We start from the raw sequence: 112487 nt of genomic DNA on the forward strand, positions 1-112487 counted from the left end.
GACGTAAGCGCCCGGAACCGTCCGAGCGACGCTGGCCGCTGCGGCGGCCTGAAGCAGAAGATAGTGCCGAAACACAGTTAATGCAAAAGATAATTTCCTGTTTTGTTGGATTTTTTCAGACTATTTTTTTGAAAATTTGAGATTTATGTTTTCAGCACTGGCCCTTCGCGGGCAAACACAGGAAAAAAGCATAAAAAAACCCCGGCACATGGCCGGGGTTCTTGGTGTAACAGGCTGCTGTATCAGCGCGCGTAGGTCATCAGCACATCAGCCGCGGTCTGGCTGTCCACGCCCATCATCACGCTCAGGGCGGTAACGGTGAGGATGGAGAAGCCAAACACCTTGCGGGCCCACTTGCTGTCGTCCTCGGCCTTGTAGCCGCCCCAGGCCATGTACAGCCAGTACAGGCCCATGGCCGCCGCCACGGCGAGGTAACCCAGGCCGGCATAGCCGCCGAGGGTCAGCATCAGGGTGGCGAGCACGAAGGCCAGCACATACAGCACGATCTGCTTCTTCGCCGCGAGGATACCGCGTGCCACCGGCAGGACCGGAATGTTGGCGGCGCTGTAGTCCTTGAAGCGGAAGATGGCGATGGCGAAGCTGTGCGGCATCTGCCACAGGCTGAACATCACCAGCAGGGTCACCGCGGCCAGGTCGAAGCTGTTGCTCACGGCGCAGTAGCCGATCACCGGAGGCATGGCACCGGACAGGCTGCCGACCAGGGTACCGTGCACCGATTTGCGCTTCAGCCACAGGCTGTAGAAACCGACGTAGACCACGAAACCGACCAGGGCGCAGAACGCCGCCAGCGGATTGGCTTGCACATACAGCAGGCTGAAACCCGCCACCCCGAGCAGGGTGGCGTAGATCAGCGCCAGGGGCAGCGACATGCCGCCCTGAACCATGACGCGGTTCTTGGTACGTTCCATCTTGTGGTCGATGTCACGGTCGATGCAGTTGTTGAACACGCATCCGGACGCGACCACCAGGGAAGTACCGATCACCACCGCCAGGAACAGGGCGAAATCCACATGCCCCTTAGCGGCAAGGAAGAAACCGCCTGCCACGGAAAGCACGTTACCGAAAATGATCCCCGGTTTGGTGATTTGGATAAAGTGCTTCACGGACATGCAGTCTTACCTCACTTGGCCAACATTTCGAAGTGGATGCTGAACATGATCCACAGCGACAGGCCGACCAGCAGAGCGATCACCAGGGTAGTGAACAGGAACGTCGACACGTTGGAACGCTGCTCTTTCGAGCGGTCCATGTGCAGGAAGTACACCAGGTGCACAACCACCTGGATGACGGCCATGGCCACCACGATCAGGACGGTCAGGTTCTTCGGCAGGCTCGGGAACATCACCAGGCCGAACGGAATCGCGGTCAGGATGATCGAGAGGACGAAGCCGATCATGTACGACTTCACGCTACCGTGGTTACCCTCGTGATGAGTGTCGTGTGCGCTAGCCATTACAGAACTCCCAGCAGGTAGACGACGGTGAACACGCAGATCCAGACCACATCCAGGAAGTGCCAGAACAGGCTCAGGCAGCTCATGCGAGTCTTGGCGGTCGGCGTGATGCCGTGCTTGTTGATCTGATACATCATGATCGCCATCCAGATCAGGCCAGCGGTCACGTGCAGACCGTGGGTGCCCACCAGGGCGAAGAAGCCCGACAGGAAGCCGCTGCGCTGCGGGCCGAAGCCTTCGGCGATCAGGTGATGGAATTCATAGATTTCCATCGCGATGAAGCCTGCACCGAACAGGAAGGTCACGGCCAACCAGCCCAGTACGCCGGCCTTCTTGCCGTCGAACATCTTCAGCATGGCGAAGCCGAAGGTGATCGAGGACAGCAGCAGGAACGCGGTTTCAACCAGCACGAAGTCGAGCTGGAAGATGTCGTGGCCCGACGGGCCGCCGGCAAAACTGCCGGACAGCACCGCGTAGGTGGCGAAGAGCGACGCAAACAGGATGCAGTCGGTCATCAGGTACAGCCAGAAACCGAGGACGGTCATCTGGCCCGAGTCGTGGTGGTGGTCATCGTGCGCATGGTCATGACCATGCGCGCCACCGTGGATTACTTGACTGGACATTGATTACACCCGTTCAAACGATTCGACACGTGCGCCGCCGGCAGGCAGTGCACCAGCGTTGGCCAGCGCTTTCATGCGCTCGCCTTCGATGCGCGCCACTTCTTCGGCCGGCACCATGTAGCCCTGGTCGTCACGCGCGGCGTGGCGAACGAAGACGGCGATGGTCGCAACCAGGCTCGCACCCACCAGCCACCAGATGTGCCAGATGAAGGCGAAGCCGAACACGGTCAGGAACAGACCCATGAACAGACCGGTGGAAGTGTTGCTCGGCATGTGGATCGCTTCGTACTTGGCCGGAGCTTTGTACGCGGCACGGGCTTGCTTGGCTTCGTGCCAGGCGTCCAGGCCAACATGCTCAGGCATGTGAGCGAAGTTGTAGAACGGAGGTGGCGACGAAGTCGACCACTCCAGGGTACGGCCGCCCCATGGGTCGCCAGTGACGTCCATGTTGTCCTTGCGGTCGCGAACCGAGACGTAGATCTGGATCAGCTGGCAGGCGATACCGAACAGGATCAGCACGGCGCCGACCACGGCCACGTACAGGTAGGGTTCCCACAGCGGGTTGTCGGAGTGGTTCAGACGACGGGTCATGCCCATGAAGCCCAGGGCGTACAGCGGCATGAACGCAACGTAGAAGCCGGAGATCCAGAACCAGAAGGCAGCCTTGCCCCACTTCTCGTTCAGGGTGAAACCGAAGGCTTTCGGGAACCAGAAGGCGAAGCCGGCGATGTAGCCGAATACCGCGCCACCGATGATCACGTTGTGGAAGTGGGCGATCACGAACAGGCTGTTGTGCAGAACGAAGTCGGCACCTGGAACAGCCAGCAGGACGCCGGTCATGCCACCGATGGAGAAGGTGACCATGAAGCCCAGGGTCCACATGATCGGCGCGGTGAAGCGCAGACGGCCCTGGTAGATGGTGAACAGCCAGTTGAACAGCTTCACACCGGTCGGAATGGAGATCAGCATCGTCGCCAGGCCGAAGAAGGTGTTGACGCTGGCGCCGGCACCCATGGTGAAGAAGTGGTGCAGCCAGACCGCAAAGCCCAGGATGGCGATCGCGCCCGAAGCGTAGATCATCGAGTGGTGACCGAACAGGCGCTTGCCTGCGAAGGTCGAGGTGACTTCCGAGAACACGCCGAAGGCCGGCAGGATCAGGATGTAGACCTCAGGGTGACCCCACGCCCAGAACAGGTTGACGTACATCATCGGGTTCCCACCAAGCTCGTTGGTGAAGATGTGGAAGTCCAGATAACGGTCAACGGTCAGCAGGGCGAGTGCGGCGGTCAGGATCGGGAAGGAAGCGACGATCAGCACGTTGGCCCAGGTGCAGGTCCAGGTGAAGATCGGCATGTCCATCAGCTTCATGCCAGGGGCGCGCATCTTCATCACGGTGACGAGGAAGTTCACGCCTGTCAGTGTCGTACCCAAGCCTGAGAGCTGTAGCGCCCAGATGTAGTAATCGACACCCACCCCAGGGCTGTACTGGATACCCGCGAGCGGCGGATAGGCAACCCAACCGGTCTTGGCGAATTCACCAACGCCCAGCGAGATGTTGACCAGCAGCACGCCTGCCAGCAGCAGGTAGAAGCTCAGGGAGTTCAGGAACGGGAAGGCAACGTCACGTGCACCGATCTGCAACGGAACCGCGAGGTTCATCAGGCCGGTGAAGAACGGCATCGCCATGAAGATGATCATGATCACACCGTGGGCGGTGAAGATCTGGTCATAGTGTTCAGGCGGCAGGTAGCCTTCCGAGCCACCGGTGGCGGCGGCCAGCTGGGTACGCATCATGATGGCGTCGGCGAAGCCGCGCAGCAGCATGACCATAGCGACGATGATGTACATCACGCCGATTTTCTTGTGGTCGACCGTGGTCAGCCACTCGGTCCACAAGTAGGTCCACTTGCGGAAATAGGTGATGGCACCAACGACAGCGATACCACCGAGCGCGATCATGGCAAGCGTCACCATGACTATCGGCTCGTGATACGGTATCGCCTCCAGAGTTAATTTACCGAACATCTCTTACTCCTCTGCACCGGCAGCTGGTTGCATACTCGATTCCACACCCTTGGTGGTGGCCAGGTCTTTGCTGCCTGCTTCTTCGTGGTTCGGACGACCGCGGTTCATGCCTTCGTACTTGTCGACGATGCGCTGGAACTGGTCAGCCGGAGCCTCGCTGTACAGCGCGACTGGGTTGTTTTCGCTAGCTTTGGCCAAGGCGTCATATTCGGCCTGGTCCAGTTTCTTCGGCGATGCCTTCACTTCAGCGACCCATGCATCGAAGTCAGCTTGCGAAGTGGCGACAGCCTTGAATTTCATACCGGTGAAGCCGGCGCCGCTGTAGTTGGCGGAGATGCCGTCAAACACACCGTTCTCGTTGGCGATCAGGTGCAGTTTGGTGGTCATGCCGGCCATGGCGTAGATCTGGCCGCCCAGACCCGGGATGAAGAAGGAGTTCATCACGGCGTCGGAGGTGACACGGAAGTTGACCGGGGTGTTGGCCGGGAAGACGATCTTGTTGACCGTGGCGATGCCCTGCTCCGGGTAGATGAACAGCCACTTCCAGTCCAGCGCGACCACGTCGATCTGCACCGGCTTCACATCGGAATCCAGTGGACGGTACGGGTCCAGCTTGTGGGTGGAGTGGTAGGTGAAGTAACCCAGGGCGATGATGATCAGGATCGGGATGATCCACACCGCGGCCTCGATCTTGGTCGAGTGCGACCAGTCGGGGGTGTAGGTGGCGGCCTTGTTGGAAGCACGGTACTTCCAGGCGAACGCCAGGGTCATGATGATCACGGGCACGACCACCAGCAGCATCAGGCCGGTGGCGATCAGGATCAGGTTCTTCTGCTCAATGCCGACCTGGCCCTTGGGGTCGAGCAGGGTCCAGTTGCACCCACTGAGTAAAAGCATGCCTAAAAAGGGCAATATGCCAAACAGTCTGGGGTAACGCTTTTTACTCATCTCACGACCTCTAGATCAGCTTGCTTCAATGCAATTTGTGTTTTGGTAGCCAACACTTCGTCCTGCCAAGTGCGGCAATTGGCGCCCGTACTCGCCCCTGCCAGGGATCCGACTGCAGGATCTTGGCGTCAAGCGGGTGTGCGGTGCTTATGGTTTCGTAGGCAACAGGCCTGTACTTCAGACCAAGTCCATTTGGTGCGGAAAACGCGGAGGGGGGTCCGCCCGGTATCGCCGTTGGGCGAAACTTGACGAAGTCAGCAAATGGAAAGCGCTGCGGCTTCCATCAATCCTGCGACTTGCAAGCAGTGCCGAACGGAAATTGGGGGCGATTGTAGATAGGTCGCCCCACGATGACTATGACTTATTGAGCAACAGTCTTTTACAGAATGCGCAACAATACTGGTCAAAAAATCAACTTCGCGACAGTTTGTCGCACCCCTTCCAGTAGCCCTGAAACCCTTGCCGCGCAAGGGCTGATGGCTGACCTGGATCAATCGTGCGGCGCACTTTGCGGCTTATCTTGCCGTGCAATAGACCCAGGTCAATTCGGGACTTTGGTCTAACCGCGACGTCGGTTTCGGTAGATTCCCAGGGGCACCAGCAGCGCCGTCAGGACGAAGGCCACCAGCGCCCATTGCGCCAGCGACAAGCCGAGGATCGGCGGATACGGGGTGGAGCAGAAACCGTCGACCTGGAAGGCCAGTGGCCAGAGCTTGGCCAGCGGCAGGTCGTCGACGATGGGCTGCAGGGTGTCGATGCCACAGCTCACCATCGGGTTGGCGAGTATATACACATGGTTGCCCGCCGCAACGATCCCGCCGATGGCGCTGAGCACCACCAGCGCCTCGAAGAAGGTCAGGCTACGGCGCCCGGGCATGGCCGCGGCGATGAAGGCGAAGATCGCGATGAACAGCAGGGCATAACGCTGCAGGATGCACAGCGGGCACGGCGCCTCGCCCAGCACCACCTGCATGTACAGGGCGCCGCCGATCAGCGCCAGGCAGATCACGCCGAGGAGCACCAGAAAGCGCCGTTCCCGGTTCAGGCGCGATGAGAGTTCGTTCATTGCCGATTCCTTCGATGGAGAGTGGCAGCGTGGGCCGCCCGAGGGGCGCCCAGTCTACACGCTGGAGATGACCTTTGAATGCATCGAGCAGGGGCGTGCGTGGCTATCCACTGATGACCTAGGACCGAGCAGGTCGGTTTCGGTTCACTGGCCAACATGAAAAATGTGCCAGCTTGAGCACCGGACAGGGGCAGGCCCCTCGACACCCGGGAGTGAAGGATACCGTGATTAAAGGAGGATTAAAGATGAACGCCGGTGTGGAGGCGTTCATCTCTTTCTATATAGAGAAGGGACAGGCCCAATCGCTGCGGTTCGGCGCTCGGCCACATCGATAGCGCCGAATGTCATCGTCCGTTTCGTTCTCGATTACCCACGGCCGGGAGCATCCGGGTGCTGCCGGCCCGACAGAACGCCGAACCGCAGCGATTGGGATGAATCGCGGGGCAAGCCCCGCGATGGGCTCAGCGTTTCACTCCAACGCCGCCGCCGGTCCGAAGAACTCGTAGCGCGCTTGCCCTTCCGGCACGCCCAGGCCCTTGAGCTGGCGCTTGATCGCGGCCATGAAGCCCTTTGGCCCGAGGAAGTAGGCGTCGATGTCACGCTCACGCGGCAGCCACTCGCCCAGCAGCGCCTGGTCCAGCAGGCCCACGGCGTCGGCGGCCTGGCTGCCATCTTCCTCGGCGTAGCAATAGAAGCGCTTGAGCTGCGGGTGGCGCGCCGCCAGCCCGTCGATCCAGTCGCGGAAGGCGTGCACCGCGCCATTTCGCGCGCAGTGGATGAAGTGCACCGGTCGCTCGGTCTTGAGCGCCGCCTCGAGCATCGCCAGGGTCGGGGTGATGCCAACCCCGCCACTGATCAGCACCAGCGGCTTGTCGCTGGCGGCGAGGGTGAAGTCACCGGATGGCGGGAACAGTTGCAGGGTATCACCGACCATCAAGCCGTCATGCAAGTAGTTGGAGACCTTGCCACCCGCTTCGCGCTTGACGCTGATGCGGTACTGCTCGCCGTCGCACAGAGCCGATAGCGAGTAGTTGCGGCGCTGCTCCTGGCCATCGATGAACACCTGCAAGCCGATGTACTGGCCCGGCTCGGCCTTGAGCACCGGCTTGCCATCGAGCGGTGCGAAGTAGAACGAGACGATCTCGCGGCTTTCCTGCTCGCGGCGCACCAGGCGGAATTCACGGGTACCGCGCCAGCCGCCAGCGGCCTGCTCCTTCTCCTTATAGAGGTGCTCTTCCGCACCGATGAGGATATCGGCCAGCTGGCCATAGGCGGCGGCCCAGGCGGCGATCACTTCCGGGGTGGCGATGTCCTTGCCCAGCACTTGCTCGATGGCGCGCAGCAGGCAGCTGCCAACGATCGGATAATGTTCGGGGAGAATCTGCAGGGCCACATGCTTGTTGATGATCTGCCCGACCAGGCCGCCCAGTTGCTCGAGCCGGTCGATGTGACGGGCGTACATCAGCACGCCGTTGGCCAGGGCACGCGGCTGGTCGCCGCTGGCCTGGTGGGCCTGGTTGAACAGCGGACGCACCTCGGGGTACTCGCTGAGCATCAGTTTGTAGAAGTGGGTGGTCAGGGCCTCGCCACCGCTTTCCAGCAGGGGGACAGTGGCCTTGATGATTGCACGTTGTTCGGCATTGAGCATTGCGACAACTCCTGAGCCTTTGGCTTCGAATGGTTGCCTGGGGTATTTCAGCAATCGTGCCAACTTTAAACACCAATAAAATCAGGATCTTGAGCACATCAGTGTCATAAAGACACACTCAGGCGTATAGTCATTACGACCAACAGGAGTCCATATGACTGCAAAGCCCCTGCTCACCGCCCTCCTCCCTCTGGTCAGCGACCTCTCCTGCGACCTGCCCGACCAGGAGCGCTACCGCCGCCTGCTCGGTGCCATGCGCGGCCTGCTGCCTTGCGATGCCGCGGCACTGCTGCGCCTGGACGGTGAGTGGCTGGTGCCGCTGGCGGTGGACGGGCTGTCGCCAGACACCTTGGGCCGGCGCTTCAAGGTCAGCGAGCATCCGCGCTTCCAGGTGCTCCTGAGTCGCCCGGAGCCGACCCGCTTCGCCAGTGACAGCCAGTTGCCCGACCCTTATGACGGCCTGGTCAATGCCGAGCATGTCGACCTCGAAGTCCACGACTGCATGGGCTGCCCGTTGATGGTCGACGAGCGCCCCTGGGGCCTGCTGACCCTCGACGCCCTTACCCCCGGCCAGTTCCAGAGCCTGGAGCTCGACGCCTTGCAGGCCTTCGCCAGCCTGGCCGCCGCCACGGTGACCGTGGCCGAGCGCATCGAACACCTGGCCTCGCGCGCCGAGGACGAACACCAGCGCGCCGAGGTGTACCGCCAGGCCAGCGGCCAGGACCGGGAACTGATTGGCCAGAGCAAGGCGCACAAGCGCCTGGTCGAGGAGATCCGCCTGGTCGGCGGCAGCGACCTGACCGTGCTGATCACCGGCGAGACCGGCGTCGGCAAGGAACTGGTGGCCCAGGCCCTGCACCGCGCCAGCCAGCGCGCCGACAAACCGATGGTCAGCCTCAACTGCGCCGCGCTGCCCGACACCCTGGTGGAGAGCGAACTGTTCGGCCACGTGCGCGGCGCCTTCACCGGCGCCCACGGCGAACGCCGAGGCAAGTTCGAGCTGGCCAATGGCGGCACGCTGTTCCTCGACGAGGTTGGCGAACTGCCCCTGGCGGTACAGGCCAAGCTGCTGCGGGTACTGCAAAGCGGGCAACTGCAGCGGCTGGGCTCGGATCGCGAACACCGCGTGGATGTACGTCTGATCGCCGCGACCAACCGCGATCTGGCCGAGGAGGTGCGCAGCGGCCACTTCCGCGCCGACTTCTATCACCGCCTGAGCGTCTATCCGTTGCACGTGCCACCGCTACGCGAACGGGGTCGCGACGTGCTGTTGCTGGCGGGCTATTTCCTCGAACAGAACCGCTCGCGCCTGGGGCTGGGCAGCCTGCGGCTGTCCGCGGACGCCCAGGCCGCGCTGCTGGCCTACGGCTGGCCGGGCAATGTGCGCGAGCTGGAGCACTTGATCGGCCGTTCGGCGCTCAAGGCGCTGGGGCAACACGGGCAGCGGCCGAAGATCCTCACCCTGGAAGCGGCCGACCTCGACCTACGCAACCTGGCGCCGGCCATGCCGGTAGTAGCCGAAGCGCCGTCGGCCGATGTGCCGTTGCCCGAGGGCGGGCTGCGTGAAGCGGTGGATGATTATCAGCGGCAGATCGTCGAAGCCTGCCTGAATCGCCACCATGACAACTGGGCCGCCGCGGCGCGAGAGCTGGGGCTGGACCGGGCCAACCTGAGCCGGCTGGCCAAGCGACTGGGCTTGCGCTGAATACACCATCGCAAATAGCAAACTACGCTAAAGCCTGACGCCAAAAAGCCGATAACCCGGCATCCTCCCCCATTTCGAACCGAAGGTTGCCCATGGCCACGCAAAAAGCCCGCGCGGACTCGCTGTCCCTGCTGCTGTTCACCCTGCGCAGCGGCAAGCTGATGGCTATCAACCTGCTCAAGGTCAGCGAGATCATCCCCTGCCCGCCGCTGACCAAGCTGCCGGAGTCCCACCCGCATGTCAAAGGCGTCGCCACCCTGCGCGGCAACTCGCTGTCGGTGATCGACCTGTCCCGCGCCATCGGCGAAATGCCCCTGGCCGACCCCGACGGCGGCTGCCTGATCGTCACCGAGATCAGCCGCTCGCGCCAGGGCCTGCACGTGCAGGCGGTAAGCCGCATCGTCCATTGTCTGAGCACCGACATCAAGCCGCCGCCCTACGGATCGGGCAACCGCTCGTTCATCACCGGCGTGACCCGGGTCGACAACACCCTGGTGCAGGTGCTGGACATCGAGAAAGTCATCCACGGCATCGCCCCGCCGGCCCACGAGCCGCACCCGGGCGAAGTCAGCGAGGAAGACGCCAGCCTGCTGGCCGCCGCCAACATCCTGGTGGTGGACGACAGCCAGGTCGCGCTGCAGCAATCGGTGCACACCCTGCGCAACCTCGGCATCGAGTGCCATACCGCGCGCAGCGCCAAGGATGCGATCAACGTGCTGCTGGAGCTGCAAGGCACCGAGCGGGAAATCAACATCATCGTCTCCGACATCGAGATGTCCGAGATGGATGGCTTCGCCTTCACCCGCACCCTGCGTGAAACGCCGGACTTCCAGCACCTGTACATCCTGCTGCACACCTCGCTGGACAGCGCGATGAGCGGCGACAAGGCCAAGCTGGCGGGGGCCAATGCGATCCTGACCAAGTTCTCCTCGCCGGAGCTGACCAACTGCCTGGTGACTGCGGCGCGGACGGTGGTGTTCGAGGAGCGCTGACACATCAAGTCAGGATTTTCCTGACTTGATGAAGGAAAACGTTCGGGCATAATTCGCGCCCTTCGCAGATTCATTGGCGGTGTCGCGTATGAAATACCTCAGTTCGTTCCTCATTCTCTGCGCCCTTGCCAGCGGCGTAGCCCACGCCTCGAGCAACCAGGCCTGGACCGACCAGCGCAAGCACATGCTCAAGGCCTGCCTGGCCGCCAGCCAGTTCAAGGATGCCCACGCCCTGGGCAAGCCCACCGAGTTCGACGACCGGGTCGGTTACAGCGCGCTGTTGATCGAGGGCACCTACCCGCAGAAGCACATGCAGAACCGCACCGGTACCGAGTTGTGCCTGTATGACCGCCAACGCCAGCAAGCCTTCACCAGCGAATGGGACGCCGGCAAGCGATGAGCGACAGCATTCGCTTCGCCTGCACCGGCTGCGGCAAATGCTGCACGGGCCATCATGTGCCGCTGACACTTGCCGAGGCCCACTCGTGGGCGGCCTCCGGCGGCCAGGTGGTGGTGCTGATCGAAGGGTTCCTCGCCGATGGCCCGGGCATGCCGGTGGACCAGCGCGAGCATGTGCTGCGCCGATCATTCCCGGTGCCCTGTGGCGCCGGGCAACTGCAGGTGTCGGTCACCTTCGCCGCGTTCAACCCGGGGCGTTGTCGCAACCTCGACGACAACGACTTCTGCGGCATCTATGAAAGCCGGCCGCTGGTCTGTCGCATCTACCCGGCGGAAATCAACCCGCACCTGCCGCTGCGGCCGGAAAACAAGGACTGCCCGCCCGAAGCTTGGAAACAAGGGCCTGAGCTGATTCATGGCAGCCTACCGGTGGATGAGACACTGCGCGCCTTGATCGAGGCCTCGCGCCAGGCAGATCGCGACGATATCGCCGCCAAGGTGGCGATCTGCCAGGCGCTGGGGATGACCACCAGCGCGCTTAAGGGCAACGGGTTTACCGCGTGGTTGCCGGACATGGCGGCGTTCGCGGCGGTGCTGGAACAGGCGCCAATGGCGGTCAATGGGCCGTGGGTGATGCATGTGCAGGACGAGGCGCTTGCGGCCGAATTACAGGGTCATCGCCTGCAGGTGACGGGCGAAGCGCCGGTCTACTATGCGTTCATCGGTTTCTAGATAGATCCAATCGCGGGGCAAGCCCGCTCCCACGCCCTAGCCCTCGACACTCCAGGCTTCGAGGCCACTATTGTGGGAGCGGGCTTGCCCCGCGATAGGGCCGGCACTGACAACTCAATCACTGACACCGCCGCCAGAACTCATCCGCCAGCCGCCGCAGGTCCTTGGCCAACTCCGCCACGTCACTGGCACTGCTGTGGCTGCGCTGCCCGACGCTGACCGTCGCCTCGCTGGCCTGGCGGATGCTGGTGATGTTGCGGTTGATGTTTTCACTGACCTGGCTCTGCTGCTCCACCGCCGCGGCGATCTGCAGGCTCATCTCGTTGATCTGGTTGACCCGCACGCTGATGCTGTCCAGCGCGTCGCTGGCCAGTTGCGCCTGCTCGACGCTGTGCCCGGCATGGGCGCTGCTCTGCTGCATCACCTGCACCGCCGCGCGGGCACCCTCCTGCAGGGCGGCGATCATGCGCTGGATATCGTGGGTCGACTGCGCGGTGCGCTGGGCCAGGCCGCGCACCTCGTCGGCGACCACCGCGAAGCCACGCCCCTGGTCACCGGCACGCGCCGCCTCGATGGCGGCGTTCAGCGCCAGCAGGTTGGTCTGCTCGGCGATGCCACGGATCACGTCGAGCACCCCGGAGATCTCGCTGCTGTGATTCTCCAGTTGGTGGATCACTTCGCTGGCCTCGACCAGCGAGCCGGCCAGGTCCTGGATCGCGCAGCGGTTGCGGTCGACCAGGTGATGGCCGGACTGGGTCTCACCCTCGGCCTGGTCGGCGGCCATCGCCGCCATCTGTGCGCTGCTGGCCACCTGCGCGACGCTGGCGCTCATCTGGTGGATCGCTGTCGCCACCTGGTCGGCTTCGCTCTGCTGCTCCAGGCTGTTGGCATGACTGCTGTGCAGGGCCTCGACCAGCGAGCCGGAGTGCCCGGCCAGGCGCGACGAGGTATCGCCGATGCGCCCGACCACCGCCCCCAGCTGCGCCTTGAGCATGTGCATGGCGAACTCGATCTGCCCCAGGCTGTCACGCCGGCCGGTATACAGCTGCTGGCTCAACGGGTTGTCGGCGATCGCCTGGGCCTGCTGGCGCAACCGCTCGTAAGGGCGCAACAGCACCAGAATCGCCAGGCTGCTCAAACCTGCCGCCGCTGCCACTTCCACCAGCGATTCCAGCAACGGCGCCCCCAGCCACCACTGCCCGGCACCCACTACCAGCGCCAGCACGGCACCGACCGCCAGCGACAAACGTGAGCCCAATCCCAGTACCGGCAAGCGCTCACGCCAGCCACGTCGGCCTTCGCGCAGGCGCGCATAGCAGCGCTCGGCCGCCGCGACCTGCTCGGCCCCAGGCTTGGTCCGCACCGACTGGTACTCCAGCGCCTGCCCACCGCTGCTGATCGGCGAGACGAAGGCGCTTACCCAGTAGTGGTCGCCGTTCTTGCAGCGGTTCTTCACCAGCCCCATCCACGAACGCCCGGCCTTGAGCGCCTGCCACATCTGGGCAAACGCCTGGGGCGGCATGTCGGGATGGCGGACGATGTGATGGGCGTTGCCCAGCAGTTCCTCGCGGGAGAAACCACTGATCCGCAGGAAATCATCATTGGCATAGGTAATGCGGCTGTCCAGGTCGGTGGTGGACAGGATGTTGGCGTCGCCGGGGTAATCCACTTCGCGACCGGTAACAGGCACATTGCACTTCATCGGAGGCTCTCGTTGTTGTACGGGAAATCGGCAGGGCGTACGACTTTAGGGGCAAACGTCGGTGCAATATTGATCCACGGCAGGGTATTGGCACTTGGCCATCAATCCGCCGAAACTGACAGCCGTGACAGCCAGGCGTCACGCTGCCGACCCGCTCGGCGCGCTATAACCCTGCAATAGCCGAATCTTTTCCCCAGCCCCTTGGCCAAGGTGCCCGCCGCGATGCGACGTCCGTCCCGTTCCCTCGTTATCACTGCCCTGGCCCTGGTCCTGCTGGCCGCCGTCGGCACCTGGCAGGGGTTGCGCCAGCAAGCTCCAGCCAGCCGCGCCGCCAGCGCGATCCCGGTGCGGGTGGTCGCGGTGGCCCAGCAGGATGTACCGCGCTACCTCAGCGCCATCGGCTCGGTGCTGTCGCTGCACAGCGTCGAGGTCCGCCCCCAGGTCGAGGGCGTGCTGACCCAGGTGTTGGTCAAGGAAGGCCAATGGGTCAGCCAGGGCGACCTGCTGGCCACCCTCGACGACCGGGCGATCCGCGCGAACCTGGATCAGGCCCGCGCCCAGCTTGGCCAGACCCAGGCGCAGTTGCAGGTCGGCAACGTCAACCTCAAGCGCTACCAGCTGCTGAGCACCGACGACGGCGTGTCGAAGCAGACCCTCGATCAGCAGCAAGCCCTGGTGAACCAGTTGCAGGCGACCCTCAAGGGCAACCAGGCGGCCATCGACAATGCCGCGGTACAGCTCAGCTATACGCAGATCCGCTCGCCGGTCACCGGCCGCGTCGGCATCCGCAACGTCGACCCCGGCAACCTGGTGCGCACCAGCGACACCCAGAGCCTGTTCAGCGTCACCCAGATCGACCCGATCGCCGTGGAGTTCGCCCTGCCCCAGCAGCAGCTCCCCGTCCTGCAGAGCTTGCTGAAATCGCCCACGCCCGCTGAGGTCGAGGCGTACATGGACGCCGACGGCGAACGCAGCCTGCTCGCCAGGGGCCACCTGATGCTGATCGACAACCAGGTCTCGGCCACCACCGGCACGGTGCGGGTCAAGGCCGAGTTCGACAACCAGGATGGCCGCCTGTGGCCCGGCCAGCTGGTCACCGTGCGCCTGCGCACGGCAGTGGACGAGGACGCCCTGGTGGTGCCGCCGCCAGTGGTGCAACGCAGCCTCGACGGCCACTTCGTCTACCGCCTGGATGGCGACAAGGTCAGCGCCGTGCCGGTCAAGGTGGTATACCAGGACAGCACGCTGAACGTCATCGCCGGGGTCAAGGCCGGCGACCGCCTGGTGCTGGACGGCCAGTCGCGGCTCAAGCCCGGCAGCACCGTCGAGGTCACGCCCGACGCTCCGGCCCCGGCGGAAATGGCCGACCGCAGGAGCCAGCCATGAACACCCGCAACGGCGTCTCGGCCTGGTGCATCGACCACCCCATCGCCACCCTGCTGCTGACCTTCGCCCTGGTGCTGCTGGGCACCATCGCCTTCCCACGCCTGCCGGTGGCGCCCCTGCCCGAGGCCGACTTCCCGACCATCCAGGTCACCGCCCAGCTGCCCGGCGCCAGCCCAGAAACCATGGCCTCGTCGGTGGCGACGCCCCTGGAGGTGCAGTTCAGCGCCATCCCCGGCATGACCCAGATGACCAGCAGCAGCGCCCTGGGCTCGACCAACCTGATCCTGCAGTTCACCCTCGACAAGAACATCGACACCGCCGCCCAGGAAGTCCAGGCGGCGATCAACACCGCCACCGCGCGCCTGCCCCAGGACATGCCCAGCCCGCCGACCTGGCGCAAGGTCAACCCGGCCGACAGCCCGGTGCTGATCCTCACCGTCAGCTCGACGCAGATGCCCGGCAACCAACTGAGCGACTACGCCGAGACCCTGCTGGCCCGCCAGCTCAGCCAGATCGACGGGGTCGGCCTGATCAACATCACCGGCCAGCTGCGCCCGGCCATCCGCGTGCAGGCCCAGCCCGAGAAGCTCGCCGCCATCGGCCTGACCCTGGCCGATATCCGCCTGGCCATCCAGCAGACCAGCCTCAACCTGGCCAAGGGCGCGTTGTACGGCGAGCACAGCGTGTCGACCCTTGCCGCCAACGACCAGCTGTTCCACCCCGAGGACTACGCCAGGCTGATCGTCAGCTACCGCAACGGCGCGCCGGTGCACCTGGCCGATGTGGCCAAGGTGATCGATGGCGCCGAGAACGCCTATGTGAAGGCCTGGTCCGGCGACCGGCCGGGGCTCAACCTGGTGATCTTCCGCCAGCCCGGCGCCAACATCGTCGACACCGTGGACCGGGTGCTCGACGCCCTGCCGCGCTTGCAGGAGATGCTGCCGGCGGCGGTCGATGTCTCGGTGCTGCAGGACCGTACCCAGACCATCCGCGCCTCGCTGCATGAGGTAGAGCTAACCCTGATAATCGCCGTGGCCCTGGTGATCGGGGTGATGGCGCTGTTCCTGCGCCAGTGGTCGGCGACCTTCATCGTCTCCAGCGTGCTCGGCGTGTCGCTGATCGCCAGTTGCGCGCTGATGTACGTGTTCGGTTTCAGCCTCAACAACCTCACCCTGGTGGCCATCGTCATCGCCGTGGGCTTCGTGGTGGATGACGCCATCGTCGTGGTGGAGAACATCCACCGCCACCTGGAGGCCGGCGACGACAGCCGCACCGCCGCGCTCAAGGGCGCCGGCGAGATCGGCTTCACCGTGGTGTCGATCAGCTTCTCGCTGATCGCCGCGTTCATTCCGCTGCTGTTCATGGGCGGCGTGGTCGGCCGGCTGTTCAAGGAGTTCGCCCTGACCGCCACCGCGACCATCCTGATCTCGGTGGTGGTCTCGCTGACCCTGGCACCGACCCTGGCCGCGCTGTGCATGCGCCGCCCGCCCGAGGAGCAGCACGGCGGCCTCGGCCAGCGCCTGGTGCGCTGGTACGAAAAGTGCCTGGACCGGGCCCTGGCGCACCGGCGCGTCACCCTCGGCGTGTTCGGCCTGACCCTGGCGCTGGCGGTGGCCGGCTACGTGGCCATCCCCAAGGGCTTCTTCCCATTGCAGGACACCGGCTTCATCCTCGGCACCACCGAGGCGGCGGCGGATGTCTCCTACCCGGCGATGATCGCGAAACACCAGGCCCTGGCGAAGATCATCGAGGCCGACCCTGCGGTGCGCGCCTTCTCGCACTCGGTCGGCGTCACCGGCAGCAACCAGACCATCGCCAACGGCCGCTTCTGGATCTCCCTCAAGCCCCGTGGCGAACGCGACGTCTCGGCCAGTGAGTGGATCGACCGCATGCGCCCGAAACTGATGCAGATCCCCGGCATCGTCCTGTACCTGCGCGCCGGGCAGGACATCAACCTCAGCTCCGGTCCCTCGCGCACCCAGTACCAGTACGTGCTCAAGAGCAACGACGGCGTGGCGCTGAACCTGTGGACCCAGCGCCTGACCGAGCGCCTGCGCGAAAACCCGGCGTTTCGCGACCTGTCCAACGACCTGCAGCTGGGCGCCAGCGTCACCCGCATCGACATCGACCGCCAGGCCGCGGCGCGCTTCGGGCTGACCACCACCGACGTCGACCAGGCGCTGTACGACGCCTTCGGCCAGCGACAAATCAGCGAGTTCCAGACCGAGACCAACCAGTACAAGGTGATCCTCGAGCTGGACGCCCGCCAGCGTGGCAAGGCCGAAAGCCTCAACTACTTCTACCTGCGCTCGCCGCTGTCCGGCGAGATGGTGCCGCTGTCGGCCCTGGCCCATGTCGCGCCGCCCAGCACCGGCCCCCTGTCGATCAGCCACGACGGCCTGTTCCCAGCGGCCAACCTGTCGTTCAACCTGGCTCCCGGCGTGGCCCTGGGCGATGCGGTGCAGATCCTCGAACGCACCCAGCGCGAGCTGGGCATGCCCGACTCCATCGCCGGCAACTTCCAGGGCGCGGCCCAGGCGTTCCAGAGCTCGCTGTCCAGCCAGCCATACCTGATCCTCGCCGCGCTGGTGGCGGTGTACATCATCCTCGGCGTGCTCTACGAGAGCTTCGTGCACCCGCTGACCATCATCTCCACCCTGCCCTCGGCGGGCCTGGGCGCGCTGATCCTGCTGTGGCTGATGGGCCAGGACTTCACCATCATGGGCCTGATCGGCGTGGTGCTGTTGATCGGCATCGTCAAGAAGAACGGCATCCTGCTCATCGACTTCGCCCTCGACGCCCAGCGCCACCAGGGCATGACGCCCGAGCAGGCGATCCGCCAGGCATGCCTGGTGCGCTTCCGTCCGATCATCATGACCACCCTGGCCGCGCTGCTCGGCGCGGTGCCGCTGATGTTCGGCTTCGGCACCGGCGCCGAACTGCGCCAGCCGCTGGGCATCGCCGTGGTCGGCGGCCTGCTGGTAAGCCAGGCGCTGACGCTGTTCACCACCCCGGTCATATACTTGGCCCTGGAGCGCCTGTTCCACCGCCGCCGGGCCGCTGCCGCCCCCGCGCCGACCGCCAGTTGAGACAAGACCATGCGTGTGCTGATCATCGAAGACGAAGAGAAAACCGCCGACTACCTGCATCGCGGCCTCACCGAGCAGGGCTTCACCGTCGACCTGGCCCGCGACGGCATCGACGGCCTGCACCTGGCCCTGGAAGGCGACTACGCGGTGATCGTGCTCGACGTGATGCTGCCGGGCCTGGATGGCTACGGCGTGCTGCGCGCACTGCGGGCGCGCAAGCAGACACCGGTGATCATGCTCACCGCCCGTGAGCGGGTCGAGGACCGTATTCATGGCCTGCGCGAAGGCGCCGACGACTACCTGGGCAAGCCGTTCTCGTTCCTTGAACTGGTCGCCCGCCTGCAGGCGCTGACCCGACGCAGCGCCATTCATGAGCCCTTGCAGATCCAGGTGGCGGACCTGTGGATCGACCTGATGGCACGCAAGGCCACCCGCGCGGGATCGCGCCTGGATCTCACCGCCAAGGAGTTTTCGCTGCTCAGCGTGCTGGCCCGGCGCCAGGGTGAGATCCTGTCCAAGACCGCCATCGCCGAGCTGGTCTGGGACATCAATTTCGACAGCGACGCCAATGTCGTCGAGGTGGCCATCAAGCGCCTGCGCGCCAAGCTCGACGGGCCGTTCGACAACAAACTGCTGCATACCATTCGAGGCATGGGTTATGTCCTGGAGCACCGTGGGTAGCCCGGGGGGCGCTGCGCGCCCCACTCGTGACGCAAGGCCGCTCCCACAGCGGCTCGCGGTCTCTTGTGGGAGCGGCCTTGTGTCGCGAAAGGGCTGCAGAGCAGCCCCAGGGAGCGACAGCCCATGAACCTTTTCCGAAGCAAACCCGGCAACTCCATCGCCCTGCGCCTCTCGGCGCTGTTCACTCTGGTGGCCCTGGCCGTGTTCGTGCTGATCGGCAGCGCCCTGTACCGCCAGGTCGACCGCAGCCTCGACCTGCTGCCGGCCGCCGAACTGGACGCGCGCTTCAGCGTGCTCGAATCCACCCTCAACCGCTACGGCACCCCCGAGCACTGGGCCAAGATCAACAACAAGCTCAACCTGCTCAGCGAGGAAGACCGGCGCATCCGCTTCTGGGTGGTGAGCAGCAACCCGGCCTTCGAGTACGGCCATCCCACCGAGCAGGTGCGCGGCTTCGCCGAGGGCGCGCCGGGCATGCGTGACCTGCGCCTGAGCGACAGCCCCTACCCGTACAAGGTGCTGGTCAGCGAACTGCCGGCGCTGGGTGAGCGCCCGCCGCTGCGCTTTCTGATCGGCATCGACACCGAGACCTTCTGGCAGGCCCAGCACAGCTTGCTGGTGGCCATCGTCGGCCTGGCCGCCCTCGGCGTGCTGCTGGCCTCGCTGCTCGGCTACTGGGTCGCGCGCATCGGCCTCAGGCCCCTGCTGGCGCTGTCGGACGAAGCCCAGGCCCTGGCCCCCCCGCGCCTGGACGACCGCCTGCAGACCCGCGACCTGCCGCCGGAGCTGGCGCAGTTCGCCGGCGCCTTCAACGCCGCCCTCGACCGGGTCAGCCAGGCCTATTCGCAACTCGAGGCCTTCAACGCCGACGTCGCCCACGAACTGCGCTCGCCGCTGACCAACCTGATCGGCCAGACCCAGGTCGCCCTGACCCGCGGGCGCAGCGCCGAGCACTACTTCGAGGTGCTGCAATCGAACCTCGAAGAGCTGGAGCGGCTGCGCAGCATCATCAACGACATGCTGTTCCTGGCCAGCGCCGACCAGGGCGGCAAGGCCACTTCGCTGACCAGCGCCTCGCTGGCGGAGGAAGTGGCCACCACCCTCGACTACCTCGACTACATCCTCGAGGACGCCCAGGTCAGCGTCAGCGTCAGCGGCGACGCCCAAGCCTGTTTCGAAAAGGCCCAGCTGCGCCGGGCGCTGATCAACTTGCTCAACAACGCCGTCCAGCACACCGCGCCGCACCAGGTGATCCAGGTGCGCATCGAGGCGGGCGAGGAACAGGTCAGCATCGCGGTGAGCAACCCAGGGCCGGCGATTGCCGACGAGCACCTGCCGATGCTGTTCGAGCGCTTCTACCGAGTGGATGCAGCGCGTGCCAACAGCGGCGGCGGCAACCACGGACTGGGCCTGGCCATCGTCAAGGCGATCGCCCTGATGCACGGTGGCAGTGTTTTCGTGCACAGCCAAGCCGGCGCCAATACCTTCGGCATTAACCTGCCGAACGCTCAACTACGCGGGTTTGCGGTAAAAGTCTGAGTGTTTTTGCCGCGATCATTACTTTTTGCGCAATAGTGCTTATCTGAACAGCCTCTGTTTCCCCGCTGTTTACAGGACTAACTTTAGCCCTGTCTCCATTAGCACTTGCCACGCAAGAAGGTTGCATCAAATGTCCAACAGTATGGGTATTGCCAGCGTGTTCGTCCTGTCTTCCCTGTTGTTGTCGCCCCTGGCCATGGCCGAAGAATCCCCGGCCTTCGTTGCCCGTAACGCCGAACTCGCCGCAGTTCACCAGGAGGCGCGTGACGCTTACGCCGCACAGCAGTCCGCTGCGGCAAAAGACGCACAGCAGACAGCCTCCAAGGTATCTGTCGATACCGATGCCGATAGTTGACCGGCCACGTCAACTGTTTCCAGTTTTCCCTGGGCTACACCATGGGCACTGCCTGTGACGATATGTTAGCCTTTCAAAGCCGCTGCCTTTCAGCGGCTTTTTTTATGCGTCGAAAATATCAGCCTGGCTGTTACGTCTCTAATAAGAACTTGCAGACACGACAATAAAAAACTGCCCCATCGCTTGACCAAAGGAGTGTGTACCGGTGTCTTTTGCGTTTCGTTTCACCCCGTTGTTCGTTGCATTGGCCGCAACGATGCCCATGGCCGCACAGGCCGATGAAGACAAGGCTGATGGCTTCATCGAGGGTTCCACGCTGAACCTGCATTTCAGAAATGCCTACTTCAACCGCAACGAGAAGAATGCCTCGATCAAGGACAAGCGCGAGTGGGGCCAAGGTGCCGTCACCCGCTTCGAGTCCGGCTACACGCCCGGCGTGATCGGTTTCGGCCTCGACGCCCACGCCATGGTCGGCCTGAAGCTGGACGGCGGCGGCGGCCGCGCCGGCACCTCGATCCTGCCGAGCGCGCCGGAAGACAAGGCACGCCATGCCTTCTCCACCGCTGGCGGCGCGATCAAGCTCAAGGGCTTCGATACCGAGTTCAAGGCCGGTGACCTGTTCCTCACCAACCCGGTGATCGCCGGTGGCGAAAGCCGCATGCTGCCGCAGACCTTCCGCGGCGTCGCCGTGACCAACCGCAGCATCGACGGGCTGATGCTCGAAGGCGGCAAGGTCAGCTTCACCAAGCCGTACAACCAGAGCGGCCACCGCCGCATCAACACCTACTACAGCAACCAGACGCCCGAGCAGGACAGCCAGAACCTGAGCTGGGCCGGTGCGTCCTGGAGCGGCACCGAAGGCGTCACCGCCAACGTCTACGCCGCCGAGCTGAAGGACATCTGGAACCAGTACTACGCCGACTTCGACTACACCTACGCGGTCAACGACCTGGTCAGCCTGAACCCTGGCGTGCACTTCTATCACACCCAGGACACCGGCCAGTCGAAGCTGGGCGACATCGACAACAACACCTGGAGCGTGCACTTCACCGTCGCCGCCGGGTACCACAGCGTCACCGCCGCCTACCAGCGGGTCAACGGCGACACGCCGTTCGACTACATCAACCTGGGCGACAGCATCTTCCTCGACAACTCGCGCATGTACTCGGACTTCAACGCACCGAACGAGCGCTCGTGGAAGCTGCAGTACGACTATGACTTCGCCGGCCTCGGCATGCCGGGCCTGAGCACCTCGCTGTCGTACTCGCGCGGCAAGGCCGACCTGACCAAAGCCAGCCAGGACACCCAGTACTACGCTTTCTATAACGCCGACGGCGAGAATGCCCGGCACTGGGAGCGTGACTTCGACGTGAAGTACGTATTCCAGCAAGGCCAGCTGAAGGACCTGTCGGTGCTGCTGCGCTATGCCACGCACCGGGCCAACGCGGCGTACTCGAACATCCAGGACAACAACGAATTCCGCGTGATCGTGGATTATCCGTTGAACGTGTTCTGATCTGAAACCGATCGCGGGGCAAGCCCGCTCCCACGACCATGACCTGGCCTTGGCCTTGGCCTTGGCCTTGGCGAATGGTGGGAGCGGGCTTGCCCCGCGATGGGCCTACTGAATCATTTCCGTCGGCCAAATCAGCTTTGATCTTGTCCGACAATCCCGCGTTGCCTAAAATACTGCCGCCGCTTTCCGGCCCACTCCCCATGGATCCCGGGGCTTATGCAGTTGCGAGCATGACGTTGCCCACCCGATCACCACGATCCGCCCTGTACAAGTCACACCCCGAGCTGGTCCTCAACCTGGGCAGCTGCCTTGCCGTGCTCGCCATCGTGGCCATCGTCAGCTACCTGCTGGCCCGTGAGCGCGACAGCGTCGAGCAGTCGGCGATGCGCTCGTCGAGCAACATCGTGCAACTGATCGAAAGCGACATCCTGCGCAACGTCGAACTCTACGACCAGTCGCTCAAGGGCCTGATCTGGGCCGTGCAGCACCCCGAGCTGCTCAACGTGCCCGCCAAGCTGCGCCAGCAGATCCTCTTCAACCAGGCCTTCTCAGCCCCGGTGCGCGGCGACATCCTCTGGCTCGATGCCAAGGGCGACGTGCTTGGCGACTCCACCAGCGTGGTGCCGCGCCAAGCCAACTTCGCCGACACCGTGCCCTTCCAAGCCCACCGCGACCGCCCGGGCCTGGGCCTGCTGATCAGCCCACCGTTCAAGGCGCGGCTGGGCAACCTGGACTGGTGCATCAGCTTCAGCCGGCGCATCTCCGGCGCCAACGGCGAGTTCCAGGGCCTGGCCGCCGGGGCCCTGCGCCTGTCTTACTTCAACGAATTGTTCCAGCGCCTGGACATCGGCGTGGACAGCAGCATCAACCTGCTCAACACCGACGGCCAGCTGCTGGCGCGCCAGCCGACCCGGCCGCAGGATCCGTTGATCGGCACCAGCTTCAGCGAGCGCCCCAACTTCAAGCGCATCCTCGAGGAGCGCAGCGGCAGCTTCACCGCCCACTCAACGGTCTATGAAGGCCTGCGTATCTACACCTTCGCCCGGGTAGCCGACCTGCCGCTGATCGTGCTGGTGGCGCACTCGGCCGACGAGGTGTTCCAGTCGTGGCGGCGCACCGCGATCGTGGTCAGCGTAGCCACCGGCGTGCTGTGCATCGGCATCCTCTGGCTGACCCTGCTGCTGGGTCGTGAACTGCGCCGTCGCCACGATGCCGAGCAAGGCCTGGCCACCCTCGCCGCCACCGACAGCCTCACGGGCCTTGCCAACCGCCGCCGCCTGGATCAGGTGCTGCGTCAGGAATGGGCGCGGGCGCAGCGAAACCGCAAACCACTGGCGGTGCTGATGGTGGATGTGGATCACTTCAAGGCATTTAACCAACGCCACGGCCATGCGGGCGGCGACCATGTGCTGCGCGAGGTGGCCACGACCCTGGAGCTGTGCATCCGGCGCCCGGCGGACCTGGCGGCGCGCTATGGCGGTGAGGAATTCCAGGTGGTGTTGCCGGAGACTAACCTGGCGGGTGCGCGGCTGCTGGCCGAGCGCATTCGCGCCAGCGTAGAGGCGATGCCGCCGTTCGGCGATGATGAGCGATCAGTGACGGTCAGCATAGGAATCGGCTTGTATGTACCGGGCACCGCGCAGGATCTGTCGGCACTGCTGGCCGATGCGGATGAGGCGTTGTACCGCGCCAAGGCCAATGGCCGTAATCGGGTGGAAGGGCCTGAGGCTTGAGGCGCTGGGCCGCTATGCGGCCTTTCGCCGGCAAGCAGGCTCCCACAACGACCACATCAAAATGCAGCCATGTGCCATCTCGTGAGAACCGGCTTGCCAGCGAGAGGGCTGCAGAGCAGCCCCTCAAACTCAAGACTGAGCGCGAGCTGTGTTACGCAGAGCCTTCACCTGGTCATGGTTGCGCTGCACACCCTGCAGTTGCTTCTCTACCAGTGCATAGCTCTGGTCATTGACCGAGCGCCCCAACTTGACCAGCTTCTCACGGGCCTCTTTGTAGGCCTTGAGCGCATGGTCTTCACCGCGCTCCACCTCGTTTAGCACCGCCTCTTCATCCTTGCCGGTGACCATTGACTTGAGGTTGACCCAGCCACGGTGCAGGTCGCCGCTGATGCTGGTGCTGGTCTCTGGATCGCCACCCAGCCGGCGCACTTCGCTCTGCAGCTCGGCCGCAGCAGTGGCGCACTCGCTGGCGCGCTGTACGAAGAAGGCTTTGAGTTGGGGATTCTTCACATCCTCGGCAGAGGTCTTGAAGCCTTTCTCACCATCCTTGCTGTACTCGATCAGGTCGTTGAGTACGTCAATCGTGTCTTTGTTGGGATTGCTCATGGCAACAAACTCCTTGGCAGGTGATAGTCACCTTTACCGGAGCAGACTTCGTGCCAGGCTAATGAATAGAAAAATAACTATAAAAATCAACAAGTTGAACTAAACAATCAAAAGCCTGAAAACGGCGTTCTGCATGATCGCCGCTTGGGTCGTCGTGCAGTTTGCAGTATGGTCCGCGCTCAACCCGCCACAGGCCGATGCTCGATGAAACCTGAAACCCTGCAACTGCTGGTCACCCGCACCATGCCCTTCGGCAAGTACCAGGGCCGTATCATTGCTGACCTGCCGGGCGACTACCTGGCGTGGTTCGCCCGCAAGGGCTTCCCGCCCGGGGAGCTGGGCGGGTTGCTGGCGTTGATGCATGAGATCGACCACAACGGGTTGGGTGATCTGCTGAAACCGTTGCGGGGCAAGCCCCGGGGGTGACGGCCCCGGTGTAGGAGCGGCCTTGTGTCGCGAACGGGCCGCAAAGCGGCCCCTCGATTTCAGCGTTCATGCAACAATCGCCGGGGCCGCTTCGCGCCCCGTTCGCGACACAAGGCCGCTCCTACAGGGACAGCACGGGGCCCGGGCGGGCGTACCTACCCCTTGGCCGGCGCCACCACCATCTCCACCTGTTCGCTCTTCTTGATCACGGCATACACCACCGCCGTCAGCAGACTGCCGGCCACGATCGCCAGCAGGTACAGCAGCGCATGGTTGATCGCGTTGGGGATCAGCAGCACGAACAGGCCGCCATGGGGCGCCATCAGCTTGCAGCCGAAGTACATCGACAAGGCCCCGGTCAGCGCGCCACCGGCGATGCTCGCCGGGATCACCCGCAACGGATCCTTGGCGGCGAACGGAATCGCCCCTTCAGAGATAAAACACAGCCCCAGCGCCAGCGCGGCCTTGCCGGCCTCGCGCTCGCTCTGGGCAAATTTGCGCCGGGCCAGAAAGGTGGCAATGCCCAGGCCGATCGGCGGCACCATGCCGGCGGCCATGGTCGCGGCCATTGGCGCATAGCTCGACGACGCCAGCAGCCCTACCGAGAACGCATAGGCGGCCTTGTTGATCGGTCCGCCCAGGTCCACACACATCATGCCGCCGAGCAGCAGCCCGAGCAGAATTGCGTTGGTGGTGCCCATGCTGTCGAGAAAATGGGTCAGCCCTTCAAGCATGGCGGCCACGGGCTGGCCGACCACGTAGATCATCACCAGGCCGGTGAACAGGCTGGCCAGCAGGGGGATGATGAGGATCGGCTTTAGCGCGTCGAGGCTGCTGGGCAGTCGCACCCAGCGGGCGATGGCCTTGGCGCTGTAGCCGGCCAGGAAGCCGGCGACGATGCCGCCGATGAACCCCGCCCCCAGCGTGCTCGCCAGCAGGCCGCCGATCATCCCGGGCGCCAGGCCCGGGCGGTCGGCGATGGACCAGGCGATGTAGCCGGCGAGCAGCGGCACCATCAGCTTGAACGCCGCCTCGCCGCCGATCTGCATCAGCGCGGCGGGCAACGTACCGGGCTCCTTGTAGGCCTCGATACCGAACACGAACGACAGCGCGATCAGCAGGCCGCCGGCCACCACCATCGGCAGCATGAACGACACCCCGGTCAGCAGGTGCTTGTAGACGCCAGTCTTCTCGGCCTGCTGCACCGCGCCAGGCGCCCCCCCCGCAGCCTCTACCTTGCCCTCGGCCAGCGCCTTGTCCAGCGTGGCGCGGGCCTGCTTGAGGGCAATGCCGGTACCGCAGCGGTAGATGCGCTTGCCGGCGAAACGCGCAGCCGGCACCTCGATATCGGCGGCCAGCAGCACCACGTCGGCCTCGGCGATGGCCTCGGCCGGCAGCGGGTTACGCGCGCCAACCGAGCCCTGGGTCTCCACGGTGAGCTGGTAGCCCATGGCCTGCGCCGCCTGTTGCAGCGCTTCGGCGGCCATGAAAGTATGGGCCACGCCGGTCGGGCAGGCGGTCACCGCGACGATTTTCGGCGCGCTGCCCAGTGGAGCCGGTGTCGCCTCGTGCACCCGAGCCTCGGCGGCGGCTTGGTCAAGAAACCCCTCGCGGTCCGCCAGTGCCTGGGCCGGCGTGCTCTGGTACACGCGCTTGCCCGCGAAGCGCGCCAGGTCCAGCGCCCCGGTGCTGACCACCAGCACCCAGTCGGCCTGTGCAATCTGCGCCATGGTCAGGCGGCGCTCGGGGTGCTCGGCATCCTGCACCTCGACACTGGTGCTCCAGCCCCGACGCTGGGCCGCGGCGGCCAGCAGGCGGGCGCTGAGCACGCTGGACACCTGCCCGTTGGGGCAGGCAGTGACAATGGCAATGTTCATCAGCAACCCTCTTCTTGTTGTTCTACCAGGTGCACGGCGGCCTCCAGGCGGGCCAGTTGCTCGCGATCCTGGATGCCGAAGCCGACCTGGGTGACCGCCTGGGCGGCGATGGCGGTGGCACGGCGCAAGGTGGCGGCGGGCGCCTCGGCCTGGAGCAGGCCATGGACCATGCCGGCGACCAGCGAATCACCGGCGCCGACGGTGCTGGCGATGTGCACCTTCGACGGCTGCGCATGCAGCGCCAGGCCGGCGGCGAACCAGGTCACGCCCTGCTCGCCCTGGGACACCACCACATGCTCGACACCGCTGGCCAGCAAGCGCTGCGCAGCGGCGCGCTGGCCGGCCGGGTCAAGCACGGGCTGCCCAAGCACCTCGCCCAGCTCCTCGGTATTGGGCTTGACCAGCCAGGGCGCGGCCTCAAGGCCGGCACGCAAGGCTTCGCCGCTGCTGTCCAGGGCCACCTTCAATCCCTGTGACTTGAGCATGAGCAGCAACTCGCGCAGCCATTCGGGGCTGACCCCCTGTGGCAGGCTACCGGCCACCACCACGGCGTCATGCCCCGGGGCCACCTCGGCCAGTCGGCGCAGCAAGGCGTCGCGGGCGGCCTCGTCGACCTGCGGCCCCGGCCCGTTGATATCGGTGACCTGGCCATCGGCCTCGACCAGCTTGATGTTGCTGCGGGTCTCGCCGGGCACGCGGACGAAGCAGTCGGCGAACCCACGCCAGGCAATCAGCGCCTCGAACGGCGCCAGGTTGTCGAGCCCGAGAAAACCGCCGACGGTCACGCTGTGGCCCAGGTCGGCCAGCACCTGGGCGACGTTAAGCCCCTTGCCGGCGGCATGGCTGTGCTGAGCCTGGCTGCGGTTGACCGCGCCGGGGCGCAGGCGCTCGAGGCTGATAGTGATATCCAGCGCCGGGTTGAGGGTAAGGGTGAGGATCTTGGCCATCAGTAACGCTCCACCAGCGCCCGGACTGCCTCGGCGCTGTCTTGTTGCAGGGCCTCGCGCGCCAGGGCGCGTGCCGTCGAAAGGTCGGCCTGGCGTACCAGAGCCTTGACTTCAGGGATGCTGCGGGCGGCGACGCTCAGCTCGTCCACCTCCAGGCCCAGCAGCACGGCGACGGCCTGCGGATCGGCCGCCAGTTCGCCGCACACGCCCACCCACTTGCCCTGGGCATGGGCGGCGCGCACGGTCATGTCGATCAGGTTGAGCACCGCGGGGTGCAGGCCGTCGGCCTGGGCCGAGAGGCTCGGGTGGCCACGGTCGATAGCCAGGGTGTACTGGGTCAGGTCGTTGGTGCCAATGCTGAAGAAGTCCACCTCGCGGGCCAACTGCGGCGCCAGCAGGGCGGCCGACGGTACCTCGACCATGATGCCCACCTGCAGGTCGGCCACTGGAACCTCCTGGCGCAGCCGCTCGACCATGGCCTTGGCGGCACGCCATTCATGGAGCTGACCGACCATGGGGAACATGATGCGCAGCGGGCGATTGTCCGCTGCGCGCAGCAGGGCCCGCAGCTGGTCTTCCATCACTTGCGGGCGTTGCAGGGTCAGGCGCACGCCGCGCACGCCGAGGAACGGGTTCTCTTCCGCCGCGATCGGCCAGTACGGCAAGGGCTTGTCGCCGCCCACATCAAGGGTGCGCACCACCAGCGGGCGCCCGCCCAGGCCGTCGAGCACCCGGCGGTACTCGGCCTCCTGGGTGGCCACATCGGGCAGTTGCGGGTGGGCCATGAAAATCAGCTCGGTGCGCAGCAGGCCGACGCCTTCGGCGCCCTGTTCGACGACTTTGCCGATGCCGCTGCTTTCGCCGATGTTGGCGAACACTTCGACGGCGTGGCCGTCGCGGGTCAGGGCCGGCTCATGGCGGTTGGCCCAGGCGATCTGCAAACGCCGCTCGCGGGCATCACGCTCGGCCAGCGCCCTTTGCAAGCGGGCCTCGGGCGGCGCGACCTCGACCTGCCCGCGCTGGCCATCGAGCAGCAGTGGCGTGCCGTTCTCCAGCAGCAGCACGGCCGCGCCGGCCCCGACCACCGCCGGGATGCCCAGCGCCCGGGCGACGATCGCGCTGTGGGCCGTGGCGCCGCCCTGGGCGGTGACGATGCCGGCGACCCGCGCCGGGTCCAGGCGCGCCACATCGGACGGGCCCACCTCGGCCATCACCAGCACGTAGGGCTGCTCGGGCTCGACCACCGTCTGCACGCCACACAACTGGGCCAGCACACGGCGACCGATATCGCGCAGGTCGGCGGCGCGCTCGGCCAGCAGGGCGTCGTGCAGCGCCTCCTGCTGGCGGGCGGCGCTCTCGATCACCGCCATCCACGCGGCGGCGGCGCTCTCGCCCTGGGCCAGGCGCACCTCGACATCATCGGTCAGGGCCGGATCGGCCAGCATTTCCTGGTGGGTGATGAAGATTTCGCCGATGGCCTTGTCGCTGCGTTGCACCAGGGCCTGCAGGTCGGCGTGCACCTTGTCGATGGCCACTCGCAACCGGGCGCGTTCCTGGCCCGGCGACTCGCCGCGCAGCGGGTAGTCGATCTCGCGCTCGACGCACACATGGGCCGGGCCACTGGCAATGCCCGGCGCGGCCGCGACACCCTGCAGGGTGCTGCCGGGCGCCGGAGCCTGAAGGGTTTCGATGGGTGGCTGCTCCACAGCTGCCGTTTGCGGCAAGGGCTCGACCTCCTCGCCCAACCCCTGCTCGATGGCGGCCAGCAGCACCGGCAAGGCATCGGCGGCAACGCCAGGTTCGGCGATCAGTTCCAGCACCTGGCCACGGCGAGCGCCGAGGCTCAGCAGCTTGCTCAGGCTCTTCACCGAGACGGCGGGCTGGGCGCTATCATGCAGGCGGATGCGGATCTCGCCCTCGAAGCCCTTGGCCAACTGCGCCAGCGCCTTGGCCGGACGCGCATGCAGGCCATGGGCGTTGGCCAGCACCACCCGGGCGCTGGGCCAGTCGGCGGGCGCCTCGCCGCCGAGCACTTCGAGCACGGCGCGGCTGCTGGTGGCCTGGTAGAGCATCTGCCCACGGCCCTCGATCAGCACCTCGCACAAGCGCTCGAGCAAGGCCTGGTGGGCGGCGCCGAGGCTGGCCAGGCAGAACAGGCCATTGAGCGGCTGGTCGCGGTAGCGCAGTGGCTGCTGTGGAGTAACGAAGGCCAGGCCCGGTTGACGCACCTCGCGTTCACTGTGCAGCCACCACAGGCCTTCGCCCAGCGGCAGCGGCTCGGTCTGCTGCAGCACGGCGGCAAAGCCGCTGTCGGCACAGCCGCCGCGTTGCAACAGGCGGGCGCCGCGCCAGGCCAGCTCGTCGAAATCTTCCGCCGCCAGGTTGAGGCCGACCAGTTGGGCATCCAGCGCCAGCTCGCGCGGCGCGCCCTGCAGCAGTTTGAGCAGCGCCTCGGCGGAGCTGGCCCGGCGCAGCGCCTCGGCCAGGTCGGTTTCGCCCAAGGCACGGGTCAGCAACTGCAGCAGACGCAGGTGTTCATCGGAGCGGGCGGCGATGCCGATGGCCAGGTAGACGATCTGGCCGTCGCCCCAGTCCACGCCATCGGGGAACTGCAGCAGACGCACACCGGTGGCGTACACCAGCACGCGGGTCTGCGGCGTGCCGTGGGGGATGGCGATACCCTGGCCGAGGAAGGTCGAGCCCTGCGCCTCCCTGGCCTGCAGCCCCGCCAGGTAGCCCTCGGCGACCAAGCCATCGGCAACCAGTCGATCGGCCAGCAACGCCAGTGCCTCGCCCTTGTCGGCGGCACGCTGGCCCATGGCAATCTGCTCCACGGCAAGCTCGAGCATGACCCTCTCCTTTTGCGGCAGCCCTGTTGGCTACCGAGGTATTGTTGTGGAATTCGACGGCAAAAGCCGCCAAAACGATCAGCGCAACGGGCGAATGCGTATTTCCAGGCAGGAAATTTCGTCTTGCTGAAACGTTTAATCTGACCAGGCGGCCACGTTACTCGATAATCTGCCAACGAAAAAGCCCCATCCTGTCGGACAATTGCGACAATGGTCGTCTGCGCGCGGGCCCGCGGATGGGTGAAACTAGCCGGTCAAGCCCCGTGGCCAGTCCCGGAAACAACAAGGAAAATTCGGTGAAACTCAGCGATATCGCCCGTCTGGCCGGTGTGTCCGTGACCACCGCCAGCTACGTCATCAATGGCAAGGCCGAACAGCAGCGCATCAGCAACAGCACCGTCGAGCGCGTGCGTGCGGTGGTCGAGGCCCACGGCTTTACGCCCAACCCCCAGGCCGCCGGCCTGCGCAGCCGCCACACGCGCACCCTGGGCTTCATTCTCCCGGATCTGGAGAACCCCAGCTACGCCCGCATCGCCAAGCAACTGGAGCAAGGCGCCCGCGCCCGTGGCTACCAGCTGCTGATCGCCAGCAGCGACGACCAGCCCGACAGCGAACGCCAGTTGCAGCAGCTGTTCCGCGCCCGCCGCTGCGATGCGCTGTTCGTCGCCAGCTGCCTGCCGCCGGAGGACGACAGCTACCGCGAGCTGCAGGCCAAGGGCCTGCCGGTGATCGCCATTGACCGACGCCTGGACCCGGCGCATTTCTGCTCGGTGATCAGCGACGACCGCGACGCCAGCCGCCAGCTGGCCCAGAGCCTTTTGAAAACCCGCCCGCGCAGCATCGCCCTGATCGGCGCCCGCCCCGAGCTGTCGGTGAGCCAGGCCCGCGCCGGTGGCTTCGACGAGGCCCTGCAAGGCTTCGACGGCGACGTGCGGCGCTACCAGGGCGAGGCCTTCAGCCGTGAATGCGGCCAGCGCCTGATGCAGCAACTGATCGACGAACTGGGCGGTCTGCCGGATGCCTTGGTGACCACCTCCTACGTGCTGCTGCAGGGCGTGTTCGACACCCTCCAGGCGCGCCCTGAGGATTCCCGTGAGCTGCAACTGGGCACCTTCGGCGACAACCAGTTGCTCGACTTCCTGCCGCTGCCGGTCAACGCCATGGCCCAGCAGCACGGCCTGATCGCCGCCACCGCGCTGGAACTGGCCCTGGCCGCCATCGAGGACAAGCGCTACGAGCCCGGTGTGCACGCCATCGGCCGCACCTTCAAGCAACGGATCGCCAAGGCCTGAACATGCGCCTGATCGACACCCACACCCACCTCGACTTCCCCGATTTCGACGCCGACCGCCCGCGCCTGCTGGCCAACGCGGCGGCGCGCGGGGTGGAGCGCATGGTGGTGCTGGGGGTGTTCCAGGACAACTTCCAGCGGGTCTGGGACCTGGCCTGCGCCAACCAAGGCGTGTACGCGGCGCTGGGGCTGCACCCGATCTACCTCGAGCAGCACCGCCCCGAACACCTGGCGCAGCTGCGCGACTGGCTCGAGCGCTTGCGCGGCGACTCACGGCTGTGCGCGGTGGGTGAGTTCGGCCTGGACTTCTACCTGCCCCAGCTGGACCCGACGCGCCAGCAGGCGCTGTTCGAAGCCCAACTGCAACTGGCCTGCGAATTCGAGCTGCCGTCGCTGCTGCATGTGCGCCGCAGCCACGCCCAGGTGATCGCCACGCTCAAACGCTACAAGCCGGCGCGGGCGGGGATCATCCATGCCTTTGCCGGCAGCTACGAAGAGGCGCGGGAATACATCAAGCTCGGCTTCAAGCTGGGACTCGGCGGCGCCGGCACCTGGCCCCAGGCATTGCGCCTGCGCAAGACCCTGCCACGGCTACCGCTGGACAGCGTGGTGCTGGAGACCGACGCGCCGGACATGGCGCCGGTGATGTTCCCAGGGCGGCGCAACAGCCCGGAGCACCTGCCCGAGATAACCGAGGCGTTGGCCGACGTCATGGGGATCGAGCCAGGGCTGCTGGCCGAAGCCAGTAGTCGCAATGCCTGCGAGGTGTTTGGCTGGAAGCCCGACACGGATTCGCGCCGGCCATGATCACACTCTGAACGCCCCGATCAACCGCTTGAGCTCCACCACCTGCGCCGACAACGCCCGGCTGGCGTCCTCGGTCTGACAGGCGCCCTCGGTGGTGTCCTGCGCCGCGCGGTTGATCGCCACGATGTTCTGGTCGATGTCGTGGGCCACGGCGGTCTGCTGCTCGACGGCGGCGGCGATCTGCTGGTTTTGCTCGACGATACCGCCCACCGCGCCGAGGATATTGCCCAGGGCCTGTTGCACCTGGCGTGCCTCGTCCACGGTGCCGGCGGCCATCTGGTGGCTGCTGCCCATCACCCGCACCGCCGCGCCCACGCCATCCTGCAGGCGCTGGATCATCTGCGCGATCTCTTCGGTGGAGTCCTGTGTACGCCTGGCCAGGGTCCGCACTTCGTCGGCGACCACCGCGAAGCCCCTGCCCTGCTCGCCGGCCCGGGCTGCCTCGATGGCGGCGTTGAGGGCCAGCAGGTTGGTCTGCTCGGCGATGCTGCGGATCACTTCCAGCACCCGACCGATGGCCTGGCTGTCGCCCGCCAGCTGGTTCACAGCCGCCACGCTCTGGTCGATCTCGCCGGCCAGGCGGGCAATGCTACCCTGCTGGCTTGCCACCAGGTCGCGGCCCGAAGCGCTCTCGTGGTTGACCCGCTGCGCGCCTTCGGCGGCCAGGGCGGCGCTGCGGGCGACCTCCTGCGCGGTGGCGCTCATCTGGTTCATGGCCGTGGCCACCTGCTCGATCTGCTCGCGCTGGCCGCTGACCGCCTGGTTGCTGCGGCTCGACACCGACAGCACCTGCCCGGCCTGTTCCTCGACCGTGGTCACGGTCTTGCCGACCTGCTCGATCAGCCCGCGAATGCGCCGTACCGTCTCGTTGAAGCCACGCCCCAGCTCGCCCAGTTCGTCCTGGCTGTTGGCCTTGAAGCTGATGGTCATGTCGCCGGCGGCGACCTTGTCCATGGCGTTGCCCAGGTTGCCCAGGGTTTCCCGGGTGGAGACGTAAAAGCCGCCGTAGAGGTAGAGGATTAGCACGAACACCATGGCCAGGGCCGCGACCAACGCGGACGTACGCAGGTGGTGCTCGCCCAGGCGCTCTTCCAGCTGGCCATGCAGGTGGGCGAGGACAGCGTCGTTGAAGCGGTAGGTCTGCGCCATCAGGTCGCTGGTCTGCTGGTAGAAGCCGCTCCAGGGCGCATCCAGGGTCTCGGCCACGACCACCTGGTCCTCGAACAGGGTCGCGGCCTGCTTGACCGTGGCCTGGCTGGCCTGGGTATCGCTGGCCAGCGCGGCCTTGAGCCCGGCATCGCTGGCCAGAACGTCGTCGAGACGGATGGCATAGTCGGCGGACAGCCGCTCCAGGCGCTGCAGCAGGTCTTCGAAGCGCGCGCTGCCCGAGGAATCCATGAAGCCGCGACCGAGGGCCACCGCGCCCATCGCCCGGCCTTCGCCCAGGGCCTGGGTGACCTGCGCCGTGGCGTTGCCGATCAGTTCGCTCAGTTGGCGCACCGAAGCCTGGCTGTCCTGGTTCAAGCCCGACTGGCTGGCGACCAGCTTGCCCAGCACCTGAGCCTGGGCCAGCAGCTTGTCGAACAGTGCCGCCTTGTTCTGCAGCGAGCTTTCGTCACGGGCGCGGGCAAAGGCCTCGGCCAGCTCGGCACGCTTGGCTTCGAGCGCCGGATCGCTGCCCTTGAGACCCTCGAGGCGGGCCTGGACCTTGTCCTGCAGGGCACCGATACGGCTTTCCACATCGCCGGCCTGGCCCGATTGGCCCAGCACGGCGTTGATTTGCAGCAGATTGCCCAGCGACTCCAGGTCGCCACGCAAGGCCAGGCTCTCGGACAGCGGCGCCAGCCCTTGGAGTTCACCACGGGTGGCCTGTAGCTGGTTGTAGGCATCGCGGACCAGGTAAAAGCTGGTGACCAGCATGGGCAGGAAGAACAGGACGCTGATCAGGCTGAACTTCATGCCGAAGCTCAGCCGGTTCATCAGTGCGATGGCCGGATAGAGCAGACGCTTCACAGGTCACCTCCTTGAATTCTTGTTGTTCTGCGGGGTAGCACAAAGCCATCTAGGGCCAGTGGCTTTGTATAGCGCAGATTGGAATCAAGGTTTGTAACTTATGGTTAAGCAACCAACGCGTTGATAAGCGGCTCAGACCAGCACGGTCCACAGGGCGAAGCAGGCATACCACAACACGGCGCAGCGCAGCAGCAGCTCCCACAGGCTGTCCAGGCGTTCCAGGCCACGCTGGCGGTCTTCTTCCTCGGGAATGTCGTCGGCCACCCGACCGACCTTGGCCACCAGGTGCCCGGCGCTGACGTGCCAGTCGAGCAGCTCGTGCAACATCACCCGGGTCACCGCGACGAAATTGCCGACCAGGGCGAAACTCACCGTCATCACCCGCACCGGCAGCCAGTCCATGGCATGGCGCAATTGCCCGGCCAGGGTCTGCAGCGCCGGCTGGCGGCTATGGTCCATGGTCAGCGCCAGCAGGCGGTAGGCCAACGCCGCGCTCGGGCCCAGCAGGAAGTACCAGAAGATCACCGCGAAGAAGCTCTGGTAGGCCTGCCACAGCAAGTGGCCTTGGACCTGCTTTATCAGGCGTTGGGGATCGTCGGCGGCCAGCCCCAGGTCGCGTTCGGCCACGTGCAGCGCGGCCTGGTCGTCACCGCGGCGCCAGGCGTCGCGAAACGGCCCGAGCGCCGCCTTCACATCGCCGCGACCCAGGCTGTAGACCAGCACCAGCAGGTGCACCGGCAACGCCAGCAGGCCGTAGGCCACAGGTTCCAGCACATGCAGCAGCAGCACGAGCAGCGCCACCGGCGCCAGGACCAGGATGCCCAGCGTCCACCAGGGATGGACCTTGCCGCTGCGCTCCAGGCGCACCAGTTCGCCCAGGTAGAAGCCGTCGCGTTGCAACCGCTGGCGCAGGGCCGAGAACTTCTCGACCCACAGCGCCAGCACCAACACCAGAAAACTCATGCCTTGTCCTCGTTGCATTGCAGCGCGGCCCGGTAGCGCGGCCAGTCGAAGGCCGGCCCCGGATCGGTCTTGCGCTGCGGGGCGATATCGCTGTGGCCACAGATGCGCTGGGCGTCGATCACCGGCCAGGCCGCACGGATCTCGCGGGTCAGCCGCTCCAGGGTGGCGTACTGGGCATCGGTATAGGGCAGTTCATCGGTGCCCTCCAGCTCGATGCCGATGGAAAAATCGTTGCAGCCCTCGCGCTCGCCGAAGCGCGACACGCCGGCATGCCAAGCACGGTCGAGCAACGAGACGAACTGGGTCACCGCGCCATCGCGCTCGACGAACAGGTGCGCCGAGACAGTCAGGTGGTTGATGGTGGCGAAATAAGGATGCTCGTTCGGGTCAAGGCAGTTCTGGAAGAACTGCTGGACTTTGCCGGTACCGAAGCAGGCGGGTGGCAGGCTGATGTTGTGGATGACCAGCAGCGCGATGGCCTCACCCTCGGGGCGGGCGTTGAAGTTCGGCGAGGGGCAGTGGCTGACGCCGGTGAACCAGCCGGTCGCACGGTCCAATTGCATGGTGCAGATCCTGAAATGACGCCCGAGACAGGTACCCAGTATGCCGTGACCAACCGGCGCTTGCATGTAAATGATTGTGTAGGGAAAGTCAGCGTTACTGCGCCTGCTGCCCGCGCAACTGCTCCAGCACCGCCTCCAGCGCCCGCTCGAACAGCAGGCCGCCGTCCAGCAAGCGCACCTCGCCACGACGCAAGGCCAGGGCCAGGCCCATGCGATTCCATTCACGCACTTTCATGCCGGTGCGGTTGGTGAAGACCAGGCGATCATTGCTGTCGATGCGCGCCACCAGCTTACAACGCAGCGGCTCGTCGTCGTCCATCACTTCGACCCAGGTACCGACCTGCAAGCGTTGCACCTGGCGCAATGCCGGCTCTTGATCGTCGAAAGGCAGGCCAGGGGCAAGGGCGGACTCGTCGCTGACCGCCAGCACGATATCGTCCTCAATCCACACCTCGTCTAGCGCGGCATCCGGCTCCTGCGTGCCACCGCAGGCACGCAGGTGCAGTTTCTCCAGTTGCAGGAAGAAATCACGGGTGGCGGCGGAGTCCAGCGCTATCCCCGCCAGGCCGTCGCGCAGGGCCTTGAGCAGGCCCGGCACCTGCTCCAGCAGGCGCTGCGGTTCACGGTACGGGGCAATACTGACCAGCAGGTCGTCCACCGTCGCCAAGGCGTCGGCCCAGGCCGCCGAGCCCTCGCCCTGCTTCAGCCAGGCCAGCAGCAGCACCTGGCTCCAGGACTGCACCAGCATCTGCACCACCACCTGCGGCAGCACCCGGCCGTGCAGGCGGTCGTTCAACTCCCGCTGCACCCGCTGGCGGGCCTGCAGGGTGCGGGCACGGCCCTCCTCGGCGTCACGGGTGCGCTGCTCGAGCAGTTCGTTGCGTCGGCGCTCGTCCTGGCTGAAGGCCAGAAACTCATCGAGCAGCTCGTTGAACACCGCGCAGTCGTCGGAGAAATCATTGAGCAGGCGCTGGACAATACGCTCGACCCGCAGGTGCAGGCTGTCGCGCAGTCCCTCGGCATCGCTTTCCCAGCCGATGGCCACGGCGGCGATCTCGTTGAGCAGGCGGCGCGCCGGGTGGCCGGCACGGCTGAACATGCCCTTGTCGATCAGCGCGACCTTGAGCACCGGGATATGCAGGCGGGCGATCAGCGCCCGGAGGCTGGCCGGCAGGTTGTCGTCGCCCTGGATGTAGGCGAACAGCAGGTCGACCAGGTTGATCGTGTCCTCGTCGTCGGTGGCTATGCGTCGCCGCGTGCCGCTGCGCACGCTGACCCGCAGCAGCAGCTGCTCGAGTTGCTGACCGAGGTTGAAGTCATCCGGCTCGCCGGGGGCCGGCACATAGTGCTGCAGGTGGGTGAGCAGGCGCAGCAGGTCGCCGGTACTGGTCGGCTGCGCGGATCCGGCCGCCTGCAGCCGCGGCGCGACACGCCCACGCACCGGCGCCAGCAACGCCTGCACCGAGGCGAAGAACGCCTGGCCGGCCGAGTCGGACAAGCCGCCCTGCGCCGGGCTGGTCGGGACGCGCCGGGCGATGCTGCGGCGGTCCTCGGCGCGGCGCCGCGGGGCGGGCATCAGCTCCGGCAGCACGCCGGCGCTGGCGAGCAACTGGCTCGCCTCGCCGTAGAGCAGGTCGAGGTCGCGCAGCACGTAGCGCTCGAACAGTTTGAGCAGCACCATCTTGACGCTGGCACCGACTCCCAGGTTGCGCCCGGCATCCAGGAAGTAGCCACACAGGTTGCCGGGCCCCAGGGGATTGCTTGCGCTGGCCACCGGCAGCTCCAGCAGCGTGGTGAAGCGCAGATTCAGTTGCTCAAGCAGAAAGCCGTCGCGGGAGAGCACCCGGTCGACCATGGCCTGCACGGCCACCGAGCGCTCCAGTGACGGCTTGTCCTGCGTCTGCGCCCTGACCAGGGACTCGAGCCCGTCGCCCTGGCCGATGCGGGCGAAGGCCTCGTAGAACGTGTCGAGGAAGCCCCGCTCAATGCTCTTGCGCTTGAGGCGCAAGTCGCGCATGGCTTCGAAATACAGGTTCTGGTCGAGGCGGCCGCTGGCCTTGTCGGCCATTTCAAACAGGGTGTCATCGGCATTGTCGAACAACGCCTGCAATCCCTGGCGCAATTGCAGGGCGGCCTTGTCGCGCACCTGCAGGAGCAGCACGGGAAGGCATGGCGAGGGCGCGCGCGCACCCCGGTCGATGGCGGCCGCCAGGGGCACCACCTTGCCTTCATCATGCATCCCGAACTCCTTGCTGGATGTTGCGTTGTTCGACTGAAAGGGGATCGTCAAAGCTATGACGCCAAATACTGGTCGCCATTATCGGTGAAAACACCGACAGCTGCCAGCACCCCATTCGTGCGCCTCAACTGACAGTGCGTTCGCAGGAATGCTCAAACCGCCTGACCAAAGGTCATCTGCCCGGCAGCTGTACACGCCGCCCCCCTGCCCTATAATCGCGGCACCTAGCTTGTGGAGCCGACCATGCCGAACCTACGCCTCGCCGACCTGACCGCCGAAATCGAAGCCAACGTGCGCCGCGCGCTGCTCGAGGACATCGGCAGCGGCGACATCACCGCCCAGCTGATCCCGGCCGAGCGCCTGGCCAAGGCGACCATCATCACCCGCGAGGACTGCGTGATCGCCGGCACCGCCTGGGTCGATACGGTGTTCCGCCAGCTCGACCCACGGGTGGCGGTGCACTGGCAGGTGGCCGACGGCGAGCGGGCCACGGCCAACCAGGTGCTGTTCCACCTCGAAGGCCCGGCGCGCTCGCTGCTCAGCGGCGAGCGCACGGCGCTGAACTTCCTGCAGATGCTTTCGGGCGTGGCCACCCGCGCGCGCTTCCTGGCCGACCTGGTGGAAGGCACCCAGGTGCGGCTGCTCGACACCCGCAAGACCCTGCCCGGCCTGCGCCTGGCGCAGAAGTACGCGGTCACCTGCGGCGGCTGCCACAACCACCGCATCGGCCTGTACGACGCCTTCCTGATCAAGGAAAACCATATCGCCGCCAGCGGTGGCGTGGCCGAAGCCGTGGCTGCGGCGCATCGCATCGCCCCGGGCAAACCGGTGGAAATCGAGGTGGAAAGCCTGGACGAACTGCGTCAGGCGCTGGCGGCGGGGGCCGATATCGTCATGCTCGACGAACTGACCCTGGATGAGATGCGCGAAGCGGTAAGCATCACCGCCGGCAAGGCCAAGCTGGAGGCCAGCGGCGGCGTCAACGAGACCACCCTGCGGGTGATTGCCGAGACGGGGGTGGACTACATCTCGATCGGCGCGATGACCAAGGACGTGAAGGCGGTGGACCTGTCGATGCGCTTGAGCCTGTGAGCTGAAACGCGAGTACAAAAAAACCGGCCAGATGGCCGGTTTTTTTATCGCGGGGCTGGCCCGCAAAGGCTGGATCAGTGCGCGGCGTTGGCCAGGCCGTCCAGGTAACGCTCGACGTCCAGGGCCGCCATGCAGCCGGCACCGGCCGAGGTGATGGCCTGGCGGTAGACGTGGTCGGCCACGTCGCCAGCGGCGAACACGCCCTCGACATTGGTGGCGGTGGCGTTGCCTTCACGGCCACCGTGGACCACCAGGTAGCCGTCCTTCAGGGTCAGCTGGCCTTCGAACAGCGAGGTGTTCGGGGTGTGGCCGATGGCGATGAACACGCCGTCGACCTTGATTTCGTCGAAGCTGCCGTCGTTGTTCTTCAGGCGCGCACCGGTCACGCCCATGTTGTCACCCAGCACTTCATCCAGGGTGGCATTGAGCTTGAGCTCGATCTTACCTTCGGCGACACGGGCGTGCAGCTTGTCGATCAGGATCTTCTCGGCGCGGAAGGTGTCGCGGCGGTGCACCAGGGTCACCTTGCTGGCGATGTTGGCCAGGTAAAGAGCTTCTTCCACGGCGGTGTTGCCGCCACCGACCACGGCGACCGGCTTGTTGCGGTAGAAGAAACCGTCGCAGGTGGCGCAGGCCGACACACCCTTGCCCATGAAGGTTTCTTCCGACGGCAGGCCCAGGTAGCGGGCGCTGGCGCCGGTGGCGACGATCAGCGCGTCGCAGGTGTAGGTGCCGCTGTCACCGCGCAGGGTAAACGGCTTGTTGGCCAGGTCGACGGCGTTGATGTGATCGAAGACGATCTCGGTCTCGAAGCGCTCGGCGTGCTCCTGCATGCGTTGCATCAGGGCCGGGCCGGTCAGGCCGTGGGGGTCGCCCGGCCAGTTGTCGACTTCGGTGGTGGTAGTCAGCTGGCCGCCGGCCTGCATGCCGGTGATCAGCAGCGGCTTGAGGTTGGCACGGGCGGCGTACACCGCGGCGCTGTAACCGGCAGGGCCGGAACCGAGAATGATGACGCGCGAATGACGTACTTCAGACATGTCGAACTCCTGTCGAGCGGGCCGCACGGGGCATCTAGGTGCCGGTTGCGCCAGCTGGAATTAAAAGGGACCCACGCAGCACTTGGGGAAGGCTACAACGCGTTGGTCCAAAACCGAAAAAGTTTGAGCGCACTGTAGCGAGGCCGCAGAGATTAAGGAAATATCCTTCGACAATCCACCTTATAGACAGTCTCTATCCGGCAGCCATTGTCCCAGTGCTTTGTTACACACCGTTTCCCAGAGGCGCGGTGCCTTTCGTCCGCGCGCCAAACTCGGTAAGGTCAGCGCGTTTTCCTCAAGCGGAGCATTCCGATGCAAGCCCCCGTCCTGTCCGGCCCCCAGTACCTGCGCGAAGGCCTGAAACTGGTCCTGAGCCCGAGCCTGCGCCTGTTCGTGCTGCTGCCCCTGGCGGTCAACCTGCTGCTGTTCGGCGGCCTGATCTATTTCGCCGGCCATCAGTTCAGCCTGTGGGTCGATGCGCTGATGCCCACCCTGCCCGACTGGCTGGGCTTTCTCACCTACATCCTGTGGCCGCTGTTCGTTGCCCTGGTGCTGTTGATGGTGTTCTTCACCTTCACGCTGCTGGCCAACGTCATCGCCGCGCCGTTCAACGGCTTCCTGGCGGAAAAGGTCGAGGTGGTGGTGCGCGGCCAGGACAACTTCCCGCCCTTCAGCTGGGCCGAGCTGGTGGCCATGGTGCCACGCACCCTCAGCCGTGAGATGCGCAAGCTGGGCTACTTCCTGCCTCGGGCCATCGGCCTGTTCATCCTCTCGTTCATCCCGGTGGTGAACGTGATCGCCGCGCCACTGTGGCTGGTGTTCGGGATCTGGATGATGGCGATCCAGTACATCGACTACCCGGCGGACAACAACAAGATGAGCTGGCAGGACATGCTCGCCTGGCTGCGGCAGAAGCGCTGGCAATCGATGGGGTTTGGCGGGATCACTTATCTTGCGCTGATGATTCCGGGGGTCAACGTGCTGATGATGCCGGCGGCGGTGGCCGGGGCGACGCTGTTCTGGGTGCGTGAGCGTACCTGAATGAAGCCATCGCGGGGCAAGCCCGCTCCCACGCGCAATGCGTGGGAGCGGGCTTGCCCCGCGATGGCTTAAGTCCGGTCAGTGGTTCAACTGGCTGGAAAACTGCCCCACCGCATCCACCACCTTCTTCGCCCCTTCCTGGATCTCGACGATCACCCCGCCGGTATCGGCGGCCAGGGCCAGGCCCTGCTCGGCCTGGCGCTTGCTGGTGTCGATGATGTCCACCGCGGCCTGGGCCAGCTGTTCGTTCTGCTGCACCACCTTGGCGATCTCCTCGGTGGCGCTGCTGGTGCGCGAGGCCAACTGACGTACTTCATCGGCGACCACGGCGAAGCCGCGCCCCTGCTCGCCGGCGCGGGCGGCTTCGATGGCGGCGTTGAGCGCCAGCAGGTTGGTCTGACCGGCGATGTCGCTGATGGTCTTGATGATCGCGCCGATCACCTTTGACTGCTTGTCCAACGCCTGGATGCCATCGGCGGCGTCCTGCATCGAACCTTCCAGGCCGCGCATCACCTCGACGGTCTGGGTCACCACGTCGGTGGCCTTGCGCGCGCTGTCGTCGGTCTCCAGCGAGGTGGTGTAGGCAATGTCGGCGGCCTGGGCCACGGCCAGTTCCTGGTTGACCTGGTCGGTGATCACGGTGGCGAACTTGACCACTTTGTAGAGCACGTCGTGGGCGTCGATGATCGGGTTGTACGTAGCCTCCAACCAGACCACCCGGCCATGGGAATCAATACGCTTGAAGCGCTCGGCGACGAACTCGCCGCGGCGCAGGCGGTTCCAGAACTCCTGGTAGCCAGGCGAGTTGGCTTCTTCCGGCTCGCAGAACATACGGTGCGGCTTGCCGCGCACCTGCTCCAGGCTGTAGCCCATGGTCTGCAGGAAGCGGTCGTTGGCAGTCAGTACCTGGCCTTCGAGGTTGAACTCGATTACCGCGGTGGAGCGCATCAGCGCCTTGATCAGGCTCTCGTGCTCGCGGGAGGTCTCGATGGTGCGGGTCAGGTCGCTGGAGTGCAGGGAGAAGTACTTGATGCGCCCTTCGCTGTTCTTGACCGGCTGCAGGATCGAACGCAGCCACGCCTCGTCACCGTTGCCGCGCAGCAGACGGAAGGCACCGTTGAGGTGCTCGCCACGGGTGATGGCCTGCTTCATGCGCTGGTAGAAATCGAGCTTCTTCACATGCGCGGGCACGATCTCCTCGATGTTGCGCCCGATCAGTTGCTCGGCGCGATAGCCCATCTCGGCCTCAAAGTTGCCGTTGACCGACTCGATGCGCCCCTGGGGATCGAGCTGGAGCACCAGCATTTCGCTGTCGAGGCTGTTCTTGACCTGCTCGATGGACATCAGCTCTTCGCGCAGTTGCTGGATTTCTTTCTTCAATTTGCTGTTGAACATGGCCGCTCTCCCGGAGCGAATTCATAGAGTCGAATGCCTCTGCATCGGCTGCGTGGCGAGGGTTCTTGAGTGCCTTGCAAGGAAATATTCAAACGGATGCAAGTGCCGGAAATCAGGCGTCACGTACCCGTCACAAAGGCGTCACATGCCCGAAACGGGGGCGGCCCAGACTTTTTCCCATGAGCACACCGTCCCTGCGTATTACCCTGGTCAGCGAAACCTTCCCACCCGAGATCAATGGCGTGGCCAACACCCTTGGACGCCTCAGCGAAGGGCTGCGCCGGCGCGGCCACCAGGTGGAACTGATCCGCCCGCGCCAGGCCACCGACAACGGGGCCGGCAACGACGAGACCCTGCTGTTGTGCCGAGGTTGGCCATTGCCGGGCTACCCAGGCCTGCAATGGGGCGAGGTGTCGATGCACAAGCTGTGGCGTCGCTGGCGCAGGCAGCGCCCGGATGTGCTGTACATCGCCACCGAAGGCCCGCTGGGCCTGAGCGCCCTGCGCGCCGCACGACGCCTGGGCGTGGCGGTGGTCAGCGGCTTTCACACCAACTTCCCGCAATATTCGGGGCAGTATGGCCTGGGCCTGCTGTCGCGGATGCTCACCCACTACCTGCGCTGGTTCCATCGGCGCACCGCCATCACCCTGGTGCCCAGCGTCAGCCAGCGCCTGGAGCTGGAGCGCCGCGGCTTCGAACGGCTCGGCCTGATGGCCCGCGGGGTCGATGCCAGCCTGTTCACACCGGCACGCCGCAGCCAGGCCCTGCGCGAGCAGTGGGGGCTGGGTGTGGACGATATTGCCGTGCTACACGTCGGGCGCCTGGCCGCGGAGAAGAACCTGGCCCTGCTGCGTCCTTGCATGGAGGCCCTGGGCAAGGCCTATCCGCAGCGGCGCCTGCGCCTGGTGATCGTCGGTGATGGCCCGCTGCGTGGACAACTCGAACAGCAACTGCCCGATGCCGTGTTCTGTGGCGCGCAGCGCGGCGAGGTACTGGCCGAGCACTACGCCAGCGGCGACCTTTTCCTGTTCCCAAGCCTGACCGAAACCTTCGGCAACGTCGTGCTCGAAGCGCTCGCCTCGGGACTGGCCGTGGTCGCCTACGACGAAGCCGCCGCCGCCCAGCATATCCGCCACGGCCACAGTGGCGCCTTGGCCATGCCGGGGGACCAGGCAGCGTTCATCGACGCCGCCTGCTGGTTGCTGGAGGAAGGCGAAACCCTGCGCCGGGTGCGCTTGAACGCCCGCCAGCACGCCAGCCGTCAGGGCTGGCCGGCGATCGTCGAGCAGTTCGAGGGCTACCTGTACGGCGCCTGCCGCCAGCCGCAGGCCGCCCGCGAACAGACCCCGCCACTGGTGATCAAGCCAGGGTCGTCAGCGCCTCACGGCTGAACGGCAGCACATCGTCTTCACGCCCTTCCCGCACTTTGCGCGCCCATTCGGCATCCACCAGCAAAGCGCGTCCCACGGCCACCAGGTCGAACTCCTGGTTGTGCAAGCGGCGCAGCAACCCTTCGAGGCTGGCGGGCTTGGCCACCTTGTCGGTGGCGACCATGAACTGCAGGAACTCGCCATCCAGGCCGACACTGCCCACGGTGATGGTCGGCTTGCCGGTGAGCTGGCGGGTCCAGCCGGCGAGGTTCAGTTCGCTGCCCTCGAACTCCGGCTCCCAGAAGCGCCGGGTGGAGCAGTGGAAGATATCCACGCCCGCCTCGGACAGGGGCTTGAGGAACGCCGCCAGGGCCTCGGGGGTATCCACCAGGCGCGCGCTGTAGTCCTGCTGCTTCCATTGCGAGAAACGCAGGATGATCGGGAAGTCCGGGCCGACGGCCGCGCGCACGGCCTGGATCAGTTCGATGGCGAAGCGCGAGCGCCCGGCCAGGTCACCGCCATATTCGTCATCGCGACGGTTGCTGGCTTCCCAGAAGAACTGGTCGATCAGGTAGCCGTGGGCGCCGTGGATCTCCACGCCGTCCATGCCGATGGCCTGGGCATCGCGCGCCGCCTGGGCGAAGGCGGCGATCACCTCGCGGATATCCTCCCGACTCATGCCGTGGACCTGCACCTGGCCGTCCTTTTCCTTGCCGCTCGGGCCATAGCCCGGGACCGCGGCGTCCGGCTCGGTGCCCAGGCGCCGCACACTGCCCACATGCCACAGCTGCGGCACGATGCGCCCGCCCTCGGCGTGCACGGCCTCGACCACGCGCTTCCAGCCGGCCAGGGCATCCTCACCGTGAAAACGGGGTACGTTGGGGTAGCCGTTGGCGGCCTTGTGCGCGACCGTGGTGCCCTCGGTGATGATCAGGCCGACACCGGCGGCGGCGCGGCGGCGGTAGTACTCGATCACGCCGTCGTGGGGCACGCCGCCGGGGCAGAAGGTACGGGTCATCGGCGCCATGACCACGCGGGTCGGCAGGTCGAGGGAGCCGAGGGTGAAGGGCTGGAACAGAGGGTTGCTGGACATGCGGCGCTCCCGAGGGATGAAATGGATGCGCCCGAGCTTAGGGGCCGCCAAGTGCGTGTCACAGCATCATTGATTGCAGTGATCGGCAGGTATCGCTGTGGGCGGACCGATTTGCAACAGGAAATTTATTTTGCAAAAGGGCTTGAATTCGTCCGTCGGTTGCCTGACTTTAGAGTCAAGAGGCGCAGAAAACCCAACGCCCTCAGTGGCCTAGGCACGCCTCTCGCGAGCAAGCTGAATAAGGATTGAATCATGCAAATCCAGGTCAACAGCAGCAACCACATCGAAGGCAACATCCGTCTCGACCAATGGGTCCGCAGTACCCTGCAAAGCAGCCTCGAACGTTACGAGGACGACCTCACCCGCATTGAAGTCCACCTGCGTGACGAAAACGGCGCCAAGCCCGGTCCCCACGACAAACGCTGCCAGATGGAGGCTCGCCCGAAAGGCCACCAGCCGATCTCCGTGACCCACACCGCCACTTCGCTGGAACATGCCGTCGATGGCGCCGCCAGCAAGCTTAACCACGCGCTGGAACACTTCTATGGCAAGTTGCGCAGCAAGCGCGGCGCCCTGGAACTGAGCGATCCAGACGCCTGACCGACAAGGGTTCAGACAAGCACGCCCGGCCTTGCGCCGGGCGTTTTCATTGTTGGCCGATCAGCGGGCCTGAACCAACCCCGGCCGCCTCCGGTCAACCCCTGCAGTCATTCACTGCAGACCCCGACCATGAACAACCCTTTCGATCAGATCAGCGCCGCCTTCGCCCCCGAGTACCGGGTCAACCTGAGCATCGAGCGCCTGGACGGCAGCATCATGCTGACCCTGTCCGACGACAGCGGCGTGGTCGCCAGGCGCCTGATCAGCCAGGCCCAGCGCAACGACCCAGTGCGCCTGCAGCGGGTCATCGACAGCATCCGCCTGGGCCTGGCCATCGAGCTGGGGCAGAACCCACTGGAAGTGCTGGCGGCCCTGACCCGCACCTGGCACGGCGAGCAGCGCTTTCCTGCCACCGGCAGTGCCAACTAAGCGCTACTTGCCCTCGTCCACTTCCTTGCCGCTGGCATCCAGCGCCTTGGTCGACGGGTAACGGTACGAGGCGTAGCGCACCACCAGGATGGCGAATGCCAGCAGCAGGATGCCCCCGCACACGTACAGCAGCCCGACATCCGGCGCCTTGTGGTGCGAGACATCGCCGATCAGCAGGCGGGTCAATGCAGTGATCGCCACATAGAGCAGGAAGCGGATTGGCATGTGGTTGGTCTTGAAGTAGATCCCCACCATCGCCCCCAGCTCCAGGTAGATGAACAGCAGCAGGATGTCATCGACGCTGACCCCGCCCTTGCCCAGCATGTCCATGAAGGTCGCCACCGCCGCATAGGCGGTGATCGCGCCGATGCCGAACAGCGCCAGGTAGTGGAAGGCTTCCACGCACAGGTTGCCCAGCGAGTCGGCGGAGCCGTGCAGGCCTTTGCGCAGTCTTTCTGCCCATTTGATGTTCACGATGTTCGATTCCTAGATACGGCTGAAGGTCTTGTGCCATGCAGTTAAAGGGCCACTGCCCCTGTCTTGGAAGGCGGCCGATTGCCGCAGGGCACCTGTGGGCTACGCTGATTTTCAGTTTGCCGGGCCATCATTGCGGTTGCAGGATGATGGTCGAGCGATGTACTGTATAAAAATACAGTTACCCGCAACCCAACCAGCAAAAAGGCACAGAGGTGATGAATGGCCGTCGAAGTGGTGTACCGCAGCAGCCGCGACCCGGAGCGCTTGTTCATGGATAAGGCCGAAGCAGACCGTCACGACAAGATGCTCGAACTGGCCGAGCGCCTGGCCGAGGTGCTGCAAAAGGCCGTGCCGTCGCTGAGCGAACAGCAGGTCGAGGAAGCCGGTATCTACATGGCCAAGAACCGCGATGTGTTCGCCCGGGCGTTCAAGAGCCAGCCGGATGCGCTGGCAGAGCTGCTCGAAGGTGGCGCGGCCGAATGACCGCATCGCGGGGCAAGCCCCGCGCCCAGGCCCTCAGCCATACAGCAAGCGCTCCGCCAACATTTGCGCCACCCGCGCCGGCGACCGTTTCTCTGCCTGGGCATGGGCGAACACCTCGGTCAGCCGCGTGGGAATTCGCGCCAGGTGCGCGGTGATGCTACCCACGGTTTCCCCCCGGTGGGTCAACGCCACATAGATCAACCCGCCCGCATTGATCACGTAGTCCGGCGCGTACAGGATCCCCCGGCTCTCCAACTGGTCGGCCACCTGCAACGTGGTCAGCTGGTTGTTCGCCGACCCCGCCACCGCCGCACAGCGCAGTTGCATCACGCTCTGCCCGTTGAGCACCGGCCCCACGCCACAGGGGGCGAAGATGTCGCACGGGGTGCTGATCAAGGCCTCATGGGCCACCGGATGGGCACTGAACTGCTCCACCGCCAGGCGCACTTTGCCCGGGTCCAGGTCGCTGACCAGCAACTCGGCGCCCGCCGCATGCAGTTGCTCGGCCAGGGCGTAGCCCACATTGCCCAGGCCCTGCACCGCCACCCGCAGCCCCTCCAGGTTGTCGCTGCCCAGGCGGGCCATGGAGGTGGCGCGAATGCCGGCGAACACACCCATGGCCGCATGGGGCGACGGGTCGCCCGAGGCCGTGGTGCTGGTCACGTAGGGAGTGGACTGGGCAATACAGTCCATGTCGAGGGTCGAGGTGCCGCTGTCCACCGCCGTGATGAAACGCCCCTGGAGGCTGTCGACGAAGCGGCCGAAGGCCTCGAACAGCGCCGCGCGGTTTTCCACGTGCGGATTGCGCACGATCACCGCCTTGCCACCGCCCATCGGCAGCCCGGCCAGGGCCGCCTTGTAGCTCATGCCCTGGGCCAGGCGGATGGCGTCGGCCATGGCGCTCTCGTCGTCGGCATAGGGCAGGTAGCGGCAGCCGCCCATGGCCGGCCCCAGTTGTTCGCTGTGAATCACCACCACGGCCTTCAGGCCCGTGGGCGGGTCGATGAACAGGTGCAGTGACTGGGCGCGGGTGCTTTGCATGAGCTCGAACATAGACGGGCTCCCCAAAGAGGTGCTCCTACCAGTATAAACAGGTCGAGGCCGGACACCGCACGGACGGACCACTGGACGAAAAGCCGCGCCAGGGCTACAAGTTAAGCGTGATGGAGAGGTCCCATGAACCCACGCCAAGCCTGCCTGGCCTGCCTGGAACGCGAGCCGGTCGCCCTGCTGGAAGCTGCCCTGTGGATTGCCGCCGAGCATGACGCCAGTGTCGAGCCCGCAGCCGGCCTGGCCCGACTGCACGAACTGCAACGCGACGTCAGCACCAGCCTGCCGATGCTGCCGCTCAACGAGCTGGCCCAGCCCTTGCTACGCCAGCTCAACGCCCTGGGCTTCCAGCAGGACGAATACCACCCGTTGCGACCGCAGGCGGCCCTGATGGACAAGGTGCTGCAGCGCCGCCGCGGCCAGCCGTTGCTGTTGGCCATCCTCGCCCTGGAACTGGCCCGCCGCCTGTCGATCCCGCTGGAGGGCGTCAACTTCCCCGGCCATTTCCTGCTGCGCGTACCCGGCGCCGATCACCTGCTCGACCCCTGTGGTGGCCGGCGCCTCTACCCCAACGACTGCCGCGAACTGCTCGCCCGCCAGTACGGCCCGCAGTTGCCGCTGACCGCCGAGCACCTGCGCGGCGCTTCGCCGAGGCAGATGCTCCAGCGCCTGTCGCGTAACCTGCGCCAGCTGCATACCAGCAACGACAACAACCTGGCCGCCCTGATCGATGCCGAACGGGTCATGCAACTGGGCCCGGTGCAGGTCAGCGATTACCTGGCCCGCGCCACGCTTTACCAGCACCTGGACTGCCCCCAGGCCGAACGCTTCGACCTGGAGCACGCCCTGTTGCTCACTGACGACCCGCTGCAACGCCTGAAACTCAGCGAGCGCCTCGGCCAGCTGCCCAGCGCCAAGCGCTCAATCCATTAAGACCTCGCCCGCGACCTTCGGCTCACGCGGCCGCGGCGCCCGCACCCGGCTGATCAACAACGCTCCCAGCACGGCCGGGACGGCACAGAAGAAGAAGATCTGCTCCACTGGCATGTGCAACGTCAGCAGCAGGCTGCCCAGCAGCGGCCCGAGGATCGAGCCGAAGCGCCCGACGCCCAGGGCCCAGCCGGTGCCGGTGGCGCGCACCTGGGCCGGGTAGAAGTTGCTGACGAAGGCATTGAGCGTCAGCTGGCCACCGATGATGCAGAAGCCGGCGGCGAACACACTGGGCACCAGCCAGCGCGGGTCATCATGGTTCAGGCCGACCAGCACGCTGAACAGCGCTGCCCCCAGCAGCACGGCGGCCAGCAGATAGGCCTTGTTGGCCATGCGGTCGGCGCACCAGGCCAGGCATACGGCACCGAAGGTGCCGGCGAACAGGAACAGCGAGGTGACCAGGTTGGCCTGGTTCAGCGCCAGCCCGCTTTCCTGCAGCAGCGACGGCAGCCAGCTGATCATGAAGTACAGCAGGATCAGGCTGACGAAGAAGGTGCTCCACAGCAGCAGGGTCGGGCGGGCGAAACCGTCGCGGAACAGCGCCACCATGGTGAGCTTGCTGTCCGCCGGCTCGTCGCTGGCGATCCGCGCCGCTGGTATCTGCCAACCGGGCAACAGCCGGGCAGTCACCCGCTGCAACCGCGCATAGGGCGGGGCGTCGCGCAGCAGGCGCGGCAGCGACTCGGGCAGGAACAGCATCAGAAACGGAAACAGCAGCAAGGGCGCCACGCCGCCGGCGAGGAACACTGCCTGCCAACCGTGATGATCGATGAAGCCCGCGGCGACGAAGCCGCCCGCCGCGCCGCCCAGGGAGAATCCGCAGGCCGCCAGGGTGACCATCAGGGTACGCAGCCGAGGCGGCGCATAGTCGGCCATCAGCGCCATGGCGCTGGGCATGGCGCCGCCCATGCCGATGCCGCAGAGAAAGCGCGCCAGCATCAGGCTGTCGAGGGAAGAGGCGAACACCATCAGCACCGTCAGGCTGGCGTACAGCAGCACGCAGCACAGCAGCACCCGGCGCACGCCGAAGCGGTCGGCCAGTGGCGTCACCGCCAGCGAGCCGACCGTCAGGCCCAGCAGGTTGGCGCTGAACACCGGCCCGAAGGCGGCCTTCTCCAGCCCCCAGTCCTGGGCCAGCGCGGGGATCACATAGCCCAGCACCTGGGCGTCATAACCATCGGTGACCAACAGCAGGATCAACAGCAGCAGCAGGCGCCACTGGTAGGGTGACACCGGGCGCGCGTCGAGCGCCGCGCGAAAGCTGGCTATCTGGTTGTGCATCGCAAGGTCCCTGTCTTTTGTTGTTATGAGTGCAGGTGCGGGCGGTGGCGATCAGTCGGGCGTGTCGGGCTGCCTCGCCGGGTGGGCCTGGTGGAAGGCCGGGTGCTGCTCGGCCAGGGCGGCCACCCGGCGAATGCGCGGGTAGCCGCCGAGGTCGATGTTGAAGCGCTCGGCCGCGTACAGCTGCGGGATCAGGTAGACGTCGGCCACGCCCGGCGTCGCCCCGAAGCAGAAGCCGTCATCGCCGATCAGTTGCTCCACCGCCGCCAGCCCCTGGCTGATCCAGTGGCCGATCCACTGGTTGACCTGGGCCTCGTCGTGCCCCAACTGACGCAGCTGGTTGAGCACGCTGACGTTGTGCAACGGATGGACATCGCAGCCGATGATCGCCGCCACGCCGCGCACCCTGGCCCGGGCTTCGGGCGCACGGGGCAACAGTGGCGTTTCGGGGAAGGCTTCCTCCAGGTACTCGATGATCGCCGGCGACTGCACCAGCAGCTCGCCGCTCTCCAGGCGCAGGGCCGGCACCCGGCCCTGGGGGTTGAGCGCCAGATAGTCCGCGCCGCGCTGTTCGCCCTTGAGCAGGTTCACAGGCAGGGCCTGGTAGTCCAGGCCCTTGAGCGCCAGGGCGATGCGCACCCGATACGACGAGGTGGAGCGGTAGTAGGTGAACAGTTCCATCGCCCTGCCCCCTCAGTTGGCCGCGACGATGGTGCCGCGGCACTCGCCGAAGCCGATGCTGGCCACGCCCTCGCGCACGCAACGGGCGCGCAGGATGATCTCGTCGCCGTCCTCGAGGAACTTGCGCACCTCGCCGCTGGCCAGTTCCACCGGGTGCTTGCCGCCCTCGGTGATCTCCAGCAGGCTGCCGAACGACCCCGGCGCGGCGCCCGACAGGGTACCCGAACCGAACAGGTCGCCCGGTTGCAGCTGGCAGCCGTTGACGCTGTGGTGGGCAACCATCTGCGCCACGGTCCAGTACATGCTGCGGGTGCTGCTCAGGGTCAGGCGATGCGCCGGCAGGTTCTGCTCGCGCATGCGCTCGGTCAGCAGCAGCACTTCCAGCTCGATGTCGAAGGCGCCGGCAGCCTGGTCGCGCTTGTCCAGCAGGTACGACAGCGGCTGCGGGTCACCCTCCGGACGGGCCGGCTGGGCGCAGCGGAACGGTTCCAGTGCCTCGGCGGTAACCACCCACGGCGACACCGTGGTGATGAAGCTCTTGGACAGGAACGGGCCCAGCGGCTGATATTCCCAGGCCTGGATGTCCCGCGCCGACCAGTCGTTGAGCAGGCAGAAGCCGGCCACGTGCTCGGCGGCATCGCCCACCGGGATCGGCTGGCCCATGTCGTTGCCCTGGCCGATCCAGATACCCAGCTCCAGCTCGTAGTCCAGGCGCGCGCAAGGGCCGAAACTCGGCTCGGTCTGGCCCGCCGGCAGGGTCTGGCCCTTGGGGCGGCGCACATCGGCACCGGAGGCACGGATGGTCGAGGCGCGGCCGTGGTAGCCGATCGGCACATGCTTGTAGTTGGGCAGCAGCGGGTTGTCCGGGCGGAACAGCTTGCCGACGTTCTTGGCATGCTCGATGCCGACGTAGAAGTCGGTGTAGTCACCGATCTTCGCCGGCAGGTGCAGTTGGCATTTGCTGGCCGGGTACAGCGCGGCCTTCAGCGCAGCCTGGTGCTCGCTGCCCTCGTCCAGCAGTGCCAGCAGGCGCTCGCGCAGGGCCACGCGGGCCGTACGGCCCAGGGCGAAGAAGGCGTTCAGCGCGCCGCCGACGGTGGCCTCGACGGCGGCCTTGGCCGCGCCGTCGAACAGGCCGGCGGCCAGCACGGCCTCGAGGTCGAGGATCGCGTCGCCGATGGCCACGCCGCAACGTGGCGCCTGCCCTGGGCGGCTGAAGATGCCCAGGGGCAGGTTCTGCAGCGGGAAGTCGCGGTGCCCGTTGGCGTGCTCGACCCAGCTGCGGGCAATGGCGGTGTGGTTCATCGGTTATCTCCGGTTCGGGTTGAAGGTGCTCGGCAAGGTGGCCCAGCAACTATCGTAGTCGGCCTGCAATTGCGGGCTTTCGAGGGCCTGGCGGCTCGGACGCAGCACCTGGCTGGTCTCGAACATGAAGGCCATGGTGTTGTCGATCTTGTGCGGCGCCAGGTCCACCGAGATGGCCTTGTCGCAGGTCTCGGCGTCCGGGCCGTGGGCGCTCATCACCCCATGCAGCGAGGCGCCGCCGGGCAGGAAGCCTTCGGCCTTGGCGTCGTAGGCGCCCTGGATCAGGCCCATGAACTCGTTCATCAGGTTGCGGTGGAACCATGGCGGACGGAAGGTGTTCTCGGCCACCATCCAGCGCGGCGGGAAGATCACGAAGTCCATGTTGGCCATGCCGTGCACGCTGGTGGGCGAGGTCAGCACGGTGAAGATCGACGGGTCGGGGTGGTCGAAACTGACCGTGCCGATGGTGTTGAAGCGGCGCAGGTCGTACTTGTACGGCACGTTGCTGCCGTGCCAGGCAACCACGTCCAGCGGCGAATGCTGCAGCTCGCAGGCCCAGTGTTCACCGAGGAACTTCTGCACCAGCTGCACCGGGCCGTTGCTCTCTTCGTAATGGGCGACCGGGGTGAGGAAGTCACGCGGGTTGGCCAGGCCGTTGCTGCCGATCGGGCCGAGGTCCGGGATGCGCAGCGGCGCGCCGTGGTTCTCGGCGATATAGCCACGGGCCTGGGCATCGAGCAATTCGACCCGGAACTTCATGCCCCGCGGGATCACCGCGATCTCCAGCGGCCCGACTTCGAGCACGCCCAGCTCGGTGGCGATGCGCAGGCGACCTTGTTCCGGCACCAGCAGCAGCTCGCCGTCGGCATTGAAGAACACCCGCTCCATGGAACGGTTGGCGCGGTAGATGTAGACGCTCACCCCGGCCGGCTTTTCCGATGCCGAGTTGGCCACCATCGGCAGCCAGCCATCGATGAAGTCGGTCGGCTCGGACGGGATCGGCTGGGGGCTCCAGCGCAGGCGATTGGGGTTGATGGCTCCCAGCGCGCCGGACAGCGGCTGGCGCTCCAGGCGCTCGAAACGCGGGTGCAGCGCCGACGGGCGGATGCGGTACAGCCAGGTACGGCGCAGTTCGCTGCGGGTCATGGTGAAGGCGGTGCCCGACAGCAGCTCGGCGTATAGCCCGTAGGGGGCTTTCTGCGGCGAGTTCTGCCCGACCGGCAGGGCGCCGGGCAAGGCTTCGCTGGCGAATTCGTTGCCGAAGCCGCTCAGGTACTCGAGTTCAGGGGAAGTGTCGCGGGTCATCGGTGCCTCCGGGCTGCTGGGAGCCGTTGCGGGCAGCTGGCTGCGGGCCCGATCCTGAAACCGGCACCAGGGGCGGCAGCGCGTCTGCATTGTTTTTATCGTAATCAGATTACGAATAACGTAATTTGCCCGCGCGCAGGCGTCAAGCTATAAAGGCGCCACCCCAAGAATTCCGCATAGAAGTCCCCCATGGCCAAAGCCAGCAGCAGCGCCGACAACGGCAAACAGAAGGTCCGCTCGGCGGAAGTCGGCACCGACATCCTCAAGGCCCTGGCCGAACTCTCCCCCTCCACCTCGTTGTCGCGCCTGGCCGAGCACGTGGACATGCCGGCGAGCAAGGTGCACCGCTACCTGCAGGCGCTGATCGCCAGCGGCTTCGCCGAACAGGACCCGGCCACCAACCACTATGGGCTCGGGCGCGAGGCGTTGCGGGTGGGTATGGCGGCACTGGGCAGCATCGATGTGCTGAAGGTGGCGGCGCTGCCGCTGTCGCAGCTGCGCGACGAGCTCAACGAAAGCTGCTTCATCGCCGTGTGGGGCAACCAAGGCGCGACCGTGGTGAGCATCGAGCCGGCGGTGCGGGCGGTGACGGTGGTGACCCAGATCGGCTCGGTGCTGCCATTGCTGAGTTCGTCCACCGGGCTGGTGTTCGCGGCGCATCTGCCCGAGCGGGAGACCCTGGAGCTGCGCGACCAGGAACTGGCCACGCTGGGCCAGAAGGCGAGCGACTATGCGCCCCTGCTGGAGCAGATCCGCCAGCGCGGCCTGCACCATGTGCACGGGTTGCTGATGCCGGGGGTGGATGCGCTGTCCGCGCCGGTGTTCAACGCCATGGGTCAGGTCGCCGCGGTGATGACCGTGGTCGGGCCGACCTCGATCTTCCATGCCGACGAGCACGGCCCGGCCGCCCGGCGCCTGCTAGCCGCCACCCAGGCCACCAGCTGGCGGATGGGATACGGCGCGGATCAGTGAAAGGGCTTACAAAGCATTACGGATTTTCACCACGCAGGCTGGCTATAGTCCGCCTGGCACTTTTACCCGAAACGTAAAGGTGAATGTCATAAGCCGCTATTTTTCCCACGGGATCAAGCGCTTATTCTGATCTCACTGGCCGGCACGAAGGGCTCTCCCCCCTGCCTTTCGGGCCCGCCCAGGTTCACCGACGTTGATTTTGAAGCTCCTTGATCTAACGTCTCGATTGGCCGCTGCGATTGCAGCGGCCTTTTTTATTTGTGCAGGATTCGCAAGACCGGCGAAAGGGCCGCAGCGCGGCCCCGGCATTGTTCAACCCAACGGATACTTCTGCAGGTTCGCCATCATCTGCTGCAACGCCTGCAGGCTGTCCTGCGGATGCCCGGCGCCCTCGAAGTCGCCAATGCGCGCCCAGTTGTCCGCCACCTGCTCGGGCGTGAACCCTTCGCGCGGGTCGAACCCCACGCCCTGGCTGCGCTCCCAGCGCACCTTGCCGACCCAGCCGCCGCCCACCTCGAACAGCTCGCCGCTGTCCTGGCACTGTTCGCTCCCCAGGTACACCACCAGCGGGCTGATCAACTCGGGCTGCAGCCGCTCGAACACCTGCGGCGGGATCAGCCCCTCGGTCATGCGCGTGCCGCCGGTCGGGGCGATGGCGTTGACCAGGATGCCGTGCTTGCGGCCTTCGATGGCCAGGGTGCGGGTCAGCCCATAGAGGCCGAGCTTGGCCATGCCGTAGTTGGCCTGGCCGAAATTGCCATAGATGCCCGATGTGGACGAGGTGAAGATCACCCGCCCCCAGTTCTGCGCCCGCAGGTGCGGCCAGGCAGCGTGTGTGACCTTGTAGGCGCCCTCGACATGCACGCGGTAGACCAGCTCCCAGTCGCTGTCTTCCATCTTGTGGAAGGTCTTGTCGCGCAGGATGCCGGCGTTATTGACCAGCACATCGACCCGGCCGTAGGTGTCCAGGGCCTGCTCGACAATGCGCGCGCCATCGGTGACCGAGTCATGGTTGGCGATCGCCGAACCGCCCGCGGCGCGGATCTCCTCCACCACGCGGTCGGCCGCCGAGGCGTTGGCGCCTTCACCGTGGGTCGACCCGCCCAGGTCGTTGACCACCACGTGCGCGCCGCGCGCGGCGAACAGCAACGCATGGGCCCGGCCCAGGCCGCCACCGGCCCCCGTGACGATCACCACTCGATCCTGCAGACGTACTGGTTCGCTCATGCTCAAGGCTCCTGGCAATGAAGGGATGCAACGCAGTCTCCGCCAGCCGCCGGGGCCGGGCAATCAAGCGCACCGTGGCGAATGCCGCCCGATAACGCCCGGCGATGATCACCCGGTCAGGACCAGGCGACCTTCAGCGGCACATAGCTCATCGGTTGTTCACGAAAGGCCAGGTAGTGGCGCAGCACCTGCACCGGCGCCTCGGTATGCGGGTAATGGCCAATGCCCTGCAGCACCACGGTGTCCGGCTCCGGCACCAGTTCGCGGTAGCGTTCGACCATGTGCGCGCCGGACAACGGATCGACCGCGCCATTGATGAAGCGCAGCGGCACGCCCGGGCGTTGCAGCGCCGCGACCCAGCGTTCGCGCTGGGCCTTGCGCTCGGGCAGGAAGCTGATGAGCCGGTGCAGGATGCGCGGGCCGCGATTGGAGGCGATCAGGCTCCAGTAGTCGTCCAGGGCGCTTTCGCTGGGGTGGGTGCAGGGGCCGTAGACCTGGGTGACGTTGCGCACCAGGTCGTCGCGCCCGAACGAGCGCCCGACCAGCCAGCCCAGGCGGCTGAGCAGCAGCTTCTGCACCAGCAGCACGCGGCAGCTCTCGGGGAACAGCCCGCTGTTGAGGAACACGCAACTGGCCACCTTGAGCCGCTGCTCATGGTGCCTGGCCAGCAGTTCCTGGGCGACGCTGCCACCGTAGTCATGAGCCAGCAAGTGCACCGGCTGGTCGATGTGCAGGTGCGCCAGCAACGCCTGCTGCAGATCGGCCTGCTCGAGCAGGCTGTAGTCGTGGTCCGCGGGCTTGGCCGAATCGCCGAAGCCGAGCATGTCGCAGGCCACCACGCGAAAACGCTGGGCCAGGGGTGCCCACAGGTAGTGCCAATCCCAGCTGGCCGTGGGGAAACCGTGAAGCAAAAGCAGGGGCTCTCCTTGCCCTGCCGTCCAGTAGCGGATGCTCTGGCCCCGGAAAGTGAAACCCTGGCTCCGGGTGCGCCAGACGCACAATGGAATCTCGGCCAGTGGCATCACGGTCGTCCCGGTGGATAAGTGTCGGAAGAGGGCAAGGCTGCGTTCATTGCATGTCACCTCGGCACATACATGTGCTCTCTATGTCGAGGCTCAGTCTAGAAGCCTATACGAAGGTGATAAGTCGCCTTGGCAGCCAGCCTGATGACCGTGCGAGTCAGTGGCACGAACGGTCAGATCAACTTCATCAGAAGCGGCGCCGCCAGCAGGTTGAGCAGCCCGGTCAGGACCATGACTAGGCCGGCCACCGAGCCCTCCTCGCGGCCGACCTCCTGGGCCCGGCTGACGCCCGCGCCATGGGCGCCGACGCCGAACAGCGCGCCCCGCGCCAATGGCGTGCGCAGTGGCAACCAACGCAGCAGGATGCCGCCGAACATCGCCCCGAGCACGCCGGTGAACATCACGAACACCGCCGTCAGTTCCGGCACGCCGCCCAGGTCCTGGGCCACCGGCATGGCGAACGGCGTGGTGATCGAGCGCGGCAGCAGCGACAGGCTGACCGCCTCGTCCAGCGCCAGCAAATGCGCCAGCGCCCAGGAGCTGCCGATCGAGGCCACGCTGCCGGCCAGCATGCCCACCAGCAGCGCCGGCCAATGCCGCGCCAGCAATGCCCGTTGCTGCCAGATCGGCACCGCGAAGGCGACGGTGACCGGGCCCAGCACACCCATCAGCCAGTGGGTGTTACGGGCGTACTCGGCGTAGGCGGTGTGCAACGGAACGGCCACCGCCAGCAGCAGCGCCGGCACCAGGATCAGCGGCGACAGCAGATAGCGCCCGCTGCGCCGGTACAGCCAGCGGCTGCCCAGGTAGGCGCCCAGGGTCAGCGCCAACCAGAACAGCGGCATGGGTTCAAGGCTCATGGCGCAGCCTCCAGCGGCACACCAGTTCCACGGTCAGCGCGGTGACCACCATCACCAGCAGCGTGCTCAGCGCGATCACCAGCAGGATGCGCCAGCCTTCGCTGCGCAGCAGACTGCCGTAGTCCAGCAGGCTCATCAACGCCGGAATGAAGAACAGCAGCATCTCGGCCATCAGCCAGCCGGCGCCCAGTTGCAGGGCGGCCGGCTTGAGCACGCCGCAGGCGAACAGCACCAGCAGCAGCGCCAGGCCCATCACCCCGGCGGGGATCGGCCAGGCCAGCCAGGCGGCCAGCTGGCCACCGATCAGGAACAGGGCCAGCAGCACCGCCAGCTCGGCGAAGAGGCGCAGGGTTTTCTTCAGCAATGCAGGATTCATGGGCGGGGGTTCCTCGACAACGTGCCCATTGTAAAAGTCGCGCCCCCAGGCCAGAAGCGAATTGTTAGACTGACAGCCATTCCAGAATGGAATCGAGTGATCATGGAATTCAAACAACTGCGCAGTTTCATCGAGGTCGTCCACAGGGGCGGTTTCACCCAAGCGGCGATCACCCTGCACATCAGCCAGTCGGCGGTGAGCAAGCAGGTCGCCCAGCTGGAACAGGATATCGGCCAGCCGCTGCTGGAGCGCCAGGGTTCACAGTTACTGCTGACCGCCGCCGGGCGCATTGTCCTCGAGCGGGGCGAGGCGCTGTTGCGCCAGCGCCAGGAGCTGCAGAGCGAACTGGACGACCTCAGCCAGATGGCCCGCGGCGAGCTGCGCCTGGGCCTGCCGCTGCTGGGCAGCGACGCGCTGTTCGCCGGGTTGTTCGCCGAGTACCGGCGGCGGCATCCGAACATCTCGATCCAACTGCTCGAAGGCGGCAGCCGCATGGTCGAGCAGGCGGTGAGAAGTGGCGAGCTGGAACTGGGCGGCAGCCTGACGCCGAGCGATCCGGCGTTCGACTACCAACCCTTTTGCAACGAGCCGCTGGAGGCCCTGCTGCCCGCGAGCCACCCACTGGCCGGGCAAGCCGACGTCGCCCTGGCGCAACTGGCCGACACGCCGTTCCTGCTGTACCAGCGCAGCTTCGTGTTGAACGATCGGTTGCTCAGTGCCTGCCAGCAGGAGGGATTCACGCCCAGGGAAGGCGGACGCAGCGGCCAGGCGGACTTTCTCGCCGCGCTGGTGGCGGCCGGCCAAGGCGTGGTGCTGCTGCCGGCGATCGTCGCGCGGGCGCTGGAGCGGCCCGGGGTGGTGCGTTTGCCGTTACGGGCGCCGGAACATCTGCGCTGGGACATCGCCTTCATCTGGCGGCGCGGGGCTTATCTGTCGCGGGCGGCGCAGGCGTGGCTGGCGTTGTTGCGTGAACGCGACGAAGCATGACGCGAACCTGTAGGAGCGGCAAGACCGCTTCTACACGGGCGATTTAACCTTTGAGTGCTGCCACAAACTCCGCCAGCCACGGCTCGGCATCGGTCTCCGGCGTCACCGTCTCGCTGGCATCGAGCCGCAACATCGGCAGCACCTCGTTCACCCCCAGTTCGGCGAACAGCTCGCGCATCTGCTCGCCGCCGCCGCAGTAGGTGTCGCCATAGCTGGAGTCGCCCAGGCCGATCACCGCCCCGGGCAACCCGCGCCAGGCCGCCGGCAGTACGTCACGCATGGTGCTGTACAGCGGCATCAGGCTGTCGGGCAGTTCGCCCATGCCCGTGGTCGAGGTCACTGCCAACAACGCGTCCGGGGCAAAGCCCTCGATGTCCTGCAGGGTGGCGCGGGCGGCATGCCAGGCTTCAAGGCCGGCGGCCTTGAGCAGCGACTCGGCGTGACGGGCGACTTCTTCGGCGGTGCCGTATACCGAACCGGAAATAATGGCGACTTTCATCGGGTGAGGATTCCGAAACTGAGTGAAAACGTAGGATACTAGCACTCGACAGTGGCAAAAGGCCGCCTATGCCTAAAGTCACACACTTCAGGATTATCCGACGAATGACCGGAACGAAGCGTATTGGCTACTGTCGACAGCCGTGAAGAAATTGCCCTTACCGATCGCCCCTTCGAGTTCGACCATGCAAGCAGACGCCCTACTCTCCCAGGACGAACTGGATTTTATCCAGGACATGCAGCATTCGCCCCAGCTGAACCTGGCCGACCCCATGTCGAGCCTGCTGGTCAATGGCGACCGTCGTCTGAAGGACCTGCTCACCCGCCTGGTGGCCAACGAGCAGGTCACCCTGCAGGCCAGCTTCAACAACCAGCAGCTGAGCTTCCCCCTGCAACTGGTCGAGGACGAATTCCACGCCCTCCACCTGCAACTGGGCTCGCCGGACATCTACGAAGACGGCCCCATGCTGCGGCCCTGGCGCCTGTCGCTGGAGCGGCCGAGCGCCTTGCTCGACGACCGCGGCCAGGCCAGCGACCTGTGGGTGCGGGATATCTCGTTCAAGGGCGTGCTGCTGGAGGTCCGTGGCCGGCGCGAGGCGCCGTCCCACTTCAAGCTGCGCTTCGCCGCCGCGGATATACCGCCGATCGGCCTGCACGGCGTGCTGCGTCGGCGCATCGGCCCGCGCCTGGCCGCCTATGACCTGTCGCACAGCCCGGCCGAAGAAATCGAACGTCTGCGCGAGTACATCCTGCAGGCCCACCGCCAGGCCCACCCCGAGCTGCACGCCCAGGCCCCCGCCGCCTGCTGACGACCGTCCAGCCGCTGAAACTGACCGGTCATGACGGATTGTGCATAATCTGCGCCCGATTCTTGCAAGCACGCCTGCGCCGCCCACCACCCCGGGCCGCATGCCAAGGGGCCGGCTACCCGCCAGCCCCGTCGCCAGGAGATACACGATGTCTACCCCACCCGTCACCCTGATGGTGTCGCGCCGCGCCGCCTGTGGCCGCTACCAGGACCTGCTGGCCTGGCTGCACGAAGGCGAGCAACTGGCCACCGACTTCCCCGGTTACCTGGGCTCGGGCATCCTCGCGCCGCCGGCCGAGGGCGATGAATTCCAGATCATCTTCCGCTTCACCGACGAGCAGACCCTGCACGCCTGGGAGCATTCCGCCTCGCGCCGGACCTGGCTTGAGCGCGGCGACGGTCTGTTCGAACGCCCCAAAGAGAGGCGCGTAAGCGGCATCGACGACTGGTTCGGCACCAATACGGTGCAGAAACCGCCGCGCTGGAAACAGGCCACGGCCATCTGGCTGGCGTTCTTCCCGGTCTCGCTGCTGTTCAACCTGCTGTTCGGCCACTGGCTGGCGGCGCTGGAACTGCTGCCCCGCGTGCTGCTCAGCACCCTGGCCCTGACACCCTTGATGGTGTACCTGTTCATCCCACTGTCCACCCGCCTGCTGGCCGGCTGGCTGAACGCCGCGCCGCCTGCCCCGAGCGACCGCGCCCAGGGGCTGCGCAGCCGCTGAGGCACGGGCTCGCAAGGCCGCGCAGTTCGGGTATGCTGGGGCATCACGCACGGACAGACGAACAGACCGCCCGCACATGAACAGCCCAATCCTCATCACCGGCGCCAGCCAGCGCGTCGGGCTGGCCCTGGCCCTGGAGCTGGCCCAGGCCGGCCATACGGTGATCAGCGCCAGCCGCAGCCTGCATCCCCAGGCAGCCCACCCGAACATCCGGCAGTTCCAGGCCGACCTGACCCGCAGCGAAGACCGCCAGGCCCTGATCGACCACCTGCACGGCCACTACGATGGCCTGCGCGGGATCATCCACAACGCCTCGCTGTGGCTCGACGATGGCCTGGACAACCTCGACACCATGTTCCGCCTGCACGTCGAGGCGCCCTACCACCTCAACCTGGCCCTCGGCGAGTGGCTGAACAAGGTGGACAAGGCCGACATCATCCATATCTGCGACGAGACCTCCTCGCGCGGCAGCAAGAGCCATATCGGCTACGCCGCGACCAAGGCCGCGCTGCAGAACATGGTGCTGTCGTTTGCCGAAAAGTACGCGCCCAAGGTGCGCGTCAACGGTATCCTGCCGGGCCTGTTGATCCTCAAGGAAGGCGGCGACGAGCAGTACCGCCAGCAGACCCTGAAAAAGGCCCTGCTCGAATTCGAACCCGGCGCCCGCCCGCTGATCGACGCCGTGCTGTTCCTGCTCGAAAGCCAGTACAGCACCGGCAGCCAGGTGGTCATCAACGGTGGCCGCCATCTGAAGAACCGCATGACCTGAAGAGACACCGCCCATGACCCCGCAACAACAGCTCGAACTCGAAGCCGCCGCGTTCCGGCGCCTGGTCGACCATCTGCAGAAACGCACCGACGTGCAGAACATCGACCTGATGAACCTCTCCGGCTTCTGCCGCAACTGCCTGTCGAAATGGCTCAAGGCCGCCGCCGACGATCGCCAGATCGAGCTGAGCCTGGACGATGCCCGCGAGCAGGTGTACGGCATGCCCTACGCCGAGTGGAAAGCCCAATACCAGAAAGAAGCCAGCGCCGAGCAACAGGCGGCGTTCGAACAAGGAAAACCCCGTGACTGACCTGAACACCCTGCGCAGCAGCCTCGCCAGCGGCGAGCACGTTTTCGCCGATACCCTGGCGTTCATCGCCGCGAACTACAGCTACCAGCCCCAGGCCTTCGACAACGGCGACGTGCACAACGCCGCCGGGCAGAACGAAGGTTCGTGCAAGACCCTGGGCCTGGCGCTGCTGGAAGGGCTGAGCGACCAGGAAGCGCTGCTGGCCTTCGGCGAGCACTACCGCAGCGTGGTGGCCACCCCCGAGGGCAGCGACCATGGCAACATCCGTGCGCTGATCAAGCATGGTTTGGCCGGCGTGAAGTTCAACGCCCAGCCGCTGGCGCGCCTGGCCTGACTTCGCCTCTCGCCCATCGCGGGGCAAGTCGCGGCGGTGCGCCGATGCGACGTGCCCCGCGACGAGGCCCTCAACTGATAACGCTACCCGGCACCTGGCCCTCTAACTGCCCTTCTCGCAGCCACCCCAGGGCAATCGGCCACAAACTTTCACGAAACCTATCGTGAAAGAACGCGAAATGCCCGATCTCCTCCACCGAGATATCCACAGGCGCCACCCGCAGGTGCCGACGCTCGGCCTGGCGCAGGTACCCCAAAAACCGCTCGGTGGCCGCCATCGTGCCGAACGGATCGTCGGTCAGGCTGATAGCCAGGGTCGCCGCCCGCACCTGTTCGAACGGCAGCGCCTCGAGCAGGCGCCCACTGGGCCGGTGCTCGTAGCGCGGCGTGCGGGTACTCCAGTCACGCACCACCCCGGCCGGGGTGTCCTCCAGCCAGCCCAGGCGCTTGCCGGGGAAATAGCCGAATACCCGGGTCAGCAAAGGCATGACCACATGCCACTTGCCGAACAGTTGCCAGCGCTGGTCCGCCGCATAGTCGCGCCAATAGGCGAACTGCGCGCCCACCAGCACCGCTCGGCGCACCTGCGCGGCCGAAGGTGCCAGCCCCAGCGCCCAGCCGCCGAAGCTGTGGCCGACCACATGCACCGGTTGCCCGGGCTGTTCGGCTGCGGCCAGTTGCAACATTGCCTCGAAATCCAGGCGCCCCCAGTCGCTCCACGACGCCTTGAAACCGCGCAACGAAGCCGGGCGTGATTCGCCGATACCTCGGTAGTCATAGGTGAGCACATCGAAGCCCTGGGCGAACAGGTAATCGGCGAATCGCGAGTAATAACGGCAGCGCACCGAGGTGGCGGCATTGATGATCACCAGCGGGCGCTGGGCGTCGGTCTGGGCGTGACGCCAACGAAAACCGCCGAGGCTGTAGCCGTCGGCGGCGAGCTGGCGAAATGCACTGGCGGGTTGGGTGAGGCTGCTCATGGCGCGCTCCCTGCGTTGTCCGCCAACGCTAGCAAACATACCCCCGTTATAGCTAGGTGGTGGGCAGCGCGCCGGCCACGCCCGGTTTGCGCAGTACCGCCAGGCGCGAGCCGTCGTAGCGGGTCTCGCGGAACAGCTTCCAGCGCCCGAACAGCCCGTACACGTGCATCACCCGTCCCTGCTCGTGGTAGCCCATGCGCAGGTGCAGCTTCATGGCCGGCACGTTGTGGGTCTCCACAACGTCCACCACCTTGTGGCAGCCCTTTTCACGCATGGTGTTCCACAGCTCGACCTGGGCCGTCACCGACAGCTCGCTGCCAAAGTAGGGCCGGGTCATTTCGCCGCCGAACTCGAAGAACTCGCCCGGTTTCACCGGGAAGGTGCAACCGTAGTAGTGCTTGTCGTGATAGTCGACCACGCTGGCCCAGATGAAGGCCACGGCATCGCCCTGCTCGTCCAGGTACATGTGCCCGGTGTGCCCTTCGGCGGCCAGTTCACGCATGGTCTCGACGCGGTCGCCGAAATTCGTGGCGAAGGCGTCGGCGTTGGCGGTGGTGATCTGCACCAGGGTGACCGGTGTGTGGGCCTTGAGGTTGTAGGGAGGCACCGGACTGATCAGGTCGCGTTCCATCCACAACAATTCCCAGTGGAAGAACACGTAACGTTCGAACAAGGTCTTGAAGGTGCGCTTGAGGCCCTTCTGGCGAATGCGTTCTTGTAGTTTTTGCAGTGCGCCCATTGCTCCCTCCTCGGCCCCCGCGGAATTGCCAGGCCAATAGCTGGGGTATAGATCAGGCAGAGGGTGCCCATGGCAAAGGGCCATTGGAGGATTTGTTTCAGAATATTAACAAGTCGTCGGCGGGAACCGCGCAGCCGTCATCAACGGCTGCGCGGTCAAGGACTTGCTTACAGCTCGATGCAGTCGAACCGTACGTCGGTGGCCACGTCTTCGTCGTAGTTGACGTCAGCGCGCTCGAAGCCGAACAGGTTGAGGAACTGCTTCTTGTAGCCGGCGTAGTCGGTCAGTTCGAACAGGTTCTCGGTGGTTACCTTCGGCCACATGGCACGGCAGGCGTCCTGCACGTCATCACGCAGTTCCCAGTCGTCCAGACGCAGGCGGCCTTCGTCGTCCAGTGCAGCCGGCGCACCGTCCGCACGGTACATGCGGTCACGGAACATGCGGTCCAGCTGGTTTTGGGTACCTTCGTGGATACCCTTCTCCTGCATGATCTTGAAGACCATCGACAGGTACAGCGGCATCACCGGGATCGCCGAGCTGGCCTGGGTAACGACCGACTTGAGCACCGCAACGTTGGCACTGCCACCGACTTTCTTGCCCAGGCGCTGGGCGGTTTCGTCCAGGTCCTGCTTGGCCTTGCCCAGGGCGCCGTCCCAGTAGATCGGCCAGGTGATGTCGGAGCCGATGTAGCTGAAGGCCACGGTGCGGGCCTGCGGCGCCAGCACGCCTGCAGCGTTCAGGGCGTCGATCCACAGCTCCCAGTCCTGGCCGCCCATGACGGTGACGGTGTCAGCGATTTCCTGCTCGGTGGCCGGCTCGATGCTGGCCTCGATGATGGTGTCCTTGTTGGTGTCGATGGCGGTCGACTTGTACGGCTGGCCGATCGGCTTGAGCGCCGAGCGGACCACTTCACCGGTCTGCGGCAGCTTGCGCACTGGCGAGGCCAGCGAGTAGATCACCAGGTCGACCTGGCCGCCCATTTCGTTCTTGATCAGCTCGATGACCTTGGCGCGGGCTTCGTCGGAGAAAGCGTCACCGTTGATCGACTTGCTGTACAGGCCTTCGGCCTTGGCGAACTTGTCGAAGGCGGCGGCGTTGTACCAGCCGGCGGTACCGGCCTTGGTCTCGGTGCCCGGCTTTTCGAAGAACACGCCCAGGGTGTCGGCCTTGAAGCCGAACGCCGCGGTGATGCGCGCGGCCAGGCCGTATCCGCTGGAGGCGCCGATCACCAGGACTTTCTTCGGACCATCCTCGCGCACGCCCAGCTTGCGGGTGGCTTCGATCTGGTCACGGACGTTGAGCTCGCAGCCCTTGGGGTGAGTCGTGGTGCAGATGAAACCGCGAACCTTGGGATGAATGATGGCCAATGTCTGTACCTCGTCAGGTTTAGGCTGGGGCAGCGCCCGGATTCGGGGCGCTGCCGTTTGATCTAGAGGGTGAGACTACCCTCGCGGGATATCCGACACATATTACGGGGTGATTCGCATTGCTGCATTGTCCGCACGCTCCCATTTGCCGGCAAAGCCAGCGCCTACAGGTACGGCGTTGATCATGAGGCTGGCGCGGTCCTGTGGGAGCGGCCTTGTGTCGCGAAAGGGCTGCGCAGCAGCCCCAGGGTTCCAGTGTTGACGCGAAGATCGCCGGGGCCGCTGTGCGGCCCTTTCGCGACACAAGGCCGCTCCCACAGGTTCCGTTCCATCAGGACAACACAGGCGACAGGGCCTCTCGCAACCACGCCAGGAACTGCCGCGCCAGCGGATCCTCCTGGCTCTCCCAATGCACCAGGCAGCTCCACACCGGCCCGCGCACGCGCTGTGCCGACAAGGGCCGCAAACGTCCCTCATCGACCATCCGCTGCGCCAGCAGTTGACTGACCAGGGCAATCCCCAGCCCCTCGCCCGCCGCCTCCAGCAGCAACCCCGGGTCTGAGAAGTTCAGCCCCTTGCCCTGCTGCCCCACCTCCTCGCCGCCTTCCAGCTGCCAGTGACTCCAGTCCATCTCGCGCTCGCCGTGCAAGGTCGTGCGCCCGGTCTCGGGCAACGTCGGGTGACAAGCCGGATACAACCTGTCCTGGTGCAGCACGGTGAAGCTGCATTCAGCCTGCGGCCCGATATCGTCGCGAATCGCCAGGTCGATGGTCTCGTTGGCCATGTCCGGGACCTCGAAGCTGGTAAACAGCCACAGGTCGACATCCGGGTGACGCTGGTGGAAATCCGCCAGGCGCGGCAACAGCCAATGCCGGGCGAAGGCCGGGGTGGTGTTGACCACCAACTGGTTGGGCTTGCGGTATTGGTCGAGGCGACGGATGCCCACCGCCAGTTGCTGCAACAGGGCTTGGGTGGTGCTGAGCAGGTCATGCCCGGCGTCGGTCAGGCTGACGCTCCGCCCGCTGCGGTGGAACAACGGTTGCTCCAGATAGCTTTCCAGGCTGCGGATCTGCTGGCTGATCGCTGACTGGGTAAGGTTCAGGGCCTCGGCGGCCTTGTGGAAGCTACCCAGACGAGCGGCGGCTTCGAAGCCACGCAGGGCGTTGAGCGGGGGCCAATGCTTGAGCATGCTGATAAGCCTGACTGATCAGAAATACGCTAAATCTATCGTTTGTCGCTCCGGTTTCCCAGCCATAACATGGGCAGCAACACCCGCGACGGCGGGCTTCGTTGATAAAAATCCCTAATAGATCGGAGTTCACTATGACCCTGTCCCGCGACAGCGGCTGGCGCATGCCTGCCGAATGGGCCCGCCACGCCGCCACCTGGATGATCTGGCCACACAACAAGCCACTGTGGGAGTCGGGCTGGGGCGTGACCCTGGCCGACGTGCAGCGCGACTATGCCCGCGTGGCCGCCGCCATCGCGCGCTTCGAGCCGGTGAAGATGGTGGTCGATCCCTCGGCCATGGCCATTGCCCGCGAACTGTGCGGCCCCGGCATCGAGCTGGTCGAACTGGCCGTGGACGACAGTTGGTGCCGCGACAGCGGCCCGACCTTCCTCATCCACCCGCAGCAGGGCGTGGCCGGCCTGAGCTGGCGCTTCAACGCCTGGGGCGACAAGTCCGAGCATGGCAAGGACCGCAGCCTGGCCCGGCGCATCCTCGATCATCTCGGCCTCGAAGGCCTGAGCACCCCGCTGTGCAACGAAGGCGGCGCCATCCATGTTGACGGCGAAGGCACGCTGATCACCACCGAGTCGGTGCTGCTCAACCCCAACCGCAACCCGGGCCTGAGCAAGGCCGATTTCGAGGACTGCTTCGCCCGCCTGCTGGGCATCCGCAAGACCATCTGGCTGCCGGGTGACCCGCAGTACGTCACCGGCGACATGACCGACGGCCATGTCGATGGCGTGTGCGCCTTCGCCCGCCCCGGTGTACTGCTGGTGGACGCCACCCACGACCAGGGCTCGGTGTACGCCGAGGTGGCCCGCGAGAACCGCCGCGCCCTGGAGTTGGCCACCGATGCCCAAGGCCGCTCGTTCGAGCTGCTCGACCTGTACGAGGCCACGGCGGCCGTGGATACCGAAGCCGAGGTGTTCTGCGCCTCGTACACCAACTTCTACCTGGCCAACGGCGCGGTGATCATGCCAGCCTACGGCATCGACGCCGACCAGGCCGCCGCCCGGCAGCTGGCCCTGGCCTTCCCCGGCCGCGAGGTCGTGCCGGTGCGCATCGACCATATCGCCCACGGCGGCGGCGGCATCCACTGCATCACCCAGCAGCAGCCGGCCTGGCAGGGAGCGCGCCCATGAGCACCGTGCGCATCGCCACCACGCAGATGGCCTGCAGCTGGGACCTGGCCGCCAACCTCGAGCGCGCCGAGCAGCTGGTGCGCCAGGCCGCCGCCCAGGGTGCCCAAGTGATCCTGCTGCAGGAGCTGTTCGCCACCCCGTACTTCTGCATCGAGCAGTGCCACAGCCACCAGGCCCTGGCCCAGGACTACCACGACAGCCCGCTGCTCAAGCGCTTCGCCGCACTGGCCAAGGAGCTGGGCGTGGTGCTGCCGCTGAGCTGGTACGAGCGCGCCGGCAACGCCTTCTTCAACTCGCTGACCGTGGCCGACGCCGACGGCCGCCTGCTGGGGGTGTACCGCAAGACCCACATCCCCAACGCCATCGGCTACCAGGAAAAGGAATACTTCAGCCCCGGCGACACCGGTTTCAAGGTCTGGGACACCGCCTTCGGCCGCCTGGGCATCGGTATCTGCTGGGACCAGTGGTTCCCCGAGACCGCCCGCTGCCTGGCGCTGATGGGCGCCGAGGTGCTGCTGTTCCCCACCGCCATCGGCTCGGAGCCGGGCGCCGCCGAGCTGGACTCGCGTGACCATTGGCAGATGGCCATGCGCGGCCACGCCGCCGCCAACCTGCTGCCGGTGGTGGCCGCCAACCGCGTCGGTCACGAGGTGGCGCGCAGCGACGACAACCTGTCGATGCGCTTCTACGGCTCGTCGTTCATCTGCGACCACAAGGGCGCGATGCTGCAAGAGGCCGACCGCGACAGCAGCGGCGTCTGGCTGCACGACCTGGACCTGGAACGCATGCGCGAAGACCGCCTTAGCTGGGGCATCTACCGCGACCGCCGCCCCAGCATGTACGCGCCGTTGCTCAGCCTGGACGGCCGCACCCCACAGACCGCGAGGGCCTGAACCATGCCAAGCCGTCCATCGAAACTGCTCGCCATCGCCGCCCTGGTGGCCTGCGCCGGCGTCGCCCAGGCCGAGCAGGATGCCCTGCGCCTGTACAACTGGGCCGATTATTTTGCCGAGGACACCCTCAAGCGCTTCACCGCCGACACCGGCATCCCGGTGATCTACGACGTCATGGACGGCAGCGAAGTGCTCGAGGCCAAGCTGATGTCCGGTCGCAGCGGGTACGACCTGGTGTTCCCCGGCGACACCGTGGCCGAGCGGCTGATGCGCGCCGGCAGCCTGCAGGCGCTTGATCGCAAGCAACTGACCGCGCTCGACGATATCGAGCCCGGCCTGCGCCAGCTGCACGACCGCTACCCCAAGGCCAGCCAGGCCACCGTGCCCTACACCTGGGGCACCATCGGCCTGACCATGGATGCGGCGAAGATCCGCGAGCGCATGCCCGACGCCCCGCTGGACAGCCTCGACCTGCTGTTCAAGCCGGAACTGGCGGCCAAGTTCGCCGACTGCGGCATCTCGATGATCGACTCGCCCGACGAAGTGCTGGCCGTGGTCCTCCACTACCTCGGTCGCGAGCCGCGCAGCGCCAAACGCGAAGACCTGGCCGCCGCCAGCGAACTGCTCAAGGGCATTCGCCCCTATGTGCGCAAGCTGCAGTCGCAGCCGGTCACCGAGCTGGTCAACGGCAACACCTGCCTATCGCTGGGCTACAGCGGCGACGTGATCCAGGCCCAGCGCACCGCCGAGGCCGCGGGCAAGACCATCGACTTCCAGTACCGCGTGCCCCGCGAAGGCACCACGGTGTGGATGGACACCATGGCCATCCCTGCCGACGCCAAGCACCCGGAATACGCCTATCGTTTCATCAACTTCGTCATGCGCCCGGAGAACATGGCCGCGATCAGCAACTTCACCGGCTACCCCACCGCCAGCGCCAAGGCCCGCCCCCTGGTGGATGCGCGCCTGCGTGACAACCCGGACATCTACCTCAGCGATGCCACCTACACCCGGCTGATTCCGGGCAAGGACATCCCCCAAGCCGACATGCGTGCACGCATGCGCGTCTGGACCCGCTTCAAGACTGCACAGGACTGACCCCATGCCAACTCGCCGCACCTTCCTCCAACAGATGAGCGTCGTCGCCGGCCTCGGCGCCGCCGCCAGTTTCGGCCTGCCCTTTGGCGGCACCCGCGCCCGCGCCGCCGAGTCGGGCCGCTGGTTCATGCCCGACGAGGGTGAAAAGCACCAGCGCGCCTACATCGCCTTCGGCGCCCAGGACGCCATCTGGGAAGATTTCACCGAAGACGTCCAGGCCGCGCTAGGGCGCATCGCCCGGGCCATCGCCGCGTTCCAGCCGGTGACGGTGTTCTGCCGCGCCAGCGAGCGCGACATCGCCGAGGAGGAATGCGGCAGCCACAACATCACCTATGTCGAGACTGAGCTGGACGACATCTGGATGCGCGACATCGGCGCCAACTTCGTGGTTGACGACGACGGCGTGCTGGGCGCGGTGGACTTCAACTTCAACGGCTGGGGCGGCAAGCAGCAGCACCGCTACGACGCCAAGCTGGCGGCCCGCGTCGCCAGGCTGGCTGGCGCCCAGTACCAGCAGAGCGAACTGGTGGGCGAAGGCGGCGGTATCGAGGTGGACGGCCATGGCACCGGGATCATGACCGAGAGCAGCTGGATCAACAGCAACCGCAACCCCGGCTGGAGCAAGGCCCAGGTCGAGGCCGAACTGAAGGAGCGGCTGGGACTGCGCAAGATCATCTGGCTGCCGGGCATCAAGGGCAAGGACATCACCGATGCCCATGTGGACTTCTACGCGCGCTTCGCGGCGCCCGGCGTGGTAGTGGCGAACCTGGACAACGATCCAGACTCGTACGATCACAAAGTGACCCACGAGCACCTGGAAATCCTGCGCAATGCCACCGATGCCGATGGCCGCAAGCTGGAGATCCACACGATGTCACCGCCACTGAAGCCACGGCGCAGCAAGTTCAGCGAGGACAATCCGGACTTCGCGGCGGGGTACATCAACTACTTCGTCATCAATGGCGCGGTGATCGCGCCGCAGTTTGGTGATCGCAGTGCCGACGAGAAGGCGCGGGCGTTGTTGGTGAAGCTGTATCCGGGGCGCAAGGTGGTGCAACTGGATATCGATGCGATCGCGGCGGGTGGCGGCGGGATTCACTGCGTGACCAACCAGTGCCCGGCGGTGTAGAGACGATCATCGCGGGGCAAGTCGGGGCGCCGAACCGCCGCTCCCACGCCAGTTTTGAACATGCAGGTCTGGCGTGGGAGCGGGCTTGCCCCGCGATGGGCTACACTTCACGGATCCTCGGACCTGCGCCGCCCCGTCACCATCGACCAGGGCAGGTTCTCACGCAGGCGCACACTCTCCACCAGCGCCGCCAGCAGGTGCACGCAAACCAGCGCCAGCAGGCCATCGGCCAACCAGCTGTGCAGCGTTTCCAGCCACTCGGCGCCCCACAATGCGTCCACCTCCAGCATCATCCAGCCGGTCAGGCCCAGGCTGGCGATGCCCGTCATCATCAGCACCATCACCAGCGCGCCGATCGGCGTGTGACCCATGCGGTGGTAAGGCTCGCCACGCCACAACGCGCGTCCATGGGTTCGTAACCTTTCCAGGGTCGGCCAGAAATCCGCCCAACGTGCACTGCGGGGCCCGACGAAACCCCATGCGCAGCGCACGGCCAGGCAGCCGCACGCGTAGTAACCCAGCCATTGGTGCCAGTCGTCACCGGCCTCGTTGAAGACGTAGTTGGCGAGGAACACCGCGGCGAACGACCAGTGGCACACCCGCAGCAGCGGGTCCCACAGCCGCACGCCGGCGGTCATTTATGGATCTCGGTCTTGACCGCGTTGCCGCTGACCGGATCGTGATAGATCTCGACCTTGCGGCCATCCTTGTCGAAGCCGTAGATCTCGTAGCAGTTGCCCTTGGTCACCTTGAACTTGTTGATCTTGTAGCCCTCGTCCTTGAGCTTGGCTTGGAACTGCTCGGCGTCCTGCCAGGTACCCTTGTCAGCCGTGGTGCATTTGGGCTCGGCGGCGAAAGCGGCGGCGCTACCCAGCAACAGGGTGATCGCGATAAGTGAACGGCGCATTGGGAAACTCCTGCTTGTTGATGGAAGCCTCATTCTGCCCAGCGAAGCTGAAGCCAAGCTTAGTTTCATCCGAACGGCGATACAGAATTGCATGCGCCATTCATTTGAATTTCAGATCAATGGCAAAGAAAAACAAACTTCTCAAATTAGCCTCGGGCGGGGATGCTGTCAGGATCACGCCCGCATCCCGGAGAACAACAATGAACGAAGTCGTCATCGTCGCCGCCACCCGCACTGCCATCGGCAGTTTCCAGGGGGCCCTGGCCAATGTATCCGCCGTGGAGCTGGGCGCCGCCGTGATCCGCCAGTTGCTGGCCCAGACCCAGCTCGACCCGGCCCAGGTCGACGAAGTGATCCTCGGCCAGGTGCTCACCGCCGGCGCCGGCCAGAACCCCGCCCGCCAGGCCGCCGTCAAGGCCGGCCTGCCCTACGAAGTGCCGGCCCTGACCCTGAACAAGGTCTGCGGCTCGGGCCTGAAAGCCCTGCACCTGGCCGCCCAGGCCATCCGCTGCGGCGATGCCGAGGTGGTGATCGCCGGTGGCCAGGAGAGCATGAGCCTGGCGCCCTACGTGATGCCCTCGGCGCGCACCGGCCAACGAATGGGCCACGGCCAACTGGTCGACAGCATGATCACCGACGGCCTGTGGGACGCCTTCAACGACTATCACATGGGCATCACCGCCGAGAACCTGGTGGACAAGTACGCCCTCACCCGTGAACAACAGGACGCCTTCGCCGCCGAGTCGCAGCGCAAGGCCGTGGCCGCCATCGAGGCCGGGCGCTTCAAGGACGAAATCACCCCCATCCACATCCCGCAGAAGAAAGGCGAGCCGCTGGTGTTCGACACCGACGAACAGCCACGCCCCGGCACCACTGCCGAGTCCCTGGGCAAGCTGCGCGCCGCGTTCAAGAAAGATGGCAGCGTCACTGCCGGCAATGCCTCCAGCCTCAACGACGGTGCCGCCGCCGTGCTGTTGATGAGCGCCAGCAAGGCCAAGGCCCTGGGCCTGCCGGTACTGGCGAAGATCGCCGCCTACGCCAGCGCCGGCGTAGACCCTGCGATCATGGGCATCGGCCCGGTATCGGCGACCCAACGCTGCCTGGACAAGGCCGGCTGGCAGTTGGCCGACCTGGACCTGATCGAAGCCAACGAAGCCTTCGCCGCCCAGGCCCTGGCCGTGGGCAAGCAGCTGGAGTGGGATGCCTCCAAGGTCAATGTCAATGGCGGCGCGATCGCCCTGGGTCACCCGATCGGTGCGTCCGGCTGCCGGGTGCTGGTGACCTTGCTGCACGAGATGATCAAGCGCGATGCCAACAAAGGCCTGGCAACCCTGTGCATCGGTGGCGGCCAAGGCGTGGCACTGGCCATCGAGCGCTGATCCCCCAGCAGCCCGCTCCCACACGGCGATATTCAAACCTGTGGGAGCGGGTTATCCGCGAAGCGTTCGACGCGGATCACACCAACTCGCCGAAGCATTAGTTGCAATTGACTTGAAAACACATCCGAATACGCTTCAAACAGAAACACACTCAATTACATACATTAAAACGAAAATAACAATAACTTCACGATAAGCCACCCACTACTTAATTCGATTGGCTCCATATCCCCCACCACTTTCCTACTGCGTAAAAAAAGACACTTTGACACATTAAAACTCCCCTCTAGCCTGAGTCAGGCGCCCTATGAACTGCTTAGGTTACAGCGCACTCGACCCTATTAATAAATCTGCTAAAGGGATTTGACATGAACGCTCCAGGAGCCGCCCCATCCGAGAAAGAAGTTGCACATGCCTGGCTGGAAGGAAAAGCCCGGGTGAAGTCGACCACGGCACACGGCAATATCTTCGCCCACGACTACAACCACCCTCACCAGCTCACCTCGACAGGCCGCGCCATGCGCACCGGCGCTGATGCCATCAACCCGTTCTTCAGCCCGGCAGCCGGCGCGGCGACCGACAGCTACGCCAACGACGCCAACAAGAACGTCAGCCCGGGCAAAGCGCCGGTCAGCATCTACGAAGGCCTGCAGACCGCCATCGACATCGCCCGCCGGCGCTCGGAATACAACCCACTTGACCAGCCTACCGATCAGAGGCCCAAGGCCAAGGGCGACCGCGAACACTTCATCGCCTTCACCCAGCAGATCGCCGAGATTCCCTTCCTGTCGCTGCTCGCCGCCCAGGTGACGCAGATCCAGCAGAAAAGCCATGACGCCAATGCGCTGATCGATTCGTTCGTCAAAGGCTTCATCGGCCTGGCGGCCAAAGATGTCGAGCAAATCAAGAAATCCCTGAGCAGCCTGGTGAATGCGGCGCTGTCCTATTCCGAGCAGACCGAGCGCCAGTCCAACTTCAACCAGAATATCCTGCAGACGGGGATCGCCGGCTCGGTGAACTTCATGCTGTATGCCAGCGAATTCACCATCAAGGCCACCAGCAAGAAAGGCACCATCACCTTCCAGTCGTCCTATACCCTGTCCCAGGCGGTTTACCAGCTGTCGGTGGAAAGCTGGGAAAACGTCAGGGATGTGTTCGCCAAACAGCAGAAAACCGATACCCAGCAATGGCTCGGTGACACCACCACGCCAGTGAAACCAGGCTCGTCACTGCGGGCAATCTGCCTGGTCAGTTGAGGCCGCGCGCCAAGCCCGGCAGTTTCCCTGCCGGGCTTTTCAACCAAGCGAGCGCAACTTCGGCCAGCGCTGCAACCAGCCCTTCTCCCGCGCCCGAGCGGCCATCACCTCGGCCTTGCCCGGCGTGGACCGCAGCCGCAGGCCGAACAGATCGTCCAGCCCCAGCGGCGCCAGCACCTCGCACTGGTCATCGGCCGTGCGCCGCACCGCCACTGCCGTGGCGACCTCCGCCCAGTAGCACATGGCATCGCCGGTCGAGGCATAAGGCGCCTGGCCATGACGCAGGTGCATGCGCGCCTGGTTCTTCACCGACCACAACACCTCCGGCGCCTGGGCCTGCAACCGCGCCTCCAGCCGCAGGTCCTCGGCCGGATCGCTGCGCGCCGGATCGAACCACAGCACATCCACATCCCCTTGCGGCGCGGTCATGGCCCGTCCATGCAGATGGTCCCACACGGCATTGCGCACGAAACCCGCACCGATCCAGGCATCCGGCACGCCAAGATCGCGCACCAGCGCCAGCAGGGGCCAGCGCACAGGGTCATTGCAGATCAGGGTCTGGACCTGCCGTTCGAAACTCACCTTAAAAACGCTCGTCACGCAGCGCGGGCAAGGTGATGTCGCGCACGTAGCTGGCCGCCGACAGGCTCAGCAGCATCCGGCACACCTGGACCACGTCGTGCAGCGGGATCAGCGTCCCCTCGCCGCGCTGTTCGGCTTCGGCCAGCGGCACCTCCAGTCCATCCTCGGTATTCAGGTAGCCGAGGTTCAGGCAGCTCACGCCAAGCCCCTGCTCGCGGAAGCCTTCACGCAAGGTTTCGGCAATGCCGCGCAGGCCGAACTTGCTGGCGCCGAAGGTGACTTCTGGCCGACCGCTACCTGGCAGGCCCGATGTGGAGCCGGTGAGGATGATTCGTGGCCGTGCGCTCTTGAGCAGCACCGGCAGCAAGCGCTTGATCAACAACAGCGGCGCGGTGAGGTTGGTGGCAACCATGCGCTCGATCTGCCCCTCGTCATCGTCGAGGAAGCTGTAGTCCTCCTCGAAGGCCCGCTGTTCCCAGATCCCGACGTTGTACACCAGCACATCCAGCCCGCCCTCGGCCACCGCCTCATGGATGACCGCCGCGGCCTGGCGAGGCTGGCCGAGGTCGGCCTCGATCCAGCGCACCGCGCTCGGCAACGACGCCGGCCGGGTGCGCGACACGCCGATCAACGTATCACCCGCGTTACCCAGGCCCTCGACCAGTGCCTTACCCAATCCCTTGCTCGCACCCACCACTAGAATTCGCATCGCATCACTCCCTATGGATTGCGCCAGATAGTACCCTGCCCCACCTAGTAATTCAGTCGGAAAAGCCAGGCCATCCGTGGACAGAGATCAACTCGAACGCAACCAGATCCCCCTGTACTTCATCGCCGTGGTGCTTGCCTGCGCCGTCGGCCTGCTTGCACCCGGCGTTGCCCAGGCACTGGAGATGCTGGTGACACCGGCCATCGCCGTGCTGATGTACGCGATGTTCCTGCAGATCCCCTTCCTCGACCTGCGCGCGGGCCTGGGCAACCGGCGTTTCATGGGCGCGCTGCTGCTGGCCAATTTCGTGCTGGTGCCGCTGCTGGTGTGGGCCGGGACGCGCGGCCTGGTCGAGCACCCCGGCGTGCTGGTCGGCGCCCTGCTGGTGCTGCTGACGCCCTGCATCGACTACGTGGTGGTGTTCACCCATATCGGCAAGGGCGACTCGCGCCTGACCCTCGCCGCCACGCCGGTGCTGCTGCTGGTGCAGCTGGCGTTGCTGCCGCTGTACCTGGCGCTGATGCTCGGTGGCGCGGCTGATGTCGAGATTTCCGTGGCGCCGTTCATCGAAGCCTTCGTGCTGCTGATCGTGCTGCCGCTGTTGCTGGCGGTCGTCACCAGTGCCGGCGCGCGGCGCTCGGCGCTGGTCGCCAAATGGAACGACACCTGGGCCTGGCTGCCGGTGCCGGCCATGGCGCTGGTGCTGATTACAGTGATCGGCTCGCAGATCGGCGTGGTGGCCAGCCAGCTGGACAACCTGCTGCCGGTTGTGCCGGTGTATCTCGGTTTTGCCCTGCTGGCGCCGCTGCTTGGCTGGTTCGCGGCGCGGCTGTTCACGTTGTCCACAGGGGAAGCACGGGCCGTGACCTTCAGCGCCGCCACGCGTAATTCGCTGGTGGTGCTGCCGTTGGCGTTGGCGCTGCCGGAGTCGATCCGGGCATTAGCGGCGGCGGCGGTGATTACCCAGACGTTGGTGGAGCTGGTGAGCGAGCTGGTCTATGTGCGGGCCGTGCCGGCGTTGGTTCGGCGGTAGGCATGACACGGGACTGCGCTAGCCTCAAGGTCAACGTCGTACCTGTGGGAGCGGCCTTGTGTAGCGAAAGGGCTGCGAAGCGGCCCCGGCGATAGCAGCCATGCACAGGCATCAGCCCAACTGCAGCCTCCATTGCCCGTAATAGCTCAAGCACACACGGGCCAAGGGCGGCACATCAATGCGATGAAACGACTCGAAAGGCGCGCCCAACGCATGCAGCATCGCGGCGCGAATAACAAAGGGATGGGTGATCGCGACCCACTCGCCCGGCGTCAGCGCTGTATCCATCCAGGTCGCGACACGCTCGCACAGCATGGCGATGGATTCACCGCCGTGAGGGGTAGCCTGGGGATCGCAAAGCCAGACCCGCAGGGTGGCTTCGTCCAGTTGCTTGAGCGGGATGCCTTTCCAGTTGCCGAGGTCGCAGTCGCGCAGGCCTTCGTCGACAGTCGCGTTCAGGCCCTCGGCAGTCTGGCGGCTACGTAGTTCAGGTGCCATGAGATAGCGGGCGGTTGCAGGCAGGTCTGTCAAAAGCGACGGTGGATCGCGCAGCGCCTCGTCGTCCATGGCGAAACGCCCCACCCGTTGCGCCTCGGTGCGGGCGTGGCAGATCAGGGTGAGGTGGGTAGGCTTCATGGCGAGGCTTTGGCAGGAATGTCCGGGCACTCTAGCCGAAATATGGAAAACCTGTACCAGCCCCGCGATAGGGCCGGTACTGCCAACGCGTCATCAAGCTGAGGCACGCAGCTCCCGGGCTGCCGCCACCATGTTCACCAACGCCGCCTCGGTCTCCGGCCAACCGCGCGTCTTCAACCCGCAATCCGGATTGACCCACAACCGCTTGGCCGGAATCCGCTGGGCGGCCTTGCGCAGCAGCTTGACCATTTCCTCCTTGGACGGCACCCGTGGCGAGTGGATGTCGTACACCCCCGGGCCGATCTCGTTCGGGTAGTCGAAGCGCTCGAACGCCTCCAGCAACTCCATGTCCGAACGCGAGGTCTCGATGGTGATCACATCGGCATCCATCGCCGCGATCGACTCGATCACATCGTTGAACTCGCTGTAGCACATGTGGGTGTGGATCTGTGTTTCGTCACGCACGCCCGAGGCGCACAGGCGGAACGCCTCGGTGGCCCACTCCAGGTAACGCGGCCAGGCACTGCGACGCAGCGGCAGGCCTTCGCGGAAGGCGGCCTCGTCGATCTGCACGATCTTGATGCCCGCCGCCTCCAGGTCCACCACCTCGTCGCGGATCGCCAGCGCCAGCTGGCGCGCCTGGACCTCACGGCTCACGTCCTCGCGCGGGAATGACCACGTCAGCATGGTCACCGGGCCCGTCAGCATGCCCTTCATCACCTTGCGGGTCAGGCCTTGGGCGTACTTGATCCAGTCCACGGTCATGGCCTTTGGGCGGCTCAGGTCACCGAAGATCACCGCCGGCTTCACGCAGCGCGAACCGTAGCTCTGCACCCAGCCGAAGCGGGTGAACACATAACCGTCCAGTTGCTCGGCGAAGTACTCGACCATGTCGTTGCGCTCGGCCTCGCCGTGCACCAACACATCCAGCCCCAGGTTTTCCTGGATCTGCACCGCGTGGCGGATTTCGCTGTGCATGGCCTCGACGTAATCGGCCTCGCTCAGCTTGCCCTGCTTGAACGACTGACGCGCCAGACGGATCGCCGAGGTTTGCGGGAACGAACCAATGGTGGTGGTCGGAAACGCCGGCAGGTCCAGCCCGGCACGCTGCTTGGCGATCCGCTGCTCGAAAGCCGAGGCTCGCTGGCTGTCGGCTGGCTTGATCGCGGCGACACGGGCCTGCACCGCTGGCTTGTGAATCCGTGGCGAGGTGGCGCGGCGGTGTTGCACGGCGCGGCTCTGCGCCAGCGCCTCGACAACCTCCGCAGCCTCGGGCTGGTTGAGCGCCTTGGCCAGCAGCGCCACTTCCTGGCACTTCTGCACGGCGAAGGCCAGCCAGCTCTTCAGTTCGTCATCGAGCTGGTCTTCACGCTCCAGGTCCACCGGGCTGTGCAGCAGCGAGCACGACGGCGCCACCCACAGGCGATCGCCCAGGCGTTCATGGGCATGGCGCAGCACGTCCAGTGCCTTTTCCAGGTCGCAGCGCCAGACGTTGCGGCCGTTGACCACGCCCAGCGACAGCACCTTGTAGGCCGGCAGGCGGTCGAGGATGGTCGGATACTGGTCCGGGGCACGCACCAGGTCGATGTGCAGGCCATCGACCGGCAGGTTGGCGGCCAGGCCCAGGTTGTCTTCCAGGCCGCCGAAGTAGGTGGCGATCAGCTTTTTCAAAGGGGCGCGCTGGAGGATGTTGTAGACGCGCTCGTAGGCGTTCTTCCAATCCTGCGGCAGGTCGAGGGCGAGGATCGGCTCGTCGATCTGCACCCACTCCACGCCCTGCACGGCCAGGCGGTTGAGGATATGGTCGTACAGCGGCAACAGGCGATCGAGCAGCTCCAGCTTGTCGAAATCGGCGCCCTTGGTCTTGCCCAGCCACAGATAGGTCAGCGGGCCGATCAGCACCGGCTTGACCGCATGGCCCAGGGCCTTGGCCTCCTCGACCTCTTCGAACAGTTGCTCCCAGCTCAGGGTGAACTGTTGGTCGGCGGTGAATTCGGGGACCAGGTAGTGGTAGTTGGTGTCGAACCACTTGGTCATTTCCTGGGCGTGGGCGCCGCCGCAGCAGCTATCGCTGCCCTTTGTTCCTACGGCACCACGAGCCATGGCGAACAGGGTCTGCAGGGTCGGCTTGGCACCGTCCTTGGCACGGAAGCGCTCGGGGATCACACCGAAGGTCAGCGAATGGGTCAGCACCTGGTCGTACCAGGCGAAGTCGCCCACCGGCAGCAGCTCGATGCCGGCAGCCTTCTGCACCTGCCAGTGCGCGGCGCGCAGGCCACGGCCCACGGCACGCAGGCCGGCTTCGTCCAGCTCGCCCTTCCAGAAGGCTTCCTGGGCTTTCTTCAGCTCGCGGTCGCGGCCGATGCGCGGGAACCCCAGGTTGTGTGCCAGTGCCATGTTGTCGTCCCTCGAACCTTAAAATGAATGAGGGCATTTTGGGCGCGGGGCTAAGGTGAGACAAACTCATTAAATTTGAGATGAACTCAAGAATTGTTCATGATGCCTTACAGAAATGATGATCCCTGTGGGAGCGGCCTTGTGTCGCGAAATGGCCGCAAAGCGGCCACGGCGATCTGTGCATGAATGCTGAAATCCTGGGGCCGCTGCGCAGCCCTTTCCGACCGGTCCGACGCCTCGGCAAGGCCGTTCCCACAGGGATCTAGGCCACCTGACAGAGCGTTGTGAATGTCTCAACCAGCACAGTACCCCGCGCAATCAGACATGCCCCACCCGCCAATCTGCCGCACACTGCCACCCTGCCCCAACCCGGTAGCCCGTACCCCATGAGCCTGCTGAAAACGACCCTGGACGCCAACGCCTTCGCCTGCATCCTGGAATTCGTCCCCAAGCCCGGCGCCGAGCGTTTCGCCACCCTCGAAACCCTCATGGCCCGCACCCGGCTGTGTGGTTGGCCGATGACCGTAGCCATCGGCGACCGCGTCAGCAGCGCCCTGGACATGTCGCCGCTGGAGGCCTTCAGCAGCCTCGCGAACCCCGTTCCCGCCCTGCTGCACTTCTCCGGCAAGGACCGCGAACGCCGCGACCTGCTGGCCCAGTTGCAACGCATGGACGCCGCCGGCCTCGACCAGCTTCTGCTGCTGACCGGCGACCGCCTGCCCGGCCACACCCCCGGCGAACGCCCGGTACGCTATCTGGAATCCGTCGCCGCCCTGCAGATCGTCCGCCAAGCCCGCCCCCACTGGCTGCTGGCCGCCGCGCTCAACCCGTTCAAGTACCAGGAAGCAGAAGGCGGCGCGCAGTACTGCAAGGCCGAAAAGAAACTCGCCGCCGGCGCCGACCTGTTCATCCTGCAGCTCGGTTTCGACATCGACAAACACCAGGAAGCCTTCGACTGGATGCAGCGCCAGCCCCGGCCCAAGCCGCTGATGGCCTGCATCATGGCGCTGACCGAAGGCCGCGCCGGGATGCTCGATCACGTTGCCGGGGTGACTGTCACGCCGTCGATGCGCGCGCTGCTGGCCGCCGAAACGGCGGTGTCCAAGGCCTACGCCAGGGAGCGCGCCAACCATCGCCTGGCCTTGCAGGTGATCGGCCTGAAGTTGATGGGCTATGCCGGCGTGCACCTGTCCGGTATCCACGAAGTGGCGCAGTTCCAGGCACTTGAGCAGGCCATCGGCGCGCTGCAACCGCAGTTCACTTCACTGCAGGACTGGACCCCGGCCTGGGAAGCGGCCTGGCAGGAAGCAAACCTAGCGCCGGTCACCTTCCATCCACCGGGGCACGCCTGGCGCCTCGGGCAACGGCAGATCACCGCGTCCAACAAGGAAAAGGCCCGCTATCACCTGCTCTCGGCGATGCACCATCAGTTGTTCAGCCGCACCACGGCCTTGAGCAAGGGCTTCGGCTGGGCCGTGACCCGGTCGCTGTGGGCCAACCCCATGGCGGCGCAGTGGCTGCATCGGCTGGAGCGACGTATCAAACGCCCGCTGGTGGGGTGCGATACCTGCGGCAGTTGCCGGCTGGAGGACACCCTCTACATCTGCCCCGAGACCTGCCCCAAAGGCCTGGCGAACGGGCCATGCGGCGGCACGAGCCTGGACCGTTGTGAGTTTGGCGACCGGGAGTGCGTGCACAGTGCCAAGTATCGGCTGGCGGTGAGCGTGGGCCGGACCGAGGTATTGCGCGAGCGGTTGATTCCTTGCGTGCAGGTGGAGAGCCGGCATCGCAGTTCGTGGCCGGTGTGGTTCGAGCCTGCGCCACTTGAGCCCACACCGATGAGCGACGACGACCTGCTTGCCAAAACACGGGAGCGCCTGGCTGCGCCACAACGAGTGAAGGTCTCACTGGACGACCTGTAGCCAGGCACGAGCGGATCAGCCTGCGTGCTGAGCCAGTGAAACCTCCACTCCCTGCCACTCCCCAGCCTGACCGGATACAACCAACAGCCGATTCCCGGTAGCTGAAGCAGCCACGACACACCGCCCCTGCTCGTCCCAGAACGCGCTGCGCCCAGCCGCCGCCCAGCCACCCGTGGTGCCGCCATGGTTGGCCATAAGCACGGCCATGGCATGCCGCTGCGCATAACCCTGCAGCAATGCGCTATCCGCCGGATACCCACCCTCCCCGATCAGCACACCTGTCGCATACACCTGCGCGCCGCGCTGCGCCGCCTGGGCGGCATGCTGCGGATGGCTGAAATCGGCGCACACCGACAAGGCCACGGACAGCCCGGAAACGGACAACAACTCACCGCCGCTCCCCGCACTGAAGAACGCGTCCTCGCCGGTATGCAGGTGCTGCTTGGTATAGGCCGCAATCGAGCCATCCGGGTGGAGGATGCAGGCCGCAATTCGCGGCTTGTCCTGGCCCGGTACCGTGAGCGGCATCCCGACCACCGTGGTCATGCCCGCTTCCTGGGCAAGCTGGCGCAGTGGCGCCAGCAGCGGCGTGTCCAGGTCCTGCGCCAGGCCACTGGCCAACGCGGGGGCATAGCCCGTGAGCGACAGTTCGGGGAAGAGCAACAGGTCCACGCCATGCTCATGGGCCTGGCGCATGGACGCCAGGTGCAAGGCCAGGTTGGCGGGGAGGTCGCCATCACCAATGGCGCATTGGGCGGCGGCAAAAACGGCTGGTGGCATGGGCGTCTCCTGACAAGGTAAGTGGACTCTGCTCGGCTACCACCCAGAAGACAACTGTTACATCGACGATAGGATCAACGTGGGAGCGGGCTTGCCCCGCGATGGCTCTCCCACTGCCCCCACAGCGTGGCGCCAGCCCTTGTGCAGAAAGGCTATGATGCTCTCCTGCACGCAATCAGCCTGACAGGGCGGCCCCATCATGAATCTGAGTGTTCTCTACGCGTTGGTTGCAGCCGCACTGTTTGGCGCAAGCACACCGCTAGCCAAACTGTTGGGTGTCGATACCCCACCCATCCTGCTGGCGGGGCTGCTCTACCTGGGCAGCGGCGTCGGCCTGACACTCGTCCGTCTGGTGCGCGATCGCGGTTGGCAGCGGCCCCGGCTGCCTGCCGGAGAATGGCCCTGGTTGCTAGGTGCGATCTTCTTTGGCGGCGTGCTTGCGCCTGTGGCGCTGATGTTCGGGCTCACTCGCACAGCGGGGGCCACTGCATCGTTGATGCTCAATCTCGAGTCGGTCCTCACGGCAGTGCTGGCATGGGTGGTGTTCAAGGAAAACGCCGACCGCCGGATCGTGATCGGCATGGTCGCCATCGTCCTGGGCGGTATCGTGCTGTCATGGCCGCAAGAGACCGCGATGGACCATGACTGGACCGGGCCGCTGGCGGTGGCATTCGCCTGCCTTTGCTGGGCGATCGACAACAACCTGACCCGCAAGGTCTCCGCCTCGGATGCGTTGTTCATCGCCGGCAGCAAAGGCCTGGCGGCGGGCGTGGTCAATGGCGGCCTGGCCTTGGCCATCGGCTCGCAACTGCCGGCCCTGGGCACGCTGGGGTCGATCCTGCTGGTTGGGTTTCTTGGGTATGGCGTCAGCCTGGTGCTGTTCGTCCTGGCCCTTCGCGGGTTGGGGAGCGCGCGTACCGGGGCGTACTTTTCCACAGCGCCGTTCCTGGGCGCGGCGGTCGCGATCCTGATGCTGGGTGAGTCGGTGTCCGTGATGTTTCTGCTCGCCGCGGCGTTGATGGCCTTGGGTGTGTGGATTCACCTGATGGAGAATCATGTTCACGAACACCAGCATGAGCCCCTCGATCATAACCACCGGCATACGCACGACGAGCACCATCAGCATGAGCATGACTTCGAGTGGGACGGCACCGAGCCGCACAGCCACCCGCATGTGCATGCGCCGATTCGACATAGCCATGCGCATTTTCCGGATGTTCATCATCGGCATAGGCACTGACCGGGCAGAAAATACAGGACTGGCATTGCTCACCCGCCCCGGCTCGAACCCTGCGTTTCACCCAAGGTATACTCCCGCCCCGTCGCGCCCAGAGTGGCGCGTAGCCTTCATGTGCAGGATGCCCTATGTCAGTTCAGCAACACGTTGCCGCCGCCGATACCACCTTCACTGCCGCGCTCGAGCCGCTCAACCATGCCCTTGAGCAGGTACGGCAGGCTGAAATCCAGCTGCTGCAGCGCAGACGCCAGGTCACCCTGGTATTCATGTGCATCCAGGCAGCCTACTGCGGCTACCTGATGCTCAAGTGGATCTGGCAGGGCCATTACATCGGTGGGCCAATCTATGCCGTGTTGATCTGGTGCCTGTTGTGGCTGCTGTACTACCCGGTGTCGGTGCTGTGGTACCCGCGCCAGCGCGCACTGGACAAGGCCTATCGCACGCTCGATGCGGCACGGATGGAAGAAGGCAAGGCGTTCCTGGCCAGCAAGGCCTTGGGGGCGTATCGCTGGGTCTACCGCGGCGGGCGCATGCTGGCGGTGTTCCCCGACAGCCACATGCTGTATGTGCTGGCCCCGGAGGTCGGCGAGCGCCATGCGCTGATGGACGCGCCACGCGTGGTCAAGCAAGTGCGCGTGGACGAACAGGCCGTCACCCGCAGCACCACCCAGACCACCACCAAGCACGGCTGGCGCAACGTCTACGCGTTCAACAATCAGTTCGGCATGATCGGCGGCGGCAAGTCCCGCTCCACCTCGACCACCACCCACGACACCGTGCGCACCTTCACCCTGCACGTGCAATTGCAGAGCGCCGGCCAGCATCCCTACTGGATTCAGCTGCCCTTTGCCGATGACTGGCAGGAAGCTCGCAACTGGCAATTGCTGATCGAGCAGGCAACCGCCCGCTAACGGCCTTGCATCGCCCACCTGTAGAAGCGGCCTTGTGTCGCGAAAGGGCCGCAAAGCGGCCCCGGCGATCCGAGGTTGTGAACCCGCTTTGTGACCCGTAATCACCCAAGCTCACAGCCCAGATGATCACCTGGTAGATACACCAGCAACCCGCGCCCCCAACGTCCGCAAAAGGAACCCCGTCATGCTTCGGCCCTTGATGCCAGCCCTGCTCCTGCTGCTTGCCGGCTGCGCCACCAAGCCGCCCGCCAACCCCGACAACCTCTGCGAGATCTTCCGCGAGAAGCCGAAATGGCACGAGGCGGCGCTGAAGATGCAGGCGCGCTGGGGTGCGCCGGTGCAGGTGCCGATGGCGATGATGTACCAGGAGTCCTCGTTCAAGCACGACGCCCTGCCGCCGCGCTACTACTTCCTCGGCTTCATCCCCTGGGGCCGGGTCAGCACTGCCTACGGCTACGCCCAGGCCAAGGACGAGACCTGGGCCGACTACAAGCGCGATGCCGGCGGCTGGGGCGCCGCCCGCGACGACTTCGCCGACGCGATCGACTTCATGGGCTGGTACATGCAGAAGAGCCAGCAGGTCAACGGCGTGTCCAAGTGGGACGCCTATGGGCAGTACCTGAATTACCACGAAGGCTGGGGCGGCTACCGCAACCGCAGCTACGACGCCAAGCCGTGGCTGAAGAACGTCTCGCAGAAGGTCCAGGCGCGGGCTTCGGTGTTCGGGGCGCAGTATCGGAGTTGCGAGCAGGAGCTCGCGCGGGGTGGGTGGTTCTGGTAGGGCCTGACGCAGGTGTGCTTTGAAAATATTGGCCTGCTCAGTTAGCGCTTCATCGCCAATAACGAGGCTGCTTTGCAGCCCTTCGCGGGCAAATAGCATCGGCGCACCGCCCCACAGGACTACGCAGAATCTCAAACCAGCGCCGTCCCTGTGGGAGCGGCCTTGCGTCGCGAAAGGGCTGCACAGCAGCCCCGGCAATGTTGATGGTGGCTCAAAACCTGGGGCCGCTGCGCGCCCCTTTCGCGACGCAAGGCCGCTCCCACAGGATCGCGCAGCCCCTGAATCGAGCACTGTACTTGTGGAAGCGGGTTTACCCGCGAAGGGCTGCAAAGCAGCCCCAAAAAGTGCGATGAAGCGCTAACTGACTGGCAGCTTTTCGTTTCCCGCATTGATCGCCCGTTCATGGCATCCACCTGCGGGCTTGGGTGGGCTCACTTCAAATGCACTTTCAGCGCCTCGCCAGCCTGCAGCATCGCAGAACGTACCGCCGGCACCTGGCTGACCACGTTCAGCAAGCCATAGTCATGGATCATGCCGTTGTAGCGCACCGCCGTGACCGGCACGCCGGCTTGGTCCAGCTTGCGCGCATAGGCTTCCCCTTCATCACGCAGCACATCGGCACTCGCGGTCTGCACCAGCGCTGGCGGCAGGCCTTTCAACTGCTCGGTGGTCGCGCGCAGCGGCGAGGCGTAGATCTCGGCACGTTGCTCGGGGTCGGTGGTGTAGTTGTCCCAGAACCACTTCATCATGTTGCGGGTGAGGAAGTGCCCCTCGGCGTACTGGTTGTACGACGCGGTCTCGAAGTTGGCGTCGGTCACCGGCCACAGCAGCACCTGGTACTTGATGGCCGGGGTGCCTTTGTCCTTGGCCATCAGGCTGACCACCGCCGCCATGTTGCCGCCGACACTGTTGCCCGCGACCGCCAGGCGCTTGCCGTCGACATTGATGTCCTTGCCGTGCTCGGCCACCCATCGGGTTGCCGCGTAGGCCTGGTTGATCGCCGTCGGGTAGTGCGCCTCTGGGGACGGGGTGTAGTTGACGAACACCGCCACCGCCCCGGACCCGACGACCAGGTCGCGCACCAGGCGCTCATGGGTCGGGAAGTCGCCGAGCACCCAGCCGCCGCCGTGGAAGTACATGAACACCGGCAAGGTCCCCTTCACACCCGCCGGGCGCACGATGGTCAAGCGGATGGCCTGGCCATCGACGGTGATGGTCTTCTCGCTGACATCCGCCTTGGGCAGCGTCAGTTTCACCCCGGCCTGGGCGCCGCTTAGCACCGCGCGGGCATCCTTCGGCGAAAGCTGCTCGATGGGTGTGCCACCGCCCGCGTTCAAGGCATCGAGGAATGCCTGGGTGTTGTGCTCGACGCCAGCGTCGGCGAATGCGTTACCGATCGACAAGGCAAGGAGCGAGCCCGCGAGTGTTTTGGTCAAAACGTTCAATTCATTTCCCCTGTTTCTGTTGAGGCAGTAGTCAGATGGTCACGTGCAGATGGCTTGTTGCTGCCAAGCCTTTGGTGTCATGCCTTCAGCCTTCACGAAGGTGCGGCAGAAGTGAGATTGATCGCAGAAGCCGCATTCCAGCGCGATCTCTGCGAGCAACATCGTGGAAGTCTTCAATAGCTCCCTGCTCTTCATCACCCGCTGTTCACGCAGCCATTATTGCGGCGACATCCGGGTACTTTCCTTGAACATGCGTGAGAAGTGGCTGCGCGACAATGCGCACGCTTGGGCGATTTCAGTCACCGATAGGCAGGTATCCAGCCTGTCCAGCATCAGCTGTGTGGCCGTTCTCAACTGCCAGGATTTGAGCTGCCCAGTCGAAGCCAGTGTCAGCGTCGCCAGCACGGTAGAGTTGTCCTTGTTCATACACACCCATCAATCCAGGTAGCAGGATGCGAGCGCCTGACGCGAACAGCACTCGGCGCTGGAAACCCCAGAGGGTCCAGGCCAGGCTCGTTGATTCGGATCAGCCCACTGCGCACCCTTCGCACGTCAGTGAACAGCCCCCAAGGCAGGGGCTGGCAAAGGCTCAGACAGCAGCGACAGGCGCCAGGGTGGGGCCATGCTGAACGCGCTCAGGCGCCTTGTGCACCATGGTGTAGGCGTAGTCGACGCCCATGCCATAGGCACCGGAGTGTTCCTTGACCAGCTCCATCACGGCGTCATAGGTGTCGCGGTTCTTCCAGTCCCGCTGCCATTCCAGCAGCACCTGCTGCCAGGTCACCGGCACCACGCCGGCCTGGATCATGCGCTGCATGGCGTAATCGTGGGCTTCCTTGGTGGTGCCGCCGGAGGCGTCGGCGACCATGTAGATTTCATAGCCGGCATCGTTAATGGCCGACAGGGCGAAGGTGGCGTTGCAGACCTCGGTCCACAAGCCGGAAACGATGATCTTGTTGCGGCCATTGCGCTTGAGGGCGTCACGCACCTTCTGGTCATCCCAGGAGTTCATCGAGGTGCGCTCCAGCAGCGGGGCGTCCGGGAACACCGCGAGCAGCTCGGGGTAGGTGTGGCCCGAGAAGCTTTGCGTCTCGACCGTGGTGAAGGTGGTGGGGATATTGAAAATCTTCGCGGCCTTGGCCAGGCCAACGGTGTTGTTCTTCAGCGTTTGCCGGTCGATGCTCTGAACGCCGAAGGCCATCTGCGGCTGCTGATCGATGAAGATCAGCTGGCTGTTGAACGGGGTCAGGACTTCAGTCTTAGGATTGCTCATTGTTGTTTCCTTTCAATTTGATGAAGTTCGATCGCACCCGTTTCGGGGCCTGCACGTTGCGGGCATCACCGTAGCCACGAGTGCTCGCCTCAGCGTCGTTGCTTGAGGACGAGCAAAAGATAACGAAACAAAGCGCCTCTCGGTGGCGCACTTTTGCGCCTCTACCGTCTCATTTTTGCGCCATTGCATACGCGACCGCGCTGCTAGCATTCGCCGTTCCATTCGGATCAAGCCGGTCCGTCATGTGCAGGAGAATGCAATGGCAGCTTCACAACCGTTCAATACGCAGACCGCCTACTGGGGCGTTGCCTGGGAGGAGGCGTATGGCTATCCGCAGGCACGGCGGGTAGGCAACGAGATCTACGTTTCAGGCCAGTTCAATCATGACGAGGCCGGCAATCTGCTGGCCCCGGCGCCGCTGAACGCCGACGGCAAGCCCAGTGATTTCTCGTCGATGGGCGAGCAGATGCAGGTCGCCTACGACAACATCTCAAAGCTGCTCGCCTTGTATGGCGCGACGCTGCAAGACGTTGTCGAGGAAACGCTCTATGTCCTGGACATGGACGCTGCCTTCGCGGTGGTCGGCAAAGTGCGCAAGGCGGCCTATGGCACTGAGCGGCCTCAGTGCGCGAGCAATATCATTGGGGTGTCGAGGCTTGCCCAGCGCCCGCAATTGATCGAGATCGCCTGCAAGGCCGTGATTGGCGCCCGGGACATCTAAGCTGCACTCCCGGTTGCGATCAGCTGACCGGGAGTACCAACTGCCCCTCGACCAAGGGCTTTTGACTGGCCACGGCAGCGGCGCAGAAAGTCATGAATGCTTTGACGCGCCACGACTTGCGAATGTCCTGGTGCGTCAGCAGCCACAACTCGTCCTGAAGCTCTGGCACCACCGGGCCTGCGCGTACCAACCCCGGGGTGATGTCGCCCAGCATGCAGGGCAGGAATCCATACCCCAGGCCCGCCGCGATGGCGACGCTTGCGGCTGCAACAGAATCGGTGCGGTAGGCAATGCGCTCAGCGGCGACCCTGCTTTCGACATAACTGGTCGCCCTCAAACCGCTGAGCGCTGCCGAGTAGGACACCCATGCCTGCCCCTCTTCGAACAGGGGCTCGCCAGTCACCTGCTTGGCGCTGCAGTAAGGTGCCCAGGCAATGTTCGCCAGTTTACGGCCCACCAGGCTTTCCGCAGGTTTTCTTGTCGCGCGAATGGCGATATCCGATTCATCCCGGGCGAGGCTGAGGGTTTCATTGCCCACCAGCACCTCGAGGCTGATCCCCTCGTTCAGGGCCTTGAAGTCCGCGATGATGGGGGTGAAGAAGTACAGCAGCAGCGAGTCGCTGGTGGTAATGCGAAGTTTCCCCAGGGGGCCTTGGCCTGAACGTGAAACACGCCGCGTGACGCTGACGATATCCAGCTCCACACGCTCGGCGAGTGCTCGCAATTCAGCGCCCTCGGCGGTGAGCAGATAGCCTGATTTGCGGTGGTCGAACAGCGCGATGCCGAGCGTTCGCTCGACCTGGGCAACCCGGCGCGAAACGGTGGAGACATTGATGCCAAGCTTCTTGGCCGTCGCCGCACGATTGCCGCAATCACTGAGCGTCTTGATGATGCGCAAGTCGTCCCACGAGAGCTGATTGACAGCCTCGGCGACGTCCCACTTCGGCCCATCAGCGGCAGTTGGCGCTTTACCAGTTGGCGATTTCACACAGTTCGTTCCGGATGCGAAGGCGCTGATGATACGAGATGGGGGTGGGTGAAGCAGCCATATTGTTCTGGCGATTGGTTGAAAGCCGGGCGGTGCAAGTGGCGCCCGATCAGGGCACACGCAATAGGGCCGCAAAGCGGCCCCGATGATGCGCGGCATCAGTCTCTAGAAACACACTCTTCTTTCATCGCCTCCAGCTTGCCGAACTGCTCGCTGGCCAACCGGCTGATGATCCGGATCGCCTGATGGATGCCCGCTGTGTTGCGGAAGCTCAGTTGCGGGTTGTGCTCGCACTCCAGTACCTCGTCGTGCTGGACCAGCGCCTCGCCGAGCAGTTCGAGGGTCCAGACGTAGCTCTGGAGGGTGGACAGGCGTTCATGGTCAGACATGGGGCACCTCCCGGTTGGCGCGGGTGGCGAGGGAGTGGCTGTCGATCGGGTAGAAGGTTGGGGATGGGGTGGCCGCGGGGGTTGGGCGGCGGAGAGCGGATGCGAGGATCCTGTACAGATTTGCGAAATGCATGCATGAGGTCCTTTTCGATTGAAGCACCACACCATCGTCGCCAAACGAATAGGGTGGCAGCTGTACGCAGGTTGGCGAACCGAGGAAAAGGAACCCGGCAGACCCGAGGGTCTCCCACGCACAGCCGCCATTACACGAAACTGCGGACGCAAAAAAAGCGCCTGCAATCGTGGTCGGGGCGCCGTTGCGCCTTTTTCGGTCGGGTCGCCAAACCCGGTCGCGGAAGTGGCCGCGACGGAGGGAATTTATTCCTTGGGGGCTGCTAATGCAAGCTTAGGACGGCAGGGAAAAGGCAATGGAAGCTGCGAGAAATTGCCTACATCGTAGAGAATGGTCAGTGGGCCTGTCACGAGACAAGCCCAGCCTCACCACATGAAGCTAAATTGGAGGGAGCCGGACAGTGCGGAGACAGACCGACGGTCATTGGTCGTGAGGGCCCGGTTCTTGCGAGGCTGGAATTTTGGGTGTACCTCATAGGGTATCTATAAAAAATCAGCTAGTTATGGCTTTCAGTAGAATCGAATCGGAATTTGCGGAAGCTCCAGTAAGAGCTACGCCCACCCGCTTCACATGCTACGTTAGGAGCGGCAAAAAACGACCCAACGCTGCCCCTAAGAAGGGCAGCTTACGGTTAATAGCGGAAATGTGCGTCTGCCTGCAGGCGATGCCTGGTGTGATTTTACTCATCACCTTCTGCAAAATACTCCGGCCCTCCGCCTGAAGCATTAATAGTCACAGGCTGCATATCGTGGGGCTATCGTCTATTTGCCAAGGTTAATACGTGTATGGACCTCATCTATAGGAAAACCAGGGGGAGTGGGCTTGAACCCCTTCGACGCCTTCTGCAAACCGTAACCTTTGCGCTGATGCGTTCTTAATGCGGCCAAATCCAAGTTCATCGTAAGAAAAGTTAAGTTATCTCCTCCTTTGATTCTTAATGGGTTCATTATTTCTGAACTTGAGGGACTAACCACTCTGGAGTCACCGTAGCTCGAATCGTTAACCTGTACAACATAACAGTGTAGGTCCCGAGCTGCCGACTCAACAACGTTGGAGAAGTAGTTGACGTCTCGATTAAATTCAGACGCAACAACGAAGTCAACCTTGCCTTTGAATAAAGACCTGTCCTCGATTGAGGCTAGCTCAAAGCAGTTATATATCGTAAAGCTTGCACCTCGCCATCTGAAGAGATGGTATGGCTCCTTCCTGACAGGAATTTTCAGCCCTTCATTAAGTAGGATGAACTCTTCTTCCGGCGAATAAAATCGCTTTAACCTCCGAATAGGTATACAAGCCCAGTGACCCGAAACCGTCTGATAAGGTAGAGCAGCCAAGACTTGGTTTAACGCTTTCCCCCTTGTATCGATTTGATGCTCAAGCCCACATACGACTCCAATCCGGTGTTTGCGAGCCCACGCCACCAACATGGATTCCCAAGCATACGGAACGCTCACCTCTGGAAAAATTACGAGATCAATTTGACGGTTACCTTTACCTCGGTAGCGTGACAAATCGTTAAGGAGCTTATTAAAAGATTTCAATCTTTCGCGACTAAGATTCGGACTACCTAGAAAGCTAGACTCAATATTCGCATTGATAACCGGGATATTTGCCAGTGCAATTTGAATGGCACCGTGTAAGTTAGCGGAATCTGCACCAATGACGACCGTTTCAAAATTTGCCATGGCGATTAACCCTCAATACTCATAGGTGCTGTCCAACTCACGCCAGCAACAGGATGTCCGTTGATTGCTTCAAAAATTCTTGATGCCTGATCAAAGACTGTCTTTGTGCTACCCGGGAGAACCCCACTATATACCAACAGCATGCATTCGTCGAAATTGACGAACCTAGGAGAGTACTTAACCTTACGTTGATCTAACTTTACTGATAGCTTTGTAGCCCGGTCGCTAAGCGGCCCTTTGTAAGTCGTGAAATTTAGTAGCGGCCTGCGAACAAAATGGTGCCGCAGTAGATTCGCACCGCGCAGTGACTCTGAGTGGACCTCGTCAATAAATTCAGAGAGGCCGACATCCTCCGCACTGACTGCGTCGGCCATAGCCGTTGAAAGTTCAAGATGTATTTTGAGATCAGCTATTAGCTGCTTAGTAACTATTACGTCGTCCGTGCGTACTCGCGAAATCTCACCCCTCAGTTGCTTGCTGAAGGCATTGAAGGTGACTCTATCATTTGCGATTCCGAGCAGCGTGAGAACACGCTCCCACAAGTCAAAAAACTCGATTGCGCTGCGACCTTTAAAAAACCTATTAAGCCCTAGAGTAACTTTTCTATCAGGTGGTTCGTCCGTCATTAAATAAAGGATAGCCTGCTTTGCCAAATGCTTAGCAAGCTCATAACGGTTTTCAGATACACTCTTAACATTTCTGAACTTATTGGTTGAACCCTCATAAAGTAGCTCATAGGCTACATCCCCCATGGAATTATCAGCCTCATCTATTGGAAGTAGCAAAAAATCGCTTCCATTCTGTTCAAGTTTTTTTTGAAATTTTTCTAAGCCTGCAATCGAATGACGCGCATCAAAGTATTGCAATATACATTTTGACTGTTGAAGTATAAGTCCTGGGCGCACGCAAATTTCATACGTGCTTTCTGCGGACTCGCGGAGAACGCCGGTATTAACAAGCAAGCTTTCAATAAAGGCAGCGACCGGATTTTCGTTATTATCAGATGGGTCAGAGGGTAGAGGTACAACCAGCAGTATGTCGTCAACATATCGACCGTAATAAGCTGGGCGAACCTCTCTCATTACCGCAGAGTCAAAACTCTGCAAATACCAGTTGGCAAGAATGAGGGAAGAACAAAGTCCAATAGGAAGCCCAACTACATTATCAGCAATATTTGGATGCGTTCGGCTTAACACAGGAGAAATGCATTTACGATAGGACTCACCTATAGCTTGAATGCACGACAGAAGTGGCCTAATCTTATTTTTATTTCTTAATAAATTGCTGCGCGCGGTTTCAATGGAGGAGCTAACCTCATCAAAATCAATATTAACCCTGTAGTAATACTCCTGCACATCAAGGCCCAAGATGGCTACGTTCCGCCGTTCATCTATTAGTAGCTGCTTGGCTTTACGAATAGCGGTGTCGCGCCACCGCGAATATTGCTCGTGGTATTTAGTGAAAATCGCTAGAGAATCGTCCTCCTCATTACTAAGGTGGTTCGACAACCGTGATCCGAAGCAATCATCATTTAGCGCCTCATCCAGAAACCGCCCTTCGAGCATAATCCAAAGGACTGCGATGAGATGGAGTTCAATCGGCCCATCGAAGAAAAAATTAACTGTATCAACGTCGATGGTCGGCGCGGTCGTGACGTTAGTGATAAATCGCCCTTTTCGGGTTTGCGGATCGGGTAGGTCTTGTGGAGCCGGCTTGAGCTTCTTTGGCACTAATCGATATTTGACGTCTTTCAGCCAACTTTGAAACTTTGAAGAAGAGGATGGCTCGGTCGCGTTTACTACCTTATGGACGGCAGCAAGTTTTTTGTCGAAATCTTTACCGCATTCAAAGGCTGCAAGCCTAACACGTAACCTGAGGTCTGTTTTGTCAAAATAGACAAGGCTTTTCAGCTTCCGATAGGCAAGTTGGACTTGTTCTTCACTCACACGCATTTAATTAGGTCTCACTCAAAGCAGGAGCTGATTTGTTCGAGGGGCAACAATTGCCAGCTTAAGACGACTTTCGACGTAGCTATGCAGTTCCCATCGGGAATGGACATAATGGACGGCCCATTCTGTGTTCGCAAAAGTGCACAGGTTTATTTTATAGCGTTTTCACTTCCCCCTGAGTTGCAATAAGCAAGTCCGTCCCTTACGTTACCTGACCAGGTCGCTTAATTCTGGCGTACCCAGCCTACATCGAGCGATGAAAAGCATTAACCGTTCCTGGCAGGGGTAGATTTTTGCGGCACCTATACCGTAACAAATGGCGTTAGCACTTAACCCCTTGGTATAAAAAAGCAATTACCGAAAGCACACCTTGATTAGGTGCAGACCCTAAAAAGGCAACGGTTTTTCTGGATCGTGATCCTTAACTTCCAAGGTATTTACGTTCAACAACCTTACCGACTTTCCGTCCTGATGAGTATAGACCGCATCGTTGTTAAATACGCCCGCCCGATGAGTTAGCTCATATCCTTCACTGACTAATTGATTTCTTACCGTGACAAGCTCTTCACCGCCATACGTATAGTCGAGCTTGTACCCCCCCATTGTTCCTTCGGTTTCAAATCGTTTGGTTGAGCCGAGCTCCTCAAAAAAGTCCTTCGCATCCTTTTGTGACTCCCTCAACTCGAACAGTGCCATCTCTAGCAGATGGTGCAGATGAACGTCAGATTCCGCCTTAACAACGAGGGTTAACGTCCTCGCATCACTTTGCTTCATACAAGCTCCTAGAAAAAAGAGAAAAAGGGGTTACCGTAGGCTCGAGAGAACATCACAACCTTCTCGAGGACCATTCGAGTATCGCCTCTTGACGTCCCTTGACGCGAGACAGGCCAAAAATTTATGCTTCATCAACAAGTATCACAAAAATAAATCCCCCCCTTTGATTACACCTTATACCAATTCGACCTGAGCACTCTATGTTCACCAAGAGGCTTACTGGCTTACTTTAGGATACCTATCAAAGCACCTCCTATGCGTGCAGTACCCCGTCATAAGACTTTCTATTTCCTGAGAGCCCTAGTACTCATCGCCATTAGCCCCCCCATTCCAACATAATAGTCAACCTCTCAGAAAGGCGCGGCTCGTATCGGCTTGAGCCATGCTTTGGCGAAAGATAAAAACAAAAATCAAGTCATGATTCGGATTTGCTCAGGCACTAGCAACTTATTCTTAACTAGTTCAGTTCGTGCCCCTTCCGGATCATCTGTGAACAGGACAACGCGCAAATCCTCCTGCGCACGAGAGAATGAGACATACGCGAGCTTTTGAGTTAAATAGCGCTGGCGATCGGAGGGTTCACCGGAAGTAAGCGGAGTAAGAGTCTTGCTAAAACTGTACTGATTCCAGGCGGCCTCTACATCGTCATAGACGACCAATACTTTTGCGTATTGCTCGCCCTTGACCCCATGCTGAGTACTATAGGCCGTATTATTATTAAGATATTCAGCATAGCAGGAGATCGCTCCTGGCGTCATTTTGAACAGCGAATCCGCTAACCAATCTCCTTTGTCAAGGGCGTGAACACCCTCATCAAACGGCTCAACTCGAGGAGCGCGTTCAAGATGCTCGCGCAGTCTTTCGGAAGGCAAAATTATCTGATTCTCGATACAAAAGCGAAGGATCGTTCCGATTGTTTCGACATCCCAAATATCCTGTAACTGACCAACTAATTTTTTTGAAGTCTCAACCATAAATTTTAGTGACTTTTCTGCGTTTAACCCATTGCTCGCGAAAGCGGGGCTATCGCGACGAAGTAGATCTATAATCTTTCTTTCGTCACCTTGGCGTTGAGCGACAATAAGAGGGCATATCGTCGAAATAAATGGTTTGAGAAGGAAATGCTCCCCCTCCTCAAAAGCATCTTGCGCGCGAGAAGATGCATAGTCGCCAGTAAAGAGATGATTGAGATCAGCGAAGCCAAGCCGCCGCGCAATCATTTGGCGTGCAAGGAAGAGTCTGATGACATCACTGCGCCCTGTCCAGCCCCAGTCTTCGAGTGCAGTATCCATACGGGCCAATGCCCGCTCAATCTGCTCTTCTGAATAGCGTTTCCGAGGTTCTGTTGGCTCTTCCGCTTTAACCAGCAAAAACTCGACACTACCTTCAGATGTTGAGTTTTCACCAGCGGCATATTGCTCAACGTCTCCTCGGTAAGCGTTTAGAAGTCGGATAACACTCTTTGAACAACGGAAATTCTCAGCTTTTTTTATGACTTCGCCACTATCTGGCGGTGTAAAATTCCCGGTACTCCGATCATAAATCTGTTGCCAAGGATCACCGAAATATCCGATCATGGGAAGCGCAGCGCCAGCGCAGACGAGATTGAGCCCTACGACAATACCCTCGAATGTGTCCTGTGCCTCGTCGACGAAGATGTAAGGGAAACGAAGGCCGATGATCCGTCTGAAAGTAGCATTATTTGCGAACAGGTAGGTTGCGACCTCTATTACATCATCGTGTCCGATCTGTCCTTTGACATAATCGCTAAAATTCGTATCGGCATATTCAAAGCGCTCAACCTTTTCGATACAGGGAAGCTGCTCTGTCAGTCGTTCTATTTTGGCACGGGCTTTTTGTGCCTTTTTACTCATACCCCCGTTATCATCTTTTCTGGCCTTTTCTATAAGAGCCGGTATACGGCTTTCACACAGCGCCTGCCGAATATCTCCGTGGAACCGACTGATCTGCCCCCACAGAAAACCGTGGAGGGTTGAGACTAAGTAAAGTTCGTCGAACCCCAACCGCGCCTTAATCACCTCAACTGCACGCTTTGTGAAGGTGATACAGGCAATATGCTGCCCATTTTTTCGCAGAGTGCTTCCGTCGTGATCGCGAACCCAGCTAAGGGCATCAACCAAGGAACTCGTCTTACCTGATCCCGCACCAGCAATCATTGCGAAGCTGCGACGGTCATGTAGACATTTGCGGACCAATACATCCGCTTCGCTTTCTACCCATGAAACCATGCTATAGCCCCGCTGCGGCAGAAACTTCTATCTTAACAACTGTCGGAATTGGTGATAATAAGCGCGCATCAAGCCAACGCAGTCCCTCCACGATGTAGCCAGGCACGATCCACTCTTCCGTGCAGGCCAATATCTCCATGGCAAAGTCAGTTTTTTTGAAACTATCGGACCGAATTCGGTCGTAGACGTGTTGATAAGCGTCATCAAGAATATCTGGGACGGTAATGCCGATGGATAATTTGCCAGACCGGAGCAGTCCAAAATTCTCATAGGCGATCGCCTCCTCCAAAGTGCGCGGACGGAGCGTTCTACTAGCAGCGCCATCCATCACTAAAATATCCGTCTGAAAAGCAATGCAGCGGTCCTTCACAACATGCTGTTTATCAGCAGAAGTCAACGCGATCAGACCGGCGATAGTGCTCTGCCCGCACAACTTCTTAAGAGAAGCATTAGAGGTTCTTGCTTCGACAACATCCGCTCGACAGGCGCTGGGATAGCCGGTGGGCACCACGGAATCAAGGTCAGTGATAACAAGATATGGAATGTGGAGGAAACTTAGTAGCCCCTCGAAGCGGTGGGCATAGGCACCGCCAACCTCCAAGATTGTAAGATACACAGTCCGCAGCCGCTCCGCAGCACGCTCGATCATGGACGGCATTAAGAGCTTCTCGACTGCTCCTTCAACAAGAATGGCTGCGTCAGCGAAGAACAGATCACAGTGTGTCAGGCGTAAATAGCGTTTAAGGAAGGCCAACGATTCAGGCGGTGAAACGATCTTGCCATCAATCGTCTCCGCTTCAGGCTGAAAGGTACGAAGGCTGCGGACCACTGACGCGTTTCGAATCCCAGTCGCTACTGTCTCGCCCTCGCTGTGGCAACGCTGAAAATAGCGAACCTTTTCAAAATCTACGGTTTCCATGATATGGGACGAGTGGGTAGTAACAACGAGTTGTGGTACAAGTCCAGGCTCGCCAACCGCTTCGGCGGAATCGTTGATCACCTGCCAGATATTCGATATGAATGTTTGTTGTACCTGTGCATGTAGATGAACCTCAGGCTCCTCAATAAAGATCATCAAACATAGAGGCCTGTTCTCGGCAGTCGTCACCCATTGAGAATGGAAATGTCTAGCCTGAATTGCCATGTAAATTAGGTTTTTGAAGCCAAGACCATTGTAAAGCTCAGGTAACTCATGCTGCCGACTAGGGTCGGCGTATAGCAACTCAGTATTCCCGCGCAATGCAGTTTCAGGGCTCAGCGAAGAGATAATCCGTAGTTCTCGATCATTAATCGATGGCACGCCAAGGTGCTTGATGAGCGTGATCAGCGGATTAAACTGCTTAGCGTAGTGATCGGTTAGTAGCTTGTTGTTAGCGTCGATCACGCTATGTGCATCGGCGGCATGGTCAACTTGCTCAAGATTCTTCTGGTAGAATGCGGCGAAAGCTGACGAGAGCCGGTTGCTACGACTGTTATCGTCATCGTTTATGTTGCGCTGCGCGTCGACGAACTCTACCCGTATAAGATGTTTCAAGAGCCGTCTGCCTTCGTCGGGAGCGAGCTGGCTAGTTAGGGTCTCAGAAAATTCCCCCTCCTGAGTAAACTTCTCCTCTAAAGAGGAGTAGCAAACCGTAAAATATCGTCCAAGATTTCCGTCAAGCGCCAGGAATTGCGTCAGTGTCTTGCCGCGAGCCCCTTCTTCCTTTTTCTGTGGATAAGCGGCATCGTAATGCTCGCGTAACTTCTTCGCGTCAGCGATCTCATAAGACAGCCGAACACCCACGCGTGTGAAATCAGAAAGCTTTGGCAGTAATGTGAAAACCCTTCCGAATGCGATGCTTTCAGGGTCGATGGAGAACCACAGGTCAAGACTAATTTTGGGAAGCTGTCCGGCATCGCCTGAAGTAACAAACGCCTCAAAATCTGCCATTCGGGCGACTGAGAAGTCGTGAATTTTGAAATCGCGCCCGCCTAGAAAGCACCGAAATACTGCGGTGGCAGATGTCTTGCCGCTGTTGTTGGGACCAACAAAAATGGATTCCCGCTCTTCAATGTCAATTTGAACATTTTCCAGCCGACGGAAATTCTGGATGGAAATACCGCTAACTCTCATAAAATCCTTCTCCTTGGCTCATTGAGAGAGCAGTCAGAAACTGGTTCTGCTGGGTCAGCTTGAGATACTAGCCTATCTCATAGCGGCTATGTGCCCCCCCCTTACCAAATGGGATGAGTACGGTTGCTATTGAACGGCCGCAGAACCACGCGAGGGAGATCGGTGGGCCTATCCCGTGACAACGGACGCCCCACCCCACGAGGAACCAAAGTCGGTGAGATCATGATCGATTGGGCAAAAGAAAAGGCGACCCTTGTGGGGTCGCCTTCGGATGTGAATGAGGCTGTAGTCGCTGCGATTCTTTAGTTTCCGGATCTACGATCCTTAAGGTCAGAACCCAGTCAAATCAACGGCCATATGGTGGGGCCTATCGACTGTCCCTACGTCAGTGAGTGCCAGCTTCACTGCTGCCGGATTCGGGGGGCCAATTACTGGCAAGCCATGCCCAAATATGCGCGTTTGCAGTCCTCGGTGCTCATTCTCGAAGATTTGCCTGGATAGGTCAAACCACCGGTACTCGGTAATTTGTTTCAGCGGGCGGCTCGCTTGCCCTGGGCCTATCGCCTTTTTCGAGACACAAAAAAGGCCTGCATAATTGCAAGCCTTCTTGATATCTGGTGCCGGAGACAGGAATCGAACCTGCGACCTTCGCGTTACGAGTGCGCTGCTCTACCGACTGAGCTACACCGGCGTGTTGCGCAACGTACCATTGCCGTGCTCGTTACGCAAACCCCTGTTTCACCTCACTTTCACGGCGCCTTGCAGCCATTCGGCGCGAGGTCTTCCTCCACCGTGGTCACGCAGCTCCACCCTGCCTGGGTGCGGGCCAGGGTCACGGTCTTGCCCAGCACATTGGCCGGTGCGTCGGCCAGGGTGCAGGCGATGCTGGCGGTGCCGTCGGCCGCCGTGCCGCTGGCGGTGATCGCGCAATGGGCGGTGGCGGGCTGGCCGCCGAGGCTGGCGACGTCGGGCACGTCCTTGCCTTCGTTCAGGCGGATGTCCATCGGCGTTTTCAGCGCGGAGATTTCCAGCAGCGCCGCCGCGGCTTTGGCCCGGGCCTGGTGGTTGGTGTACATGGGGATGGCGATGGTCGCCAGGATGCCGATGATCGCGACGACGATCATCAGTTCGATCAGGGTGATACCTCGTTGCCCTTTCATGAACGGTCTTCCTTCGTAATACATGGAGGCGCGGTCGGCGCATGTTCATCTTTTCGGCGCCCCGGCCGGCAGGCGCGCAGTAGGCCTGAACCGACACCTTTTGTCACCCCTGCACGGCAGGGCGTCATCTTCGCTGAACTACTCTAGTGAGCGTCATGGAAACGCGCCCGCCCTCGGGCCCGGCAAGCTGTTACGGGGCTTGTCGCCGCACTGCAAAGGACCTTCGCATGCCACCGTCTACCCGCCTCTACGCCTGGGAGGGCATCGATGCCTCCGGCGCTCGTCAACACGGCCAGCAACCGGGGCGCAGCCCGGCGTTCGTGCAGGCGTGGCTGCAACGCCAGGGCATCCGGGCCACGCGGGTGAGGTTGGCGGGTGGGTTGCAGTGGCGCTGGCCGCAGCGGGCGGGCAAGGCGGATGCGCCGGGGTTCAGTCGGCAGCTGGCGACCTTGCTGACGGCGGGGGTGCCGTTGTTGCAGGCGTTCGAGGTGATGGCGCGTAGCACGGTGGACAGTGGTATGGCGGCGTTGCTGGCACGGTTGAAGCAGGATGTGGCGGCGGGGCTTGGGCTGGCGGAGGCGTTGCAGCGGCACCCGGCGTGGTTCGATGCGCTGTACTGCAACCTGGTGCGGGTGGGCGAGCAGTCGGGCACGCTGGACCGGCAGCTGGAGCAGATGGCGGGGATGCTGGAGAAGCGCCAGGCGCTACGGCAGAAGGTGCGCATGGCGATGCTGTATCCGGCGTTGTTGCTGCTGACCGGGCTCGGGGTGGCGGCGTTGTTGTTGCTGGAGGTGGTGCCGCGCTTTCAGGGGCTGTTTGCCAGTTTCGACAAGGCGCTGCCGGCGTTCACCCAGTGGGTGATCGATTTATCCACAGGGCTGGGCAATCACGTGGGGTGGCTGGTGCTGTTGATAACTGTGTTGGGGGTTGGCGGGCGGGAGGTTTATCGGCGGCATCTGCCCGCACGGCTGTGGATGGTGCGCTGGGGGCTGCGGGTGCCGGTGGTTGGCACCTTGCTCGGGCAGGCGGCGTTGGCGCGGTTTGCGCGCAGCCTGGCGACTTCTTATACAGCCGGCGTGGCGTTGCTGGATGCGCTGGCAACGGTGGCGCCGGTCAGTGGTAACTGCCTGCATGAGCGGGAGATCCTGGCGTTGCGCCAGGGCGTGGCCAATGGGGCGAGCCTGCAACAGGCGATGGAGGCGGAGGGGCTGTTCCCGCCGCTGCTGCGCCAGCTGGTGGCAGTCGGCGAGGCCAGCGGCACCCTCGACACCATGCTGGACAAGGCCGCGCTACATTACGAAGAGCAGGTGAGCCAGGCGCTGGAGCAGTTGACCACGCTGCTGGAGCCGGCCATCGTGCTGATCCTCGGGCTGCTGGTGGGGGGCCTTGTCGTGGCGATGTACTTGCCGATCTTACAGTTGGGTAGCCTGATCTGAATATGAATGCCTGGGCCGTAATCGTCGATCATCCGCCGTTCTTCTATGCCCTGGCCGCGGTGCTGGGGTTGCTGGTGGGCAGTTTTCTCAATGTGCTGGCGTATCGGCTGCCGCTGATGCTCGAGCGCCAGTGGCAGCGCGAGGCGCAGGAGGTGCTGGGGCTGCCGCAGGCCGAGCACGAGCGTTTCGACCTGTGTTTGCCGGCGTCACGCTGCCCGCATTGCCAACGCCCGATCCGGGCGTGGGAAAACATTCCGGTGCTGAGTTACCTGGCCTTGCGCGGGCGTTGCTCGGGGTGCAAGGCGCGGATCAGTGCGCGTTATCCACTGGTGGAGCTGGCCACTGCCCTGCTGTCACTGCTGGTGGCGTGGCATTTCGGGCCGGGGGTGGAAGCGCTGGCGGTGATGCTGCTGACCTGGGGGCTGATCGGCTTGAGCCTGATCGATGCCGAGCACCAGTTGCTGCCGGATGTGCTGGTGCTGCCGCTGTTGTGGTTGGGGCTGGTGGTCAACGCCTTCGGGTTGGTGGTGCCGCTGGCCGATGCGGTGTGGGGCGCGGTGGCGGGTTACCTGAGCCTGTGGACGGTGTACTGGGTGTTCAAGCTGGTGACCGGCAAGGAGGGCATGGGCTTTGGCGACTTCAAGCTGCTGGCCATGCTCGGGGCCTGGGGCGGTTGGCAGATTTTGCCGCTGACCTTGATGCTGGCCTCGCTGGTCGGAGCGCTGATCGGGCTGACGCTGGTGCGTTTGAAGCGCACGCAAATGGGCGCTGCGTTGCCTTTCGGGCCTTATCTGGCTATTGCGGGGTGGATCGCATTGCTCTGGGGTGATGAAATAGTCGCTTCTTACCTGCAACTGCTTGGAACCTGATGAGCACAGCGCCTTTCACCCCCTGGATTCTCGGCCTGACCGGCGGCATCGGCAGCGGCAAGAGCGCCGCCGCCGAGCGTTTCGTCGAGCTGGGCGTGCACCTGGTCGATGCCGACCAGGCCGCGCGCTGGGTTGTCGAGCCAGGGCGCCCTGCCCTGGCAAGCATCGTCGAACGCTTCGGCCCGGGCGTATTGCTTGAGGACGGCCAGCTCGACCGTGGTGCCCTGCGCCAGCAGATCTTCGCCGATCCTGCGCAACGGCAATGGCTGGAGCAGCTGCTGCACCCGCTGATCGGCCAGGAGATCTTCAGCTACCTGGCCAAGGCCGAGACGCCCTATGCGGTGTATGTGTCGCCGCTGTTGATCGAGTCGGGGCAGTTCAGCAAGACCCAGCGCATATTGGTGATCGATGCGCCGACCGAGTTGCAGGTGCAGCGCACCCTGCAGCGGGACAACACCAATCCTGAGCAGGTGCAGGCGATTCTCAAGGCCCAGCTGGCCCGGGAAGAGCGCCTGCGCCATGCCGATGACGTGGTGGTCAATGATCGTGACCTGCAATCGCTGCACGACGAGATCGACCGTCTGCACCACTTTTACCTGACTTTGCGAGGAGGCCAGCCATGAGCCAGCCGATGACCGTTGATTGCCCGACCTGTGGGGCGCCTGTGGAATGGGGGGAGAAGAGCCCATTCCGGCCGTTTTGCTCGGACCGCTGCAAGCTGATCGACCTGGGGGCCTGGGCGGCCGAGGAGCATAAGATCGCGGGGGCGGAAGAGTCCGAGGACGAGCTGTATTCGGGGGATCTGGAGCCGCGGCACTAAGCTGGGCTTGGTGGTGTGAGCACCACCGCAATCGCGGGGCAAGCCCGCTCCCACGCCGGTCGTCCATTAACTGGGAGGCCGGCGTTCAAGCCTCAGACATTTCTTACCTGTTAATCAGACCGCGCTGAATTGGCGCTCGCTCCATCCATTGGCATCGTTCGATGCACCAGCCATTCTCCTTGCTGCTGGTGATCTGAGCAGGACGCCAACATGCCAGAACTGTATTTCATCGCTTACGGATTGGTGGCAGGCGTACTGCTCGACTGGCTGTGCCGCCCTAAAGTGTTGCGAAGGGCTGTGTACATCATCTTCATGGTGGTCGGCATCTCCACTTGCTCCCAATTGGGTGAACGACAAGTGCTGCAGCTCGATGGCGGCCTGTGGGGGATGTTGTTCATGCTGGTCGGCCAGCGCTTGCTGTTCAAACGCTCACGCTATTTCGTGATGATTCGGATTGAGACGACAGGCCGAGGTCACTCAATCGCGGGGCAAGCCCGCTCCCACGCCAACCCTCGCCCATGCGTCATCCATCGATATTGCTACGAACGACTTTCTGTAGGTGAAGGTTATCGTGGAGGAAACAACGTGGGAGCGGGCTTGCCCCGCGATCACCGGCAAAGCCGGTGCCATTCACTTCATTTCTCCTCATCCTTCCACGGTGCCTGCAGGTAACGGCTGCGGTTGAACGTCTCCAGCCACTCGGGGCAGAACACCACCAGGGCACTGATCACAGTGCCGTTGATGAATGCCTCGGGGAACATCATCAGCCACAGGTAGCCAACAAAGTCGCTCAGCCACTCCGGCATGGCGAACCGCTCGTCCATCCACAACACCCCCAGCCCGGCCGCCAGGCATACCAGCACGGTCAGCGCGGCGGGGAAAAAACCGCAACAGAAGATATACACGAACAGGTTACGCGGCTGGGCGCGCTCGACCAGGATCGCGCACACCTCGGTGACCAGCACCGGCAAGCCGACGATCAGCAGGCCGTTTACACCGATGGCGGCAAGGTCCTGGCGGCCGAGCAGCAACAGGCCAAGCTGAGCCAGGAAGCCACCGAGCACCGCCAGCGGCCAGTCCAGCAGCAGGGTCACCGCGGTCATGCCGATGAAGTGATACGACACGCCGGTATCGAAATCACGCCGCACCAGCCACAGCACGAACAGGCAGAACACCGTGCCGAACAGCAGGTGCTGGCGGCGGGTATCGGTAAACAGCTCCACCCAACGCGTGCGGCTGGCGGCCCAGACCAGCAGGGGCACGTAACCGAGCCAGCCAAGGGTGAGGCTGGTGCTGGACAAGACCTGTGCGCTGATCACCTGAACAATATCCCTGTCGGCCATGTGGACAAGCCTGAGTCTACACCCATTCTCCCTTTCGTCCGGTTGCTATAGGCTGACACCTCCTTTCACTGCAGGACGCATCCCCGATGACTGAAGGCATCAACCTGCCCTTGCTGCTGGGCGCGCTGTTCAGCGCCATCGCGGGGGTACTGCACCTGATGGTCATCGCCGTGGGGCCGCGCTGGTACCGCCTGTTCGGCGCGGGCGAGCGTATGACCCGGGCCGCCGAACAAGGGCGCGCCTACCCTGCCCTGGTCACCGTGGCGATCGCGACGGTGCTGCTGATCTGGGCCGCCTACGCGCTGTCGGCGGCCGGCATGATCGCACCCTTGCCGTTGCTGATGCCGATCATCTGCCTGATCACCCTGGTGTACCTGGCCCGTGGCCTGCTGGGCCCGTTGTTGCTGGCCGGCACCGGACGCAGCCGGCGTTTCATCGCGGTCAGTTCGGCGATCTGCCTGGGCGGCGGGTTGCTGCATTTGCTCTGCGTGTTCCAGCAATGGCTGGTGCTGGGCTGATTCCCACGCACAAACAGCATCTTACCGTCATCAATTAGCGACTAAGCTTGTCCCCATGGATGACTCAGACTACCTGCGCCTGCTTACCATCCAGGCCGAACAAGCCAATGCGTTCCTGTCCAATGCCCGCAAATGGGAGCGCGAGCGTTGGGTCTGCCAGCGCCTGCTGCAAGGGCTGAACATTCCCTACCGCAGCGAGGACTTCACCCCGGCCGGGCAGGAGCCGCCGGACGTGCTGTTCCGCGACGCGGCATTCGAAGTGTTCTTCGTGCTCGACGAGGGCCGCCGGCTCAACGACGAGTGGCGCGAGGAGCTGCAACGGCGGCGCAGCGCGTTTTCCCTGGCCCAGTTGGTGCGCCGCGAGCAGCGGCCCCGAAGGATCAGCGCCCAGGAACTGCTGGCGCGCCTGGCGCCAACGCTGCGCAAGAAATCGCACAACTACCGCGAACGCGGGCTGGACCTGGGCGAGCTGGACATCATCGCCTTCGCCAGCCTCAAGCGCGAAGTGCTCGACCTCAACAGCCATTTCCCGCCGCCCACCGAGTACCTGCGCCAGGGTTGGCGCTCGCTGTCGCTGGTGGGGCCGACCTTCGCCCGGGTGCTGTTCGCCCATCCGGACGCGCCGGATTTCCTGCGCGGCAACCTGGGGCGCAGCATCGTGTTCGACGTAGGCATCAGTCTTTGATCCAGTGCCGAGTGTGTTTGCGTTCACGTACACTCGGCGCCAGGGATAGAAAGCATTATCATTCGATCCATGCGTTTGCGTGAACGCTGTAGCGTACACGCAGTCACAAACGTCTATCTGACGAGGCCCACCATGACCAGCCGCCTGAATCCCGAAGATCAGCGTCGCGTCGATGAGTATCTGAGTGCCCCCCAGCATCAAGTCGAGCGCAGGCCCTTCCGGCCGTTGCTGCTCCTGTTGCTGGTGGTGGCCGTGACCATCGGTCTGGGCCTGTTGAGCCGCCTGCTGAGTGGACTGGTGCTATGAGCTGCCTTGCGCTCGCCCGCCCCTCGTGCCGGATGCGGCCGGACCTTGTGTCCACGAATTCCGTAAAACTTGTGAGATATCCCCATGACTCATCGCATCGTGATTGTCGGCGGCGGCGCCGGCGGCCTGGAACTGGCGACCCGCCTGGGTAAAAGCCTGGGCAAGCGCAAACAGGCCGAGATCACCCTGGTTGATGCCAACCTGACGCACATCTGGAAGCCCCTGCTGCACGAAGTGGCGGCCGGCTCGCTGAACTCCTCGGAAGACGAACTGAACTACGTGGCCCAGGCCAAGTGGAATCACTTCAACTTCCAGATGGGCCGCATGAGCGGCCTGGACCGTGAGAGCAAGCAGATCCAGCTGGCCGCGACCCTCGACGACGAGGGCCGTGAGCTGCTGCCTGCGCGCACCCTCGGCTACGACACCCTGGTGATCGCCGTGGGCAGCAACACCAACGACTTCGGCACCCTGGGCGCGGCGCAGCACTGCCTGTTCCTCGACAGCCGCAAGCAGGCCGAGCGCTTCCACCAGCAGCTGCTCAACCACTACCTGCGTGCCCACGCGGGCGATGTGGCCAGCGAGCAGATCAGCGTGGCCATCGTCGGCGCCGGCGCCACCGGTGTTGAGCTGGCGGCCGAGCTGCACAACGCGGCCCATGAGCTGGCAGCCTACGGCCTGGACAAGATCCAGCCCAAAGACATGCACATCACTATCATCGAAGCGGGCCCGCGGGTGCTGCCGGCGCTGCCGGAGCGCATCAGCGTGCCGGTGCACAAGACCCTGGAAAAACTCGGGGTGACGGTGATGACCAACGCCGCGGTCAGCGAAGTGACCGCCGATGGCCTGAAGACCGCCTCGGGCGAAGTGATCCAGGCCAGCTTGAAGGTCTGGGCGGCTGGCATTCGCGCGCCGGGCTTCCTCAAGGACATCGATGGCCTGGAGACCAACCGCATCAACCAGCTGGTGGTGCGCCCGACCTTGCAGACTACCCTGGACGACAACATCTTCGCCTTCGGCGACTGCGCCGCCTGCCCGCAACCGGGCAGCGACCGCAATGTGCCGCCAAGGGCCCAGGCCGCGCACCAGCAGGCCTCGCTGCTGGCCAAGAGCCTCAAGCTGCGCCTGGAGAACAAGGCGCTGCCGACCTACGAGTACAAGGACTACGGCTCGCTGGTGTCACTGTCGCGCTTCTCGGCTGTGGGTAACTTGATGGGCAACCTGATGGGCAGCGTGAAGCTGGAAGGCTGGCTGGCGCGGATGTTCTATGTGTCGCTGTATCGTATGCACCAGATGGCGCTGTACGGGACCTTCCGCACCTTGATGCTGATGCTGGGCAGCAAGATTGGCCGGGGCACCGAGCCGCGTCTGAAGCTGCACTGAGGCTTCAAGATACTGGGGCTGCAGTGCAGCCCCAGCGATTCAACGCACCACGCGATACGTGCTCTGCACAAACCCGCTCTCGTAGCTGGTCGTCCTCATGTGCTGCAACAGCACATCCTTCGCCAACCCGCCGAACAACGGTATCCCCTGCCCCAGCAGCACGGGAATGCGGGTGATGGTCAGCTCGTCCACCAACCCCTCGCGCAAGAACCCCTGAATCAGCTTGCCGCCATCCAGGTACAGGCTTTTCGCGCCCGTGGCCTGCAGGTGCTCGAGCAACGCCGGGATCGGCCCCGGGTGCAGCTCGACGCGCTCTGGCACACCTCTGGGCAGCGCCTCGAGGGTACTGCTGACCACCACCACCCGGGTATCCGGATACGGCCACTCGCCAAAGGTCATGACCTTGTCGAAAGTGCCGCGCCCCATCACCAGCGTATCGACACCCGCCATGAACCCGGCATAACCATGGTCGTCAGCGGACTGGGTAGCGCCCATCAGCCAGTCGAGGCCGCCGTCTTCGCGGGCGATGTAGCCGTCCAGGCTGGTGGCGATGAAAACACTGGCTTTGAGTGGCATGCGCGGGCGCTCCTGCGGGCAAAGGCCACAGGGTAGCAAAGGGCGGGGAGATAAATCGCGGACAAAAGAAAAAGGGCATCTCAGTCGAGATGCCCTTTTTACATGGTGGGTCGTGTAGGATTCGAACCTACGACCAATTGGTTAAAAGCCAACTGCTCTACCAACTGAGCTAACGACCCGGAAAATGGTCGGGGTGAGGGGATTCGAACTCCTGACATCCTGCTCCCAAAGCAGGCGCGCTACCGGACTGCGCTACACCCCGAGATTGGCTCCGCGACCTGGACTCGAACCAGGGACCCAATGATTAACAGTCATTTGCTCTACCGACTGAGCTATCGCGGAACTGAACTTCGGTACATCTTTACTGCTTCGAAGTCTGTGTTAGCTTCGAACTCTTTAGCTGCTTCGCTTTCGCGTTGTCGCTGCTAAGGCCGGCTATTCTACATTCTTCGTTTTGCTTGTCAACCACTTTTTTTCGTTCAACTTACTGATTTGTAAGTTGTTTTGCGATCTCCGATGTTGCTGGTGATTCGCTCAGTGCCTGACAGCGGGGCGAATATTAGGGGCACTCTGATTTTTGTGCAAGCACTTTTTTCAAAATTTTCAGCAAGTTAGGTAGGAAGCCGGAAAATCAGGGGTTTGCGGCGCCTGCACTGGCCTTATCGCGGGGCAAGCCCGCTATGGCGTCGGGAAAGCCCACATAAAAAAGCCCCGCTTTCGCGGGGCTCTTCAACTACTGCCGTGATCAGGCGAAGACGATTTCCTCGCCCTGCACCTTCGCGGTGATCGCCGCACCCGGCAAGAACTCGCCAGACAGGATCAACTGCGCCAGCGGGTTCTCGATCCAGCGCTGGATCGCACGCTTGAGCGGCCGTGCCCCATACACTGGGTCGTAACCGACGGCGATCAGCTTGTCCAACGCCTCCGGGCTCAGGCTCAGCGACAGCTCGCGCTCGGCCAGGCGGCCACGCAGGCGGCCGAGCTGGATCTCGGTGATACCGGCGATCTGCTCGCGGCCCAGCGGCTCGAACACCACCACCTCGTCGATGCGGTTGATGAACTCCGGACGGAAGTGCGAACCCACCGCGTCCATCACCGCCGCGCGCTGCGCTTCGCGATCACCGGCCAGTTCCTGGATCTGCGCCGAGCCCAGGTTGGAGGTCATCACGATCACCGTGTTGCGGAAGTCCACGGTGCGGCCGTGGCTGTCGGTCAGGCGACCGTCTTCCAGCACCTGCAGCAACACGTTGAACACATCCGGGTGGGCCTTCTCCACCTCGTCGAGCAGCACCACCGAGTACGGCTTGCGACGCACGGCCTCGGTCAGGTAGCCGCCCTCTTCATAACCCACATAGCCTGGCGGTGCGCCGATCAGGCGAGCCACCGAGTGTTTCTCCATGAACTCGGACATGTCGATGCGCACCATGGCCTCTTCGGTGTCGAACAGGAACTCGGCCAGCGCCTTGCACAGTTCGGTCTTGCCCACGCCGGTAGGCCCGAGGAACAGGAACGAGCCGCTGGGGCGGTTCGGATCGGACAGCCCGGCGCGGGAACGGCGCACGGCGTTGGCCACGGCGGTCACCGCCTCGTCCTGGCCGATCACCCGCTCATGCAGCAGGCTTTCCATCTTCAGCAGCTTCTCGCGCTCGCCTTCGAGCATCTTGGCCACCGGGATGCCGGTCCACTTGGACACCACTTCGGCGATTTCTTCCTCGGTCACCTTGTTGCGCAGCAGCTGGTTGTCGGTCTTGCCGTGCTGGTCGACCATCTGCAGGCTGCGCTCCAGGTCCGGGATCACCCCGTACTGCAGCTCGGCCATGCGGCTGAGGTCGCCCTTGCGGCGCGCGGCTTCCAGTTCCTGGCGCGACTGCTCGATCTTCTGCTGGATCTGCGCCGAGCCCTGCACCTCGGCTTTTTCCGAGGCCCAGATCTCCTCGAGGTCGGCGTACTCGCGCTCCAGGCGGTCGATTTCCTCGGTCAGCTTCTCCAGGCGTTTCTTCGCCGCTTCGTCCTCTTCTTTCTTCAGCGCCTGGGATTCCACCTTCAGTTGGATCAAGCGACGGTCGAGGCGGTCGAGCACTTCCGGCTTGGAGTCGATCTCCATGCGGATGCGGCTGGCCGCTTCGTCGATCAGGTCGATGGCCTTGTCCGGCAGCTGGCGGTCGGTGATGTAGCGGTGGCTGAGCTTGGCCGCGGCGATGATCGCGCCGTCGGTGATGGCCACCTTGTGGTGCACTTCATAGCGTTCTTTCAGGCCCCGCAGGATGGCGATGGTGTCTTCCTCGCTCGGCTCCTCGACCAGCACCTTCTGGAAACGGCGCTCGAGGGCGGCGTCCTTCTCGATGAACTGGCGGTACTCGTTGAGCGTGGTGGCACCGACGCAATGCAGCTCGCCACGGGCCAGGGCCGGCTTGAGCATGTTGCCGGCATCCATGGCGCCTTCGCCTTTACCGGCGCCGACCATGGTGTGCAGCTCGTCGATGAACAGGATGATCTGGCCTTCCTGCTTGCTCAGTTCGTTGAGCAGGCCTTTGAGGCGCTCTTCGAACTCGCCACGGTACTTGGCGCCAGCAATCAGCGCGCCCATGTCCAGGGCCAGCAGGCGCTTGCCTTTCAGGCCATCGGGCACCTCGCCGTTGATGATGCGCTGGGCCAGGCCCTCGGCGATGGCGGTCTTGCCCACGCCGGGTTCGCCGATCAGCACCGGGTTGTTCTTGGTGCGGCGTTGCAGCACCTGGATGGTGCGGCGGATCTCGTCGTCACGGCCGATCACCGGGTCCAGCTTGCCCTCTTCGGCGCGCTTGGTGAGGTCAACGGTGTACTTGTCCAGGGCCTGGCGCGATTCCTCGGCATTGGCGTCGTTCACCGCCGCGCCGCCGCGCAGGTTGTTGATGGCGTTCTCCAGGGCCTTCTTGCTCACGCCCTGGCCGAGCAGCAGCTTGCCGACCTTGCTGTTCTCGTCCATGGCGGCGAGCAGCACCAGCTCGCTGGAGATGAACTGGTCACCCTTCTGCTGGGCCAGGCGGTCGGCCTGGTTGAGCAGGCGTGCCAGGTCCTGGGACATGTTCACATCGCCCGTGGGGTTCTGGATTTTCGGCAGTTGGTCGAGCTCCTTGGTCAACGCCTTGCGCAGGCTGTTGATGTCAAAGCCGACCTGCATCAGCAGCGGCTTGATCGAGCCGCCCTGCTGGTCGATCAGCGCCTGCATCAGGTGCAGGGGCTCGATGGCCGGGTGGTCCATGCCCACGGCCAGGGATTGGGAGTCGGATAATGCCAGTTGCAGCTTGCTGGTCAGTCGGTCTATTCGCATGGGGGATACCTTCCTTTAAAGGGCAGGCGGAGCGATGGACAGCACCTGTAATGAAGAACCTGCCTGAGATGACCAATACATAAGGGTGATTCTGGAAGATTCAAGCGTAGCGGGGTTGACAGAGGTCAGCACCAGTGACGTCAGGCAACATGGGAGCGTAAGGTCAGCGCGGCTGCAACCAGACCAACGAAGCAAAGCGCCCACCCTGCGGGGTGCGGCGATAAGAGAAGAAACGCGAGTCGCTGACCGTGCAGAACCCGCCACCATAAACGGCGGTAACGCCACGCGCCGCCAGGCGGATCCGCGCCAGCTGGTAGATATCGGCCATCAGCTTGCCCGCACGCTCGCCCTCGACAAACGCCTCAGCCGCCTCGGGATGCACGGCAGTGAAGGCATCGCGCACTTCCAGCCCCACCTCGAACGCCTGCGGCCCGATGGCGGGCCCCAGCCACACCAATACCTCTTCAGGCGCCAGCGCCAGGCGGTCAAGGGTGGCCTCCAGCACGCCACCGGCCAGCCCGCGCCAGCCGGCATGGGCGGCCGCGACAC

The 112487-nt window shown here is 63.8% G+C and carries 104 protein-coding genes, 4 tRNA genes and 3 pseudogenes (1 of these 111 only partly in view); 49 read left to right on the forward strand and 62 right to left on the reverse strand.

Going from position 1 to position 112487, the window contains the following annotated elements; genetic code table 11:
* Positions 1–242: 242 nt before the first annotated feature.
* The 7 genes from cyoE to hmpA form a co-directional block, all read right to left on the reverse strand.
* Positions 243–1130 (reverse strand): heme o synthase, encoded by an 888-nt coding sequence (gene cyoE / locus AC25ND_RS04460; protein ID WP_028689798.1) that lies wholly within the window; start codon positions 1128–1130, stop codon positions 243–245.
* An 11-nt stretch (positions 1131–1141) separates the two neighbouring features.
* The gene (gene cyoD, locus AC25ND_RS04465) at positions 1142–1474 is read right to left on the reverse strand and encodes a cytochrome o ubiquinol oxidase subunit IV (RefSeq protein ID WP_028689799.1); all 333 of its coding nucleotides are present in this window, start codon (positions 1472–1474) and stop codon (positions 1142–1144) included.
* Entirely contained in the window at positions 1474–2097 is a 624-nt protein-coding gene (gene cyoC, locus AC25ND_RS04470; protein ID WP_028689800.1) for a cytochrome o ubiquinol oxidase subunit III, read from the reverse strand. Before cyoC ends, cyoD begins: the two co-directional genes overlap by 1 nt.
* Positions 2098–2100: 3 nt before the next feature.
* On the reverse strand, positions 2101–4122 hold the full coding sequence (gene cyoB, locus AC25ND_RS04475) for a cytochrome o ubiquinol oxidase subunit I (RefSeq protein WP_486976121.1): 2022 nt from the start codon (positions 4120–4122) through the stop codon (positions 2101–2103).
* Between the two features lie 3 nt (positions 4123–4125).
* On the reverse strand, positions 4126–5070 hold the full coding sequence (gene cyoA, locus AC25ND_RS04480) for a ubiquinol oxidase subunit II (RefSeq protein ID WP_028689802.1): 945 nt from the start codon (positions 5068–5070) through the stop codon (positions 4126–4128).
* Between the two features lie 559 nt (positions 5071–5629).
* Positions 5630–6136, reverse strand: a complete 507-nt coding sequence (locus AC25ND_RS04485; protein ID WP_028689803.1) for a disulfide bond formation protein B — start codon at positions 6134–6136, stop codon at positions 5630–5632.
* 469 nt (positions 6137–6605) lie between these two features.
* Positions 6606–7784 (reverse strand): NO-inducible flavohemoprotein, encoded by a 1179-nt coding sequence (gene hmpA / locus AC25ND_RS04490; protein ID WP_028689804.1) that lies wholly within the window; start codon positions 7782–7784, stop codon positions 6606–6608.
* Positions 7785–7938: 154 nt separating this feature from the next.
* Between hmpA and norR the strand changes: the two genes are divergently transcribed.
* From norR to AC25ND_RS04510, 4 genes are all read left to right on the forward strand, one after another.
* Entirely contained in the window at positions 7939–9489 is a 1551-nt protein-coding gene (gene norR, locus AC25ND_RS04495; RefSeq protein WP_028689805.1) for a nitric oxide reductase transcriptional regulator NorR, read from the forward strand.
* A gap of 92 nt (positions 9490–9581) precedes the next feature.
* A complete protein-coding gene (locus tag AC25ND_RS04500; protein ID WP_028689806.1) occupies positions 9582–10481 on the forward strand; it encodes a chemotaxis protein in 900 nt (299 codons plus the stop codon).
* A gap of 88 nt (positions 10482–10569) precedes the next feature.
* Entirely contained in the window at positions 10570–10881 is a 312-nt protein-coding gene (locus tag AC25ND_RS04505; RefSeq protein WP_028689807.1) for a hypothetical protein, read from the forward strand.
* Positions 10878–11612, forward strand: a complete 735-nt coding sequence (locus AC25ND_RS04510) for a YkgJ family cysteine cluster protein (protein ID WP_486976122.1) — start codon at positions 10878–10880, stop codon at positions 11610–11612. The genes AC25ND_RS04505 and AC25ND_RS04510 overlap by 4 nt, the downstream gene beginning before the upstream one ends.
* A gap of 118 nt (positions 11613–11730) precedes the next feature.
* On the opposite strand, the gene AC25ND_RS04515 is transcribed toward AC25ND_RS04510, so the two are convergent.
* Positions 11731–13314, reverse strand: coding sequence for a methyl-accepting chemotaxis protein (locus tag AC25ND_RS04515; protein ID WP_186594253.1), 1584 nt, complete (start codon positions 13312–13314; stop codon positions 11731–11733).
* A gap of 222 nt (positions 13315–13536) precedes the next feature.
* Here AC25ND_RS04515 and AC25ND_RS04520 point away from each other — a divergent pair, with 222 nt between their 5' ends.
* The 7 genes from AC25ND_RS04520 (at position 13537) to AC25ND_RS04550 (ending at position 23613) form a co-directional block, all read left to right on the forward strand.
* Complete coding sequence (locus AC25ND_RS04520; RefSeq protein WP_186594250.1) at positions 13537–14700, forward strand: efflux RND transporter periplasmic adaptor subunit; 1164 nt, start codon at positions 13537–13539, stop codon at positions 14698–14700.
* Complete coding sequence (locus tag AC25ND_RS04525; protein WP_186594248.1) at positions 14697–17789, forward strand: multidrug efflux RND transporter permease subunit; 3093 nt, start codon at positions 14697–14699, stop codon at positions 17787–17789. The genes AC25ND_RS04520 and AC25ND_RS04525 overlap by 4 nt, the downstream gene beginning before the upstream one ends.
* Before the next feature lie 9 nt (positions 17790–17798).
* Entirely contained in the window at positions 17799–18470 is a 672-nt protein-coding gene (locus tag AC25ND_RS04530; protein ID WP_028689812.1) for a heavy metal response regulator transcription factor, read from the forward strand.
* Between the two features lie 123 nt (positions 18471–18593).
* On the forward strand, positions 18594–20009 hold the full coding sequence (locus tag AC25ND_RS04535; protein ID WP_186594246.1) for a heavy metal sensor histidine kinase: 1416 nt from the start codon (positions 18594–18596) through the stop codon (positions 20007–20009).
* Positions 20010–20139: 130 nt separating this feature from the next.
* Positions 20140–20364 carry a hypothetical protein gene (locus tag AC25ND_RS04540; RefSeq protein ID WP_023631633.1) on the forward strand — a complete coding sequence of 75 codons (225 nt, stop codon included), beginning with the start codon at positions 20140–20142 and terminating at the stop codon, positions 20362–20364.
* 205 nt (positions 20365–20569) lie between these two features.
* A complete protein-coding gene (locus AC25ND_RS04545; protein WP_486976123.1) occupies positions 20570–21880 on the forward strand; it encodes an OprD family porin in 1311 nt (436 codons plus the stop codon).
* A gap of 236 nt (positions 21881–22116) precedes the next feature.
* Entirely contained in the window at positions 22117–23613 is a 1497-nt protein-coding gene (locus AC25ND_RS04550) for a sensor domain-containing diguanylate cyclase (RefSeq protein ID WP_186594429.1), read from the forward strand.
* 129 nt (positions 23614–23742) lie between these two features.
* On the opposite strand, the gene AC25ND_RS04555 is transcribed toward AC25ND_RS04550, so the two are convergent.
* On the reverse strand, positions 23743–24219 hold the full coding sequence (locus AC25ND_RS04555; protein WP_062363999.1) for a ferritin-like domain-containing protein: 477 nt from the start codon (positions 24217–24219) through the stop codon (positions 23743–23745).
* A 204-nt stretch (positions 24220–24423) separates the two neighbouring features.
* Between AC25ND_RS04555 and AC25ND_RS04560 the strand changes: the two genes are divergently transcribed.
* Positions 24424–24645, forward strand: coding sequence for a DUF3820 family protein (locus AC25ND_RS04560; protein WP_062363998.1), 222 nt, complete (start codon positions 24424–24426; stop codon positions 24643–24645).
* A gap of 155 nt (positions 24646–24800) precedes the next feature.
* Here AC25ND_RS04560 and AC25ND_RS04565 read toward each other — a convergent pair whose 3' ends face one another.
* From AC25ND_RS04565 to ptsP, 3 genes are read right to left on the reverse strand one after another with little or no spacing between them, the layout of a single operon-like run.
* Positions 24801–26522: a PTS fructose-like transporter subunit IIB gene (locus AC25ND_RS04565; protein WP_028689819.1), complete on the reverse strand. Its 1722-nt coding sequence runs from the start codon at positions 26520–26522 to the stop codon at positions 24801–24803.
* Positions 26522–27469, reverse strand: coding sequence for a 1-phosphofructokinase (gene pfkB, locus AC25ND_RS04570; protein ID WP_182322070.1), 948 nt, complete (start codon positions 27467–27469; stop codon positions 26522–26524). Before pfkB ends, AC25ND_RS04565 begins: the two co-directional genes overlap by 1 nt.
* Complete coding sequence (gene ptsP / locus AC25ND_RS04575; RefSeq protein ID WP_186594238.1) at positions 27469–30318, reverse strand: phosphoenolpyruvate--protein phosphotransferase; 2850 nt, start codon at positions 30316–30318, stop codon at positions 27469–27471. Before ptsP ends, pfkB begins: the two co-directional genes overlap by 1 nt.
* Positions 30319–30614: 296 nt before the next feature.
* On the opposite strand from ptsP, the gene cra reads away from it, so the two are divergent.
* Both cra and AC25ND_RS04585 read left to right on the forward strand, forming a co-directional pair.
* On the forward strand, positions 30615–31610 hold the full coding sequence (gene cra, locus AC25ND_RS04580; protein WP_028689822.1) for a catabolite repressor/activator: 996 nt from the start codon (positions 30615–30617) through the stop codon (positions 31608–31610).
* Between the two features lie 2 nt (positions 31611–31612).
* A complete protein-coding gene (locus AC25ND_RS04585; protein WP_062363995.1) occupies positions 31613–32416 on the forward strand; it encodes a TatD family hydrolase in 804 nt (267 codons plus the stop codon).
* On the opposite strand, the gene AC25ND_RS04590 is transcribed toward AC25ND_RS04585, so the two are convergent.
* The 5 genes and pseudogenes from AC25ND_RS04590 to AC25ND_RS04610 all read right to left on the reverse strand — a co-directional run bounded on the left by AC25ND_RS04590 (position 32417) and on the right by AC25ND_RS04610 (position 38194).
* The gene (locus AC25ND_RS04590; protein WP_371349844.1) at positions 32417–33130 is read right to left on the reverse strand and encodes a methyl-accepting chemotaxis protein; all 714 of its coding nucleotides are present in this window, start codon (positions 33128–33130) and stop codon (positions 32417–32419) included.
* Positions 33131–33274: 144 nt separating this feature from the next.
* Positions 33275–34396: pseudogene (locus tag AC25ND_RS04595) on the reverse strand (HAMP domain-containing protein); the annotation flags it as partial.
* A gap of 165 nt (positions 34397–34561) precedes the next feature.
* Positions 34562–35392 (reverse strand): regulatory signaling modulator protein AmpE, encoded by an 831-nt coding sequence (gene ampE, locus AC25ND_RS04600; RefSeq protein WP_062363992.1) that lies wholly within the window; start codon positions 35390–35392, stop codon positions 34562–34564.
* On the reverse strand, positions 35389–35955 hold the full coding sequence (ampD, locus tag AC25ND_RS04605) for a 1,6-anhydro-N-acetylmuramyl-L-alanine amidase AmpD (RefSeq protein ID WP_028689826.1): 567 nt from the start codon (positions 35953–35955) through the stop codon (positions 35389–35391). Before ampD ends, ampE begins: the two co-directional genes overlap by 4 nt.
* A gap of 94 nt (positions 35956–36049) precedes the next feature.
* Positions 36050–38194 carry a DUF1631 domain-containing protein gene (locus AC25ND_RS04610; protein WP_069016132.1) on the reverse strand — a complete coding sequence of 715 codons (2145 nt, stop codon included), beginning with the start codon at positions 38192–38194 and terminating at the stop codon, positions 36050–36052.
* A 243-nt stretch (positions 38195–38437) separates the two neighbouring features.
* Here AC25ND_RS04610 and nadC point away from each other — a divergent pair, with 243 nt between their 5' ends.
* Positions 38438–39286, forward strand: a complete 849-nt coding sequence (gene nadC, locus AC25ND_RS04615) for a carboxylating nicotinate-nucleotide diphosphorylase (RefSeq protein ID WP_028689828.1) — start codon at positions 38438–38440, stop codon at positions 39284–39286.
* Between the two features lie 74 nt (positions 39287–39360).
* Here nadC and trxB read toward each other — a convergent pair whose 3' ends face one another.
* Entirely contained in the window at positions 39361–40323 is a 963-nt protein-coding gene (trxB, locus tag AC25ND_RS04620) for a thioredoxin-disulfide reductase (RefSeq protein ID WP_028689829.1), read from the reverse strand.
* A gap of 312 nt (positions 40324–40635) precedes the next feature.
* Between trxB and cysZ the strand changes: the two genes are divergently transcribed.
* Entirely contained in the window at positions 40636–41364 is a 729-nt protein-coding gene (cysZ, locus tag AC25ND_RS04625; protein WP_028689830.1) for a sulfate transporter CysZ, read from the forward strand.
* A gap of 78 nt (positions 41365–41442) precedes the next feature.
* On the opposite strand, the gene AC25ND_RS04630 is transcribed toward cysZ, so the two are convergent.
* Both AC25ND_RS04630 and AC25ND_RS04635 read right to left on the reverse strand, forming a co-directional pair.
* A complete protein-coding gene (locus AC25ND_RS04630; RefSeq protein ID WP_374119879.1) occupies positions 41443–41874 on the reverse strand; it encodes a methyl-accepting chemotaxis protein in 432 nt (143 codons plus the stop codon).
* Between the two features lie 162 nt (positions 41875–42036).
* A pseudogene (locus AC25ND_RS04635) lies at positions 42037–42759 on the reverse strand (PAS domain-containing protein); the annotation flags it as partial.
* A gap of 179 nt (positions 42760–42938) precedes the next feature.
* On the opposite strand from AC25ND_RS04635, the gene AC25ND_RS04640 reads away from it, so the two are divergent.
* A complete protein-coding gene (locus AC25ND_RS04640; RefSeq protein WP_088852764.1) occupies positions 42939–44150 on the forward strand; it encodes a glycosyltransferase family 4 protein in 1212 nt (403 codons plus the stop codon).
* Here the strand turns inward: AC25ND_RS04640 and AC25ND_RS04645 are convergent.
* On the reverse strand, positions 44119–45222 hold the full coding sequence (locus AC25ND_RS04645) for an NADH:flavin oxidoreductase (protein ID WP_028689833.1): 1104 nt from the start codon (positions 45220–45222) through the stop codon (positions 44119–44121). The genes AC25ND_RS04640 and AC25ND_RS04645 overlap by 32 nt on opposite strands.
* A gap of 252 nt (positions 45223–45474) precedes the next feature.
* Here AC25ND_RS04645 and AC25ND_RS04650 point away from each other — a divergent pair, with 252 nt between their 5' ends.
* Both AC25ND_RS04650 and AC25ND_RS04655 read left to right on the forward strand, forming a co-directional pair.
* Positions 45475–45822 (forward strand): HPF/RaiA family ribosome-associated protein, encoded by a 348-nt coding sequence (locus AC25ND_RS04650; protein ID WP_023630676.1) that lies wholly within the window; start codon positions 45475–45477, stop codon positions 45820–45822.
* Between the two features lie 129 nt (positions 45823–45951).
* A complete protein-coding gene (locus AC25ND_RS04655) occupies positions 45952–46251 on the forward strand; it encodes a DUF3509 domain-containing protein (RefSeq protein ID WP_084941641.1) in 300 nt (99 codons plus the stop codon).
* 3 nt (positions 46252–46254) lie between these two features.
* Here the strand turns inward: AC25ND_RS04655 and AC25ND_RS04660 are convergent, their stop codons facing one another.
* A complete protein-coding gene (locus tag AC25ND_RS04660; RefSeq protein WP_028689834.1) occupies positions 46255–46725 on the reverse strand; it encodes a phosphate-starvation-inducible protein PsiE in 471 nt (156 codons plus the stop codon).
* Positions 46726–46947: 222 nt separating this feature from the next.
* Here AC25ND_RS04660 and AC25ND_RS04665 point away from each other — a divergent pair, with 222 nt between their 5' ends.
* Positions 46948–47211: a YebG family protein gene (locus AC25ND_RS04665; RefSeq protein ID WP_028689835.1), complete on the forward strand. Its 264-nt coding sequence runs from the start codon at positions 46948–46950 to the stop codon at positions 47209–47211.
* Between the two features lie 33 nt (positions 47212–47244).
* On the opposite strand, the gene AC25ND_RS04670 is transcribed toward AC25ND_RS04665, so the two are convergent.
* A complete protein-coding gene (locus AC25ND_RS04670) occupies positions 47245–48264 on the reverse strand; it encodes a Leu/Phe/Val dehydrogenase (RefSeq protein ID WP_028689836.1) in 1020 nt (339 codons plus the stop codon).
* Positions 48265–48387: 123 nt separating this feature from the next.
* Here AC25ND_RS04670 and AC25ND_RS04675 point away from each other — a divergent pair, with 123 nt between their 5' ends.
* Positions 48388–49194 carry a SirB1 family protein gene (locus AC25ND_RS04675; RefSeq protein WP_062363983.1) on the forward strand — a complete coding sequence of 269 codons (807 nt, stop codon included), beginning with the start codon at positions 48388–48390 and terminating at the stop codon, positions 49192–49194.
* Here the strand turns inward: AC25ND_RS04675 and AC25ND_RS04680 are convergent.
* Genes AC25ND_RS04680 through hmgA form a run of 4 tightly spaced genes read right to left on the reverse strand, consistent with a single transcriptional unit; the run spans position 49183 to position 53823 of the window.
* A complete protein-coding gene (locus AC25ND_RS04680) occupies positions 49183–50532 on the reverse strand; it encodes an MFS transporter (protein WP_182322060.1) in 1350 nt (449 codons plus the stop codon). The genes AC25ND_RS04675 and AC25ND_RS04680 overlap by 12 nt on opposite strands.
* Positions 50533–50583: 51 nt before the next feature.
* Positions 50584–51213 carry a maleylacetoacetate isomerase gene (gene maiA / locus AC25ND_RS04685; RefSeq protein WP_028689838.1) on the reverse strand — a complete coding sequence of 210 codons (630 nt, stop codon included), beginning with the start codon at positions 51211–51213 and terminating at the stop codon, positions 50584–50586.
* A gap of 12 nt (positions 51214–51225) precedes the next feature.
* Positions 51226–52518 carry a fumarylacetoacetase gene (fahA, locus tag AC25ND_RS04690; protein ID WP_486976124.1) on the reverse strand — a complete coding sequence of 431 codons (1293 nt, stop codon included), beginning with the start codon at positions 52516–52518 and terminating at the stop codon, positions 51226–51228.
* A gap of 3 nt (positions 52519–52521) precedes the next feature.
* Complete coding sequence (gene hmgA / locus AC25ND_RS04695) at positions 52522–53823, reverse strand: homogentisate 1,2-dioxygenase (RefSeq protein ID WP_486976125.1); 1302 nt, start codon at positions 53821–53823, stop codon at positions 52522–52524.
* A gap of 189 nt (positions 53824–54012) precedes the next feature.
* Between hmgA and AC25ND_RS04700 the strand changes: the two genes are divergently transcribed.
* Entirely contained in the window at positions 54013–54795 is a 783-nt protein-coding gene (locus AC25ND_RS04700; protein WP_486976126.1) for an IclR family transcriptional regulator, read from the forward strand.
* Positions 54796–55107: 312 nt separating this feature from the next.
* Here the strand turns inward: AC25ND_RS04700 and AC25ND_RS04705 are convergent, their stop codons facing one another.
* The 4 genes from AC25ND_RS04705 to AC25ND_RS04720 all read right to left on the reverse strand — a co-directional run bounded on the left by AC25ND_RS04705 (position 55108) and on the right by AC25ND_RS04720 (position 58280).
* Positions 55108–56022 (reverse strand): SDR family oxidoreductase, encoded by a 915-nt coding sequence (locus AC25ND_RS04705; protein ID WP_088852766.1) that lies wholly within the window; start codon positions 56020–56022, stop codon positions 55108–55110.
* A 116-nt stretch (positions 56023–56138) separates the two neighbouring features.
* Complete coding sequence (locus AC25ND_RS04710) at positions 56139–57044, reverse strand: alpha/beta fold hydrolase (protein WP_062363974.1); 906 nt, start codon at positions 57042–57044, stop codon at positions 56139–56141.
* Positions 57045–57217: 173 nt separating this feature from the next.
* Positions 57218–57904: an LrgB family protein gene (locus AC25ND_RS04715; RefSeq protein WP_028689844.1), complete on the reverse strand. Its 687-nt coding sequence runs from the start codon at positions 57902–57904 to the stop codon at positions 57218–57220.
* Positions 57894–58280, reverse strand: coding sequence for a CidA/LrgA family protein (locus AC25ND_RS04720; protein WP_486976127.1), 387 nt, complete (start codon positions 58278–58280; stop codon positions 57894–57896). Before AC25ND_RS04720 ends, AC25ND_RS04715 begins: the two co-directional genes overlap by 11 nt.
* Positions 58281–58382: 102 nt before the next feature.
* Between AC25ND_RS04720 and AC25ND_RS04725 the strand changes: the two genes are divergently transcribed.
* The gene (locus AC25ND_RS04725) at positions 58383–59267 is read left to right on the forward strand and encodes a LysR family transcriptional regulator (RefSeq protein WP_028689846.1); all 885 of its coding nucleotides are present in this window, start codon (positions 58383–58385) and stop codon (positions 59265–59267) included.
* Positions 59268–59310: 43 nt separating this feature from the next.
* On the opposite strand, the gene AC25ND_RS04730 is transcribed toward AC25ND_RS04725, so the two are convergent.
* Positions 59311–59766 (reverse strand): flavodoxin, encoded by a 456-nt coding sequence (locus AC25ND_RS04730; protein WP_028689847.1) that lies wholly within the window; start codon positions 59764–59766, stop codon positions 59311–59313.
* Positions 59767–59950: 184 nt separating this feature from the next.
* Here AC25ND_RS04730 and AC25ND_RS04735 point away from each other — a divergent pair, with 184 nt between their 5' ends.
* From AC25ND_RS04735 to AC25ND_RS04755, 5 genes are all read left to right on the forward strand, one after another.
* Entirely contained in the window at positions 59951–60574 is a 624-nt protein-coding gene (locus AC25ND_RS04735; RefSeq protein ID WP_028689848.1) for a hypothetical protein, read from the forward strand.
* Positions 60575–60722: 148 nt separating this feature from the next.
* The gene (locus AC25ND_RS04740; protein WP_069016142.1) at positions 60723–61295 is read left to right on the forward strand and encodes a putative antibiotic biosynthesis monooxygenase; all 573 of its coding nucleotides are present in this window, start codon (positions 60723–60725) and stop codon (positions 61293–61295) included.
* 76 nt (positions 61296–61371) lie between these two features.
* Positions 61372–62064 (forward strand): dihydromonapterin reductase, encoded by a 693-nt coding sequence (gene folM, locus AC25ND_RS04745; RefSeq protein ID WP_486976128.1) that lies wholly within the window; start codon positions 61372–61374, stop codon positions 62062–62064.
* Positions 62065–62077: 13 nt separating this feature from the next.
* On the forward strand, positions 62078–62374 hold the full coding sequence (locus AC25ND_RS04750) for a DUF1244 domain-containing protein (protein WP_028689851.1): 297 nt from the start codon (positions 62078–62080) through the stop codon (positions 62372–62374).
* Positions 62367–62708, forward strand: coding sequence for a HopJ type III effector protein (locus AC25ND_RS04755; protein WP_069016143.1), 342 nt, complete (start codon positions 62367–62369; stop codon positions 62706–62708). Before AC25ND_RS04750 ends, AC25ND_RS04755 begins: the two co-directional genes overlap by 8 nt.
* Before the next feature lie 70 nt (positions 62709–62778).
* On the opposite strand, the gene AC25ND_RS04760 is transcribed toward AC25ND_RS04755, so the two are convergent.
* The 4 genes from AC25ND_RS04760 to AC25ND_RS04775 form a co-directional block, all read right to left on the reverse strand.
* A complete protein-coding gene (locus AC25ND_RS04760; protein ID WP_069016144.1) occupies positions 62779–63687 on the reverse strand; it encodes an alpha/beta hydrolase family protein in 909 nt (302 codons plus the stop codon).
* A gap of 52 nt (positions 63688–63739) precedes the next feature.
* Complete coding sequence (locus AC25ND_RS04765) at positions 63740–64426, reverse strand: GNAT family N-acetyltransferase (RefSeq protein WP_088852769.1); 687 nt, start codon at positions 64424–64426, stop codon at positions 63740–63742.
* Between the two features lie 167 nt (positions 64427–64593).
* The gene (gene fabV / locus AC25ND_RS04770) at positions 64594–65793 is read right to left on the reverse strand and encodes an enoyl-ACP reductase FabV (protein WP_028689855.1); all 1200 of its coding nucleotides are present in this window, start codon (positions 65791–65793) and stop codon (positions 64594–64596) included.
* 331 nt (positions 65794–66124) lie between these two features.
* Positions 66125–66982: a LysR substrate-binding domain-containing protein gene (locus tag AC25ND_RS04775; protein WP_028689856.1), complete on the reverse strand. Its 858-nt coding sequence runs from the start codon at positions 66980–66982 to the stop codon at positions 66125–66127.
* A gap of 134 nt (positions 66983–67116) precedes the next feature.
* Between AC25ND_RS04775 and AC25ND_RS04780 the strand changes: the two genes are divergently transcribed.
* The 4 genes from AC25ND_RS04780 to AC25ND_RS04795 are packed head-to-tail and all read left to right on the forward strand — an operon-like array spanning position 67117 to position 71286.
* A complete protein-coding gene (locus AC25ND_RS04780) occupies positions 67117–68166 on the forward strand; it encodes an agmatine deiminase family protein (RefSeq protein ID WP_280083687.1) in 1050 nt (349 codons plus the stop codon).
* Positions 68163–69059 carry an N-carbamoylputrescine amidase gene (aguB, locus tag AC25ND_RS04785; RefSeq protein WP_486976129.1) on the forward strand — a complete coding sequence of 299 codons (897 nt, stop codon included), beginning with the start codon at positions 68163–68165 and terminating at the stop codon, positions 69057–69059. Before AC25ND_RS04780 ends, aguB begins: the two co-directional genes overlap by 4 nt.
* 3 nt (positions 69060–69062) lie before the next feature.
* On the forward strand, positions 69063–70157 hold the full coding sequence (locus AC25ND_RS04790) for an extracellular solute-binding protein (RefSeq protein ID WP_028689859.1): 1095 nt from the start codon (positions 69063–69065) through the stop codon (positions 70155–70157).
* Between the two features lie 4 nt (positions 70158–70161).
* Positions 70162–71286: an agmatine deiminase family protein gene (locus AC25ND_RS04795; RefSeq protein WP_486976130.1), complete on the forward strand. Its 1125-nt coding sequence runs from the start codon at positions 70162–70164 to the stop codon at positions 71284–71286.
* A 107-nt stretch (positions 71287–71393) separates the two neighbouring features.
* Here AC25ND_RS04795 and AC25ND_RS04800 read toward each other — a convergent pair whose 3' ends face one another.
* Entirely contained in the window at positions 71394–71924 is a 531-nt protein-coding gene (locus AC25ND_RS04800) for a cytochrome b/b6 domain-containing protein (protein ID WP_028689861.1), read from the reverse strand.
* Positions 71921–72193, reverse strand: a complete 273-nt coding sequence (locus tag AC25ND_RS04805) for a PepSY domain-containing protein (RefSeq protein ID WP_028689862.1) — start codon at positions 72191–72193, stop codon at positions 71921–71923. Before AC25ND_RS04805 ends, AC25ND_RS04800 begins: the two co-directional genes overlap by 4 nt.
* Before the next feature lie 200 nt (positions 72194–72393).
* On the opposite strand from AC25ND_RS04805, the gene AC25ND_RS04810 reads away from it, so the two are divergent.
* Together AC25ND_RS04810 and AC25ND_RS04815 are read left to right on the forward strand one after the other, a co-directional pair.
* Positions 72394–73572 (forward strand): acetyl-CoA C-acetyltransferase, encoded by a 1179-nt coding sequence (locus tag AC25ND_RS04810; protein ID WP_028689863.1) that lies wholly within the window; start codon positions 72394–72396, stop codon positions 73570–73572.
* A 368-nt stretch (positions 73573–73940) separates the two neighbouring features.
* Positions 73941–74828 carry a hypothetical protein gene (locus AC25ND_RS04815; RefSeq protein WP_139121020.1) on the forward strand — a complete coding sequence of 296 codons (888 nt, stop codon included), beginning with the start codon at positions 73941–73943 and terminating at the stop codon, positions 74826–74828.
* A 39-nt stretch (positions 74829–74867) separates the two neighbouring features.
* Here the strand turns inward: AC25ND_RS04815 and AC25ND_RS04820 are convergent, their stop codons facing one another.
* Positions 74868–75410, reverse strand: coding sequence for a nucleotidyltransferase family protein (locus tag AC25ND_RS04820; RefSeq protein WP_486976131.1), 543 nt, complete (start codon positions 75408–75410; stop codon positions 74868–74870).
* A gap of 1 nt (position 75411) precedes the next feature.
* A complete protein-coding gene (locus tag AC25ND_RS04825) occupies positions 75412–76119 on the reverse strand; it encodes an SDR family oxidoreductase (RefSeq protein WP_062363960.1) in 708 nt (235 codons plus the stop codon).
* A 76-nt stretch (positions 76120–76195) separates the two neighbouring features.
* Between AC25ND_RS04825 and AC25ND_RS04830 the strand changes: the two genes are divergently transcribed.
* Positions 76196–77152, forward strand: coding sequence for an arsenic resistance protein (locus AC25ND_RS04830; protein WP_028689866.1), 957 nt, complete (start codon positions 76196–76198; stop codon positions 77150–77152).
* A 111-nt stretch (positions 77153–77263) separates the two neighbouring features.
* Here the strand turns inward: AC25ND_RS04830 and AC25ND_RS04835 are convergent, their stop codons facing one another.
* Positions 77264–77788: a histidine phosphatase family protein gene (locus tag AC25ND_RS04835; protein WP_062363956.1), complete on the reverse strand. Its 525-nt coding sequence runs from the start codon at positions 77786–77788 to the stop codon at positions 77264–77266.
* A gap of 93 nt (positions 77789–77881) precedes the next feature.
* Positions 77882–80185: a 5-methyltetrahydropteroyltriglutamate--homocysteine S-methyltransferase gene (gene metE / locus AC25ND_RS04840; RefSeq protein WP_307944281.1), complete on the reverse strand. Its 2304-nt coding sequence runs from the start codon at positions 80183–80185 to the stop codon at positions 77882–77884.
* 386 nt (positions 80186–80571) lie between these two features.
* On the opposite strand from metE, the gene AC25ND_RS04845 reads away from it, so the two are divergent.
* Positions 80572–82107: a methylenetetrahydrofolate reductase C-terminal domain-containing protein gene (locus AC25ND_RS04845; protein ID WP_486976132.1), complete on the forward strand. Its 1536-nt coding sequence runs from the start codon at positions 80572–80574 to the stop codon at positions 82105–82107.
* A gap of 15 nt (positions 82108–82122) precedes the next feature.
* Here the strand turns inward: AC25ND_RS04845 and AC25ND_RS04850 are convergent, their stop codons facing one another.
* A complete protein-coding gene (locus tag AC25ND_RS04850; protein ID WP_486976133.1) occupies positions 82123–82887 on the reverse strand; it encodes a carbon-nitrogen hydrolase family protein in 765 nt (254 codons plus the stop codon).
* A 199-nt stretch (positions 82888–83086) separates the two neighbouring features.
* On the opposite strand from AC25ND_RS04850, the gene AC25ND_RS04855 reads away from it, so the two are divergent.
* From AC25ND_RS04855 to AC25ND_RS04865, 3 genes are all read left to right on the forward strand, one after another.
* Entirely contained in the window at positions 83087–84127 is a 1041-nt protein-coding gene (locus AC25ND_RS04855; RefSeq protein WP_486976134.1) for a DMT family transporter, read from the forward strand.
* A gap of 125 nt (positions 84128–84252) precedes the next feature.
* Positions 84253–85035, forward strand: coding sequence for a hypothetical protein (locus AC25ND_RS04860; RefSeq protein ID WP_062363948.1), 783 nt, complete (start codon positions 84253–84255; stop codon positions 85033–85035).
* 184 nt (positions 85036–85219) lie between these two features.
* The gene (locus tag AC25ND_RS04865) at positions 85220–85816 is read left to right on the forward strand and encodes a transglycosylase SLT domain-containing protein (RefSeq protein ID WP_096049343.1); all 597 of its coding nucleotides are present in this window, start codon (positions 85220–85222) and stop codon (positions 85814–85816) included.
* 431 nt (positions 85817–86247) lie between these two features.
* Here AC25ND_RS04865 and AC25ND_RS04870 read toward each other — a convergent pair whose 3' ends face one another.
* From AC25ND_RS04870 to AC25ND_RS04880, 3 genes and pseudogenes are all read right to left on the reverse strand, one after another.
* Positions 86248–87261 carry an alpha/beta hydrolase gene (locus AC25ND_RS04870; RefSeq protein WP_486976135.1) on the reverse strand — a complete coding sequence of 338 codons (1014 nt, stop codon included), beginning with the start codon at positions 87259–87261 and terminating at the stop codon, positions 86248–86250.
* Between the two features lie 39 nt (positions 87262–87300).
* Positions 87301–87687 (reverse strand): annotated as a pseudogene (locus AC25ND_RS04875) (helix-turn-helix domain-containing protein).
* A gap of 163 nt (positions 87688–87850) precedes the next feature.
* Positions 87851–88534, reverse strand: coding sequence for a hydrolase (locus AC25ND_RS04880; protein WP_486976136.1), 684 nt, complete (start codon positions 88532–88534; stop codon positions 87851–87853).
* Between the two features lie 259 nt (positions 88535–88793).
* Here AC25ND_RS04880 and AC25ND_RS04885 point away from each other — a divergent pair, with 259 nt between their 5' ends.
* Positions 88794–89255 (forward strand): Rid family hydrolase, encoded by a 462-nt coding sequence (locus AC25ND_RS04885; RefSeq protein WP_486976137.1) that lies wholly within the window; start codon positions 88794–88796, stop codon positions 89253–89255.
* A 19-nt stretch (positions 89256–89274) separates the two neighbouring features.
* Here the strand turns inward: AC25ND_RS04885 and AC25ND_RS04890 are convergent, their stop codons facing one another.
* From AC25ND_RS04890 to AC25ND_RS04930, 9 genes are all read right to left on the reverse strand, one after another.
* Positions 89275–90243, reverse strand: a complete 969-nt coding sequence (locus AC25ND_RS04890) for a LysR family transcriptional regulator (protein ID WP_486976138.1) — start codon at positions 90241–90243, stop codon at positions 89275–89277.
* A gap of 158 nt (positions 90244–90401) precedes the next feature.
* Entirely contained in the window at positions 90402–90632 is a 231-nt protein-coding gene (locus AC25ND_RS04895; RefSeq protein WP_198745350.1) for a hypothetical protein, read from the reverse strand.
* 894 nt (positions 90633–91526) lie between these two features.
* Positions 91527–92450, reverse strand: coding sequence for a carbon-nitrogen hydrolase family protein (locus AC25ND_RS04900; protein ID WP_486976139.1), 924 nt, complete (start codon positions 92448–92450; stop codon positions 91527–91529).
* Between the two features lie 5 nt (positions 92451–92455).
* Entirely contained in the window at positions 92456–94402 is a 1947-nt protein-coding gene (locus tag AC25ND_RS04905) for an RNA-directed DNA polymerase (RefSeq protein WP_486976140.1), read from the reverse strand.
* A gap of 384 nt (positions 94403–94786) precedes the next feature.
* Positions 94787–95173: a hypothetical protein gene (locus AC25ND_RS04910; protein WP_486976141.1), complete on the reverse strand. Its 387-nt coding sequence runs from the start codon at positions 95171–95173 to the stop codon at positions 94787–94789.
* A gap of 410 nt (positions 95174–95583) precedes the next feature.
* A complete protein-coding gene (locus AC25ND_RS04915; RefSeq protein WP_486976142.1) occupies positions 95584–97422 on the reverse strand; it encodes a UvrD-helicase domain-containing protein in 1839 nt (612 codons plus the stop codon).
* A gap of 1 nt (position 97423) precedes the next feature.
* Positions 97424–99535, reverse strand: a complete 2112-nt coding sequence (locus tag AC25ND_RS04920) for an ATP-dependent nuclease (protein WP_486976143.1) — start codon at positions 99533–99535, stop codon at positions 97424–97426.
* Positions 99536–100150: 615 nt separating this feature from the next.
* A tRNA-Thr gene (locus AC25ND_RS04925) sits at positions 100151–100226 on the reverse strand.
* A gap of 58 nt (positions 100227–100284) precedes the next feature.
* On the reverse strand, positions 100285–100695 hold the full coding sequence (locus AC25ND_RS04930) for a pilin (RefSeq protein ID WP_062575174.1): 411 nt from the start codon (positions 100693–100695) through the stop codon (positions 100285–100287).
* A gap of 227 nt (positions 100696–100922) precedes the next feature.
* Between AC25ND_RS04930 and AC25ND_RS04935 the strand changes: the two genes are divergently transcribed.
* The 5 genes from AC25ND_RS04935 (at position 100923) to AC25ND_RS04955 (ending at position 104492) form a co-directional block, all read left to right on the forward strand.
* A complete protein-coding gene (locus AC25ND_RS04935) occupies positions 100923–102131 on the forward strand; it encodes a type II secretion system F family protein (protein ID WP_486976144.1) in 1209 nt (402 codons plus the stop codon).
* A gap of 2 nt (positions 102132–102133) precedes the next feature.
* Entirely contained in the window at positions 102134–103000 is an 867-nt protein-coding gene (locus tag AC25ND_RS04940) for a prepilin peptidase (protein ID WP_486976145.1), read from the forward strand.
* Positions 103000–103623, forward strand: coding sequence for a dephospho-CoA kinase (coaE, locus tag AC25ND_RS04945; RefSeq protein ID WP_028689885.1), 624 nt, complete (start codon positions 103000–103002; stop codon positions 103621–103623). Before AC25ND_RS04940 ends, coaE begins: the two co-directional genes overlap by 1 nt.
* Positions 103620–103820, forward strand: a complete 201-nt coding sequence (yacG, locus tag AC25ND_RS04950) for a DNA gyrase inhibitor YacG (protein WP_011535705.1) — start codon at positions 103620–103622, stop codon at positions 103818–103820. Before coaE ends, yacG begins: the two co-directional genes overlap by 4 nt.
* Before the next feature lie 210 nt (positions 103821–104030).
* Complete coding sequence (locus tag AC25ND_RS04955) at positions 104031–104492, forward strand: hypothetical protein (RefSeq protein WP_486976146.1); 462 nt, start codon at positions 104031–104033, stop codon at positions 104490–104492.
* On the opposite strand, the gene AC25ND_RS04960 is transcribed toward AC25ND_RS04955, so the two are convergent.
* Positions 104456–105163, reverse strand: coding sequence for an energy-coupling factor ABC transporter permease (locus AC25ND_RS04960; RefSeq protein WP_028689887.1), 708 nt, complete (start codon positions 105161–105163; stop codon positions 104456–104458). The genes AC25ND_RS04955 and AC25ND_RS04960 overlap by 37 nt on opposite strands.
* A gap of 86 nt (positions 105164–105249) precedes the next feature.
* Here AC25ND_RS04960 and AC25ND_RS04965 point away from each other — a divergent pair, with 86 nt between their 5' ends.
* The 4 genes from AC25ND_RS04965 to AC25ND_RS04980 all read left to right on the forward strand — a co-directional run bounded on the left by AC25ND_RS04965 (position 105250) and on the right by AC25ND_RS04980 (position 108052).
* On the forward strand, positions 105250–105681 hold the full coding sequence (locus tag AC25ND_RS04965) for a hypothetical protein (protein WP_486976147.1): 432 nt from the start codon (positions 105250–105252) through the stop codon (positions 105679–105681).
* Positions 105682–105736: 55 nt separating this feature from the next.
* Entirely contained in the window at positions 105737–106366 is a 630-nt protein-coding gene (locus AC25ND_RS04970; protein WP_028689889.1) for a DUF1780 domain-containing protein, read from the forward strand.
* 132 nt (positions 106367–106498) lie between these two features.
* Positions 106499–106672 carry a DUF3094 family protein gene (locus tag AC25ND_RS04975; protein ID WP_050703672.1) on the forward strand — a complete coding sequence of 58 codons (174 nt, stop codon included), beginning with the start codon at positions 106499–106501 and terminating at the stop codon, positions 106670–106672.
* Between the two features lie 84 nt (positions 106673–106756).
* Positions 106757–108052, forward strand: a complete 1296-nt coding sequence (locus AC25ND_RS04980) for an NAD(P)/FAD-dependent oxidoreductase (protein WP_186594159.1) — start codon at positions 106757–106759, stop codon at positions 108050–108052.
* A gap of 39 nt (positions 108053–108091) precedes the next feature.
* Here the strand turns inward: AC25ND_RS04980 and AC25ND_RS04985 are convergent, their stop codons facing one another.
* The 6 genes from AC25ND_RS04985 to pgeF all read right to left on the reverse strand — a co-directional run.
* Positions 108092–108628, reverse strand: a complete 537-nt coding sequence (locus tag AC25ND_RS04985) for a dihydrofolate reductase family protein (protein ID WP_088851382.1) — start codon at positions 108626–108628, stop codon at positions 108092–108094.
* Positions 108629–108731: 103 nt separating this feature from the next.
* Positions 108732–108807 (reverse strand) — tRNA-Lys (locus AC25ND_RS04990).
* 6 nt (positions 108808–108813) lie between these two features.
* Positions 108814–108890 (reverse strand) — tRNA-Pro (locus tag AC25ND_RS04995).
* Positions 108891–108894: 4 nt separating this feature from the next.
* A tRNA-Asn gene (locus AC25ND_RS05000) sits at positions 108895–108970 on the reverse strand.
* 403 nt (positions 108971–109373) lie between these two features.
* Positions 109374–111938: an ATP-dependent chaperone ClpB gene (gene clpB / locus AC25ND_RS05005; RefSeq protein WP_069016171.1), complete on the reverse strand. Its 2565-nt coding sequence runs from the start codon at positions 111936–111938 to the stop codon at positions 109374–109376.
* 163 nt (positions 111939–112101) lie between these two features.
* Positions 112102–112487 carry the 3' portion of a peptidoglycan editing factor PgeF gene (pgeF, locus tag AC25ND_RS05010; protein ID WP_028689893.1) on the reverse strand. 355 nt of this gene lie beyond the right edge of the window, so the window shows 386 of its 741 coding nt (coding positions 356–741); the start codon falls outside the window, past its right edge — the gene reads right to left on this strand; it ends in the stop codon at positions 112102–112104.

The sequence above is a fragment of the Pseudomonas sp. P110(2024) genome (assembly GCF_057480795.1).

Coding starts and splice junctions, on each gene's coding strand:
- folM (WP_486976128.1), top strand. CDS start 61,372: ATGAACAGCCCAATCCTCATCACCGGCGCCAGCCAGCGCGTCGGGCTG.
- AC25ND_RS04810 (WP_028689863.1), top strand. CDS start 72,394: ATGAACGAAGTCGTCATCGTCGCCGCCACCCGCACTGCCATCGGCAGT.
- clpB (WP_069016171.1), bottom strand. CDS start 111,938: ATGCGAATAGACCGACTGACCAGCAAGCTGCAACTGGCATTATCCGAC.
- AC25ND_RS04530 (WP_028689812.1), top strand. CDS start 17,799: ATGCGTGTGCTGATCATCGAAGACGAAGAGAAAACCGCCGACTACCTG.
- cyoB (WP_486976121.1), bottom strand. CDS start 4,122: ATGTTCGGTAAATTAACTCTGGAGGCGATACCGTATCACGAGCCGATA.
- AC25ND_RS04725 (WP_028689846.1), top strand. CDS start 58,383: ATGGAATTCAAACAACTGCGCAGTTTCATCGAGGTCGTCCACAGGGGC.
- AC25ND_RS04700 (WP_486976126.1), top strand. CDS start 54,013: ATGGCCAAAGCCAGCAGCAGCGCCGACAACGGCAAACAGAAGGTCCGC.
- AC25ND_RS04720 (WP_486976127.1), bottom strand. CDS start 58,280: ATGAATCCTGCATTGCTGAAGAAAACCCTGCGCCTCTTCGCCGAGCTG.
- pfkB (WP_182322070.1), bottom strand. CDS start 27,469: ATGGCCAAGATCCTCACCCTTACCCTCAACCCGGCGCTGGATATCACT.
- cyoD (WP_028689799.1), bottom strand. CDS start 1,474: ATGGCTAGCGCACACGACACTCATCACGAGGGTAACCACGGTAGCGTG.
- AC25ND_RS04970 (WP_028689889.1), top strand. CDS start 105,737: ATGGATGACTCAGACTACCTGCGCCTGCTTACCATCCAGGCCGAACAA.
- AC25ND_RS04900 (WP_486976139.1), bottom strand. CDS start 92,450: ATGGCAAATTTTGAAACGGTCGTCATTGGTGCAGATTCCGCTAACTTA.
- AC25ND_RS04675 (WP_062363983.1), top strand. CDS start 48,388: ATGAACCCACGCCAAGCCTGCCTGGCCTGCCTGGAACGCGAGCCGGTC.
- AC25ND_RS04525 (WP_186594248.1), top strand. CDS start 14,697: ATGAACACCCGCAACGGCGTCTCGGCCTGGTGCATCGACCACCCCATC.
- AC25ND_RS04910 (WP_486976141.1), bottom strand. CDS start 95,173: ATGAAGCAAAGTGATGCGAGGACGTTAACCCTCGTTGTTAAGGCGGAA.
- AC25ND_RS04505 (WP_028689807.1), top strand. CDS start 10,570: ATGAAATACCTCAGTTCGTTCCTCATTCTCTGCGCCCTTGCCAGCGGC.
- AC25ND_RS04670 (WP_028689836.1), bottom strand. CDS start 48,264: ATGTTCGAGCTCATGCAAAGCACCCGCGCCCAGTCACTGCACCTGTTC.
- AC25ND_RS04805 (WP_028689862.1), bottom strand. CDS start 72,193: ATGCGCCGTTCACTTATCGCGATCACCCTGTTGCTGGGTAGCGCCGCC.
- AC25ND_RS04850 (WP_486976133.1), bottom strand. CDS start 82,887: ATGCCACCAGCCGTTTTTGCCGCCGCCCAATGCGCCATTGGTGATGGC.
- AC25ND_RS04800 (WP_028689861.1), bottom strand. CDS start 71,924: ATGACCGCCGGCGTGCGGCTGTGGGACCCGCTGCTGCGGGTGTGCCAC.
- AC25ND_RS04835 (WP_062363956.1), bottom strand. CDS start 77,788: ATGAAGCCTACCCACCTCACCCTGATCTGCCACGCCCGCACCGAGGCG.
- AC25ND_RS04865 (WP_096049343.1), top strand. CDS start 85,220: ATGCTTCGGCCCTTGATGCCAGCCCTGCTCCTGCTGCTTGCCGGCTGC.
- cyoE (WP_028689798.1), bottom strand. CDS start 1,130: ATGTCCGTGAAGCACTTTATCCAAATCACCAAACCGGGGATCATTTTC.
- AC25ND_RS04645 (WP_028689833.1), bottom strand. CDS start 45,222: ATGTCCAGCAACCCTCTGTTCCAGCCCTTCACCCTCGGCTCCCTCGAC.
- hmgA (WP_486976125.1), bottom strand. CDS start 53,823: ATGACCCGCGACACTTCCCCTGAACTCGAGTACCTGAGCGGCTTCGGC.
- cysZ (WP_028689830.1), top strand. CDS start 40,636: ATGCAAGCCCCCGTCCTGTCCGGCCCCCAGTACCTGCGCGAAGGCCTG.
- AC25ND_RS04715 (WP_028689844.1), bottom strand. CDS start 57,904: ATGAGCCTTGAACCCATGCCGCTGTTCTGGTTGGCGCTGACCCTGGGC.
- AC25ND_RS04730 (WP_028689847.1), bottom strand. CDS start 59,766: ATGAAAGTCGCCATTATTTCCGGTTCGGTATACGGCACCGCCGAAGAA.
- metE (WP_307944281.1), bottom strand. CDS start 80,185: ATGGCACTGGCACACAACCTGGGGTTCCCGCGCATCGGCCGCGACCGC.
- AC25ND_RS04585 (WP_062363995.1), top strand. CDS start 31,613: ATGCGCCTGATCGACACCCACACCCACCTCGACTTCCCCGATTTCGAC.
- trxB (WP_028689829.1), bottom strand. CDS start 40,323: ATGTCTGAAGTACGTCATTCGCGCGTCATCATTCTCGGTTCCGGCCCT.
- AC25ND_RS04500 (WP_028689806.1), top strand. CDS start 9,582: ATGGCCACGCAAAAAGCCCGCGCGGACTCGCTGTCCCTGCTGCTGTTC.
- ptsP (WP_186594238.1), bottom strand. CDS start 30,318: ATGCTCGAGCTTGCCGTGGAGCAGATTGCCATGGGCCAGCGTGCCGCC.
- AC25ND_RS04680 (WP_182322060.1), bottom strand. CDS start 50,532: ATGCACAACCAGATAGCCAGCTTTCGCGCGGCGCTCGACGCGCGCCCG.
- maiA (WP_028689838.1), bottom strand. CDS start 51,213: ATGGAACTGTTCACCTACTACCGCTCCACCTCGTCGTATCGGGTGCGC.
- AC25ND_RS04965 (WP_486976147.1), top strand. CDS start 105,250: ATGACTGAAGGCATCAACCTGCCCTTGCTGCTGGGCGCGCTGTTCAGC.
- ampE (WP_062363992.1), bottom strand. CDS start 35,392: ATGAGTTTTCTGGTGTTGGTGCTGGCGCTGTGGGTCGAGAAGTTCTCG.
- AC25ND_RS04485 (WP_028689803.1), bottom strand. CDS start 6,136: ATGAACGAACTCTCATCGCGCCTGAACCGGGAACGGCGCTTTCTGGTG.
- AC25ND_RS04610 (WP_069016132.1), bottom strand. CDS start 38,194: ATGCATGATGAAGGCAAGGTGGTGCCCCTGGCGGCCGCCATCGACCGG.
- AC25ND_RS04735 (WP_028689848.1), top strand. CDS start 59,951: ATGCAAGCAGACGCCCTACTCTCCCAGGACGAACTGGATTTTATCCAG.
- AC25ND_RS04795 (WP_486976130.1), top strand. CDS start 70,162: ATGCCAACTCGCCGCACCTTCCTCCAACAGATGAGCGTCGTCGCCGGC.
- AC25ND_RS04940 (WP_486976145.1), top strand. CDS start 102,134: ATGAATGCCTGGGCCGTAATCGTCGATCATCCGCCGTTCTTCTATGCC.
- AC25ND_RS04555 (WP_062363999.1), bottom strand. CDS start 24,219: ATGAGCAATCCCAACAAAGACACGATTGACGTACTCAACGACCTGATC.
- AC25ND_RS04915 (WP_486976142.1), bottom strand. CDS start 97,422: ATGGTTTCATGGGTAGAAAGCGAAGCGGATGTATTGGTCCGCAAATGT.
- AC25ND_RS04985 (WP_088851382.1), bottom strand. CDS start 108,628: ATGCCACTCAAAGCCAGTGTTTTCATCGCCACCAGCCTGGACGGCTAC.
- AC25ND_RS04565 (WP_028689819.1), bottom strand. CDS start 26,522: ATGAACATTGCCATTGTCACTGCCTGCCCCAACGGGCAGGTGTCCAGC.
- AC25ND_RS04975 (WP_050703672.1), top strand. CDS start 106,499: ATGACCAGCCGCCTGAATCCCGAAGATCAGCGTCGCGTCGATGAGTAT.
- AC25ND_RS04540 (WP_023631633.1), top strand. CDS start 20,140: ATGTCCAACAGTATGGGTATTGCCAGCGTGTTCGTCCTGTCTTCCCTG.
- aguB (WP_486976129.1), top strand. CDS start 68,163: ATGAGCACCGTGCGCATCGCCACCACGCAGATGGCCTGCAGCTGGGAC.
- AC25ND_RS04935 (WP_486976144.1), top strand. CDS start 100,923: ATGCCACCGTCTACCCGCCTCTACGCCTGGGAGGGCATCGATGCCTCC.
- AC25ND_RS04860 (WP_062363948.1), top strand. CDS start 84,253: ATGTCAGTTCAGCAACACGTTGCCGCCGCCGATACCACCTTCACTGCC.
- AC25ND_RS04650 (WP_023630676.1), top strand. CDS start 45,475: ATGCAAATCCAGGTCAACAGCAGCAACCACATCGAAGGCAACATCCGT.
- hmpA (WP_028689804.1), bottom strand. CDS start 7,784: ATGCTCAATGCCGAACAACGTGCAATCATCAAGGCCACTGTCCCCCTG.
- AC25ND_RS04630 (WP_374119879.1), bottom strand. CDS start 41,874: ATGCGCGGCCTGGAAGGTTCGATGCAGGACGCCGCCGATGGCATCCAG.
- norR (WP_028689805.1), top strand. CDS start 7,939: ATGACTGCAAAGCCCCTGCTCACCGCCCTCCTCCCTCTGGTCAGCGAC.
- AC25ND_RS04560 (WP_062363998.1), top strand. CDS start 24,424: ATGAAACCTGAAACCCTGCAACTGCTGGTCACCCGCACCATGCCCTTC.
- AC25ND_RS04640 (WP_088852764.1), top strand. CDS start 42,939: ATGAGCACACCGTCCCTGCGTATTACCCTGGTCAGCGAAACCTTCCCA.
- AC25ND_RS04905 (WP_486976140.1), bottom strand. CDS start 94,402: ATGCGTGTGAGTGAAGAACAAGTCCAACTTGCCTATCGGAAGCTGAAA.
- yacG (WP_011535705.1), top strand. CDS start 103,620: ATGAGCCAGCCGATGACCGTTGATTGCCCGACCTGTGGGGCGCCTGTG.
- fahA (WP_486976124.1), bottom strand. CDS start 52,518: ATGAACCACACCGCCATTGCCCGCAGCTGGGTCGAGCACGCCAACGGG.
- AC25ND_RS04930 (WP_062575174.1), bottom strand. CDS start 100,695: ATGAAAGGGCAACGAGGTATCACCCTGATCGAACTGATGATCGTCGTC.
- AC25ND_RS04710 (WP_062363974.1), bottom strand. CDS start 57,044: ATGCCACTGGCCGAGATTCCATTGTGCGTCTGGCGCACCCGGAGCCAG.
- AC25ND_RS04775 (WP_028689856.1), bottom strand. CDS start 66,982: ATGCTCAAGCATTGGCCCCCGCTCAACGCCCTGCGTGGCTTCGAAGCC.
- AC25ND_RS04520 (WP_186594250.1), top strand. CDS start 13,537: ATGCGACGTCCGTCCCGTTCCCTCGTTATCACTGCCCTGGCCCTGGTC.
- AC25ND_RS04980 (WP_186594159.1), top strand. CDS start 106,757: ATGACTCATCGCATCGTGATTGTCGGCGGCGGCGCCGGCGGCCTGGAA.
- AC25ND_RS04515 (WP_186594253.1), bottom strand. CDS start 13,314: ATGAAGTGCAATGTGCCTGTTACCGGTCGCGAAGTGGATTACCCCGGC.
- AC25ND_RS04920 (WP_486976143.1), bottom strand. CDS start 99,535: ATGAGAGTTAGCGGTATTTCCATCCAGAATTTCCGTCGGCTGGAAAAT.
- AC25ND_RS04880 (WP_486976136.1), bottom strand. CDS start 88,534: ATGAGCAATCCTAAGACTGAAGTCCTGACCCCGTTCAACAGCCAGCTG.
- AC25ND_RS04845 (WP_486976132.1), top strand. CDS start 80,572: ATGAGCCTGCTGAAAACGACCCTGGACGCCAACGCCTTCGCCTGCATC.
- AC25ND_RS04665 (WP_028689835.1), top strand. CDS start 46,948: ATGGCCGTCGAAGTGGTGTACCGCAGCAGCCGCGACCCGGAGCGCTTG.
- nadC (WP_028689828.1), top strand. CDS start 38,438: ATGCCGAACCTACGCCTCGCCGACCTGACCGCCGAAATCGAAGCCAAC.
- AC25ND_RS04855 (WP_486976134.1), top strand. CDS start 83,087: ATGAATCTGAGTGTTCTCTACGCGTTGGTTGCAGCCGCACTGTTTGGC.
- AC25ND_RS04740 (WP_069016142.1), top strand. CDS start 60,723: ATGTCTACCCCACCCGTCACCCTGATGGTGTCGCGCCGCGCCGCCTGT.
- AC25ND_RS04780 (WP_280083687.1), top strand. CDS start 67,117: ATGACCCTGTCCCGCGACAGCGGCTGGCGCATGCCTGCCGAATGGGCC.
- AC25ND_RS04750 (WP_028689851.1), top strand. CDS start 62,078: ATGACCCCGCAACAACAGCTCGAACTCGAAGCCGCCGCGTTCCGGCGC.
- AC25ND_RS04815 (WP_139121020.1), top strand. CDS start 73,941: ATGAACGCTCCAGGAGCCGCCCCATCCGAGAAAGAAGTTGCACATGCC.
- AC25ND_RS04960 (WP_028689887.1), bottom strand. CDS start 105,163: ATGGCCGACAGGGATATTGTTCAGGTGATCAGCGCACAGGTCTTGTCC.
- AC25ND_RS04705 (WP_088852766.1), bottom strand. CDS start 56,022: ATGAGCGAACCAGTACGTCTGCAGGATCGAGTGGTGATCGTCACGGGG.
- AC25ND_RS04790 (WP_028689859.1), top strand. CDS start 69,063: ATGCCAAGCCGTCCATCGAAACTGCTCGCCATCGCCGCCCTGGTGGCC.
- AC25ND_RS04760 (WP_069016144.1), bottom strand. CDS start 63,687: ATGAGCAGCCTCACCCAACCCGCCAGTGCATTTCGCCAGCTCGCCGCC.
- AC25ND_RS04895 (WP_198745350.1), bottom strand. CDS start 90,632: ATGTCTGACCATGAACGCCTGTCCACCCTCCAGAGCTACGTCTGGACC.
- AC25ND_RS04885 (WP_486976137.1), top strand. CDS start 88,794: ATGGCAGCTTCACAACCGTTCAATACGCAGACCGCCTACTGGGGCGTT.
- coaE (WP_028689885.1), top strand. CDS start 103,000: ATGAGCACAGCGCCTTTCACCCCCTGGATTCTCGGCCTGACCGGCGGC.
- cyoC (WP_028689800.1), bottom strand. CDS start 2,097: ATGTCCAGTCAAGTAATCCACGGTGGCGCGCATGGTCATGACCATGCG.
- AC25ND_RS04955 (WP_486976146.1), top strand. CDS start 104,031: ATGCCAGAACTGTATTTCATCGCTTACGGATTGGTGGCAGGCGTACTG.
- AC25ND_RS04655 (WP_084941641.1), top strand. CDS start 45,952: ATGAACAACCCTTTCGATCAGATCAGCGCCGCCTTCGCCCCCGAGTAC.
- cyoA (WP_028689802.1), bottom strand. CDS start 5,070: ATGAGTAAAAAGCGTTACCCCAGACTGTTTGGCATATTGCCCTTTTTA.
- AC25ND_RS04765 (WP_088852769.1), bottom strand. CDS start 64,426: ATGGGCGCACTGCAAAAACTACAAGAACGCATTCGCCAGAAGGGCCTC.
- AC25ND_RS04590 (WP_371349844.1), bottom strand. CDS start 33,130: ATGAACCAGATGAGCGCCACCGCGCAGGAGGTCGCCCGCAGCGCCGCC.
- AC25ND_RS04510 (WP_486976122.1), top strand. CDS start 10,878: ATGAGCGACAGCATTCGCTTCGCCTGCACCGGCTGCGGCAAATGCTGC.
- AC25ND_RS04535 (WP_186594246.1), top strand. CDS start 18,594: ATGAACCTTTTCCGAAGCAAACCCGGCAACTCCATCGCCCTGCGCCTC.
- ampD (WP_028689826.1), bottom strand. CDS start 35,955: ATGCAATTGGACCGTGCGACCGGCTGGTTCACCGGCGTCAGCCACTGC.
- AC25ND_RS04825 (WP_062363960.1), bottom strand. CDS start 76,119: ATGCGAATTCTAGTGGTGGGTGCGAGCAAGGGATTGGGTAAGGCACTG.